106 protein-coding genes, 1 tRNA gene and 1 pseudogene (1 of these 108 cut by a window edge) are annotated in these 111,151 nt (G+C 64.7%); 48 read left to right on the forward strand and 60 right to left on the reverse strand.

Annotation, left to right across the window (positions count from 1 at the left end):
* The first annotated feature begins 245 nt into the window (after positions 1-245).
* The 4 genes from FJ956_RS10415 (at position 246) to FJ956_RS10435 (ending at position 6,053) form a co-directional block, all read left to right on the forward strand.
* Entirely contained in the window at positions 246-2,267 is a 2,022-nt protein-coding gene (locus tag FJ956_RS10415) for a hydantoinase/oxoprolinase family protein (RefSeq protein WP_140682075.1), read from the forward strand.
* A gap of 287 nt (positions 2,268-2,554) precedes the next feature.
* Positions 2,555-4,723: a malate synthase G gene (locus tag FJ956_RS10425; protein WP_140682073.1), complete on the forward strand. Its 2,169-nt coding sequence runs from the start codon at positions 2,555-2,557 to the stop codon at positions 4,721-4,723.
* A gap of 130 nt (positions 4,724-4,853) precedes the next feature.
* On the forward strand, positions 4,854-5,435 hold the full coding sequence (locus FJ956_RS10430; RefSeq protein ID WP_140682071.1) for a DUF308 domain-containing protein: 582 nt from the start codon (positions 4,854-4,856) through the stop codon (positions 5,433-5,435).
* A 30-nt stretch (positions 5,436-5,465) separates the two neighbouring features.
* Positions 5,466-6,053: a TetR/AcrR family transcriptional regulator gene (locus FJ956_RS10435; RefSeq protein ID WP_140682087.1), complete on the forward strand. Its 588-nt coding sequence runs from the start codon at positions 5,466-5,468 to the stop codon at positions 6,051-6,053.
* 28 nt (positions 6,054-6,081) lie between these two features.
* Here the strand turns inward: FJ956_RS10435 and FJ956_RS10440 are convergent, their stop codons facing one another.
* The 5 genes from FJ956_RS10440 to FJ956_RS10460 form a co-directional block, all read right to left on the reverse strand.
* Complete coding sequence (locus FJ956_RS10440; protein ID WP_140682069.1) at positions 6,082-7,611, reverse strand: YifB family Mg chelatase-like AAA ATPase; 1,530 nt, start codon at positions 7,609-7,611, stop codon at positions 6,082-6,084.
* A gap of 130 nt (positions 7,612-7,741) precedes the next feature.
* Entirely contained in the window at positions 7,742-8,692 is a 951-nt protein-coding gene (locus FJ956_RS10445; RefSeq protein WP_181170334.1) for a glycosyltransferase family 8 protein, read from the reverse strand.
* 195 nt (positions 8,693-8,887) lie between these two features.
* The gene (gshB, locus tag FJ956_RS10450; protein WP_140682065.1) at positions 8,888-9,829 is read right to left on the reverse strand and encodes a glutathione synthase; all 942 of its coding nucleotides are present in this window, start codon (positions 9,827-9,829) and stop codon (positions 8,888-8,890) included.
* Between the two features lie 328 nt (positions 9,830-10,157).
* The gene (locus tag FJ956_RS10455) at positions 10,158-10,532 is read right to left on the reverse strand and encodes a GtrA family protein (protein ID WP_140682063.1); all 375 of its coding nucleotides are present in this window, start codon (positions 10,530-10,532) and stop codon (positions 10,158-10,160) included.
* Between the two features lie 11 nt (positions 10,533-10,543).
* Complete coding sequence (locus tag FJ956_RS10460; protein WP_140682061.1) at positions 10,544-11,548, reverse strand: glycosyltransferase; 1,005 nt, start codon at positions 11,546-11,548, stop codon at positions 10,544-10,546.
* 126 nt (positions 11,549-11,674) lie between these two features.
* On the opposite strand from FJ956_RS10460, the gene FJ956_RS10465 reads away from it, so the two are divergent.
* From FJ956_RS10465 to FJ956_RS10495, 7 genes are all read left to right on the forward strand, one after another.
* Complete coding sequence (locus FJ956_RS10465) at positions 11,675-13,471, forward strand: GtrA family protein (protein ID WP_140682059.1); 1,797 nt, start codon at positions 11,675-11,677, stop codon at positions 13,469-13,471.
* A 256-nt stretch (positions 13,472-13,727) separates the two neighbouring features.
* Entirely contained in the window at positions 13,728-15,077 is a 1,350-nt protein-coding gene (locus tag FJ956_RS10470; protein ID WP_140682085.1) for an EAL domain-containing protein, read from the forward strand.
* 470 nt (positions 15,078-15,547) lie between these two features.
* Positions 15,548-16,315: an SDR family oxidoreductase gene (locus FJ956_RS10475; RefSeq protein ID WP_140682058.1), complete on the forward strand. Its 768-nt coding sequence runs from the start codon at positions 15,548-15,550 to the stop codon at positions 16,313-16,315.
* Entirely contained in the window at positions 16,312-17,247 is a 936-nt protein-coding gene (locus tag FJ956_RS10480) for a 2-dehydro-3-deoxygalactonokinase (RefSeq protein WP_140682057.1), read from the forward strand. The genes FJ956_RS10475 and FJ956_RS10480 overlap by 4 nt, the downstream gene beginning before the upstream one ends.
* Positions 17,244-17,879 (forward strand): 2-dehydro-3-deoxy-6-phosphogalactonate aldolase, encoded by a 636-nt coding sequence (locus FJ956_RS10485; RefSeq protein WP_140682055.1) that lies wholly within the window; start codon positions 17,244-17,246, stop codon positions 17,877-17,879. The genes FJ956_RS10480 and FJ956_RS10485 overlap by 4 nt, the downstream gene beginning before the upstream one ends.
* 2 nt (positions 17,880-17,881) lie before the next feature.
* Positions 17,882-18,754, forward strand: a complete 873-nt coding sequence (locus FJ956_RS10490; protein ID WP_140682053.1) for an SMP-30/gluconolactonase/LRE family protein — start codon at positions 17,882-17,884, stop codon at positions 18,752-18,754.
* A gap of 463 nt (positions 18,755-19,217) precedes the next feature.
* Positions 19,218-20,276: a D-alanine:D-lactate ligase-like protein gene (locus tag FJ956_RS10495; RefSeq protein ID WP_140682052.1), complete on the forward strand. Its 1,059-nt coding sequence runs from the start codon at positions 19,218-19,220 to the stop codon at positions 20,274-20,276.
* Positions 20,277-20,529: 253 nt separating this feature from the next.
* On the opposite strand, the gene FJ956_RS10500 is transcribed toward FJ956_RS10495, so the two are convergent.
* The 9 genes from FJ956_RS10500 to FJ956_RS10540 all read right to left on the reverse strand — a co-directional run bounded on the left by FJ956_RS10500 (position 20,530) and on the right by FJ956_RS10540 (position 30,566).
* Complete coding sequence (locus tag FJ956_RS10500) at positions 20,530-20,817, reverse strand: DUF1330 domain-containing protein (protein ID WP_140682050.1); 288 nt, start codon at positions 20,815-20,817, stop codon at positions 20,530-20,532.
* 40 nt (positions 20,818-20,857) lie between these two features.
* The gene (gene pyrF / locus FJ956_RS10505; RefSeq protein ID WP_140682083.1) at positions 20,858-21,541 is read right to left on the reverse strand and encodes an orotidine-5'-phosphate decarboxylase; all 684 of its coding nucleotides are present in this window, start codon (positions 21,539-21,541) and stop codon (positions 20,858-20,860) included.
* A gap of 23 nt (positions 21,542-21,564) precedes the next feature.
* Entirely contained in the window at positions 21,565-22,161 is a 597-nt protein-coding gene (locus tag FJ956_RS10510) for an NADPH-dependent FMN reductase (protein ID WP_140682048.1), read from the reverse strand.
* Between the two features lie 65 nt (positions 22,162-22,226).
* Positions 22,227-22,829 (reverse strand): phospholipid N-methyltransferase PmtA, encoded by a 603-nt coding sequence (gene pmtA, locus FJ956_RS10515; RefSeq protein WP_140654565.1) that lies wholly within the window; start codon positions 22,827-22,829, stop codon positions 22,227-22,229.
* A 166-nt stretch (positions 22,830-22,995) separates the two neighbouring features.
* Positions 22,996-24,126 (reverse strand): molecular chaperone DnaJ, encoded by a 1,131-nt coding sequence (dnaJ, locus tag FJ956_RS10520; protein ID WP_140682046.1) that lies wholly within the window; start codon positions 24,124-24,126, stop codon positions 22,996-22,998.
* A 201-nt stretch (positions 24,127-24,327) separates the two neighbouring features.
* Entirely contained in the window at positions 24,328-26,244 is a 1,917-nt protein-coding gene (dnaK, locus tag FJ956_RS10525; protein ID WP_140682044.1) for a molecular chaperone DnaK, read from the reverse strand.
* Positions 26,245-26,706: 462 nt separating this feature from the next.
* Positions 26,707-27,675, reverse strand: coding sequence for a substrate-binding domain-containing protein (locus tag FJ956_RS10530; protein WP_140654562.1), 969 nt, complete (start codon positions 27,673-27,675; stop codon positions 26,707-26,709).
* A gap of 18 nt (positions 27,676-27,693) precedes the next feature.
* Positions 27,694-28,989, reverse strand: a complete 1,296-nt coding sequence (locus FJ956_RS10535) for an ABC transporter permease (protein ID WP_140682042.1) — start codon at positions 28,987-28,989, stop codon at positions 27,694-27,696.
* Positions 28,986-30,566 (reverse strand): sugar ABC transporter ATP-binding protein, encoded by a 1,581-nt coding sequence (locus tag FJ956_RS10540; protein WP_140682040.1) that lies wholly within the window; start codon positions 30,564-30,566, stop codon positions 28,986-28,988. The genes FJ956_RS10535 and FJ956_RS10540 overlap by 4 nt, the downstream gene beginning before the upstream one ends.
* Before the next feature lie 219 nt (positions 30,567-30,785).
* Between FJ956_RS10540 and FJ956_RS10545 the strand changes: the two genes are divergently transcribed.
* A complete protein-coding gene (locus FJ956_RS10545; RefSeq protein ID WP_140682038.1) occupies positions 30,786-31,805 on the forward strand; it encodes a LacI family DNA-binding transcriptional regulator in 1,020 nt (339 codons plus the stop codon).
* On the opposite strand, the gene FJ956_RS10550 is transcribed toward FJ956_RS10545, so the two are convergent.
* The 4 genes from FJ956_RS10550 to FJ956_RS10565 form a co-directional block, all read right to left on the reverse strand.
* Positions 31,795-32,595 (reverse strand): inositol monophosphatase family protein, encoded by an 801-nt coding sequence (locus tag FJ956_RS10550; protein WP_140682036.1) that lies wholly within the window; start codon positions 32,593-32,595, stop codon positions 31,795-31,797. The two genes, FJ956_RS10545 and FJ956_RS10550, sit on opposite strands and share 11 nt — an antisense overlap.
* 72 nt (positions 32,596-32,667) lie before the next feature.
* Complete coding sequence (locus FJ956_RS10555) at positions 32,668-33,666, reverse strand: LLM class flavin-dependent oxidoreductase (protein WP_140682034.1); 999 nt, start codon at positions 33,664-33,666, stop codon at positions 32,668-32,670.
* Between the two features lie 3 nt (positions 33,667-33,669).
* Positions 33,670-34,491, reverse strand: coding sequence for an arylamine N-acetyltransferase (locus FJ956_RS10560; RefSeq protein WP_140682032.1), 822 nt, complete (start codon positions 34,489-34,491; stop codon positions 33,670-33,672).
* Positions 34,492-34,580: 89 nt separating this feature from the next.
* Positions 34,581-35,750, reverse strand: a complete 1,170-nt coding sequence (locus FJ956_RS10565; RefSeq protein WP_140682030.1) for an AI-2E family transporter — start codon at positions 35,748-35,750, stop codon at positions 34,581-34,583.
* A 254-nt stretch (positions 35,751-36,004) separates the two neighbouring features.
* Here FJ956_RS10565 and FJ956_RS10570 point away from each other — a divergent pair, with 254 nt between their 5' ends.
* Together FJ956_RS10570 and FJ956_RS10575 are read left to right on the forward strand one after the other, a co-directional pair.
* Complete coding sequence (locus FJ956_RS10570) at positions 36,005-36,568, forward strand: carboxymuconolactone decarboxylase family protein (RefSeq protein ID WP_140682028.1); 564 nt, start codon at positions 36,005-36,007, stop codon at positions 36,566-36,568.
* A 134-nt stretch (positions 36,569-36,702) separates the two neighbouring features.
* The gene (locus FJ956_RS10575) at positions 36,703-37,542 is read left to right on the forward strand and encodes a helix-turn-helix transcriptional regulator (protein ID WP_181170333.1); all 840 of its coding nucleotides are present in this window, start codon (positions 36,703-36,705) and stop codon (positions 37,540-37,542) included.
* A 518-nt stretch (positions 37,543-38,060) separates the two neighbouring features.
* Here FJ956_RS10575 and FJ956_RS10580 read toward each other — a convergent pair.
* Positions 38,061-39,122: an LLM class flavin-dependent oxidoreductase gene (locus tag FJ956_RS10580; protein WP_140682026.1), complete on the reverse strand. Its 1,062-nt coding sequence runs from the start codon at positions 39,120-39,122 to the stop codon at positions 38,061-38,063.
* Between the two features lie 231 nt (positions 39,123-39,353).
* Here FJ956_RS10580 and FJ956_RS10585 point away from each other — a divergent pair, with 231 nt between their 5' ends.
* The gene (locus FJ956_RS10585; RefSeq protein ID WP_140682024.1) at positions 39,354-39,782 is read left to right on the forward strand and encodes a DUF6481 family protein; all 429 of its coding nucleotides are present in this window, start codon (positions 39,354-39,356) and stop codon (positions 39,780-39,782) included.
* Between the two features lie 119 nt (positions 39,783-39,901).
* Here FJ956_RS10585 and sugE read toward each other — a convergent pair whose 3' ends face one another.
* Positions 39,902-40,216, reverse strand: a complete 315-nt coding sequence (sugE, locus tag FJ956_RS10590; RefSeq protein ID WP_140682023.1) for a quaternary ammonium compound efflux SMR transporter SugE — start codon at positions 40,214-40,216, stop codon at positions 39,902-39,904.
* 187 nt (positions 40,217-40,403) lie between these two features.
* Positions 40,404-40,529: a hypothetical protein gene (locus tag FJ956_RS30990; protein WP_095769470.1), complete on the reverse strand. Its 126-nt coding sequence runs from the start codon at positions 40,527-40,529 to the stop codon at positions 40,404-40,406.
* A gap of 210 nt (positions 40,530-40,739) precedes the next feature.
* Between FJ956_RS30990 and FJ956_RS10600 the strand changes: the two genes are divergently transcribed.
* From FJ956_RS10600 to FJ956_RS10610, 3 genes are all read left to right on the forward strand, one after another.
* Positions 40,740-41,549, forward strand: coding sequence for a transglutaminase family protein (locus FJ956_RS10600; protein WP_140682021.1), 810 nt, complete (start codon positions 40,740-40,742; stop codon positions 41,547-41,549).
* A 124-nt stretch (positions 41,550-41,673) separates the two neighbouring features.
* Entirely contained in the window at positions 41,674-42,633 is a 960-nt protein-coding gene (locus FJ956_RS10605; protein WP_140682019.1) for a cation diffusion facilitator family transporter, read from the forward strand.
* A 35-nt stretch (positions 42,634-42,668) separates the two neighbouring features.
* The gene (locus FJ956_RS10610; RefSeq protein WP_140682017.1) at positions 42,669-43,073 is read left to right on the forward strand and encodes a GFA family protein; all 405 of its coding nucleotides are present in this window, start codon (positions 42,669-42,671) and stop codon (positions 43,071-43,073) included.
* Between the two features lie 313 nt (positions 43,074-43,386).
* Here FJ956_RS10610 and FJ956_RS10615 read toward each other — a convergent pair whose 3' ends face one another.
* Entirely contained in the window at positions 43,387-44,640 is a 1,254-nt protein-coding gene (locus tag FJ956_RS10615; RefSeq protein WP_140682015.1) for a DNA recombination protein RmuC, read from the reverse strand.
* Positions 44,641-44,743: 103 nt separating this feature from the next.
* On the opposite strand from FJ956_RS10615, the gene def reads away from it, so the two are divergent.
* Genes def through truA form a run of 4 tightly spaced genes read left to right on the forward strand, consistent with a single transcriptional unit; the run spans position 44,744 to position 47,586 of the window.
* Entirely contained in the window at positions 44,744-45,274 is a 531-nt protein-coding gene (def, locus tag FJ956_RS10620; protein ID WP_140682013.1) for a peptide deformylase, read from the forward strand.
* Positions 45,275-45,332: 58 nt separating this feature from the next.
* Positions 45,333-46,268 carry a methionyl-tRNA formyltransferase gene (gene fmt / locus FJ956_RS10625; protein ID WP_140682011.1) on the forward strand — a complete coding sequence of 312 codons (936 nt, stop codon included), beginning with the start codon at positions 45,333-45,335 and terminating at the stop codon, positions 46,266-46,268.
* Positions 46,265-46,771 carry an N-acetyltransferase gene (locus FJ956_RS10630; protein ID WP_140682009.1) on the forward strand — a complete coding sequence of 169 codons (507 nt, stop codon included), beginning with the start codon at positions 46,265-46,267 and terminating at the stop codon, positions 46,769-46,771. Before fmt ends, FJ956_RS10630 begins: the two co-directional genes overlap by 4 nt.
* Before the next feature lie 23 nt (positions 46,772-46,794).
* The gene (truA, locus tag FJ956_RS10635; protein ID WP_140682007.1) at positions 46,795-47,586 is read left to right on the forward strand and encodes a tRNA pseudouridine(38-40) synthase TruA; all 792 of its coding nucleotides are present in this window, start codon (positions 46,795-46,797) and stop codon (positions 47,584-47,586) included.
* Here truA and FJ956_RS10640 read toward each other — a convergent pair.
* Together FJ956_RS10640 and dapE are read right to left on the reverse strand one after the other, a co-directional pair.
* Positions 47,583-48,188: a transporter gene (locus FJ956_RS10640; RefSeq protein ID WP_140682079.1), complete on the reverse strand. Its 606-nt coding sequence runs from the start codon at positions 48,186-48,188 to the stop codon at positions 47,583-47,585. The genes truA and FJ956_RS10640 overlap by 4 nt on opposite strands.
* A gap of 2 nt (positions 48,189-48,190) precedes the next feature.
* Positions 48,191-49,390, reverse strand: a complete 1,200-nt coding sequence (gene dapE, locus FJ956_RS10645) for a succinyl-diaminopimelate desuccinylase (RefSeq protein WP_140682005.1) — start codon at positions 49,388-49,390, stop codon at positions 48,191-48,193.
* Positions 49,391-49,563: 173 nt separating this feature from the next.
* On the opposite strand from dapE, the gene FJ956_RS10650 reads away from it, so the two are divergent.
* Complete coding sequence (locus FJ956_RS10650) at positions 49,564-50,598, forward strand: 2-dehydropantoate 2-reductase (protein ID WP_140682003.1); 1,035 nt, start codon at positions 49,564-49,566, stop codon at positions 50,596-50,598.
* Here FJ956_RS10650 and FJ956_RS10655 read toward each other — a convergent pair.
* From FJ956_RS10655 to dapD, 3 genes are read right to left on the reverse strand one after another with little or no spacing between them, the layout of a single operon-like run.
* A complete protein-coding gene (locus FJ956_RS10655) occupies positions 50,558-51,274 on the reverse strand; it encodes a hypothetical protein (protein ID WP_140682001.1) in 717 nt (238 codons plus the stop codon). The genes FJ956_RS10650 and FJ956_RS10655 overlap by 41 nt on opposite strands.
* Before the next feature lie 7 nt (positions 51,275-51,281).
* Positions 51,282-51,653 (reverse strand): DUF805 domain-containing protein, encoded by a 372-nt coding sequence (locus FJ956_RS10660; RefSeq protein ID WP_140641942.1) that lies wholly within the window; start codon positions 51,651-51,653, stop codon positions 51,282-51,284.
* Between the two features lie 24 nt (positions 51,654-51,677).
* Entirely contained in the window at positions 51,678-52,532 is an 855-nt protein-coding gene (dapD, locus tag FJ956_RS10665; RefSeq protein WP_140681999.1) for a 2,3,4,5-tetrahydropyridine-2,6-dicarboxylate N-succinyltransferase, read from the reverse strand.
* Between the two features lie 144 nt (positions 52,533-52,676).
* Here dapD and FJ956_RS10670 point away from each other — a divergent pair, with 144 nt between their 5' ends.
* Complete coding sequence (locus tag FJ956_RS10670; RefSeq protein WP_140681997.1) at positions 52,677-53,522, forward strand: LOG family protein; 846 nt, start codon at positions 52,677-52,679, stop codon at positions 53,520-53,522.
* A gap of 128 nt (positions 53,523-53,650) precedes the next feature.
* Here FJ956_RS10670 and FJ956_RS10675 read toward each other — a convergent pair whose 3' ends face one another.
* Together FJ956_RS10675 and FJ956_RS10680 are read right to left on the reverse strand one after the other, a co-directional pair.
* Positions 53,651-54,274: a response regulator transcription factor gene (locus tag FJ956_RS10675; RefSeq protein ID WP_246672181.1), complete on the reverse strand. Its 624-nt coding sequence runs from the start codon at positions 54,272-54,274 to the stop codon at positions 53,651-53,653.
* 301 nt (positions 54,275-54,575) lie between these two features.
* Positions 54,576-55,253, reverse strand: a complete 678-nt coding sequence (locus FJ956_RS10680; protein ID WP_181170332.1) for a sensor histidine kinase — start codon at positions 55,251-55,253, stop codon at positions 54,576-54,578.
* A 275-nt stretch (positions 55,254-55,528) separates the two neighbouring features.
* Here FJ956_RS10680 and FJ956_RS10685 point away from each other — a divergent pair, with 275 nt between their 5' ends.
* The 3 genes from FJ956_RS10685 (at position 55,529) to FJ956_RS30710 (ending at position 57,048) form a co-directional block, all read left to right on the forward strand.
* Positions 55,529-55,945, forward strand: a complete 417-nt coding sequence (locus FJ956_RS10685) for a hypothetical protein (RefSeq protein ID WP_210243610.1) — start codon at positions 55,529-55,531, stop codon at positions 55,943-55,945.
* Positions 55,946-56,122: 177 nt separating this feature from the next.
* Positions 56,123-56,575, forward strand: coding sequence for a hypothetical protein (locus FJ956_RS30475; RefSeq protein WP_181170330.1), 453 nt, complete (start codon positions 56,123-56,125; stop codon positions 56,573-56,575).
* Positions 56,575-57,048 (forward strand): hypothetical protein, encoded by a 474-nt coding sequence (locus tag FJ956_RS30710; protein WP_210241601.1) that lies wholly within the window; start codon positions 56,575-56,577, stop codon positions 57,046-57,048. Before FJ956_RS30475 ends, FJ956_RS30710 begins: the two co-directional genes overlap by 1 nt.
* Positions 57,049-57,367: 319 nt before the next feature.
* Here the strand turns inward: FJ956_RS30710 and FJ956_RS10700 are convergent, their stop codons facing one another.
* Entirely contained in the window at positions 57,368-58,075 is a 708-nt protein-coding gene (locus FJ956_RS10700; RefSeq protein ID WP_140641931.1) for a pyrimidine 5'-nucleotidase, read from the reverse strand.
* Positions 58,076-58,225: 150 nt separating this feature from the next.
* On the opposite strand from FJ956_RS10700, the gene FJ956_RS10705 reads away from it, so the two are divergent.
* From FJ956_RS10705 to FJ956_RS10710, 3 genes are all read left to right on the forward strand, one after another.
* On the forward strand, positions 58,226-58,987 hold the full coding sequence (locus tag FJ956_RS10705; RefSeq protein WP_140681503.1) for a GGDEF domain-containing protein: 762 nt from the start codon (positions 58,226-58,228) through the stop codon (positions 58,985-58,987).
* Between the two features lie 298 nt (positions 58,988-59,285).
* Complete coding sequence (locus FJ956_RS30480) at positions 59,286-59,423, forward strand: hypothetical protein (RefSeq protein ID WP_181170313.1); 138 nt, start codon at positions 59,286-59,288, stop codon at positions 59,421-59,423.
* The gene (locus tag FJ956_RS10710) at positions 59,420-60,859 is read left to right on the forward strand and encodes a GMC family oxidoreductase (protein ID WP_140681501.1); all 1,440 of its coding nucleotides are present in this window, start codon (positions 59,420-59,422) and stop codon (positions 60,857-60,859) included. The genes FJ956_RS30480 and FJ956_RS10710 overlap by 4 nt, the downstream gene beginning before the upstream one ends.
* Positions 60,860-61,005: 146 nt before the next feature.
* Here FJ956_RS10710 and FJ956_RS30485 read toward each other — a convergent pair whose 3' ends face one another.
* Entirely contained in the window at positions 61,006-61,173 is a 168-nt protein-coding gene (locus tag FJ956_RS30485; protein WP_181170310.1) for a hypothetical protein, read from the reverse strand.
* A 95-nt stretch (positions 61,174-61,268) separates the two neighbouring features.
* Here FJ956_RS30485 and FJ956_RS10715 point away from each other — a divergent pair, with 95 nt between their 5' ends.
* Positions 61,269-61,757 (forward strand): MarR family transcriptional regulator, encoded by a 489-nt coding sequence (locus FJ956_RS10715; protein ID WP_140681499.1) that lies wholly within the window; start codon positions 61,269-61,271, stop codon positions 61,755-61,757.
* 450 nt (positions 61,758-62,207) lie between these two features.
* Here FJ956_RS10715 and phhA read toward each other — a convergent pair whose 3' ends face one another.
* The gene (gene phhA / locus FJ956_RS10720) at positions 62,208-63,044 is read right to left on the reverse strand and encodes a phenylalanine 4-monooxygenase (RefSeq protein WP_140681497.1); all 837 of its coding nucleotides are present in this window, start codon (positions 63,042-63,044) and stop codon (positions 62,208-62,210) included.
* A gap of 135 nt (positions 63,045-63,179) precedes the next feature.
* Here phhA and FJ956_RS10725 point away from each other — a divergent pair, with 135 nt between their 5' ends.
* Both FJ956_RS10725 and bchE read left to right on the forward strand, forming a co-directional pair.
* The gene (locus tag FJ956_RS10725; protein WP_140681495.1) at positions 63,180-63,656 is read left to right on the forward strand and encodes an Lrp/AsnC family transcriptional regulator; all 477 of its coding nucleotides are present in this window, start codon (positions 63,180-63,182) and stop codon (positions 63,654-63,656) included.
* Positions 63,657-63,759: 103 nt separating this feature from the next.
* Complete coding sequence (bchE, locus tag FJ956_RS10730) at positions 63,760-65,319, forward strand: magnesium-protoporphyrin IX monomethyl ester anaerobic oxidative cyclase (protein WP_140681493.1); 1,560 nt, start codon at positions 63,760-63,762, stop codon at positions 65,317-65,319.
* A gap of 52 nt (positions 65,320-65,371) precedes the next feature.
* Here the strand turns inward: bchE and argB are convergent, their stop codons facing one another.
* On the reverse strand, positions 65,372-66,265 hold the full coding sequence (gene argB, locus FJ956_RS10735; protein WP_140681491.1) for an acetylglutamate kinase: 894 nt from the start codon (positions 66,263-66,265) through the stop codon (positions 65,372-65,374).
* A gap of 695 nt (positions 66,266-66,960) precedes the next feature.
* Here argB and FJ956_RS10740 point away from each other — a divergent pair.
* From FJ956_RS10740 to msrB, 4 genes are all read left to right on the forward strand, one after another.
* Positions 66,961-67,500 carry a sigma-70 family RNA polymerase sigma factor gene (locus tag FJ956_RS10740; protein ID WP_140681489.1) on the forward strand — a complete coding sequence of 180 codons (540 nt, stop codon included), beginning with the start codon at positions 66,961-66,963 and terminating at the stop codon, positions 67,498-67,500.
* Complete coding sequence (locus FJ956_RS10745; RefSeq protein ID WP_140681511.1) at positions 67,497-68,219, forward strand: anti-sigma factor; 723 nt, start codon at positions 67,497-67,499, stop codon at positions 68,217-68,219. The genes FJ956_RS10740 and FJ956_RS10745 overlap by 4 nt, the downstream gene beginning before the upstream one ends.
* Before the next feature lie 207 nt (positions 68,220-68,426).
* Positions 68,427-68,984 carry a fasciclin domain-containing protein gene (locus FJ956_RS10750; protein ID WP_140681487.1) on the forward strand — a complete coding sequence of 186 codons (558 nt, stop codon included), beginning with the start codon at positions 68,427-68,429 and terminating at the stop codon, positions 68,982-68,984.
* A gap of 234 nt (positions 68,985-69,218) precedes the next feature.
* Positions 69,219-69,722, forward strand: coding sequence for a peptide-methionine (R)-S-oxide reductase MsrB (gene msrB, locus FJ956_RS10755; RefSeq protein WP_140681485.1), 504 nt, complete (start codon positions 69,219-69,221; stop codon positions 69,720-69,722).
* Positions 69,723-70,260: 538 nt separating this feature from the next.
* Here the strand turns inward: msrB and FJ956_RS10760 are convergent.
* Complete coding sequence (locus tag FJ956_RS10760; RefSeq protein WP_140681482.1) at positions 70,261-71,874, reverse strand: DHA2 family efflux MFS transporter permease subunit; 1,614 nt, start codon at positions 71,872-71,874, stop codon at positions 70,261-70,263.
* A gap of 116 nt (positions 71,875-71,990) precedes the next feature.
* Positions 71,991-73,184, reverse strand: a complete 1,194-nt coding sequence (locus FJ956_RS10765) for an HlyD family secretion protein (RefSeq protein ID WP_140681480.1) — start codon at positions 73,182-73,184, stop codon at positions 71,991-71,993.
* A 133-nt stretch (positions 73,185-73,317) separates the two neighbouring features.
* On the opposite strand from FJ956_RS10765, the gene FJ956_RS10770 reads away from it, so the two are divergent.
* Positions 73,318-74,016: a TetR/AcrR family transcriptional regulator gene (locus FJ956_RS10770; protein ID WP_140681478.1), complete on the forward strand. Its 699-nt coding sequence runs from the start codon at positions 73,318-73,320 to the stop codon at positions 74,014-74,016.
* A 228-nt stretch (positions 74,017-74,244) separates the two neighbouring features.
* A complete protein-coding gene (locus tag FJ956_RS10775; RefSeq protein ID WP_140681476.1) occupies positions 74,245-76,707 on the forward strand; it encodes a DNA translocase FtsK in 2,463 nt (820 codons plus the stop codon).
* Positions 76,708-76,890: 183 nt separating this feature from the next.
* Here FJ956_RS10775 and yihA read toward each other — a convergent pair whose 3' ends face one another.
* The 3 genes from yihA to FJ956_RS10795 all read right to left on the reverse strand — a co-directional run bounded on the left by yihA (position 76,891) and on the right by FJ956_RS10795 (position 78,606).
* Positions 76,891-77,526 (reverse strand): ribosome biogenesis GTP-binding protein YihA/YsxC, encoded by a 636-nt coding sequence (gene yihA, locus FJ956_RS10785; RefSeq protein ID WP_112098374.1) that lies wholly within the window; start codon positions 77,524-77,526, stop codon positions 76,891-76,893.
* Positions 77,527-77,558: 32 nt separating this feature from the next.
* Complete coding sequence (locus FJ956_RS10790; RefSeq protein WP_140681474.1) at positions 77,559-78,197, reverse strand: CatB-related O-acetyltransferase; 639 nt, start codon at positions 78,195-78,197, stop codon at positions 77,559-77,561.
* Positions 78,198-78,291: 94 nt separating this feature from the next.
* Complete coding sequence (locus FJ956_RS10795; protein ID WP_140681473.1) at positions 78,292-78,606, reverse strand: hypothetical protein; 315 nt, start codon at positions 78,604-78,606, stop codon at positions 78,292-78,294.
* A 166-nt stretch (positions 78,607-78,772) separates the two neighbouring features.
* Between FJ956_RS10795 and FJ956_RS10800 the strand changes: the two genes are divergently transcribed.
* Genes FJ956_RS10800 through FJ956_RS10810 form a run of 3 tightly spaced genes read left to right on the forward strand, consistent with a single transcriptional unit; the run spans position 78,773 to position 82,054 of the window.
* On the forward strand, positions 78,773-79,237 hold the full coding sequence (locus tag FJ956_RS10800) for a MarR family transcriptional regulator (protein WP_140681471.1): 465 nt from the start codon (positions 78,773-78,775) through the stop codon (positions 79,235-79,237).
* Positions 79,230-80,513 (forward strand): HlyD family secretion protein, encoded by a 1,284-nt coding sequence (locus FJ956_RS10805; protein WP_140681469.1) that lies wholly within the window; start codon positions 79,230-79,232, stop codon positions 80,511-80,513. The genes FJ956_RS10800 and FJ956_RS10805 overlap by 8 nt, the downstream gene beginning before the upstream one ends.
* Positions 80,510-82,054 (forward strand): DHA2 family efflux MFS transporter permease subunit, encoded by a 1,545-nt coding sequence (locus tag FJ956_RS10810; RefSeq protein ID WP_140681467.1) that lies wholly within the window; start codon positions 80,510-80,512, stop codon positions 82,052-82,054. Before FJ956_RS10805 ends, FJ956_RS10810 begins: the two co-directional genes overlap by 4 nt.
* A 551-nt stretch (positions 82,055-82,605) precedes the next feature.
* Here FJ956_RS10810 and yidC read toward each other — a convergent pair.
* From yidC to rpmH, 3 genes are read right to left on the reverse strand one after another with little or no spacing between them, the layout of a single operon-like run.
* On the reverse strand, positions 82,606-84,426 hold the full coding sequence (yidC, locus tag FJ956_RS10815) for a membrane protein insertase YidC (protein ID WP_140681465.1): 1,821 nt from the start codon (positions 84,424-84,426) through the stop codon (positions 82,606-82,608).
* Positions 84,427-84,439: 13 nt separating this feature from the next.
* Positions 84,440-84,793, reverse strand: a complete 354-nt coding sequence (gene rnpA / locus FJ956_RS10820; protein WP_140681463.1) for a ribonuclease P protein component — start codon at positions 84,791-84,793, stop codon at positions 84,440-84,442.
* Positions 84,794-84,809: 16 nt separating this feature from the next.
* Positions 84,810-84,944: a 50S ribosomal protein L34 gene (rpmH, locus tag FJ956_RS10825; protein WP_008833937.1), complete on the reverse strand. Its 135-nt coding sequence runs from the start codon at positions 84,942-84,944 to the stop codon at positions 84,810-84,812.
* Positions 84,945-85,229: 285 nt separating this feature from the next.
* Between rpmH and FJ956_RS10830 the strand changes: the two genes are divergently transcribed.
* The gene (locus FJ956_RS10830) at positions 85,230-86,693 is read left to right on the forward strand and encodes a HAMP domain-containing sensor histidine kinase (protein WP_181170312.1); all 1,464 of its coding nucleotides are present in this window, start codon (positions 85,230-85,232) and stop codon (positions 86,691-86,693) included.
* 188 nt (positions 86,694-86,881) lie between these two features.
* Positions 86,882-86,958 (forward strand) — tRNA-Arg (locus FJ956_RS10835).
* 385 nt (positions 86,959-87,343) lie between these two features.
* On the opposite strand, the gene FJ956_RS10845 is transcribed toward FJ956_RS10835, so the two are convergent.
* Positions 87,344-88,513 carry an FAD-dependent monooxygenase gene (locus tag FJ956_RS10845; RefSeq protein WP_181170308.1) on the reverse strand — a complete coding sequence of 390 codons (1,170 nt, stop codon included), beginning with the start codon at positions 88,511-88,513 and terminating at the stop codon, positions 87,344-87,346.
* A 70-nt stretch (positions 88,514-88,583) separates the two neighbouring features.
* Here FJ956_RS10845 and FJ956_RS10850 point away from each other — a divergent pair, with 70 nt between their 5' ends.
* A complete protein-coding gene (locus FJ956_RS10850) occupies positions 88,584-89,225 on the forward strand; it encodes a TetR/AcrR family transcriptional regulator (RefSeq protein WP_140681457.1) in 642 nt (213 codons plus the stop codon).
* Between the two features lie 202 nt (positions 89,226-89,427).
* Here the strand turns inward: FJ956_RS10850 and FJ956_RS10855 are convergent, their stop codons facing one another.
* Complete coding sequence (locus tag FJ956_RS10855) at positions 89,428-90,387, reverse strand: aldo/keto reductase (RefSeq protein WP_140681455.1); 960 nt, start codon at positions 90,385-90,387, stop codon at positions 89,428-89,430.
* Positions 90,388-90,552: 165 nt separating this feature from the next.
* Between FJ956_RS10855 and FJ956_RS10860 the strand changes: the two genes are divergently transcribed.
* Both FJ956_RS10860 and FJ956_RS10865 read left to right on the forward strand, forming a co-directional pair.
* On the forward strand, positions 90,553-91,452 hold the full coding sequence (locus FJ956_RS10860) for an AraC family transcriptional regulator (RefSeq protein WP_140681453.1): 900 nt from the start codon (positions 90,553-90,555) through the stop codon (positions 91,450-91,452).
* Between the two features lie 136 nt (positions 91,453-91,588).
* A pseudogene (locus tag FJ956_RS10865) lies at positions 91,589-92,119 on the forward strand (dihydrofolate reductase family protein).
* Positions 92,120-92,140: 21 nt separating this feature from the next.
* Here the strand turns inward: FJ956_RS10865 and FJ956_RS10870 are convergent.
* Genes FJ956_RS10870 through FJ956_RS10885 form a run of 4 tightly spaced genes read right to left on the reverse strand, consistent with a single transcriptional unit; the run spans position 92,141 to position 96,488 of the window.
* Positions 92,141-92,977 (reverse strand): N-acyl homoserine lactonase family protein, encoded by an 837-nt coding sequence (locus tag FJ956_RS10870; protein WP_140681451.1) that lies wholly within the window; start codon positions 92,975-92,977, stop codon positions 92,141-92,143.
* A 17-nt stretch (positions 92,978-92,994) separates the two neighbouring features.
* On the reverse strand, positions 92,995-93,987 hold the full coding sequence (locus FJ956_RS10875) for an ABC transporter permease (protein WP_140681449.1): 993 nt from the start codon (positions 93,985-93,987) through the stop codon (positions 92,995-92,997).
* Positions 93,984-95,534 carry a sugar ABC transporter ATP-binding protein gene (locus FJ956_RS10880; RefSeq protein WP_140681447.1) on the reverse strand — a complete coding sequence of 517 codons (1,551 nt, stop codon included), beginning with the start codon at positions 95,532-95,534 and terminating at the stop codon, positions 93,984-93,986. The genes FJ956_RS10875 and FJ956_RS10880 overlap by 4 nt, the downstream gene beginning before the upstream one ends.
* A gap of 18 nt (positions 95,535-95,552) precedes the next feature.
* Positions 95,553-96,488: a sugar ABC transporter substrate-binding protein gene (locus FJ956_RS10885; RefSeq protein WP_140681445.1), complete on the reverse strand. Its 936-nt coding sequence runs from the start codon at positions 96,486-96,488 to the stop codon at positions 95,553-95,555.
* A gap of 155 nt (positions 96,489-96,643) precedes the next feature.
* On the opposite strand from FJ956_RS10885, the gene FJ956_RS10890 reads away from it, so the two are divergent.
* Positions 96,644-97,693, forward strand: a complete 1,050-nt coding sequence (locus tag FJ956_RS10890) for a LacI family DNA-binding transcriptional regulator (protein ID WP_140681443.1) — start codon at positions 96,644-96,646, stop codon at positions 97,691-97,693.
* 27 nt (positions 97,694-97,720) lie between these two features.
* Here FJ956_RS10890 and nuoB read toward each other — a convergent pair whose 3' ends face one another.
* The 13 genes from nuoB to FJ956_RS10955 all read right to left on the reverse strand — a co-directional run.
* On the reverse strand, positions 97,721-98,260 hold the full coding sequence (gene nuoB / locus FJ956_RS10895; RefSeq protein ID WP_140681441.1) for an NADH-quinone oxidoreductase subunit NuoB: 540 nt from the start codon (positions 98,258-98,260) through the stop codon (positions 97,721-97,723).
* Between the two features lie 123 nt (positions 98,261-98,383).
* Positions 98,384-99,922, reverse strand: coding sequence for an NADH-quinone oxidoreductase subunit C (locus tag FJ956_RS10900; protein WP_246672168.1), 1,539 nt, complete (start codon positions 99,920-99,922; stop codon positions 98,384-98,386).
* A gap of 5 nt (positions 99,923-99,927) precedes the next feature.
* A complete protein-coding gene (locus FJ956_RS10905; RefSeq protein WP_140681439.1) occupies positions 99,928-101,379 on the reverse strand; it encodes a hydrogenase 4 subunit F in 1,452 nt (483 codons plus the stop codon).
* Positions 101,376-102,038, reverse strand: a complete 663-nt coding sequence (locus FJ956_RS10910) for a hydrogenase-4 component E (RefSeq protein WP_112098328.1) — start codon at positions 102,036-102,038, stop codon at positions 101,376-101,378. The genes FJ956_RS10905 and FJ956_RS10910 overlap by 4 nt, the downstream gene beginning before the upstream one ends.
* Positions 102,038-102,994, reverse strand: a complete 957-nt coding sequence (locus FJ956_RS10915; protein ID WP_140681437.1) for an NADH-quinone oxidoreductase subunit H — start codon at positions 102,992-102,994, stop codon at positions 102,038-102,040. The genes FJ956_RS10910 and FJ956_RS10915 overlap by 1 nt, the downstream gene beginning before the upstream one ends.
* Entirely contained in the window at positions 102,985-104,997 is a 2,013-nt protein-coding gene (gene hyfB / locus FJ956_RS10920) for a hydrogenase 4 subunit B (protein WP_181170311.1), read from the reverse strand. The genes FJ956_RS10915 and hyfB overlap by 10 nt, the downstream gene beginning before the upstream one ends.
* Complete coding sequence (locus FJ956_RS10925) at positions 104,997-105,302, reverse strand: helix-turn-helix transcriptional regulator (protein WP_140681433.1); 306 nt, start codon at positions 105,300-105,302, stop codon at positions 104,997-104,999. Before FJ956_RS10925 ends, hyfB begins: the two co-directional genes overlap by 1 nt.
* Positions 105,303-105,573: 271 nt before the next feature.
* Positions 105,574-106,209 carry a Pr6Pr family membrane protein gene (locus FJ956_RS10930; protein WP_210241600.1) on the reverse strand — a complete coding sequence of 212 codons (636 nt, stop codon included), beginning with the start codon at positions 106,207-106,209 and terminating at the stop codon, positions 105,574-105,576.
* Positions 106,210-106,283: 74 nt separating this feature from the next.
* Positions 106,284-107,180 carry an RNA polymerase sigma factor gene (locus tag FJ956_RS10935; protein WP_140681431.1) on the reverse strand — a complete coding sequence of 299 codons (897 nt, stop codon included), beginning with the start codon at positions 107,178-107,180 and terminating at the stop codon, positions 106,284-106,286.
* Between the two features lie 41 nt (positions 107,181-107,221).
* Positions 107,222-107,542, reverse strand: a complete 321-nt coding sequence (locus FJ956_RS10940; protein WP_246672167.1) for a hypothetical protein — start codon at positions 107,540-107,542, stop codon at positions 107,222-107,224.
* A 328-nt stretch (positions 107,543-107,870) separates the two neighbouring features.
* Positions 107,871-109,526 (reverse strand): FAD-binding dehydrogenase, encoded by a 1,656-nt coding sequence (locus FJ956_RS10945; RefSeq protein ID WP_140681429.1) that lies wholly within the window; start codon positions 109,524-109,526, stop codon positions 107,871-107,873.
* 31 nt (positions 109,527-109,557) lie between these two features.
* Positions 109,558-110,544, reverse strand: a complete 987-nt coding sequence (locus FJ956_RS10950) for a Gfo/Idh/MocA family oxidoreductase (RefSeq protein ID WP_140681427.1) — start codon at positions 110,542-110,544, stop codon at positions 109,558-109,560.
* Positions 110,545-110,810: 266 nt separating this feature from the next.
* On the reverse strand, positions 110,811-111,151 hold the 3' portion of the coding sequence (locus FJ956_RS10955) for a YceI family protein (RefSeq protein WP_140681425.1). Its footprint extends 235 nt past the window's final position; only the last 341 of its 576 coding nucleotides appear in the window; the start codon falls outside the window, past its right edge; it ends in the stop codon at positions 110,811-110,813.

Here is a 111,151-nt window from a genome sequence, read left to right on the forward strand (position 1 = left end):
GAACCTCCCCGCGCAAAACGCACGAAACTGTTCGCGATGTCTTCGCACACCTGTTCGCGATGTCCCCAGTCCATACACCCCCTTGAGGGGGAGATGGCCGGCAGGCCAGAGAGGGGGGCCTCGCGCCGACGTCTCCGATAAACCCCCGGCTCCTCCCCCTGGCCCACCTCTCCCGCCTTTATCGGCCAGCCCGTATCGGCTAAGGGCTTCGCAACAAAGCCCTCTCGCCCGGACCGCCGCCCAAAATGACCGCCAAGCCTCCCCCCCTCTTCCTCGGCATCGACACCGGCGGCACCTACACCGATGCCGTGCTGTGGTCGGAGGAAGGCGGACCCAAGGGCAAGGTTCTCGCCAAGGCCAAGTCGCTGACCACGCGCCACGATCTCGCCGTCGGCATTTCCGGCGCGGTGGATGCGGTGCTTCAGCAATCCGCCACCGATCCTGCCGCCATCAAGCTGGTCTCGATGTCGACCACCTTGGCCACCAACGCGCTGGTCGAGGGCCAGGGCGGGCGTGTGGCGCTGGTCATGATCGGCTTTTCCGAGGCCGACCTGGCGCGCGATGGGTTGAAGACCGCTTTAGGCACCGACCCGGTGGTGTTCTGCCCCGGCGGCCATGACGTGCACGGCAATGCGGCAAAACTCGACCTTTCCGGCCTCGAGGCGGCGCTGCCCGAGCTTGGGCGTTCGGTGTCGGGCTTCGCCGTCTGTGCCTATTTCGCCACCCGCAATCCGGCGCATGAGCTGGCGGCCCGCGACGTGATCCGCGACAAGACCGGCCTGCCGGTTACCGCCAGCCATGAGCTTTCGGCCAAGCTCGGCGGCCCGCGCCGGGCGCTCACCACTTTGCTCAATGCTCGCCTGATCTCGATGATCGACCGGCTGGTCGCGGCGACCGAAGGGTTTCTGGCCAAGCGCGGCATTGCAGCACCCCTGATGGTGGTGCGCGGCGACGGCGCGCTGGTCTCGGCGGCCTTTGCCCGTCAGCGGCCGATCGAGACCATTTTGTCCGGCCCGGCCGCCAGCCTTGTCGGCGCCCGCCACATGACCGGGCTGGACGACGCCATGGTCTCGGATATCGGCGGCACCACCACGGATGTCGCGGTGCTCGACGGCGGCCGCCCGCGGCTCGATCCCGAAGGCGCCACCGTCGGCGGCTTCCGCACCATGGTCGAGGCAGTCGCCATGCGCACCTTCGGCCTCGGCGGCGACTCGGAAGTGACGCTGGAAGACGGCGCGCTCGACCCGAAAATCCTGCTTGGGCCGCGCCGCCTGGTGCCGCTGGCGCTCTCTGGCATGGTGCATGGCGAGGCGGTGACTGGCGAACTGGAAAGACAACTCCGCGCGCCGAACCCCGGCCGCATGGACGGGCGCTTTGCCGTGCGGACCGGCGTGCCGGACAGGCTCGCCGCCGGCCTCACCGGACCGGAAGCGAAACTCTACGAGACGATCGGTTCCGTGCCGCTCGCGCTCGACAGGCTGCTCGCTTCGAACGCGCAGAACGCCACGCTGAACCGGCTGGTCGCGCGCGGTCTCGTCCATATCTCTGGCTTCACGCCGTCCGACGCCGCGCATGTGCTGCGCAAGCAGTCGAACTGGGACACCGCCGCAGCCCGCCTCGGCGCCGAGCTCTTCGCTCGCCGCCGCGACGGCCGCGGCCAGACGATCGCGGCGACGCCGGAGGAGATTTCGCAGCGCGTGCTGGTGACGCTGACGCGCTGGTCGGCCGAATACATCCTTGAAACCGCCTTCGCCGAGGACGGGTTGGACGGCGCCGCCACCGTCGCGCACGCGCTGGTGCAGCGCGCGGTCGACGCGCATCCCGGCATCGCCCGCTTCACCGTCGCGCTCGACCGCCCGGTCATCGGCCTCGGCGCGTCGGCGCCGCTACATTATGCCAGCTTGCCGCCGCTGGTCGGCAATGGCTGCATCGTGCCGGAAGACACCGACGTCGCCAACGCGCTCGGCGCCGTCGTCGGCCAGGTGCGCGTCTCGGCCGAAGCCCGTGTCAGCCAGCCCAAGGAAGGCCTGTTCCGCCTCGCCTCGGGCCAGACGGTGAGAGATTTCACCGAGGAAGACAAGGCGATCGCGGCGGCCGAGGCCGATGTGCGCGCGCTCGCCGCCGAGCGCGCGAAGGACGCCGGCACCGACAGCGCCGAGATCGAAATCGCCACCGAATTCAAGGTCTCGACCATCGAGGGCCAGCGCATGTTCATCGAGGCGCATGTGGTGGCCGTCGCCTCGGGACGGCCGCGGATCGCGGTGTGAGGGAGAGCGTAATCTCCCCCCTTGTGGGGGAGATGGCCGGCAGGCCAGAGGGGGGCGCTGTCCCGCCAGCGTCTCCGTTCTTACGCCGCTCCGAGGGGTGACATTGCACGGACAGAAAGTGACAAGGTTGGCGTTCCTTCGCGCCCCCCTCTGCCCTGCCGGGCATCTCCCCCACAAGGGGGAGATCAGCAGCTTCGCCGCCCCGCCTAAATCCCCTACACCCTAAGCCGAATTGACCCCGCAACCCCAAACATGCCAAAGGCCCCCGCTAACAAGGAGACGTGCAGATGACCGACCGCATCGAGATCGCCGGGTTGCGGATTGCCCGGGAGCTCCATGACTTCGTGGCCGAGGAGGCGGCAGTCGGCACCGGCATCGACCCGGAAGTATTCTGGACCGGCTTTTCGGCCATCGTCCACGACCTCGCGTCGAAGAACCGGGCGCTGCTGGCAAAACGCGACGCCATGCAGGAAAAGCTCGACGGCTGGTACCGCGAAAACGGCGCGCCGATCGACATGGAGGCCTACAAGAATTTCCTGAAGGAGATCGGCTACCTTGTGCCCGAAGGCCCGGCCTTCAGCGTCTCGACCGTCAATGTCGATCCCGAGATCGCCGTCGTCGCCGGACCGCAGCTGGTCGTGCCGGTGATGAACGCGCGCTATGCGCTCAACGCCGCCAATGCGCGCTGGGGCTCGCTCTATGACGCGCTCTACGGCACCGACGCCATTCCCGAGACCGGCGGCGCCGAGAAGGGCAAGGGTTTTAATCCCGCGCGCGGCGCCAAGGTGATCGCCTGGGCGAAGGATTTCCTCGACCAGTCCGTGCCGCTGACGACAGGCAAATGGGCCGGCGTCAATGGGCTCTCGGTGGCGAATGGCGCGCTGAAAGCTGGTGAGGGCGCCGGCGCCACCACGCTTGCCGATCCAAAACAGTTCGCCGGCTATCGCGGCGATGCCGAGAATCCCGAAGCCGTGCTTCTGGTCAAGAACGGCCTGCATATCGAGATTGCAATCGACCGCGCCAACCAGATCGGCAGGACCGATCCTGCGGGCATCGCCGACGTCATCCTGGAATCGGCCTTGACCACCATCCAGGACTGCGAGGATTCGGTCGCCGCGGTCGATGCGCAGGACAAGGTCGTCATCTACCGCAACTGGCTCGGCCTGATGAAGGGCGACCTTGCCGAGGAGATCAGCAAGGGCGGCAAGACCTTCACCCGCACGCTCAACCCCGACCGTCGCTACACGGCGCCCAATGGCGGTCAGGTCCTGCTGCCTGGACGCTCGCTGATGCTGGTGCGCAACGTCGGCCACCTGATGACCAATCCGGCGATCGCCGACCGCGACGGCAACGAGGTGCCGGAAGGCATCATGGATGCCGCCATCACCGCGCTGATCGCGCTGCACGATGTCGGCGACAACGGCCGGCGGATGAATTCCCGCGCCGGCTCGATGTATGTGGTGAAGCCGAAAATGCACGGGCCCGACGAGGTCGCCTTCGCCGTCGAGATTTTCGATCGCGTCGAGGCGCTGCTCGGCATGGCCAGGAACACCATCAAGATGGGCATCATGGACGAGGAGCGGCGCACCACCGTCAACCTCAAGGAGGCGATCCGCGCGGCACGCGAGCGCGTGGTGTTCATCAACACCGGCTTCCTCGACCGCACCGGCGACGAGATCCACACCTCGATGGAAGCCGGCCCGATGATCCGCAAGGGCGACATGAAGCAGGCCGCCTGGATCTCCGCCTATGAGGCCTGGAACGTCGACACCGGCCTGGAATGCGGTCTCGCCGGCCACGCCCAGATCGGCAAGGGCATGTGGGCGATGCCGGATTTGATGGCGGCGATGCTGGTTGAGAAGATCGCCCACCCCAAGGCCGGCGCCAACACCGCCTGGGTGCCCTCGCCGACGGCGGCGACCCTGCACGCCACGCACTACCACAAGGTCGACGTGCACGCCGTTCAGGCGGCGCTGAAGAGCCGGCCGAAGGCCAAGCTCGACGACATCTTGTCGGTGCCGGTCGCGGTGCGGCCGAACTGGACGCCGGACGAGATCCAGCGCGAGCTGGACAACAATGCGCAAGGCATCCTCGGCTATGTCGTGCGCTGGATCGACCAAGGCGTCGGCTGCTCGAAAGTGCCCGATATCAACGATGTCGGCCTGATGGAGGACCGCGCCACGCTGCGCATCTCCTCGCAGCACATCGCCAACTGGCTGCGCCACAAGGTGTGCTCGGAAATCCAGGTCCGCGATTCGTTGCAGCGCATGGCGGCGATCGTCGACCGCCAGAATGTCGGCGACCCGCTCTACCGGCCGATGGCGCCGGACTTCGACAATTCGATCGCCTTCCAGGCCGCCTGCGACCTGGTGTTCAAGGGGACGAGCCAGCCCAACGGCTATACCGAGCCGGTGCTGCATAAGCGGCGGCTGGAGCTGAAGGGGCGCGATCAGTAGCGCGTCCGCGGGTGCAAGCGGCGCCGATCACATAAACGAGATATCGAGGTGATCGGGGACCGGCCCGCGAGGCATTGACGATTCTCAATCTACCTACTAGTTGGTAGGCAGTTGAATGAAAGGAATCGTCATGTCTGCACAAATGAACCGCGCCCAGTCCTCGAGCGGCTGGCTCAAAAGCTATTACTATCTGCGGTTTGCCGTATCGGCGGCCTGGGTGCTGGCGGCCGTCACCGTCGCGAAGTCGGCTCCGCCGCTCGCCGCCGTCATGCTGGTGGCCTATCCGGCCTGGGACGCGCTGGCGAACTATGTCGACGCGCAGCGCAGCGGCGGCTTGGGCCGCAACAAGTCGCAGTTGCTCAATTTTGTCGTCAGCATCCTCACCGCGATCGCGGTCGCCATCGCGCTTGGCCGTGGCATGGCCGCGGTGCTCGCGGTCTATGGTGTCTGGGCCGTTGTCTCCGGCGCATTTCAACTTCTGACGGCGGTTCGTCGCTGGAAGACCAGCGGCGCGCAGTGGGCGATGATCCTGAGCGGTGCTCAGTCGGCGCTGGCCGGCCTCTTCTTCGTCAAGATGGCGGGCGGCGCGGAGGCCATCGGCATCGCCAATGTCGCGCCCTATGCCGCGTTCGGCGCCTTCTACTTCCTGGTGTCCGCCGTGTGGCTTTCCGTCGGCGATATGCTTCGCAAGTCGCGGCAGGTCGCGAGTTGAGGTTTGCCCCGCTGGACGTTAGGCATGTCTATGGATAAGCCCTCGAACACCGCCGATGACATCCTGGCCGCCGCGCGAAGCTTCATCGTCGCCGGCGGCTACAATGGGTTCAGCTATGCCGATATCGCCGAGGTGGTCGGTATCCGCAAGGCGAGCATCCACCACCATTTCCCCAGCAAGGTCGACCTCGTGCAAACCCTCGTCAGGCGCTATCTCGAGGATGCCGTCACGGGCATGACGGAGCTTGAGCGCAATGTGCCTGAGTCGCCTCGGTTGCTGCGAACCTATGCCGGCTTCTGGGCGCAGTGCATCGAGGACGCGAGCCGGCCGATCTGCGTCTGCGCCCTGCTCGCCAGCGAGCTCCCCGCCCTTCCGCCAGAGGTTGCCGTGGAGGTCCGGGCGTATTTTCAGTTTCTGTCGGGGTGGCTGACCGGCGTCATCGAGCGCGGCGCCGCGCAAGGCACATTGACGATCGCCGCCGCGCCGCGCGTGGAAGCGGAGGCCTTCATGGCGACCGTGCACGGGGCGATGATTTCAGCGCGGGCCTATGGCGACGTCCTGACTTTCGGCATGATCCTGGCGTCGACGCTGCAGAAGCTGATCCCCGCTCCAGATTGAAGAGGAAAGAAAGCCCGGCTCGCTGCCGTCACGCCGCGTGCGCCATCCGCTCCGCGCTCATCCGGTAGGAAATCGCCTCGGCCAGATGGATGCGGCCGACCGTCTCGCTGGCGTCGAGGTCGGCCAGCGTGCGGGCGACCTTCAGCACGCGATGATAGGCGCGGGCCGAAAAGCCGAGCTTTTCGCTGGCATCCTTGAGCAGCGTCAGGCCGGCGGCATCGGGCTTGGCGATCTCCTCGATGATCGAAGGCGGGCAATGCGCGTTGGTGGTGGCGCCCGCTCCCAGTTGTTCCAGCCGCTCGCGCTGCATGGCGCGGGCGCGCGCCACGCGCTGCGCCACCGCGGCACTTGTCTCGGCCTTGTCCGGCCGGATCAAGTCGCTCGCCGAGACCGCCGGCACTTCGATCCGAAGGTCGATGCGGTCGAGCAGCGGGCCGGAAATGCGCGCCTGGTATTCGGTGCGGCAGCGGTCGCCGCGCAGGCAGCGATAGCCAGGCTCGCCCGACATGCCGCAACGACATGGGTTCATCGCCGCCACCAGCTGGATGCGCGCCGGATAGGTGACGCGGTGGTTGGCGCGCGCGATCATGCAGTCGCCCGTCTCCAGTGGCTGGCGCAGCGCATCGAGCGTCTGCGGCGTGAATTCCGGCAGCTCGTCGAGGAACAGCACGCCGTGATGGGCGAGCGAGGCCTCGCCCGGACGCGCGCGCAGCCCGCCGCCCACCATCGCCGCCATCGAGGCGGAGTGATGCGGGGCGCGGAATGGCCGCCGGTCGGTCAGCTTGCCTTCGCCGAGCTCGCCGGCGACGGAAGCGATCATCGACACTTCGAGCAGCTCCTTCGGCGCCAGCGGCGGCAGGATCGAGGGCAGGCGCTGCGCCAGCATCGACTTGCCCGAGCCCGGCGGCCCGACCATGAGAAGGTTGTGGCCGCCGGCGGCAGCCACTTCGACCGCACGCTTGGCACTCTCCTGGCCCTTGATGTCGGCGAGATCCGGCAGGTCGCGCGCCGCGAGCTTTATGCCGGCCTCGGGCCGCGACAACACCTGCGTGCCGCGAAAATGGTTGGCGATCGCGATCAGGCTGCGCGGCGCCAATATGTCGAAATCCTTGCCTGCCCAGGCCGCCTCCGGTCCGCAGGCGAAGGGACAGATCAGGCCCTTGCCTTCGGCATTGGCGCCGATCGCCGCCGGCAGCGCCCCGGCGACGCCGGCAATGGTGCCGTCGAGCGACAATTCGCCAAGCACCACATAGCCGGCGAGCATATCGCCCGGTATGGCGCCGAGCGCCGCCATCAACCCGAGCGCGATCGGCAGGTCGTAATGGCTGCCTTCCTTGGGAAGATCGGCCGGCGCGAGGTTCACCGTGACCTTCTTCGAAGGCATCGACAGGCCGGATGCGTGCAACGCCGCCTGCACGCGCTCCCGGCTTTCGGCCACCGCCTTGTCCGGCAGGCCGACGATCTGCATGCCGACCTTGCCCGGCCCGACCATCACCTGGACATCGACCGGCACGGCCTCGATGCCCTGGAAAGCGACCGTGCGAACTCGCGCCACCATTTTGTCCAAGCCCCCGATACTGGCTCGCGCGCGGCCTTGCGATCAGGCGGCGAGCGAAGTCAGGCTAGACAACCACAGATTTTCCCTTTGGGCAAGAACATTACAGGAACGCAGGCAATTGCGCATCTCGTTACTGCGCAGCAGTCGAATGTTGCGGCGGCAACGGAACCTTCGAGAACATCTTACCCAGACCTCGTAGATGTGGCTTGGTGAATCGACGGCGGTAGTAGTGAGCTGCCAGGGCGGCGGACCAGTATTTTCTTCGCAGCCCGATAAGGCCAAGGATCATCTTTCGCCTACGGGCGGATTTCAAAATCAGCGTCCCCTCGGGAATATCCAATCCCGACAGGATTCTGTAGAAATTGAAAACATCGGCGAAAGGCACGCGCCTATAGCGCCAGGGCTTGGCCGATCCCGCATAGTGGATCACCTTGGGAAGCTGCCGTTCGATTTCCAAATACCGATCTGAGAAGAAATTCCATTCCCTGCCCAGGAAAAGAACTCGTCCGCGCACCACCGTATTCAAGGCTGTCTGGTCGAGGTATCGCGACTTGGCGGTCTCGCGAACTTTTGCAAAGATCCTGTCCGCAATGCCTTCCCTGCGCCAGGCGACGAGGTTCATCGCCAGAACGCCGGAATTGATATATTCATTCCGGGACATTTCGATGTCGTCGAGTTCCTCCTGCTCGACCAAGCCGTCAACCACGCCGGCGACCAAATTGTCGCCCAAATCCGCCGACCAGAGGTCGCCGAGATCGGATACCACCAGCGTATCTGCATCCATGTAGATGGCCTTGTCGCAATCAGGCAATATCTCGGGAATGAGTATTCGGGCATATGCGGCGGTCGTCAGCAACTTCCCTCTTGTCGGCAGATCGGAAATCCGCTTGGCGTCTGCTCGGACGATCTGACAGTCGATTCCATTTCGCTCACAAAAAAGGCGAAGCTCTATCACGCTCGCAGGCTCTATTCCTGCATCGATGACAACGAATTTTGCCTCGCGATTATGAATCCAAGCAGAAAAGATGAATAAAAAAAGTCCGGACACAAAGTTATTGTCGCTTGCGGTGACAATTATCATGAAACTGCGACCCCTGGAAAATGGGGAGTCAGGCCCTGCCATGGTGGATAGAGCGCAAGAGCGTTCCCGGTCATAGGCAGCACGTTGGCATCCCGCCCCTCAAATAGTTCATCGTCCTGCAGGGGGAGCTCGTTACCTTATTCGGCGACACGACGGGCCCGGTGCATGGAACGCCGCCTGCATCGCGGATGAGAATTACCCCCGCTTCCCTTCCACGCAATCCCAGAACAGGGCGGCTATATCCGCCCCGCCAAAACGCTGCACTTCGCGCACGCCGGTCGGCGAGGTCACGTTGATCTCGGTCATGTAGTCGCCGATCACGTCGATGCCGACCAGGATGAAGCCCCGCTCCCTGAGCGCCGGTCCGATGCGGGCGCAGATCTCGCGCTCGCGCGCGGTCAGCTCGGTTTTTTCGGCGCGGCCGCCGACATGCATGTTGGAACGGGAGTCGTGCTCGGCCGGCACGCGGTTGATGGCGCCGACCGGCTCGCCGTCAATCAGGATGATGCGCTTGTCCCCCTTGCGCACGTCCTTGAGATAGCGCTGCACGATATAGGGCTCGCGAAACAGCTGGCCGAACATTTCGAGCAGCGAGGCGAGATTGCGGTCGGCCTCGTGCAGATGAAAGATGCCGGCGCCGCCATTGCCGTAGAGCGGCTTGACGATGATGTCGCCGAATTCCTTGCGGAAAGCGGCCACCTCCATCGGGTCCTTGGTGATCAGCGTCTCCGGCATCAGGTCCGGGAATTCGGTGACGAAGATCTTTTCCGGGCTGTTGCGCACCCAGGCCGGGTCGTTGACCACCAGCGTCTTCGGATGGATGCGCTCCAATATGTGCGTGGTGGTGATGTAGTTCATGTCGAAGGGCGGGTCCTGCCTCAGCAGCACCACGTCCATCTCGGAGAGGTCGGTGCGCACCTTCTCGCCGAGCGAATAGTGGTTGCCCTTCTCGTCGCGCACCTGCATCTCCTCGATGCGCGCGAACACCTTGCCGCCCAGCATCGACAGCCGGTCAGGCGTGTAGTGGAAAAGCTTGTGGCCGCGCCGCTGCGCCTCCAGCGACAGCGCGAAGCTGGTGTCGCCGGCGATCGACACGGTGGAGACATGGTCCATCTGGACGGCGATCTTCAGCGGCATTTGCGGTCTCCGGGGAACTCAGACGCCCGATATAAGGAAATCGGCGGCGCCTGCCAATCGTGCTCGCTTGGTGCAGACGCTCAGAGACCCGTTTTCGAAATTCGCTCTGGCGAGTCATATGGTGGTGGTTTCGAGAACCGGAGCGGAGCGGACGTTTGGGTCCGTGAGCCTGCGCATGACCCCGAAAATCGAAATCGATTTTCGGAAAGGATCATGCGCCAAGTAAAATTTGCTGCAGCGTCCTTTGCGCCTCCAAGAGGACGCGCGGCGCTGCAGTAGCGCAGAAACCGCCATCAGATGGCCGCCAGAGTAGAATTTCCAAACGGTCTCAGCGGTCGAAGACCAGCCTGGAGTAGCCAAGGAACGACAGCGCCATGGCGACGACCGAGGCAAAGGCGAGCGCGACCAGCGGCGGCAAGGTCGGCATTGCGAACAGGACGGCGCAATAGACCAGGTAGTTGACGATGCCAGTGGCGATGCCGACGCCGCCATAGCGCGCGCCTTCCTGCGCCAAGCCTCGGCCCGACGGCGAGAAGGTCAGATGGCGGTTGATCTGCCAGGTGACGCAGAGCGCGAAGCCGATCGACAGCGCGCGCGCCGCCATCGGCCCGAGCGGCGTCGCGGCAAGCAGCAGCCAGAGCGCCGCGGCGTCGGCGACGAAGCCGATGCCGCCGGTAAAGGCGAAGCGGAGGAGGCGGCCCACTATGCCGCCCCCTATGCCGCCCTTGGGGCCTTGCCCGGCTCGCTCTTGGGCGAGGCCTGCCCGGATATCCCGCGCTCGGCCCGGCCGGAGGAAATCGACAGGTAGAAGATGCGCTTCTGCTCGGCCCGGCCGCGCGACACCGAATCGAGGATCAGCCCGGTCATCATCGAGAGCATGGCCAGCAGCAGCATGCCGATCGACAGCACCCAGGTCGGCATGCGCGGCACCAGTCCCGTCTCGGCGAATTCGACCAGCACGGGTATCATCAGGCCGATGCTCGCCGCCAGGAAGAACAGCGCGAACGTGCCGAAGAAGCGCAGCGGCTGCGTCTCCTTCACCAGCATGGCGAACATCCACAGGATCCTGGCGCCGTCGCGGAAGGTCGAGAGTTTCGACGACGAGCCCTCCGGGCGGCGGCCGTAATCGAGCGCCATCTCGCTCACCGGCAGCTTGAGCTGCGAGGCATGCACCGACATCTCGGTCTCGATCTCGAAGCCGCCGGAAACGGCGGGGAAACTTTTGACAAAGCGGCGCGAAAACACCCGGTAGCCGGAGAAGATGTCGGTGAAGTCGGTCCCGAACAGGCCCTTGTAGAGGCGGTTGAAGACGCGGTTGCCGAAGGCGTGGCCGTTGCGGCCGGCATCGTCGGTCACGCCGCGCCTGGTGCCCACCACCATGTCGGAGCGCTCCGTCTGCAGCACATTGATCAGCTGCGGCGCATCTTCCGGCGCGTAGGTGCCGTCGCCGTCGGCCATCACATAGATATCCGCGTCGATGTCGGCGAACATGCGCCGCACCACATTGCCCTTGCCCTGGCGCGGCTCGCGCACGACGATGGCGCCCGCGCTGCGGGCCTTCAGCGCCGTGAGGTCCTTCGAATTGTTGTCGTAGACATAGATCGCGGCCGAAGGCAGCGTCTCGCGGAAGCGCCGCACGACCTCGCCGATCGTCAGCTCCTCGTTGTAGCAAGGCAGGAGCACGGCAATAACCGGCTCGTGGCGGACTGCATGCGGCATGTCTGTCTCCGGACGCTCGACCAGCCTCCGGCCGTCCCTGTGCCGGCCCCTCGAGCCGTTTTACTATTTATTGAAGCCGTTAAGGCTAGGTTTAAAACCGATCCTCTCCCTTCAAAGGCCACTGCAATGGGCACAGCCGAGACCGGCGCCGCCACCTGGAAGTCCGATCTGGTGCTGGCGCTGCTTGCCGCCCTGCTCGCATTCGCCGTCGATGCGTGGGCCGGCTTTGGCCGACTGACCGATGCCGGCGGCGACAACGACAATCTGCTGCGCCTCGTCGAGGTCCGCGACCTGCTGGCCGGCCAGGGCTGGTTCGACCTGCACCAGTACCGGATGGGGCTGGAAGGCGGCTTCGTCATGCACTGGTCGAGGCTGGTCGATGCGCCGATCGCCGCCATCGCGCTCGTCGCCTCGTCGCTTACCGGCAGCAGGCCGCTCGGCGAGGACGTGGCGCAGGTGCTGTGGCCGGCGCTGCTGCTCTGCTCGACCTTGTTCTTCACCGCCCGCGCCGCGCGCAGCTTCGGCGGCGGCGGCGCGGTGCTGCCCGCCATCCTGATCGGCGCGGCCGGCTATTATTTCATCGGCATCTACGGCCCCGGCTCGCTCGATCATCACAACGTCCAGCTGATGCTCACCATGGCGAGCCTCGCTTTGCTGCTCGAGGCGCCCGCGCGGCGCTGGGCCGCGCTGTTTTCCGGCCTCTGCGCCGCGCTGACGCTCGCCGTCGGCATGGAAACCGTGCCCTACGTCGCAACCATCGGCCTTTGCGTGTCGCTGCTGTTCGTCGCCGATCCAGCCGGCGAGCGGGCGATCGCCCGGGATTTCGGCCTCGGCTTCGCCGGCGTCGCGGCGCTTGTCTTCGTCGCCACCGTTCCGCCTTCCGCATGGGGCGTGGCGCAGTGCGATGCCTTCTCGGTCGCGCAGTTCGTCGTCGCGGCCATTGCCGGCATTGGCCTGGCGGCAATGGCCTCCGTCGAACCCGCCGCCAGCAGCTGGCGGCGTAGCCTGGCGTCGCTTGCCGCGCTGGGCGTCGTCCTCGGCGTGGTCGTGGCAGTGCTGTTCCCGCAATGCCTCTCGACGCCCTACGCTTCGCTCGATCCGCGCCTCAAGGAATTGTGGCTCGACCACATCGACGAGGCCCAGTCGCTGCTCACGCTGCTTGTCCGCGATCCGGCGCGTGTCGCGGCGCGTTACGCCACGCCGCTGATCGCGATCGTCCTGATGGCGCTGCGTTTGCGCCGCGGCGGCTGGCGGCGGCAGGACAGCCTCGTCGCGGCACTGCTCGCCGTCGCTTTCGCGGTCGGCGCCTGGCAGGTGCGCGGCACCACCTTCTCGATCGCCTTCGCGGTCGTCCCGCTGTCCGCCTGGATCGCCAAATGGCGGGCGCGGGCCGAAACCAGCTCCTCGCTTGGCGCTGCGCTGCGCCTTGCGGCCGTCTGGCTGGTCTCGATCAATCCGGTATGGACAGGCGTCGCCGCGGCCGCCTCGGTCGCGTTCGAAAAAGGCAAGGCCGTCGCTGACGGCAGCGCCACGGACAAGACCTGCCAGAAGAAGCCCACCTTCGCGCCACTTGGCGGCATGGCCGGCGCCACGGTGCTGACGATCTCCAATCTCGGAGCGCCGGTGCTTGCCTATAGCGGCCATCGCGTCTTCGCCGGCCCCTATCACCGCAACGTCGCCGGCAATCTCCTGGCGCTGGATGCCTTTCTCGGCTCGGCCGATGACGCGCGGGCAATCATCAACGCGCATCGTGTCGGCCTCATCGCCGTCTGCCCCGGCAATGTCGAGACCCTGATCCTGACCCGGAAAGCCCCGCAGGGCTTCCTTGCCGGCCTGCTGCGCGGCTCCGTGCCGGACTGGCTCGAGCCGGTCAGCGAGAAAGGCAGCCCGATCGAGCTCTACCGCGTAAAGCAAGCCGGCTAAAGCAATGTCCCGAAAGGTGCGAAGCGGCCGTCCGTTCGCCCCAAACGGGAGCATTCCGGAAAAGATCGCTCGGTATTTCTATTAGAAATTACGCATAAACGAATATTTGGGCCAGATTACCGCTTCTTGCCCGAAGCTGAACAACCGCCGGCGACGCAAGCAACTTCCGGACGATGGAAAATCGATTTTCCGATACTTTTCCTAAACGCTTTGCTGCCAGTCTGGCCGAAAATACCGACATCAGAACAGAGGCATGATGCAAACGACGTTTGGCACCGGTCAGCCAGGCAAGGAAAATACGGATCTGGCCTTCACGGATTCGTTGACCGGGCTCGGCAACCATCGTCGCTTCTTCGACAAGGTCGATCGCCTGATCAGCGACCGCGCCGACGATCCCGCGCCGTTCACCGTCGGCATCCTCGACCTCGACGGCTTCAAGCCGATCAACGATTTGTTCGGGCATAAGGCCGGCGACGACATCCTGATCCAGGTGGCGATGCGGCTGCGCGCCTCGATGGACGGCCATTCCACCGTCTGCCGCATCGGCGCCGACGAGTTCGCCTACCTCTACCCGATGGTGTTCTCGGAGGAGCAGGCGGCCGAGACGTCGCGCATGCTGATCGAGATATTGTCGGCGCCCTATGATGTCGGCGAGCGCACCGCCAGGCTTTCGGCCTCGGTCGGCTGCTCGCTGTTTTATTCCGGCGACGAGACCACCGAGATCCTCGTCAACAAGGCCGAGACCGCGCTCTATCACGCCAAGCGTTCGGGCCGCGGCCGCGTCGTCGTGTACACCCGCGAGATGGAAGAGGCGGCCAAGCGCGTCACCCGCATCGAGCAGGCGCTGCGCCGCGCCGTCTCGGCCGGCGAGGTCGAACCACATTTTCAGCCGATCGTCGACCTGAACAGCCGCCGCACCATCGGCTTCGAGACGCTGGCTCGCTGGACCGACCGCGACCTCGGCGTCGTGCCGCCATCCGTCTTCATCCCGATCGCCGAGGAACGCGGCATCATTGGCCCGCTGTCGCAGCTGGTGCTGCGCAAGGCGGCCGAGGCGGCGCGCAACTGGCCGAAGGAATTGTTCCTGTCCTTCAACCTGTCGCCGTCGCAGCTCGTCGACCAGAACACCGGCCTGCACATCCTGGCCATCCTCGACCGCACCGGCTTCGATCCGCGCCGGCTGGAGATCGAGATCACCGAGACCGGCCTGATGAACGATCCGGCCTCGGCCGAGAAGATCGTCGAGGACCTGCGCCGCGTCGGCATCCGTGTCTCGCTCGACGATTTCGGCACCGGTCAGTCGTCGCTCGGCCGCCTGCGCGAATTCCACTTCGACAAGCTGAAGATCGATCGCGCCTTCGTCTCCTCCATCCTCGACGACCGCCCGTCCGAGCACATCATCCGCGCCATTCTTGCCATGTGCGAAGGGCTCGGCATGGATGTCGTCGCCGAAGGCATCGAGGACGAGGCGCAGGCCGACCGGCTCGTCCAGTTCGGCTGCGCCGGCGGGCAGGGCTATCTGTTCGGCAAGCCGGCCGACGCCGACGCCACGCTCGGCTATCTGCGCGATTCCTATCGCGGCGCGCTGCATGCCAAGGCGATCTGAGCGCAGGGATTTTGGCCGATCGGCTCTGTTTGCGTTGGCAAGTGGCACGCGTTGGAGATTGGCCGAAACGCCCACTCCGTCGTCATTCCAGGGCGGAGCAGGAGCGAAGCTCCGTCGAGAAGACCCTGGAATCCATGCCGTTGCCTTCGCCAAGGCGTGCAACGGAGCAGAATTCTGCACCGTGGCGGCGCTTCCAAGTCACGGAATGGATTCTATGGTCTGCGCCGCGTCGCTTCGCTCCTTGCTCCGCCATAGAATGACGAGGTTGTGGCGGCTTCAACCAATCCCCGGCGTTTGCGCTGATTTTCACGGTTCAATGAACTGAAAATCTTGCGCCAAGACAAACGGCAACCTTTCGCCGCCTGCGGCGCACTCATTTGTCGGACATAAGCTTCCGAATCCGACGTTTCCCGCTTGCTCCCGCGCTTTGTCTGGCTAGGATGCGCGCCGGCCAAACGGGAGAACAGATCATGATGCCATCGGCGCGTTTCGCCGACCTCGACGGTGCCTCGGTGCTGATCACTGGCGGCGGCTCCGGCATTGGTGCTGCGCTGACCGAAGGTTTTATACGGCAGAACGCGAAAGTCGCCTTCATCGATATAGCCGACAAGCCAAGCACTACCCTTGCCGACCGGCTGGAGAAGGATCTCGGCCGCCGCCCGCTCTATCTCAAGGCCGACCTGCGCGACATCGAGGCGCTGCGCGCCGCCGCGGCCAGGGCGACCGAGGCGCATGGCGACGTGACGACGCTCGTCAACAATGCCGCGCTCGACGACCGCCATGCGGTGGAAGACGTCACCGTCGAGTTCTGGGACAACAATCTCGCCATCAATCTGCGGCCGCATTTCTTCACCGCGCAGGCGGTGGCGCCTGGCATGAAGCGCGCCGGCGGCGGCTCGATCATCAACTTCACCTCTACCTCCTATCTGATCAACCATCCCAATATGCCGGCCTACACCGCGGCCAAGGCAGGCATACTCGGCCTGACCAAGGGCCTTGCCGGCAAGCTTGGCGCCGACCGCATCCGCGTCAACGCGGTGGCGCCGGGCTGGGTCATCACCGAACGGCAGCGCGAGCTTTGGGTCACCGATGAGGGGCTTGCCGCCCATGTCGCCAAGCAATGCATCAAGGACGTGATGCAGCCCGACGACTTGGTGGGCACGGTGCTGTTCCTGGCGTCGGACGCCTCGCGCATGCTGACCGCGCAGATGCTGATCGTCGATGGAGGCTTCCTGTGAGCCCGGCACCCGCGGTCGCCGCGCTCGACTGGGGCACGACCAGGCTCAGGGCCTGGCTGCTCGACGGCTCCGGCAAGGTGCTTGCCGAGCGGCGCGGCGACGACGGTCTGATCACCGCCCGCGAAAAAGGCTTTTCGAACGTGCTGGAAGGCCATCTTGCCGCCATGGGCGCGCCGGACACGTTGCCCGTCATCATCTGCGGCATGGCCGGTTCCCGGCAAGGCTGGATCGAGGCGCCCTACGTCACCGTGCCGGCGCCGATCGGCGCCATCCTGCGCGGCGCCGCCCGCATCGAGGACTCGAGCCGCGACATCCGCATCGTGCCAGGCCTCGCGCAGCGCCTGGCCGAAGCGCCGGATGTCATGCGCGGCGAGGAAACCCAGCTTGCCGGCGCCGGTTTGCCGGCAAAGGGACGCCATCTCGTCTGCATGCCCGGCACGCATTCCAAATGGGTCGCGGTCGAGGATGGCGCCGTCGAAGGTTTTGGCACCTGGCCGACCGGGGAATTGTTTTCGGTGCTCGCCACGCACTCGATCCTGAAACATTCGCTGGGCGAGCATCCCGCTCCGGTCGCCGCGGACAGCCCGTTCTTCCGGCAGTGGTGCGAGCGGGCCTTGGGCGAAGGCGGCGACGTCACCTCGAAACTGTTTGCCATCCGCGCCGCCGGCCTCTTGCAGGATCTGCAGCCCGCCGACGCGGCGGCATGCCTGTCCGGACTTCTGATCGGCGGCGAGATCGCCTCGGCAAGGCGCCGCTATGGCGCGAGCGACGCACCGGTGGCGCTGGTCGCCTCCGGCGCGCTGGCCACGCTTTATGGCGCGGCGCTCGGCCTTGCCGGCCTTGCTTTTCGCACCGTCGACGCCGATGAAGCGGTGCGCGCCGGTCTCGTCGAGGCCGCGCGCGAGAACGGCATGATTGGAGGCGCTTCATGAGCCAAACCGCACCCTTCCCGAAGCTGAAACGCGGTCTTGTCGCCATCCTGCGCGGCCTCAAGCCGTCCGAAGCGGTGGCGATCGGCCGGGCGATCCACGCCGCCGGCATCGAGGCGATCGAAGTGCCGCTCAATTCGCCGGAGCCGTTCGTCTCCATCGCCGATCTGGTCAAGGCGCTGCCGCAAACGGCGCTGATCGGCGCCGGCACGGTGCTGACGGCGACGGACGTCGATGCTTTGCACAAGGCTGGCGGACGCCTGCTGGTCAGCCCCAACATCGATGCCGAGGTCATGGGTCGCGCCATGCATCATGGCATGGTGACGATGCCGGGCGTGTTCACGCCCACGGAGGCGTTCCAGGCGATCCGGCTCGGCGCCTCGGCGCTGAAATTCTTCCCGGCAAGCGTGCTTGGATCGAGCGGCATCGCAGCGATCCGCGCCGTGCTGCCGGCAACGACGTTGATCGGTGCCGTCGGCGGCGTTTCCGACAAGGATTTTGCCGGCTACAAGGCGGTCGGCGTCAGCGTCTTCGGCCTGGGGTCGAGCCTCTACAAGCCGGGCGCCAGCGTCGGGGACGTGGCGCAGAGCGCCCGCGCCGCGGTCGCCGCCTGGGACGAAGCTTTCGGAGGATGATGATGGACGGCGTTTCGGTTTTTTCCGACCATGTCTGCGAGCTCGGCGAAGGCCCGAGCTACGATCCCGCCACCGACACGCTGTTCTGGTTCGACATCGTCAACGGCAAGCTTCTGGAAAAGCCGCTCGCCGGCGCGCTGAAGGTGCATGATCTCGGCGTCATGGCCAGCGCCATCGCCGTCATCGACGCCGACCGCCAGCTCATCGCCACCGAGATCGGCCTGCAGGTCCGGGACGTCAAGACCGGCAGGCTGACGATGCACACGCCGATCGAGGTCGACAACCCGCTGACGCGCTCCAACGATTCCCGCGTTCATCCCTGCGGCGCCTTGTGGACCGGCACGATGGGCAGGGACGAGCAGAAGGGCGCCGGCTCGATCTACTGGTTCTTCAAGGGCGAATTGCGCCGGCTGTTCTCGGGCATCACAGTCTCGAATTCCATCTGCTTCTCGGAGGACGGCAAAATCGCCTACTACACCGACACCGCGACCGGGCTTCTGATGCGTGTCGCCTGCGATCCGGTGACCGGCCTGCCGGCCGGCGAAGTGAAAGTGTTCGTCGACCACCGCTCCTCGAAAGGCTATGTCGACGGTTCGGTCGTCGACCGCGACGGCGTGCTGTGGAATGCCGTCTGGGGCGGCAGGGCGGTGAAGGCCTATTCCCCTGACGGCACGCTGCTGCGCGAGATCGCCATGCCGGTGACGCAGGCCTCCTGTCCGGCCTTTGTCGGCCAGAAAGCCGACCGGTTGGCGGTGACCTCCGCCTGGAAAGGCAAGGACGAGAAGCAGCGTGCGCTCGATCCGCAGGCCGGCATGACCTTCCTGCTCGACATTCCGGTCCGGGGCCGCTTCGAGCCGCGCGTGCTGATCGGCTAGTTTTCCGACATAGGGATTTTGAAAGATCGCCGTTTGTCGAGGGGTAAGGCATTCACCGCTCGCCTCGATGAAATCAGCGCAAACGCCGGCGATTGGCTGAAGCCTCTCAACCTCGTCATTCCAGGGCGGAGCAGCCGCGAAGCGGCGTCGCGCAGACCCTGGAATCCATGCCGTGACCTTGATCGAAGGGCGCAGCGGTGCAGAATTCTGTAACCGTGGCAGCGCTCGGAAGTCACGGAATGGATTCTAGGGTCTGCGCTGCGTCGCTTCGCTCCTTGCTCCGCCCTAGAATGACGACGGACCGGTCGTTCCGGCCAATCTCCAAGGCATGCCGCCTGCCAACGTGAACAGGGGAGCGGGGCGGCCGGCTTACTGTCGCGCAACCGCCCGGCCCGGTCGGTTTCCCGCAAGCCGTCCGCCGCGACCATGCGATGGTAGCGCCTGATTTCGCCCGGAGCACTCAATGCCGCGCCACACGCCGACGCTGGTTCTTGTCTACGAACCGGAAAAGCCTTGTTTCGACCGGCTGGTCGCACAGGGCTACCCGACAGAGCGCGCCATCGAGATTTCCTCTTATCTGGCGCAGTCGACCGACCTCAAGCAGGAGTTCGGCCAGCTCGCCGTGGCTTGCGAGAAGCGCGGCCTCGCCTTCAAGCCTGTCGAGCTCGACGACGCCGTGCCAGTCCTGACAGAAGTCGATCCCGCAACAACGCTGGTCTGGACGCTGACCGACGGCATCGCCTATTTCCGCGGCGGCGCGGCGCCCGCGCTCGCCCGCCTGAACGGGCTGCGCACCATCGGCGCCGACGATTCGTTGTTCGCGCTCTGCCAGGACAAGCTCCGCTGCGGCGCCGTGCTTGGCGCTCTCGGTCTTCCGGCGCCGCAAGCAGGCCTGGCGCGCAATGGCGAATGGCTGGTCGAGCCGCCGCCGTCGCCTGCCGGTTGGTTCGTGAAACCCAACCGGCTCGGCGCCAAGATCGGCATCTGGTCGGATTCCCGCGTCAGCGATCTCGGCCATGCGTTGGAGCTTAGCCGGCGTGTCTTTTCCCATTATCGCGACGACGTCGTCGTCCAGCCCTATGTCGCCGGTCGCAACGTGCGCGCGAGCTTCCTCGGGCTCAAACCGGAAACCGGCACTGAAGCGCTCGGCATCGTCTTTGTCGATTCCGGCGGCGATTTCCAGACCATGGCCGACTCGATGGCGCTTTACGGCGACACCGGCCACGCGGCGAGGGATGCGGGCACCTATGCCGAGCCTGAGCTCGAACCCGTCGGCTCGAGCCAGCCGGCGGCCGACCGGAAAATCCGCGCCATTGCGCAAAAACTGATAAGCGGCCTTGGCCTGTGGGATGTCTTTTCCGTCGATTTCAGGGTCGAGGCCGACGACACGGTGCATCTCATCGAGTTCGAGGTGTGCCCCGGCCTGCCCTGCTTCGATTTCCGCGACTATTGCCGCAGGCAGTGGGGCCTGAGCCTCGCCGATGCGATGGCCGAGACTGCAGCCAACCGGCTCTTCGGCTAACAGGTCTACGTCGTGCCCTTCACGATTGGCTGAGCCCCAACAACCTCGTCATTCCAGGGCGGAGCAAGGAGCGAAGCGACGCGCGCAGACCCTGGAATCCATGCCGTTGCCTCGGCCGTGGAGTGCGGCGGAGCAGAATTCTGGACCGCAGCGGCGCCTCGAAGTCACGGAATGGATCCTCGGGTCTGCGCTGCGTCGCTACGCTCCTTGCTCCGCCCGTGGATGACGACAAGATAGGCCTGCTTCGCCGAATCTAGACGCCCTCGACCAGCACGATCTCGCCGTCGGCCACTTTCTGGCGGATGGCGACGGCGCGCTGGTATTCCGGCGAGTGGTAGCAGTCATGCGCCGCCGCAAGCGATTCGAACTCGATGATGACGTTGCGGGCGCGGCCGGGTCCTTCGGCCTTTTCGTGCTCGCCGCCGCGCGCCAGGAACTTCGCGCCGAAGCGATCGAAGGCGAGCTTCGCGGCGGCGACATAGTCCTTATAACCCTCGGCGTCGCGCACATCGACACGGGCGATCCAATATCCCTTCGGCATTCTTTTTCTCCTGTCTGTTTTCGCGAACGAGGGTCGGACCTCAGGCGGATTGCATTTCGGCGAGTATCGCTTCGGCAGCGGCGCGGCGGTCCGGCGCCGCGACGATCGGCCGGCCGACAACGAGGTGGCTGGAGCCGTTGCGGATCGCCTGCGCCGGCGTCACCACGCGTTTCTGGTCGCCGTGGTCGCTGCCGGCCGGCCGGATGCCCGGCGTCACCACCGCCATGTCGGGTCCGACGATCCGGCGCACCGCCTCGGCCTCCTCGGCCGAGCAGACGATGCCGCCCATGCCGGTGTGCAGCGCCTGTTCGGAGCGTCTGAGCACCAGCGTGTGCGGGTCGTATTCATAGCCGGCGTCGATCATGTCCTGCTCGTCCATCGAGGTGAGCACGCTGACCGCCAGCAGGCAAAGCTCGCTGCCCCTGGCCGCGTCCACGGCGGCCAGCATGGCCTTCGGATAGGAGTGGATGGTGAGCATCGTCACGCCCATCCTGACGATGTTCTCGACCCCCTTGGCCACTGTGTTGTCGATGTCGAGCAGTTTCATGTCGAGGAACACCTTGGTGCCGCCGCTGGCCAGTTCCCGCGCAAAGTCCAGCCCGCCGGCGAAGGCGAGCTGGTAGCCGATCTTGTAGAAGGAAACGGCGCCTTCGAGCTCGCGCACCGCCTTCTCGGCCTCCTTCAGCGTCGGCAGGTCCAACCCGACGATCAGCCGCTCCCGCATTGCATAGGCCTCCGCGAAATTGATCACGCCTCGATCCGGGTGGACAGCATGCGCGAGGTTTCGATCAGTGTGCGGCATAGGCGCTCCATCGATTGGTGTAGTCTGGCGTCCCTGAACTGTCCGTCCTCGGCGAACGCGGTGTCGGCCTCGGAGACCGAGCATTCCGGCGTGATCACCTCCATCTGGCAACGCACCAGCACCGCGCGCAGATGGTTGATGCAGCGTATGCCGGCGAACTTACCCCCGGAGGACGAGCAGAGCCCGACCGGCTTGCCGGCAAGCGGCCTGAACGTACGGCTGCCCTCGCGCCGTATCCGGCTCACCCAGTCGATCGAGTTCTTGAGCAATGGCGGGATCGAGCCGTTATATTCGGGCGTCGCGATCAGCAACCCGTCATGCGCGGCGATCTGCCGGCCAAGCTTGACCGCATTCTCGGGGATGCCTTTTTCCTTTTCCAGGTCTTCGTCCATGATCGGCAGCGGATAATCGCCGAGCGAGATGCGGGTCACCTCGGCGCCCTGCATGGCGAGTTCCTTCTGCGCCGCATCGGCGGTCCGGCCGCTAAAGGCGCCGGTCCGGACCGAGCCGGCGAAGACGAGGATTCTTGGGATCACGGGCATTGCTTCGCAAAAGGCAGTAGGGAATAGGCATTAGGCGAGTGGTTTCCTGACTATTCCCTACTGCCTTATCCCTCCCTTCGGTAGATCCAAAGCTGCGTCGGCGGGATGTTGCGGATGATGAAATCGAAATGCTTGACCGTGTAGTTGCCGCGGCCGGGCGGGATCGGTGACAGCGGGCCGTAGGTCAGCTGCACGATCGGCCGGCCTGCGGGAATGCGGTCGAGCAGGCTTTCGATATAGGCGATGCGCTGGGCGACCGGGAAATTGAGCAACGGCACGCCGGAAACGACCGAATCGAACACCATGTCGCGCTTGTCGCCAAGCGTGGCATTGAGATTGAAGGCGTCGCCCTCGATCACGTTGACGCCCGGATAGAGTCCGCGCAGATGGCGCACGAAGTCGGTCGAATATTCGACCGCGTAGAGGTTCTCGGGCTTCACGCCCTGGGCCAGGATGGCGCGGGTGATGACCCCGGTGCCGGGCCCGACCTCGAGCACCGGCAGGCCCGATCTCGGATTGACGATCGACGCCATCTTGCGGGCGGTGATGGAACTGGTGGGGACGATCGAGCCGACGGTTTTCGGCTTGTCGATCCAGCCTTTGAAGAACTTCAGCTCGTCGTCGAATTTTTCCGCCAGCGCTTTGCGCAACCCGGGACTACGTGCCATCACGAGCTCTCCTCAATGCTCCGCCCCCGATCCGCTACTTAGCAGGTGGGTGGAACAAGGCAAGGCGTCAAGCTGGCATAAGGTGTTGACGACGCTTGGGAAGCCGAACGCAAGTCGCGCAAAAGTGCGAAGCGGTTTTGCGACAACGACTTGCGTCAACAAGACCTCAGCCTTCGCCGAACGACTCGAAGAAGTCCTTCATGCGGGCGAAAAAGCCGCTCGACTGGGGCGAATTGTCCTTCGAGGAGAGTTGCTCGAACTCTTCCAGCAATTCGCGCTGGCGGCGCGTCAGGTTCTGCGGCGTCTCGACCGCCGTCTGGATATAGAGGTCGCCGATATTGGGCTGGCGCAGCACCGGCATGCCCTTGCCCTTCAAGCGGAACTGGCGGCCGTTCTGCGTGCCTTCCGTCACCTTGACCTTGGTCTGCGTTCCGTCGAGCGTGGTGACCTCGAAGGAGCCGCCAAGGGCTGCCGTCGTCATCGAGATCGGCACCTTGCAATAAAGGTCGGCGCCGTCGCGCTGGAAGAATTCGTGCGGCTTGACCGCCAGGAAGATGTAGAGGTCGCCGGACGGTCCGCCGCGCAGGCCGGCTTCGCCCTCATTGGCCAGCCGGATGCGGGTGCCGTCCTCGATGCCGGCCGGGATGTTGACCGACAGCGAGCGCTCCTCGGTGACGCGGCCCTGGCCGGCGCATTTCGGACACGGGTCCTTGATGGTCTGGCCGCGGCCCTGGCATTGCGGGCAGGTGCGTTCGATCGAGAAGAAGCCTTGCGTGGCGCGCACCTTGCCGTGGCCGTGGCACATCGCGCAGGTCACCGGCTGCGTGCCGGGCTTGGCGCCGCTGCCGGAGCATTCCGAGCACGAGATCGAAGCCGGCACGCGGATCTGCGCCGTCTTGCCGGCAAAGGCTTCTTCCAGCGTGATTTCCATGTTGTAGCGCAGGTCGGCGCCGCGCTCGCGACCGCCGGAGGAACGACGCTGGCGGCCGCCCATCATGTCGCCGAAAATATCCTCGAAGATATCGGCGAAGCCGCCGGCGCCGAAACCGTGTGCCGCGCCATTCATGCCGCCGTGCTCGAAGGCGGCGTGGCCGAAACGGTCATAGGCGGCGCGCTTCTGCGGGTCCTTCAGCGTCTCGTAGGCTTCGTTGATTTCCTTGAACTTGTGCTCGCAGGCACCGTCGCCGGGATTGCGGTCGGGATGGAACTGCATGGCGAGCTTGCGGAAAGCGCTCTTGAGTTCCTTGTCGTCGGCGCCTTTTTGCACGCCCAGCGTTTCGTAGAAATCAGCTTTCATTTTTTCCCGCTGTCCGGATGCTCAATGTCTTCAAGCATTGTTGGCGACGTTTGCCGGCACGTTCTTGGATTTAGGAGCGATGTTTCCCGGATGCTAGTACCAAGCCGGGTCGCTCCGGGTTTTTCTGTCACTTTTTCGACTGGGGTTGCAAAAAAGCCCGGCCTTCCGCCGGGCTTTTCGCATGATCCGCCGTCAGCCGGCTCAGGCCGACTTCTTCTTGTCGTCGTCTTCGTCGATTTCCTCGAAGTCGGCATCGACCACGTCCGAATCCTTGGCGGCGTCCGCCTTGGCGTCGGCTTCGGCCGCTTCCTTCTGCGAGGCCTCGTACATGGCCTGGCCGAGCTTCATCGACACTTCGGCGAGCGACTGCGACTTGGCCTCGATATCGGCCGGGTCGTCGCCTTCGGCCGCGGCCTTCAGCGCGGCGATGGCGTCGGCGATCGCGGTGCGGTCACCCTCCGAGACCTTGTCGCCATAGTCCTTGAGCGACTTCTCGGACGAATGCACCAGCGCTTCGGCCTGGTTGCGGGCCTCGACGAGGGCGCGGCGCTTCTTGTCCGCGTCCGCATTGGCCTCGGCGTCCTTCACCATCTTCTCGATGTCGGCGTCGGACAGGCCGCCCGAAGCCTGGATGCGGATCTGGTGCTCCTTGCCGGTGCCCTTGTCCTTGGCCGAGACGTTGACGATGCCGTTGGCGTCGATGTCGAAAGTGACCTCGATCTGCGGCACGCCGCGCGGGGCCGGCGGAATGCCGACCAGGTCGAACTGACCGAGCATCTTGTTGTCGGCCGCCATCTCGCGCTCGCCCTGGAAGACGCGGATCGTCACCGCCGACTGCGAATCCTCGGCGGTCGAGAAGGTCTGGCTCTTCTTGGTCGGGATCGTCGTGTTGCGCTCGATCAGCCTGGTGAACACGCCACCCAGCGTCTCGATGCCCAGCGACAGCGGCGTCACGTCGAGCAGGAGCACGTCCTTGACGTCGCCCTGCAGCACGCCGGCCTGGATGGCGGCGCCGAGAGCGACGACCTCATCCGGGTTGACGCCCTTGTGCGGCTCCTTGCCGAAGAACTGCTTCACGATCTCCTGGATCTTGGGCATGCGGGTCATGCCGCCGACCAGCACCACCTCGTCGATCTCGCCTGCCTTCAGGCCGGCATCCTTGAGCGCCGCCTTGCAGGGCTCGATCGTGCGCTGCACGAGGTCCTCGACCAGGCTTTCGAACTTCGCCCGGGTGAGCTTCATCGTCAGGTGCTTCGGGCCGCTGGCGTCGGCGGTGATGAAGGGCAGGTTGATCTCGGTCTGCGTCGTCGACGACAGCTCGATCTTGGCCTTTTCCGCGGCTTCCTTGAGGCGCTGCAGGGCAAGCTTGTCGTTCTTCAGGTCGATGCCCTGTTCCTTCTTGAACTCGGCCGCCAGATACTCGACGAGCCGCATGTCGAAGTCCTCGCCGCCGAGGAAGGTGTCGCCATTGGTCGACTTCACCTCGAACACGCCATCGCCGATTTCGAGCACCGAAATATCGAAGGTGCCGCCGCCAAGGTCATAGACGGCGATGGTCTTGCCGTCCTTCTTCTCCAGGCCGTAGGCGAGCGCCGCGGCCGTCGGCTCGTTGATGATGCGCAGCACCTCGAGGCCGGCGATCCTGCCGGCGTCCTTGGTCGCCTGGCGCTGGGCGTCGTTGAAATAGGCCGGAACGGTGATGACCGCCTTCTCGACCTTCTCGCCGAGATAGGCTTCCGCCGTCTCCTTCATCTTCTGCAGGATCATGGCCGAGATCTGGCTGGGCGACTGCTTCTTGCCGCCGGCCTCGACCCACGCGTCGCCATTGTCGCCCTTGACGATCTTGTAGGGGACAAGCTTCTTGTCCTTCTCCGTCACCGGGTCGTCATAGCGGCGGCCGATCAGGCGCTTGACCGCGAAGATGGTGTTTTCCGGATTGGTGACCGCCTGGCGCTTGGCCGGCTGGCCAACGAGACGTTCGCCGTCATTCGAGATGGCGACGATGGAAGGCGTCGTGCGCGCGCCTTCAGCGTTCTCGATCACCTTGGGGTCCTTGCCATCCATGATGGCGATGCACGAATTGGTGGTGCCGAGATCGATACCGATAACTTTTGCCATTGTTCTAGTCTCTCCTCTAAGCAGGCTCTCAGGACCCTTCAAAAGGCGTTCCGACGAAAGCCCCTGTTCACAAGAAATCCCATCGCGGTCCCCGCTTTTCGGGGCCGGACGGCTGGCGCGTATATAAGAACAGGCGACACAAGGCGCAAGCATTCTGCGCAACGTGTCCGTCGTCTCGACGCGGGCCGGAAGGCGAACCGCCGCGCCTTACGGCAGGACCGGCGCGAGATTGCGCTATCGCATTGTTCCGCATCGTTTTTTTGAAACCGGCGCCGTTGACGGCGCGCGGATATGCCTTCCGGGCTGGGCAAGGCTTGCCCTGGCGGGCGTGACTTTCGGTCGCGAAAGAGCCGGAAATCCGCGTCGCCGCCATGGTCTTCGGCACCTGGCGACGAGATTTGAAGCGCCCAGCACCCGGGCAAAAGCCCTGCCGGGCGCGTGGCCCGGCAGGGGATGGCCGGCTTAGAGCCCGTTGTCCTTGAGGATCTTGGCGGCGTTGTCCTTGGTGACCTTTTCCGTCGGCAGCGTGATGGTCTTCTCGACCTTCTCGCCGTTCAGGAACTTGATCGCCTGGCGCAGGCCCTCGGCGCCCGGCGTGACATAGGTGAAGGTCGCCGTCAGCTCGCCCTTGTTCACCATCTGCACGCCTTCGTTGGGCAGGCCGTCGATGCCGATGAACTTGATGTCCTTTTCGCGCCCGACGTCCTTGGCCGCGAGATAGGCGCCATAGGCCATCGGATCGTTGTGGCCGTAGACGAGGTCGATCTTCTCGTTGGTCTTCAGCGCGTTGGCCATGATGTTGTAGGCCTGGTCCTGCTTCCAGTCGCCCGACTGCTGGTCGAGCAGGTACTTGATGCCCGGCTCCTTGTCGGTGAACTCATGGAAGCCGTCATGGCGGTCATGCGCCGGCTGCGTTCCCATGCCGCCCCAGATCTCGACGACGTTGCCGGCGGCCTTGCCCTTGCCGCCCAGGAGCTCGACGGCGTATTCGCCCGCCGCGCGGCCGATCAGCGCGTTGTCGCCGCCGACGAACTGCGTGTAGTCCTTGGTGTCGACATTGCGGTCGAGCACGAAGACCGGGATCTTGGCGTCGATCGCCTGCTGCACCACGCCGGTCAGACCCGCCGATTCCTTCGGCGACACCAGCAGCGCGTCGACCTCCTGGCGGATCAGGTTCTCGACATCGGCGACCTGCTTTTCGGTCTTGTCTTCGCCGTCGGTGATGATCAGCTCGACGTCCGGATGCTTGGCGGCCTCGGCGATGATGTCCTTGTTGAACTGGGCGCGCCAGGGCTCGATGGTCGTCACCTGCGAGAAGCCGATCTTCCACTTCTTGTCCTGAGCAAAGGCATGGTTGCCGGACAAGATTGCGGTGGTCGTCAGAAGTGCCGCCGCGAAAGTGGCGAGCTTCAGCATATCACGTCGTTTCATGGTCCTGTTTCCTCCGGATTATAGAGACGAGGTCTCCTGTGACGGTCGCTTGGCCGCGGCCGTTTCCTTTTGCGCCGCCCGTCCGTTGGGCAGGCGCAGATAGCTGAGAAGGTCGCCGGCGTTGCGCTCCTGCACGAGCACGGTGCCGATGATGATCGCCCCCTTCAGCACCAGCTGAAGGTTGGAATTGATGTTGTGCAGCTGCAGGATGTTGGACAGCAGGCCGAAGATCAGCACGCCGCAGAAGGTGCCGATCAGGCTGCCGCGCCCGCCCATCAGGCTGGTGCCGCCGATGACCACGGCGGCGATGGCGTCGAGCTCCAGCCCCGCGCCGGCATCCGGCTTGCCTTGGCGGTATTGCGCCACGTAGAGCACCGCCGCGATGCCGGCGAGGAGGCCGGACACGGAATAGGTGACGATCTTGACGCGCCCGGCGGCGATGCCGGAAAGCCGCGCCGCCTCCTCATTGCCGCCGATGGCGTAGACATAGCGGCCGAAGGGCGTGAAGCGCAGCACCGCGCCGTAGATCACGATCGCGCCGAGGAAGAACAGGCCCGGCATCGGCACGACGCCGAACACCAGCGAGCGCAGGATCTCGAAGTCGGCGGTGGCGTTGGAGCCGGTATAGACCGGCAGCACCGCATTGTTCTGGCCGGCGGTCAGCCTGGCGATGCCGAGCGCCGTCACCATCATCGCCAGCGTGACGATGAAGGGCTGTAGCCGTCCGGCGACGATGATGAAGCCGTTGATGGTGCCGAACAGAAGGCCGACGCAAGGCGCCACCAGAAGCACGCCGAGCACGCCGAACTTGGTCTCGACCTGCGGCAGCAGGTACCACAGCGAAAGGCAGCACAGGATGACGCCGACCACGCCCGGGATGACCAGCCCGCGCGCCTTGTCCAGCCGCACCTCGCGGCCGGCTTCGGCGCCGGCGCGGGATTTCTCGATGTTGAGCAGGATGAAGCGGGTGGCGAGCGCGCCGAGGCACAAGGCGACCAGCGCGGTTGTCGGCACGCCGAGCGCCGCCGACGGCGTGACGCCCGGCACCGTCAGCAGCATGGCGCAGACGACCGAGCAGATCGCCATCAGCGAGCCGACGGAAAGATCGATGCCGCCGGTCAGGATCACCGCCGTCATGCCGGTGGCGATGAGGCCGGTGGTCGACACCTGGCGCAGCACGTCGAGCAGGTTGCCGTAGGACAAGAAGATGTTGTTGCCCTTGGAGCTGATCGGCGAGCCGAACACGCCGATCAGGAAGATGGCGATCAGCCCCCAGTAAAGCTTGGTGCGGGAGAGAAGGCTGATGAGGTTCATGCAGCGGATCTCGCAGTGCGTCTCGGCGCGGCAAGCCGCATGATCGCCTCCTCGCTGGCTTCGGCGCGGGACAGGATGCCGCGCTGCCGGCCCTCAGCCATGACCAGGATGCGGTCGGCCAGATGCAGGAGCTCGGGCAGTTCGGAGCTGATCACGGCAATCGCCAGCCCGTCGCCGGCCAGCTTGAAGATGAGGTCGTAGATTTCGCGCTTGGCGCCGACATCGATGCCGCGCGTCGGCTCGTCGAGCAGCAGCACGCGCGGCCGCGTCGCCAGCCATTTGCCGATCACCACTTTCTGCTGGTTGCCGCCGGAGAGCGTGCCGGCGGCCTGCTCGATGCTTTCGCAGCGTATGCCGAGCGCGCTGACCGCCTCTCGCGCAAGGCCTTGCTCGCCCGAGCGCGAGCGCAGGCCGAAGCGGGCCAGCGCGCCGACCAGAGGCAGGGCGACATTGTCGGTGATCGAGGCCTGGAGATGCAGGCCTTGCGTCTTGCGGTCCTCGGTCACCAGGGCGATGCCGAGCCGGCGGGCCTCGCGCGGCGAGCCGATCTCGACCGGCGCGCCGTCGAGCCGGATCTCGCCGCCGGACCTGCCGCCGCTGGAGCCGAAGATCGCTTCCAGGATCTCGGTGCGGCCGGAACCCAGCAGCCCGCCGATGCCGAGGATCTCGCCGGCGGCAAGGTCGAAGCTAACGCCGTCGATCATCGTGCGCCAGCCGTGCCGGTCGGGCTTCGACAGCGACAGGTCCCTGACCGAGAGCGCCACATTGCCGCCGGGGCCGCGCTCATGATCGGAGGAAGCGAGGAGGTCGCGCCCGACCATGGCCGAGATGATGGCGTCTTCGCCCAGACCCTCCATGTCCTCGGTCATCACATGGCGCCCGTCGCGCAGCACCGTCACCCGGCTTGCCAGATGCATCACTTCGTCGATGCGGTGCGAGATGTAGACGATCGCGACGCCGCTTGCCGCAAGCTGGCCGATGATGCGGAACAGTCTCTCGCACTCGGCCGGCGACAGCGCCGAGGTCGGCTCGTCCATGATCAGGATGCGCGCCGATTTCGACAGCGCCTTGGCGATCTCCACCAGCTGCTGCTCGCCGACCCTGAGCGTGCCGACCCGCGCTTCCGGATCGAGCTCGATGCCCAGCCGCTGCAGCAGCGCGCTGGCCGCGCGGCTGCTCGCCTTGCGGTCGACGACCAGCCCGGCAATCAGCTTTTCGCGGCCGAGGAAGATGTTGTCGGCGACGCTGAGCTCGGGAACGAGGTTGAGCTCCTGGTGGATGATCGCGATGCCGGCATCCTCGGCGTCGCGGACGCCGGTGAAACGGACCGGCTGGCCGTCGATCGCCACCGCGCCTTCGTAATCCGTATAGACGCCCGAGAGGATCTTCATCAGCGTCGACTTGCCGGCGCCGTTCTCGCCCATCAGCGCATGCACCTCGCCGGGCCTGAGGTCCAGGCTCACATCGGACAGCGCGGTGATGCCGCCGAATCGCTTGGAAATGCCGGTCGCGCTCAGGACGACGGCGGGACCGTCGGCGGTCGCGTTGCCAGTCGTGATGGAATCAGCGCGCTGCATGGCAAAGGACGGCCTCCCTCCGTCGTCTTCGATTGCCCGAACGCTAATCTAAACGTTTCGAATGTGTCAAGCGTATATCTGGTTGCTGAGGATTGATGCATTTCAATTCTTGCGAAAAATGCCGGGTTTGCGTAGGTTCAGCCAAAATAAGGGCGGCTAAACGTTTCGAAAATGACGGTGTCAGGGCGGAAAAAACAGCGGAAATCCACGGCGCCGACCATGCTGCACGTGGCTGAGGCGGCGCGTGTGTCCGTGGCCACCGTGTCGGCAGTGCTCAACGGCACCGCCACCGTCAGCCCCGAGCTTACCCAGCGCATCGAGCAGGCGATCCGCGACATCGGCTACAAGCGCAACGCCATTGCCCGCAGCCTCAAGATGGGCACCACGCGGACCATCGGCCTGACCGTGCCGCATATCACCAACCCGTTCTTCACCGATGTCGTTTCGGTCATCCAGCAGGCGTTCGACCGCGCCGGCTATGCCGTCATGCTGTGCTGCACGGACGAGGACCTGAACACGCAGGACGAGCAGATCCGGCTGCTGCTCGACCGCATGGTCGACGGGCTGATCGTGGCGCGCGTCGGCGACGGCGGCATCCTCAAGGGCATCGTCGAGGACGCCAACGTGCCGGTGGTGCTACTCGACCGCCTCTGCGAAGGCGTCGACACCGATGCGGTGGTGCTGGACAACCAGCGCGCCGTGTTCGACGCCGTCACCTATCTGATCCATCTCGGCCATCGCCGCATCGGCTACATCACCGGCGCATCCGACATATCGCCCATGCATGACCGCATGATCGGCTACCGCGAGGCGCTGCAGGCCGCCGGCCTGCCCGTAGCGGAGGAACTCGTTCGCTCCGGCAATTTCCACGAGATCGACGGCTACAACGCGACCATGCAATTGCTGTCGCTGCACGACCGGCCGAGCGCGATCTTCTCGGCCAACAACCCGATGGTGATCGGCACCATGAAGGCGATCCGCGACATCGGCCTATCCTGCCCCGAGGACATCTCGGTCGCCTGTTTCGATGATTTTCCCTGGTCGGACGTGTTCGTGCCGCAGCTGACCACCGTGGCGCAGCCGGTGCAGGCGATCGGCGAGCAGGCGGCGAACCTTCTGCTCGAGCGGCTGGCCGGCAATCGCGACGCGCCGCCGCGCAAGCTCATCCTAAAGGGCCGGCTGATGATCCGCAATTCCTGCCGGCCGCTGGGCGCGCTCGCGCAGACCATCAGCGCGTAAATCCGAAGGCGGTCTCGCAAAGCAGCTGCAGCCTGGGGAAGATGTGTTTGCCGCCGGCGACCACTTGCGTGCCCTGGCCGACCACCGTCTTGGGGTCCGCTTTCAGCACCGTGCCGCCGGCCTCCTCGACCAGCAGCATGCCGGCCAGGCAGTCCCAGGCATTCATGTGCTTCTCGACATAGCCGAGCAGCCGGCCCGAGGCCGCATAGGCAAGCATCAGCGCGCCCGAGGCGTTGCGGTAGAAGACACCGCCCTCCCCCAATATCAGGGTGATGAGCACGACGACATTCTTGGTCGAAGCGCGGTTGGAGAGCCCGGTGCCGACCGAACCTTCCGAAAGCGAGGTGACATTGCTGGCCTTGATCGGCTTGCCGTTGAGGAAGGCGCCGCCGCCAAGGCGGGCGTAGAACGTCTCGTCGGTCGAAGGCTCATGGGTGACGCCCACGATCGTCTCGCCGTTTCTGGCGCAGGCGATCACCACGCACCAGGCGGGAATGCCGCGCACGAAATTGGCGGTGCCGTCGATCGGGTCGATCACCCAGACATGACCGGTTGTTCCGGTCACCGCAGCGTGCTCCTCGCCGACGATGCCGTCTTGCGGATAGGCCTCGGCAATGGCCGCACGGATGAACAGCTCGACCTCGCGGTCGGCTTCCGAAACCAGATCCTGGTGGCCTTTGCTCTCGATGGTCAGATTGTCGAGGTCGCGAAAATATTTCAGCCCCAGCTCGCCGGCGCGCCGCGCCAGGTCGATGGCAAAATGCATGCGGTCGTCGAGGTCGTGGGTCACGGGAAACTCCTGGCTGAGAACCGACGCCGCGCCCTTAGCAGACGAGTATGTCAGGCAAAAGCCTTGGCGCGATCAGGCCGCCTTCGACATCGATTTATGCACGTCGGCGAGGATCTCGTAGGAGCGGACGCGCGCCGCGTGATCGAAGATCTGCGCCGTCACCATCAATTCGTCGGCGCCCGTGCGGTGTATGAAGGCATCGATGCCTTGGCGCACCGTTTCCGGCGAGCCGACGACGGCGCAGGACAGCGCCTGGGCAAGCATGGTTTTCGCCATCGGATCGAGATCGCGGTCGTAATTCTCGACCGGAGGCGGCAATTGTCCGGGCCGGCCGCTGCGCAGATTGACGAAGGCCTGCTGCAGCGAGCTGAACAGAAGCTTCGCCTCGGCGTCCGTCGGAGCGGCAGAGACATTGAGGCCGAGCATGACATAGGGCTTGTCGAGCTGCGCCGAGGGCTGGAACCGCGTGCGATAAACCTCCAGCGCGTGGTCGAGCTCGGCCGGCGCGAAATGCGAGGCGAAGGCGTAAGGCAGGCCGAGCAGTGCCGCGAGCTGCGCGCCATAGAGGCTGGAGCCGAGGATCCAGACCGGAACGGCCTGGCCTTCGCCGGGCACCGCGCGGATGCGCTGGCCTTCCTCGGCCGGCTGGAAATAGCCCATCAGCTCGACCACGTCCTGCGGGAAATTGTCGGCGGACTCCAGATTGCGCCGCAGCGCCCGCGCGGTCAGCATGTCGGTGCCCGGCGCGCGGCCGAGACCGAGGTCGATGCGGCCGGGAAAAAGCGCGGCCAGCGTGCCGAACTGCTCGGCGATCACCAGTGGCGCATGGTTGGGCAGCATGATGCCGCCGGCGCCGACGCGGATCGACTTGGTGCCGCCGGCGACATGCGCGATCACGACCGACGTCGCGGCGCTCGCAATGCCCGGCATGTTGTGGTGCTCGGCCAGCCAGTAACGCTTGTAGCCCAGCCGCTCGGCATGGCGGGCAAGGTCGAGCGAATTGGCAAGCGACTGCGAGGCCGTGCTGCCTTGCGTGATCGGCGACAGGTCGAGAACCGAAAGGTCCGTCATTGGTCAGGTCTCCACGATGCGTTTTTCCCGCAGCCTTGTCTCGAAGGCGGCGCGGTCGGGGATGACGATGGCGAGCTGGTTCTCCAGCACGTCGGCGAGCTCAGTGGCCGTCGCGATCTCGCGCTGCTCCGTGCGGCCGCCGGCATGATGCGTCGACAGTCGGTTGTTGCGCAGCGCATAGCGTCGGTCGGGCAAGGCGAGCGCGGCCACCAGCGTGGTCAGGAAATGCGAGCTCGGATGCGTCGACAGGAAATGGCTGGCGACCCGGTAATCGACCTCATAGGCTTGGCTCATGTCGAAGCGGTAGAGCGTGCGCCAATCACCGCCAATGCCTGCTTGCATGCGAAGATGGTCGCCGGTTTCGACGATGCGGAAGGCCTCGTGCGGCGTCGGCTGCTCGAGGCCCGGCTCCAGCAGCAGCGGCGCCGTCAGCGTCAGGCCGCCGAAGCCGACATCGGCGATATAGGTGCGGCCGCCAAGCTCGATGCGCAGCAGCATGTGGCTGCGCGCGGTGATGGCGTCATCAGGCTGGCCCCAGAGCACCCGCGCCGCCAGTCCGCTGGCCGTGAACCCCAGCGCCGTCAGCGCATGCATGAAGATCAGATTATGCTCGAAGCAATAGCCGCCGCGGCCCTGGCCAAAAATCTTGTCCTGCAGCGAAGCGACGTCGAGGCCGACGGAAACGCCCATCAAGGCGTCGATGTTCTCGAACGGGATCGCCCGCGGCTGGATGGCGTGCAGCGCCTGCAGCGTGGCGAGCGAAACGTCGGTTGGCCCGTCATAGCCTATGCGGGCGAAATAGCCATCGAGATCGAAGTCGCTCATACAGGCAGGGTCCGGCTTGATCGGTCCGATATAGGCACTCGCCGGCGGTGCCGCAAACAATGTGCGAGGTTTGAGATTATGCCAGGGCTTCAGGGCGCGGATTTATGATTGTTCTCGCTCGCTTCCTCGTCCACAGCCATGGACTGCTGCGCCGCGAGGAAGTTGCCGACATGGCTCAAGCCCTCGAAATGGTCGCAGAAGACCTTGATGACGACCAGCAGCGGCACCGCCATCAGCGCGCCGACGAAGCCCCACAGCCAAGACCAGAAGGCGATGGCGATGAAGATCGCCACCGCGTTGATCTCGAGGCGCCGCCCGACCACCATCGGCGTCACGAACTGGCCTTCGACGATGTCGCACAACACCACGAAAGCCGGCGCCAGCAGCGCATAGGCGATGGTGTCGAAGCTGATCAGCGCGATGACGGCGACGAGCAGGACGGTCATCAGCGCGCCGACATAGGGCAGGAAATTGAGCAATGCCGCCGCCGCACCCCAGACCAGCGGATTGGGCATGCCGAGCCCCCACAGGCCCAGCCCGATCACCGTGCCGAGACCCGCATTGATGAGGGAGACCGTAAGCAGATAGTGCGAGATCTCGCGCTCGACGTCATAGACGACGCGCAACGCCCGCTTCTTCTGGGTCATGCTGGTGAAGGACTGGACGATCTTCTCGTAGAACAGCGTGCCCGAGGCGAGCAGGAACAGCGACAGCACGAAGACGATGGTGATCGAGGTGCCGGCTTCCAGGATATTGCTGGCCGCCGTGGAAAGAACGCCGGAAGGCGTCACCGCGACCCGCTGCACGCCCGGCTCCTGCGAAGTCTCGGTCAGCGCTTCCAGCTGATGCGCGAGATCCATCACCCGTTCGAGCGGCCGCTTGAACGGCGCCAGCCGCTCGGTGAGCTGCTGGCCGATCGAATAGCTGTTGTTGATGAGGTCGATGACCGGACCGCTGAGCAGATAGCCCGCGGCGACGAAAACAAAGATGGAAAGCAGCACCAGCAGCGTCGCCGAAACCACCTCCGGAACGCCGTGCTTGCGCAGGAAGCGCACGATCGGCGTCAGCGTCAGCGCCAGCAGGAAGGCGAGGATTACCGGCATGAAGAAGTCGCGCGCGAAATAGAGCGCTGCGATCGTCAGCAGAATGAAAATCCCGATCACCAGCGACCGCGTCAGGCGCATGTCCGCCCGCGCATCGGCACGCGGATCAGGGCTTTCGGCAACGCTCGCGCCCGAAGCGATCGGTTCGGCCTTCATCGGTTCCCCTTGCAAGCCCGCCACCCAAACAATGAATGCATGGCAGGCTTGTGCCCGAAACGCGGGAGTTCCGGGCAAGGTTCCATGAGCCGGCTTATCGCTCATGCGGTCGCGCTATTACATGACGTGTAATTGAGCCGCTGCGCCGGCCGGGCCTAATACGGGGCAGGCTTTCACGACGACAGAGCGAGAAGGCCGGCGCGGCCGGAACCTCGTCCGCGCGATCCCATCCGATTTTGCAAGAGGACGTTACAATGCAAAGATTCAACCTTCAGACGATCGAGTCGGCGCCCGAAAGATCCAGGCCTGCGCTGAAGGCATTGGAAGAGAAGTTCGGCTTTCTTCCGAACGTCATGGCGACGATGGCCAACAATCCGGTGCTTCTCAACGGGTTCGTCGCCGCCTTCGGCAGCTTTCAAGGCGGCAGCTTCGACGAGATCGAGAAGCAGGTGCTGCTGCTGACCAACGCGGTGACGATCAAATGCCCCTGGACCGTTGCCGCGCATTCGACATTCGCCATCGAGGATGGGATCGCCGAAAGCGAGGTCAATGCGATCCGCGAAGGCAGGTTGCCGGCCAACCCGAAATACGCGGCGCTCTCGGCGCTGACGAAGGCGTTGATCGAGAAGAAGGGAAACGTCACCGATGCCGACATCGATGCGTTCACCGCGGCGGGTTACTCGAAGGCCCAGATTCTGGAAGTGGTGACCGGCATCGGCGTTTCGACGATGGCGGCAACCACGACCAACATGGCCGGCACGCCGATCGAGGAGCGCTTTAGGGCGCAGGCATGGTCTCCGGTCGCGGCGGCGGCCTGACAGGCGTAAAGACAAACCTGGAGCGCGACGCACTTCAGGATGATTGGCGGCGCACGGATCGGCGCGATCCCTGCGCCGTCAAAACTTAGACCGGGTTGAAGCGTATCGCAGCGACCGCGCGAGGATCGTTGACCATGAGACCGTCGAACCTCAGGACAAGCATGACGCCCGATCTGGGTGTGCTCTTGCGCCACTGGCGCGATTTGCGCGGCACAAGCCAGCTCGATCTGTCGCTTGATACCGGCATCTCCCAACGACAGATCAGCTTCATCGAAAGCGGACGCAGCGTGCCCAACCGCGAGACCTTGATGGCCATCGCGCGGGCGCTCGACGTGCCTTTGCGCGAGCGCAACACATTGCTGCTCGCCGCGGGCTACGCGCCGATGTTTTCCGAAAGCGCGTGGGATTCCGTGGAAATGAAAAGCGTGACCGATGCCCTGACGCGCATCCTGCGGCAGCACGAGCCGTTTCCAGCAGTCGTGATGGATCGCTACTGGAACGTGCTCATGACCAATGAATCCGCGCCGCGCTTCTTCGGCTGCTTCATCGACATGTCCGCCCGCCAGGGACCGCGCAACATGCTGCATCTGATGTTCGATCCGCGGGGCATGCGTCCGTTCATCGCCGATTGGCCCGATGTCGCGAGGAGCCTGTTCGAGCGCGTCTATCGTGAATCCATCGGCCGCGTTCTCGACGAGAAGACGAAGACCCTGCTGGCGGAATTGCTCGCCTATCCGGATGTGAAAAGCGAATGGAAAAATCCGATGGCAATGGGGTTCACGCCGGTCATTCCCATGGGCTTCGTCAAGAAAGGCAGGGTTCTCAATTACTTTTCGATGGTCACCACGGTCGGGACGCCGCAAACCGTCGCCGCCCAGGAGCTGCGCGTCGAGTGCATGTTCCCGGCGGACGAGGCAACCGAGGCGCTTCATGCCGAAATGATGGCCGCCTGCGCCGGGCATCCAGAGGCCTAGAGCAATTCTAGGAAAAGTGTGAGCGGTTAGGCTCGGCGACTTCGCCGTAGCCTCCCGTCCGGAATTGCGTCAAAACAGGGAAATGGAGCGGTTTCCGTGGAAACGGTGAAACACACCTAGTTCCCCGACACAGGGATTTTGAAAGATTGCCGTTTGTCCTGGTGTAAGATTTCCGTTCATTTGCGTGAAATCAGCGCAAACGCCGGAGATTGGTTGAAGCCGCCCCAACCTCGTCATTCTATGGCGGAGCAAGGAGCAAAGCGACGCGGCGCAGACCATAGAATCCATGCCGTGACTTCGAAGCGTTGCTGCCGTCCAGAATTCTGCTCCGTTGCACGCCTTGGCGAAGGTAACGGCATGGATTCTAGGGTCTTCGCGACGGAGCTCCGCCCTAGAATGACGATCGCGATTGCGCGTTTCGGCCAATCTCCAAGGCATGCACCTGCCAACGCAAACAGAGCCGACCGGTCAAGATCCCTGCGCTGGGGAACTGCAACCATGGAGGCTTTCGCAGCCGCTCAGGCGGCCGGTGCCGGCGCCGCGGGCGCGGCCTTCGCCGTTTCCTTGCGCACGATCGGCGCCACCCTGGTGCCGTAGAGCTCGATCGCCTTCATGATCTTGGCGTGCGGCATGGTGCCGATCGCCATTTGCAGCAGGAAGCGGTCGTTGCCGAAAATCCTGTACTGGGCGACGATCTTTTCCGCCACGGCTTCGGGATTGCCGACGAACAAGGCACCACCGGGACCTCGCGCGTGGTCGAAATGGGCGCGCGAGGTCGGGCCCCAGCCGCGCTCGCGGCCGATGCGGTTCATTACTTCGGCCTGCGGTCCGTAGAAATCGTCGGCCGCCTGTTCGGTCGTCTCGGCGATGAAGCCGTGCACGTTGATGCTGGTGGCAAGCTTTGCCGGGTCGGTGCCGGCGCGCCGCGCCGCCTCGCGATAGATATCGAACAGCGGCGCGAAACGCGCCGGCTCGCCGCCGATGATGGCGAGCGCCAGCGGCAGGCCGAGCACGCCCGCGCGGGCGGCGGATTGCGGCGTGCCGCCGATGGCGATCCAGACCGGCAGTTTTTCCTGCAACGGTCGCGGATAGACGCCGCGGCCGTTGATCGGCGCGCGCAGCTTGCCCTGCCACGTCACTGTCACCTGGTCGCGGATGGCGAGCAACAGGTCGAGCTTCTCGGCGAAGAGCTCGTCATAGTCCTCGAGATTGTAGCCGAACAGCGGGAAGGATTCGATGAAGGAGCCGCGCCCGGCCATGATCTCGGCGCGGCCGTCGGACAGAAGGTCGAGCGTCGCGAATTGTTGGAAGACGCGCACCGGATCGTCGGAGGAAAGCACCGTGACCGCGCTGGTCAGGCGGATGCGCTTCGTGCGCTCGGCCGCCGCGGCAAGCGCCACCACCGGCGCCGAGGCGGCATAGTCGGGGCGGTGATGCTCGCCGAGGCCGAACACGTCGAGGCCGACCTGGTCGGCCAGCTCGATTTCCTCGATGAGGTTGCGCAGCCGCTCATGCGGGTCGATCGCGCCGACACCCGGCTCCGGGCTGACATCGGCGAAAGTGTAGAGACCGAGTTCCATCTGGGCTTATCCTGAGGTGTTCATATGGGTGTTGCTTGTCGGCACTAGAGGTAGCCATCTACCGTTCTGCCCGCCAGATGTGCGATCTGTGAACAGTGCATCGCGCGCTGCCGAGGCGTATCCCTGCGGCAACAAGCCCGGATTTTTCATGGCTGCCATACCGTTTTGGCGCTTGAACTTGCCGCTTTCACGCGTATGTAAGCGTCGCGAATAGACTGCAGGGAAGTGCACTTGGCTATCTACAGGGAAAAAGACATTTTCGAGCGGCGCAATGCCGCGAACGAGGCAAAGAAGGCGCTGCTCGAGCGCTTCAAGGCAAAACCGGCGGCGGATGATCCGACAGTGCTGGCTCGCCAGGCCGAACGCAAGGCTATCCTTGAGGCCCGCGCCATCCGCGATGCGGAAAAGGCAAGGCTGAAGCAGGAGAAGCTGGCGCGCGAGGCGGCCGAGAAGGCCGAGCGGGAGGCGATTGCCGAGGCGGCGCGTCTTGCGGCGGAAGCAGCGGCGGCCGAAGAGGCCAAGCGCCGCGAGGCCGAGGACTCCGAGCGCATCGCTTTCGAGCTTGCCGATGAGGCCGCGCGTAAGGCCAAGCGTGACGCACGCTACGCCGCTCGCAAGTCACGCGTCGGCCGCACGCCTCCGGGCTTCTCCGCCCGCTAGAGCAATTTCAGGAAAATGGTTCAGGGTCGCCGAAAGCGGCCCTGAACGCGTTTGTGCTACGGATTGCGATAACGACGTGCATGAAAACAAAGGCTTGAAGCGCGTCGCCTGAATTCGCTTTATGCGACCAGCTTCAGCCCGACGATGCCGCAGACGATCAGGCCGATACAGGCAAGCCGGACAATCGTCGAGGGCTCGCCGAGCAGCCAGATGCCGAGCAGCGCCGTGCCGACGGTGCCGATGCCGGTCCACACCGCATAGGCCGTGCCGACGGGCAGCATCTTCAGCGCCAGCCCGAGCAGGCCGAGGCTGACGATCATCGAGGCAATGGTGAGAACGGTCGGCAGCGGCTTCGAGAAGCCGTCGGTATATTTGAGGCCGATCGCCCAGCCGATCTCGAACAGGCCGGCGAAGAAAAGAAGAATCCAGGACATCGAAGACACTCCGTCATTCCAGCATCGCCCGAGATGCTTGGTGGCGGGTCGTCCCGGCCGGCTTTCGGGGAAGCAAGGTCGTCCTCGCCCTTCGATACGGGGTGGCCTCGATCAACAAAACACCGGCAGCATTGTCATGCCGCCGGTTCAAAGTCAGCATTGAGCCGGATCGACCGAATTCGGCCGCTTACTTTTCCTTGATGCGCAACGCCTTGACCGGCGGCGCCTTCGGAGCCGGGGCCGCCGCGGGCTTCTTGGCGTCCTTCTTCGGCTTGCGGGCTTCCTTGCCCGCCTTCATCGCACCTTTAGCCATGATTCGCTCCTCCGATTGTGGACGAGCAAGTGAAACAAGAGAAATGCCGGACCGCAAGAGGCTAGCGCCTGTCGCCGCCGACAGCCGGAAGCTTTCAACCGGTTTCTAATTTGCTCGTAAACCGCATCGGTCCGTGCGATGGTCTTCTTCGCACTGCAGCATCGGTCCAGCCTCCGCCGGGCGATGATCAGGCAGCCGGCCAAGGAGATAATGCGAATCCACATCGGCTGCGAGATGAGCTTCGACTTTCCGCAGGAAGCGCCACTGATCGCGATGCTCAACGTCCACTACTCCCGCGCCTCCGATCTTGAGCGGCCGGATTTCCTGACCTCCACTCCGTCGGTGCCGATCCAGAGCTACCGCGACAGCTTCGGCAACTGGTGCAACCGACTGGTTGCTCCTCCGGGACGATTTACCTTCGGCACCGATGCCATCATCCGCGATCCCGGCAGCTTCGAGATGGGCGACCTATCGGCCTGGCAGCACGAGGTGCGTGACCTGCCGTCGGACACGCTCTTGTTCCTATTGCCCAGCCGCTATTGCGAAAGCGATGTGCTGGCAAACGACGTCTGGCGGTTGTTTGGCCACACCCCTCTCGGGGTTCCGCGCGTCCAGGCGGTCTGCGACTTCGTCCACAACCATATCGTCTTCGACTACGGCAATGCGCGGCCGACGCGTACCGCGGCAGAGGCCTACCGCGAGCAGAGCGGCGTCTGCCGCGATTTTGCCCATCTCGCTGTCGCCTTTTGCCGTGCGCTTAACATTCCGACCCGCTACTGCACCGGCTATATCAGCGACATCGGCCTGCCAAAACCCTGGGCCTCGATGGATTTCGCCGCTTGGATGGAAGTCTATCTCGGTGGCCGCTGGCACGCTTTCGATCCGCGCAACAATGCCCCGCGCATCGGCCGCATCCTGATTGCCTCCGGCCGCGACGCGGCCGATGTGCCGCTGACACATATCTTTGGACCGGGCACCCTCGCCGATTTCAAGGTATGGACCGACGAAGCCGTCGAATAGACGCTCTGCGCCACGAGCCAGTTCCCTGTCTGAACGCCTCGGCCGTTGGCGCGTTGTTGATAGCTGTGGAGCTTGGGCCGGCAGGCCGCTAAGGTCGGTCGCATCGAACAGAGTCAGGAACCAGATGGCAGGCCACGCCGGCTCGAAACGGGTTATCTACGCCGCGCTCGCCGGCAATTTGGCGATCGCGGCGACCAAATTCGCGGCAGCGGCCTTCACCGGTTCGTCCGCCATGCTGTCGGAAGGCGTGCATTCGCTGGTCGACACCGGCAATGGCGGGCTCCTGCTCTATGGCATGCACCGCGCCGCGCGGCCGCCCGACCGCACCCACCCGCTCGGCCACGGACGCGAGCTCTACTTCTGGAGCTTCATCGTCGCTGTCCTGGTGTTCGCGCTCGGCGCCGGCGTTTCCTTCTATGAGGGCATCATCCACATCATGGCGCCCGAACCGGTCGTCAATGCCCAGGTCAACTACATCGTGCTTGCCCTCTCCTTCGTCTTCGAGGGCAGCTCATGGCTGGTGGCGCTGAAGGAGTTCCGGCAGCAGAAGGGCCGCCAGGGCTGGTTCGAAGCCGTGCGCCGCAGCAAGGATCCGAGCGTCTACACGGTGCTGTTCGAGGACAGCGCCGCGCTGCTTGGCCTTATCGTCGCCTTCGCCGGCATCCTGTCGGCCGAACTTCTCGAAATCCCCGAGCTCGACGGCGTCGGCTCGATCGGCATCGCCATCATCCTCGGCGCCACCGCCATCTTCCTGGCGCGCGAGAGCAAGGGCCTGCTTCTGGGTGAGCCTGCCTCGCCCGAAGTGCAGAAAAAGGTGCTGTCGATCGTCCAGGAGGATCCGGCGGTCCAGCGGGCGAACGGAATCCTGAGCGTCCATATCGGGCCGGAGGAAATCGTCGCGGGCCTGAGCATCGAATTCGAGGATCATCTCACCGCGCCCGAGATCGAGGCCTGCGTCGAGCGCCTGGAAGCAAGGCTGAAGCAGGAAATGCCGCAGATATCGAGGCTGTTCGTCAAGCCGCAGGCGACTGGCACATGGGAGCAGCGGCGCAAGGCCATCGCCGAGGCCTCGGACGGGAGTTAGGTTAAGCGCAACGAACTTCGCGAGGAGGAAAGCTGATGAAGATCGACGGCGGATGTCATTGCGGCGCGATCGCCTATGAGGCGGAGGTCGATCCGCAAAAGACCTCGATCTGCCACTGCACCGACTGCCAGCAGCTGACCGGTACCGCCTTTCGGGTGACCGTTCCGGCGTCGGAAAGCGACTACCGGATCACCAGGGGCGCGCCGAAGATCTACATCAAGGTCGTGGCAAGCGGCGCCAGGCGCGCCCAGGCTTTTTGTGCCGACTGCGGTTCGCATCTTTATGCAACGTCGGTCGGCGATGGTCCGAAGGTCTATGGGATCAGGGTCGGGACCGCGCGGCAGCGTCAGGACTTGGTTCCCAGACAGCAGAAATGGCACCGGTCGGCCCTGCGCTGGCTTCCGGAATTCAAGGGCATGGCGACGACGGAAGAGCAGTAGGGCCGATCGTATCAGTGGGATTGTCGCAGCTCTCGGCGATTGGCGAAGCCTCCCCAACCTTCGTCATCCTCGGGCTTGACCCGAGGATCCATTCCGTGACCTCGCGCGAAGGGCAAGGCGGCGCAGAACGAAGGCCTTTCTGCACCGCCGCAACGCCCTAGCGTCACGGCATGGATTCCAGGGTCTGCGCGCGTCGCTTCGCTCATTACTCCGCCCTGGAATGACGAAGCGATGGGCGTTCCGGCCAATCTCCAAGGTATGCGATTTTGCCAGCGAAGGAAGAATCGCTCGTTCCAACGTCGGCATCGAGCGACTACTCGTCGCCTTCGACGACGCGCAGCCTGAGCTGGCCGGTCTTGGAATCGGCCACGCGCGCCCCGGCCTCGACCTTGGCCGGCCCGTTGCGCGGCGGCTCGGCCTCGCCCTCGGCAAACTCCAGCGCCTCGATCTTCTGGCCGCGCTTGGTCACTTTCGACGTCGAGACCAGGATGTCGTCGATGTCCTTGGTCGCCTGGCCGAAGTGCGTCTGCAGCCTGCGCACCCGCTCGTCGACCCGCGCCACATCCTCCATCAGCCGGATGACCTCGCCCTGGATCAGATGCGCCTGCTCGCGCATGCGGGCGTCCTTCAGGATCGACTGGATGACCTGGATCGACAGCATCAAGAGCGAGGGCGAGACGATGACGACGCGGGCGCGGTGCGCCTTCTGCACAACGGCCTCGAAATTCTCGTGGATCTCGGCGAACACCGATTCCGATGGCACGAACATGAAGGCGGTGTCCTGCGTCTCGCCCTGGACCAGGTATTTTTCGGCGATATCGCGGATATGCACCTCGATGTCGCGCCGGAAAGCCTGCGCCGCCGCCTTCTGCATGTTCTCGCCCTCTGCGGCGCGGATGGCATTCCACGCTTCCAGCGGGAATTTTGCGTCGATGGCCAGCATCGGCGCGCCATTAGGCATCCGCACCAGGCAGTCGGGCCGGCTGCCGTTGGAGAGGCTGGCCTGGAATTCATAGGCGCCATGCGGCAGGCCGTCGGCGACGATCGCCTCCATCCGCGACTGGCCGAAGGCGCCGCGCGTCTGCTTGTTGGAGAGGATCGCCTGCAACTGCACGACCTGGCCGGCCAAGGACTGGATGTTGCCTTGCGCGGTGTCGATCACCGCCAGCCGCTCCTGCAGCTTGGCCAGACTCTCATGCGTCGACTTGGTCTGCTCGGCCATGGTCTGGCCGAGACGCCCGGTCATGGCGTCGAGCCGTTGTCCGAGCGACTGGGTGAGCTCGGCCTGCCTCGCCCCGAAAACTTCGGCGATCGCGCCCATGCGCCCCTGCATCTCAGCCTGCGCCTGCATAATGTCGGCCATCCTCGCCTCGGCATCGCGGGCATGGTCGGCGGCTTCGGCGGCCGCCACCGCGCGCGCCTTGCCCGCGCGCCATAGGGCGACGGCCAATCCTATAAACAGCGCCACCAGCAGCAGCGCGCCGAAACCCAGCGCCTGGCCGAGCGTGATCGTAGAGGCGCCGAGCCGCGCGATCGGTTGCGAAAGGATGGTGGTCATGTCGTTCATTGGGCCAGCATAACCGATTCGGGCGCGTGGCACAGATCAAAACGTGAACAGGTCAATTCCACACCGGTTGACGCTTTTCCAACGACGTCTTAGGTGAGACGCCATGTCGATCAAGCCTCTCATCATCCTTCCCGATCCTGTCCTGCGCCAGGTTTCCAAGCCGGTCGAGCGCGTCGATGCCGATTTGCGCAAGCTCGCCGACGACATGCTCGACACCATGTATGACGCGCCGGGCATCGGCCTTGCGGCGATCCAGGTCGGTGAGCCGCGGCGGCTGCTGGTCATCGACCTCGCCAAGGAAGGCGAGGAGCCTCAGCCGCATGTCTTCATCAATCCGGAAGTGCTCGAAAGTTCCGACCAGCGTTCCGTCTATGAGGAAGGCTGCCTGTCGATCCCCGACTATTATGCCGAGGTCGAGCGCCCGGCCTCGGTGCGGGTGAAATATCTCGACCGCGACGGCAAATTGCAGGAGATGCAGGCGGATGGCCTGATGGCCACCTGCCTGCAGCACGAGATCGACCATCTCAACGGCGTGCTGTTCATCGACCACATCTCGAAGCTGAAGCGCGACATGGTGGTGCGGAAGTTCAAGAAGCTCGTCAAGGACAAGGCGCCGGGCAAGATGGTGGGCTAGGGGCCGTCTGGTCCGCGCGAGCACCTGAAACCACCGCAAGACAGGATCGCAGGACGTCATGCCGCTTCGCGTCATCTTCATGGGCACGCCGGATTTTTCCGTGCCGACGCTGCGCGCCATCGCCGAGGCCGGCCACGAGATCGTTGCCGTCTACACGCAGCCGCCGCGCGCCGCCGGCCGGCGCGGGCTGGAATTGACGCCCTCGCCGGTGCAGCGCGAGGCGGAGCGGCTAGCACTCGACATTCGGACGCCGGCATCGCTGAAAAGCGAGGCCGAGCAGCAGGCCTTCTCCGCCTTGCAGGCCGATGTCGCCGTCGTCGTCGCTTATGGATTGCTGCTGCCGAAAGCCATTCTGGACGCTCCCAGACTCGGTTGCCTCAACGGCCACGCCTCGCTTTTGCCACGCTGGCGTGGTGCTGCTCCCATCCAGCGCGCCATCATGGCCGGCGATGCCGAAACCGGCATGATGGTCATGAAGATGGAAGAGGGTCTGGATACCGGTCCGGTGGCAATGGTTGAAAAAACCGCCATCGCGCCCGATATGACAGCCGGCGAATTGCATGACCGCCTGATGGCTCAGGGCGCTTCGCTGATGGTTGAGGCGCTCGCGCAGTTGGGGATAAATTGTCTGACATTTACCCCGCAGGCGACCGCAGGGGTGACCTACGCCCGAAAGATCGATAAATCGGAGACACGCGTAGACTGGACGCGGCCTTCTGGCGAAGTCCACAATCACATTCGCGGTCTCTCGCCCTTTCCGGGCGCGTGGTGCGAGGTCGAAATTGGCGGCCGCATGGAGCGGCTGAAACTGCTTCGCTCGACGCTCTCGGATGGCGTCGGCGAGTCGGGAGGAATTCTCGATGACCGGCTGACGGTCGCCTGCGGGACAGGCGCGGTCAGGCTGGTCGAAGTTCAACGGGCGGGCGGAAAGCCCGCCGCCGCGCAGGAGTTTTTGCGCGGAGCCAAGATCGAAAAAGGAACGAAACTCACATGAGCATGATGTCGATACGCGCGGCGACGCCGCGGGATCGCGAGGCGATCCGCCTCGTCGAAGAGCATGCCTTTGGCCAGCGGGCGGAAGCCGGCCTGGTCGATGCCCTTGTCACCGGCGGCGATGCTGTCGTCGAGCTGGTTGCCGAGGAAGACGGCCAGGTCGTCGGCCATATTCTTTTCTCGCGGCTTTTCGTGCGAAACGGCGCCAAAGAGTTCGCGGCCGTCGCGCTGGCGCCGCTGGCGGTCGAGCCTTCTTTCCACGGCACCGGCATCGGCGGCGCGCTGATCCGCGAGGCGCATGTACGCCTCAAGGAGGCCGGCGAGATGCTGGCCGTGGTTCTGGGCGATCCGCTCTACTACGGCCGCTTCGGTTATAGCCATGCCCGCGCTGCAAAGTTCGAGAGCGAGTACCAGGGCGAGGCGCTGCAGGCGCTGGCCTGGGGCGATGCGCCCGAGACCGGCAGGCTGGTCTACGCTTCAGCCTTCGCCGCTTTGGCCGCCTAGGCCAAGGCAAAAGTAAAGCTGGCATGCCGCGTTTTCGGCTCGATATCGAATATGACGGCAGCCAGTTCGCCGGCTGGCAGCATCAGGCCGACCAGCCCTCGGTGCAGCAGGCGATCGAGCAGGCGATCGAAAAGTTCTGCGGCGAAGACCTAAGAATACGTGCCGCCGGCCGCACCGACGCCGGCGTGCACGCCACTGCCCAGGTGGCGCATGTCGATCTCGCCAAAGCCTGGCCGGGCGACAAGGTGCGCGACGCCGTGAACGCGCATCTGCAGGCGGCCGGCGCGCGCGTCGCCATCCTGAAAGCGGCCGTCGTCGCCGACGGTTTCGACGCGCGCTTTTCGGCCACAGGCCGCCATTATCTCTATCGCATCCTCAACCGCCGGGCGCCGGCGGCGCTGGAAAAGGGCAAGGTCTGGTGGGTGCCGAAGCGCCTCGACGCCGAGGCCATGCATGAGGCTGCCAAGGTGCTGCTCGGCCGGCATGACTTCACCACCTTCCGCTCTACCCAGTGCCAGGCCGAAAGCCCGGTCCGCACGCTCGACCGCCTCGACGTCAGCCGCGTTGGCGATTTCATCGAGTTGCGGACCTCGGCGCGCTCTTTCCTGCACAACCAGGTGCGCTCGATGGTGGGATCCCTGCGGCGCATCGGCGACGGCTCGTGGGGCGCCGCCGATCTCAAGGCGGCCCTCGAAGCACGCGACCGTGCCGCTTGCGGCCAGGTTGCTCCGCCTGACGGGTTGTTTCTCGTCGGAGTGGATTATCCGGCGGCAACCCAAGAGCCAAACGCCGCAGCCGAGGATACGGAGACCTAACCCGTCGTGCCGTCCGGGAAGTCGATGCCGAGCAGCGCCTGCAGGCCGAACAGGACGAGCAGCGAGGCGATGAACATGCCGACGAACACGGCGGTACCCACGGCGGCGCCCTTGCCGATCGATGCGTTGGTCATGCGCCAGGTCAGCACCATCGAGAGCGCGAACAGGAACAGCGACACGAGGCTGTTGACGTCGCTGGTCGAGGGCAGGAAGAGCCTGAGCAGCGCCGAGGGCAGCATCAGCCAGGCGATGATCGCCGACGTCCAGTTGGACGCGACGACATAGTGCACGAAGCGGCCGCCGATGCCGGCGCGCGGCGCGACCAGCGCGAGCGCCACCAGCGGCAGCACCCAGGAGCCGAGGTCGACGGTAGCCAGCCGTATCAGCATGCCGAGGCGTCCGGCGAAGGCGTCCGGATCGCCGATCTCATTGGCTATCCCGACCCAGCCGACGATCAGCGCCGGCGCCGCTACGACAATGGCGAAGAAGGAATTCCAGAAACCGTCGGCCGAAAGGTCGAGCAGGCGCAGGCCGTCGGCCTTGCCGAACATCAGCCGCCAGGCGCCGGCCAGCGAAGCATAGGTTTCGTCCGCCGAAAGCATGGTCACGAAAGGCCTTGTCCGAACCAGTCTTCGATAAAGCGTTCGTAGATTTGCGTCAGCGTCTCGAGGTCGGCAAGCGCGACGCGCTCGTCCACCATATGCATGGTCTTGCCGACCAGGCCGAACTCGACCACCGGGCAATAATCCTTGATGAAGCGCGCGTCCGACGTGCCGCCGGAGGTGGAGAGCGCCGGCGTCTTGCCGACCACCGCCTTGACCGAACCGCCCAGCGTATCGATCAGCCTGTCGTCACGCGTGAGGAAGACATGGCTCGGCCGGTCGCGCCAGACAAGCTCGTACTCGACCGGCGCCTTCTTGCCCGGCCGGTATTTCTTGCGCCCGGCGGCCTGGTCGAGCCGGTTGTGGATCTCGGCCTGGACGGTCTCCGCGTCCCAGGTGTCGTTGAAGCGGATGTTGAAAATGGCCGTCGCCTTGGCCGGGATGACGTTGGTCGCCGGATTGCCGACATCGATCGACGTCACTTCGAGGTTGGTCGGCTGGAAATCCTTGGTCCCCTTGTCGAACACCGGATGGAGCAGCGCGTCGACCAGGCTGATGAGCCCGCGCACCGGGTTGTCGGCAAGCTGCGGATAGGCGGCATGGCCCTGGCGTCCATTGACGGTCACGCTGCCCGATAGCGAGCCGCGCCGGCCGATCTTGATCATGTCGCCGAGCGCATCCGGATTGGTCGGTTCGCCGACGATCGAGGCATCCCACTTCTCGCCCTTGGCCGCCGCCCAGTCGAGCAGCTTCGTCGTGCCGTTGATGGCCGGTCCTTCCTCGTCGCCGGTGATCAGCAGCGACACCGAGCCTTTCGGCCCGCCATTCTTCGCGACATGGCGCGCCACCGCCGCGATGAAGCACGCGATGCCGCCCTTCATGTCGACGGCGCCGCGGCCATACATCTCGCCATTGGCGATTTCGGCGGCGAAGGGCGGATGCGTCCAGGCCGCCTCGTCACCCACCGGAACCACATCGGTATGGCCGGCAAACATCAGGTGCGGGCCGTTGCCCGAGCGCCGCGCATAGAGGTTTTCGATGTCCGGCGTGCCGTCTTCCGAGAAGACCGGTCGCTCGACCGAGAAGCCGAGCGGCTTCAGCATGCCCTCCAGCGCGGCAAGCGCCCCGCCTTCGGCGGGCGTCACGGAAGGGCAACGGATCAGGGCGGCAAGATTCGCGGCGGGATCGGTCGGCAATGTCATGGGCAAAGCGATAGTCGAAAGCGTTTGTCGTGTCACGATGGCAGATCATCGCCGGTCATGCCGCCGACAATATGGTTTGCGTGGCGTATAAATGCATGTCGCCCGGAAGTGTGGGCGGTTCCGGGAGAACGACATGCATAATAGCAAGTTGCGGGCCAAGGGAGGACGAATGCATGGCCAGTGAAACAAGCACCGTCGCGATAGCCGGCGCCGGCAGCATCGGCTGCTATGTCGGCGGCTGCCTGGCGCTCGCCGGACGCAAGGTCGTCTTCCTCGGCAGCGGCCGCGTCGTCGAGGCCATGCGCGAAAGCGGGCTGCGCGTCAGCGATCTTGACGGCCGCGACCGCCTCGTCGAAGCGCGAGCGATTTCGGCAACGGACGATCCGGCTGCGGCACTCCCCGGCGCGGACGTCATCCTGGTGACGGTGAAGAGCGGCGCAACCGGAGAGATGGCCGGGCTGATCGGCGCCCACGGGCGCCCGGATGCCGTGGTGGTCAGCCTGCAGAACGGCGTCGACAATGCGGACAGGTTGCGCGCCGCGCTCCCTGGACGGCGGGTGCTGACCGGCATGGTCATGTTCAACGTCGTCCAGTCGCCCGACGGCGAGGCGCCGTTGCGTGCGCATCGCGCCAGCCAGGGCGAGGTGATGATCGACGATGGCGCCGATGGCCTTGTCGATCTGCTCGACGTCGACGGGCTTGCCGTCGAAGCGCGCACCGACATGAAGGCGGTGCAGTGGAGCAAATTGCTGATGAACCTCAACAATGCCCTGGTGGCGCTCTCCGACCTGCCGCTGGCGAGGCAACTGGCCGACCGAAGCTGGCGCGTCGTCCTCGCCGCCGAGATCGACGAGGCGCTCGCCGCGATGAAGGCCGCGGGCATCGCGCCGGCGCGCATCACCGGCCTGCCGCCGGCGCTGCTGCCGAAAGTGCTGCGGTTGCCCGACTGGCTGTTCGGGCTTCTGGCGCGCCGCATGCTGGCGATCGACCCTCAGGCGCGCTCGTCGATGTGGGACGACCTCAAACGCGGCCGCCCGACCGAGATCGACGAATTGCAGGGCGCGGTCATTCGCCTGGCCAGGCGAACGGGCGCCCCGACGCCGGTCAACGAACGCGTCACCGCGCTGGTGCGTCAGGCGGAAGCGGCAAAGCGCGGTCCGCCCGGCCTTAGGCCGGAAGTGGTCGGCGGCGGTCCTCGATCAGCGTGATCTTCTGCCAGATCTTGCGCGACAGGTTGGAGGACAGGTTCTCGATGTCGTTGACGGCATTGACGACGACGTCGTCGTTGACCGACTGCGCGAACAGCGCCGCGATCTTGCCGGCGATCGACAGCATTTCCGAGCAATAGTCGAGATAGCGCGCCAGGTCGGCCGCGTTGGTGATGCGTGCGGGCGAGTGCGAGGTCGGCTTGAAATCGGCCGACAAGGCCGCCGGATCCTTGGTCAACTGGTGCATGTCGATGACATGGATGAGCGAGCGCAGCCCGTGCAGCTGCCGGAACACTTTCTTGCGCTTGATCCGCTCCTCGGTGCGGATCAGCGCCAGCAGGCCGAGCACCGCCAGGATCACCGTGTTGATCGTCGCCTCGATGCCCTGCATCGACTGCACGGCATCGTCGGCGCCCGAAATGCGGTCGAGCGGCAGGATGGTGCCGACGAACAGGAACATCGCCACGCCGGCGATGAAGGCCGCGACAATGACGCCGCGCAGCCACCAGATCGGCGCTTCCAGCTCCTTGGCGGCCTTGGCGAGGTCGCGCGACAGCGACACCAGTTCGGCGGCGACGGCGCGCAGGCCCCTTTCCGGGAAACGCTCGGCGACACGCTCCTCCAGCCTTTGGGCGGTCTCGATGATCCGCGTCGGATCGAGCGTGCGGTAGCGCATGGCGACCTCAGCTATCGCCCGGCGCGTTGGTGCGCCTGCCGTAGCGGTTCGGTCCGGGATCGCTGCGGAAACAGGCGAGAATGATGAGCAGGATGGGACCGATGATCAGCGAGATCAGCGCAAAATAGGTCGGCTTGCCGAAATCATGGAAGCGCTTCGCCGTCACCGCGAACGTGGCCCAGGCCGAGATCAGCAGCACGCCCCAGCATATCATGGCCCAGTTCTGGCTGGCGCTCGTGTTCAGCTCTACCCGCGCGAACTGGTAGAACGGGAAAAACTGGACAAGGACCAGCAAAATCCCGGCCAGCGCATAGGCGACCGGGCTCAGCCGCCCCGAAAGGCTGAAGAACAGCCAGAGGAATTGCGATCTTTCAGACAATAGCGTCCGCTCCGTCGTGGAGGATCAATCGCGCAGCAATTCGTTGATCGAGGTCTTGGAGCGGGTCTTGGCGTCGACGCGCTTGACGATGACGGCACAGTAGAGGCTCGGGCCCGGCTCGCCATTGGGCAGCGGCTTGCCCGGCAGCGATCCGGCGACCACCACCGAATTCGGCGGCACCTCGCCGTAAAAGACCTCGCCGGTGGCGCGGTCGACGATCTTGGTCGACTGGCCGATGAACACGCCCATGCCGAGCACCGAGCCTTCGCGCACGATGCAGCCTTCGACCACTTCGGAGCGCGCGCCGATGAAGCAATTGTCCTCGATGATGGTCGGGCCGGCCTGCATCGGCTCCAGCACGCCGCCGATGCCGACGCCGCCGGAAAGATGCACGTTCTTGCCGATCTGGGCGCAGGAGCCGACCGAAGCCCAGGTGTCGACCATGGTGCCCGTATCGACATAGGCGCCGACGTTGACGAAGGACGGCATCAGCACGGCGCCCGGCGCGACATAGGCCGAGCGGCGCACGATCGAGGACGGCACGGCGCGGAAGCCGGCCTTCTCGAAGTCGACGGCGCTCCAGCCGTCGAACTTGGACGGCACCTTGTCCCACCACACCGCCTGGCCGGGACCGCCCTTGATGATCTCCATCGGGTTCAGCCGGAAGGAGAGCAGCACCGCCTTCTTCAGCCACTGGTTGACGTGCCACTTGCCGTCGTCCCGCTTTTCGGCGACGCGGGCGACGCCGCGATCGAGCAGGTCGAGGGCCGCCTGGATGGCGTCGCGCGTCTCGCCGCGCGTCGCGGTCGAAATCATGTCGCGCTCCTCGAAGGCCTTTTCGATGGTCTTCTCGAGGCTCGCCAGATCGGGCTTCGACATGATTTCGCTCCATTACCAAGCTGTTAAGGGGCTGCGCCTTAACCTGTTTAAAAGTCGCGCGGACCCTATGTTAAGGCTCAATGGGGGTCAATCGCGCCAGCGTCACGGGACGGCGCAAGTAAGGGAATTGGACGGGTGGATTCGATGACTCCCATGGAAAAGGCGGGATGGACGCCGCTGCCGCATTCGGACGAGGATCTGGAGCGCTCGAAAAGCGTGCCGGATACCCCGCAGACACGCGCCGAGACCTACCGGCTGGCCTGGAACGATCCCGAGTTCATGACGCGTCGCGAATTGCGCGCCGTGCGGCTGCAACTCGAGCTCCTCAAGCCGGAAATGATCCTGGCCGAACGCGGCATTCGCTCGACCGTCATCCTGTTCGGCGGCGCCCGCCTGCCCGAACCGGGTGGCGAGGCTTGGGCGGCGAAGAACGAGACGCAGAAGAAGAACCTCGAGGCGAACAGCAAATATTACGAGGAAGCGCGCAAATTCGCTCGCCTGTGCTCGCGGCAGTCGGCCACCTCCTATTATCGTGAATATGTCGTGGTGACCGGTGGCGGGCCTGGCGTCATGGAGGCCGGCAACCGCGGCGCCGACGATGTCGGCGCGCCGTCGATCGGCTTGAACATCGTTTTGCCGCACGAGCAGGCGCCCAACGCCTATGTCACGCCGGAGCTCTGCTTCAACTTCCACTACTTCGCCATCCGCAAGATGCATTTCGTTATGCGCGCCAAGGCGGTCGCGGTGTTTCCGGGCGGCTTCGGCACGATGGACGAGTTCTTCGAGACGCTGACGCTCATCCAGACGGGACGCATGGAGCGCGTCCCGGTCATCCTGTTCGGCAAGGCGTTCTGGCAAAGGGCGATCGATCTTGATTTCCTCGCCGAGCAGGGCACGATCTCGCCCGGCGATCAGGACATCATCGATTTCGTCGACACGGCCGACGAAGCCTGGGACATCATCCGCCGCTTCTACAAGCTGGGGGAGTAGGAACTGATGAATTGAAGAACTGAAGAATTGGGGAAAAGGACCTCCGGATCGTTCGTCTGTTCTCCAGTTCTTCAATTCCTCAGTTCTCCAATTCCTCTACCCCGGGACGGCATCCCGGCCCGGTCTGCCTACACCGGCAGTTCGATCAGCCAGCCATTCGAGTGCGCGAAGCGCACGATGGCGGCGCGGGAGTGAAGTTCGAGCTTGTCGGTTGCCCTGGTGCGATAGGTTTCGATCGTCTTTATGCTGAGGCTGAGCCGCGACGAGATTTCCTTGTTGCTGTAACCGAGCGCCACCAACTGGATGACCGACCGCTCCCGTTCGCTGAGATTGCCCGGATCGCCCTGCGAGGCGCTGCGTGGGCTCAATATACGCGCCGCAAGCGCCGGATCGACATAGTTGTCGCCGGCCAACACGCATCGGATGGCCTGCAGCAGGTCCGTCGCGGTCGACCGCTTGACCACGAAGCCGCGCCCGCCCGCCGCCAGCACCTGGCGCAGGCAGCCCGGGTCCTCATGCGCCGTCAGCGCTATGCAGCTGACCTCGGGAAAGCGTTCGCCAACCCGCTCGATCAGCGTGACCCCGTTGACGCCCGGAAGCGATATGTCGACCACGGCGACGTCGGGCAGCGACTTGCCGATCCCCTCGAGGGCATCGTCGGCATTGCCGGCCAGTCCGACGATCGTCAGATCGTCCTGGCTGTTGATCATCGCCCCGACCCCCGACAGGATCATCGGGTGGTCATCGACCACGAATATCCGTCTGCAGCACACCTTTAACCTCCATCAGTCGATGAAAGAGCCTCTCGCCTGGAGCGGGCCGGCCCTCTTGTTCTTGATGGTCTAGGCAACTGCCCCGCCTGGCGCGGGACGCCCGTCTGTCCTGGCAGGCCTGAACGGCCGCAACGGGTAAGCCATCCCCCGCCTAACCCAATGATGCCGGACTGTAAGCCGAGGCTAATGTCCGGGATGTGCAGCGCTTCACGTAGTCCCACTTGACGCCGAAGATGCCATTTCAGACCCGATCGCATCGTTGCCGGTCCGAAGCCGCCGGTCAGCCGGCGAGGGGCACATCGGCGTAAATGGTGGTCCCCTTGCCCCTGGCGGTTTCAACCGACAATTTGCCGCCGACCAGCGCCAGCCGCTCCCGCATCCCGGCAAGTCCCAAATGGCCCGGACCAGGTTCGGCGCTGCCGTCAAAGCCGCGGCCGTCATCCTCGATCGTCAGGCGCATCCGATCGTCCTGGATGTGCGCCGTGACGCTCACGCGGCTCGGCGCGGCATGCTTGCCGATATTGGTGAGCGCTTCCTGCGCAATCCGGTAAAGCGTGAGCGCGATCTCGGCAGGCGGCGGGCTCGAAAGGGCTTCAAGGTCCATCTCGCATGCGATGCCGAGTTGACCGCAAAGCATGGTTGCCAGGTCCTCGACCGAAGCTCTGAGGCCTTGGCGATCGAGGTCCGCGGGTCGCAAGCTCCAGGCGGCGTCATGCACCTTGGCGCTCAGCTGGTCGATAAGCATGGTGGCGCGCTCGAGGCGGGCGTCCATCTCCGGCGAGCCGGCGCGAACGATGTGCAATTCGAGCGCGACGCTGGCGAGCATCTGGCCCAGATCGTCATGCAGCTCGCGCGACAGGCGCAGGCGCTGCTCTTCCTGCACGGCAACCAGATGCCGCGCCAGGCCACGGCGCTTTCTCGAGCTATCGTCTTTGCCGGTGTCGATGCCACCCTCCATCGACTTCTTTTCCGTCAACGCCGCGAAGTGCCGGCCCCGCGAGAAGAGGCACAAGGGGTTGATCCGCGCGCAATATACACCCGGCATATGCCTTTATGCCTGTCAGTTTTTTCCCGATCGCTTCAACTTTCCCTGACACGGGTATCAGCAGAAAAACCGACGGCACCTGCCGATCAGCCCGAATTCATGGGCGCTATTTCTGCGTGCATCCTTAGAGCGTCCTCCCGGTCATCTTGAACTGGCCGGGAAGCTCAACACAAACCAAGGAGAACGTCATGAAAAAGATCATCCTGGCCGCGGCTGTCCTGTCGGCTCTGACTGGTTCGGCATCCGCATTTTCGGTCGGTAGCGGCAATGGCAACGGCAATGGCAATGTCGGCGTCGGCAACGGCAACGGCAACGGCAACGCCAATACCGGCGCCTTCAACGGCAACTTCAACGGCAACGGCAACTTCGGCGTCGGCAACGGCAACGGAAACGGCAACGCCAACATGGGCGCCTTCAACGGCAACTATAACGGCAACCTCAATGCCGGCGCCGCCAACGGCAACGGCAACGGGAACGGGAACTTCGGCCTCGGAAACGGCAACATCAACGGCAACGGGAACTTCGGCATCAGCAATGGCAATGCCAACGGCAACGGTAACTGGGGCGCCGGCAACGGCAACGGAAACGGCAACGCCAACCACTAGCGCCGTCCAACCGACAGCGTCGCCAAGCCTTAACTTGGAACGACGCTGACGTCTCTGGGATCGCCGAGCCACGCGCCCGTCCCCCGCGCAAGGCTATCGCGACATGTCGCCGGCGGTCCCAGTCCTTTTCGAAACAGGTCCCAATTCAAAAAGCTAAGCCATGGAAGGAGCTCGCAGATGAAACGCTACGTCATATCGGCGCTATGCCTGGGGTTGTTGAGTGCAACCGCGGCGAAGGCTGACAGCGCGACGGGCAGCCAGGCCTTCGGCATGTCGGCTGTCCAGGGGGCGGTCGGCAAATACGGCCAAGCCATCGGTTCGAACGTCAGGAGCATGAACCCGCTCGGCAACTTCGGCGGCAATGTCGGCTACAAGAACAGCGGTACCGGCAATGTCGGCGCCTTCAACAGCGGCACCGGCAATGTCGGCGCCTTCAACGGCAACAGCAACACTTCGCCGACAAGCGGCAACAGCAACATCGGCGCCTTCAACGGCAACTCCAACACCGGCCAATACAACGGCAACAGCAACATCGGTGCCGGCAACGGCAACTTCAACGGCGGCAACTTCAACGGCAACGGCAATGTCGGCGGCTTCAACGGCAACTCCAACGGCCGGGGGAACCACTGATGACCAGCTTGAGATCAGCCGCGTCCGTTCGGCCTCGCCAGCGCCGGGTGGCGGCGAGGCTGCTTGACGGAAACGGCCTCGCGCTCGGCACGCTGCTTGCCGCGATCCTGGCTGCCGACGCCTCGACCCTGGTCAGGATTGCCGACCTTCCGATCGGCGTCGGCGTGACCAACGGTCTTGGCAACACCGGCAATTTCAACGGCAACGGAAATTCCGGCAACTTCAACGGCAATGGCAACAGCGGCAATTTCAATGGCAACGGCAATGCCGGAAGTTTCAGCGGCAACTTCAATGGCGGCAGCTTCAACGGCAACGCCAATTGCGGCAACGGCCACGGCAACGGCTACGCGTCCAATGGCAATGGCAATGGCAACGGCAGGCGAGCCGGAGGCACTCCGGACTTGTGCCGGTTTTTGAAGGAGCTGAACGGCCGATTGGGGCTGCCGCCCGGCACGATTCCGGATTTCGACTAGGTCCTCGATACAGGCATTTTGAAAGACCGGCTCTGTTTGCATTGGCAGGTGGCATGCGCTGGAGATTGGCGAAACGCGCAATCGCGATCGTCATTCCAGGGCGGAGCAGGAGCGAAGCTCCGTCGCGAAGACCCTGGAATCCATGCCGTTACCTTCGCCAAGACGTGCAGCGGAGCAAAACTCTGCATCGTGGCGGCGCTTTCAAGTCACGGCATGGATTCTATGGTCTGCGCCGCGTCGCTTCGCTCCTTGCTCCGCCCGTGGATGACGATCGCGATGGGCGTTTCGGCCAATCTCCAAGACATGCCGCCTGCCGAGTTCAGGCCACGACCTCGACGATCGCGGTCAGGAAGCTGGCGAGATCGTCGGTGACGAAATCGACGTCGTCCTCGTTTGCAGGGTCGCGTTCCCAGATCTCCGAAAAGGTCGGCTCGAAATTGCGCGGCACCACCAGCACGGTCGTCATGCCGAGCGTTTTCGGCACGGCCAGATTGCGCGCCAGATCCTCGAACATCACCGCATTATGTCCGGTCACCGAGTGCAATTCGGCAAAACGCTCATAAGTCTGACGCTCCGGCTTGGGATTGAGCCCCGCCGCGACGATGTCGAAGATGGCGTCGAAATGCTCCAGTATGCCGAGCTGGCGCGCGGTGCGCTCGGCATGCCTGCGGTCGCCATTGGTGAAGATGAATTTGCGCCCGGGAAGCTGGCGGATCGCCGCGCCCAGCACCGGATCCGGCACCAGCCGCGAATAGTCGATGTCGTGCACCTTCTCAAGGAAATCGTCGGGATCGATGCCGTGCCGCTTCATCAGCCCGTTCAGTGTCGTGCCGTATTCCAGGTAGAGCTCCTTCTGCAGCTTGCGCGCCTCGTCGCGCGAAAGCGTCAGCAACTCGCCGACATAGGCGGTCATCTTGACGTCGATCTGCGCGAACAGGTTCGAGTGATGCGGATAGAGCGTGTTGTCGAGGTCGAACACCCAGTCCGTGACATGGGCAAAGCGGGCAGGATCGGGTGTCATCGTCATACGCTTCTTATGGCATGCCGGCGCGGAGGTTATCCACAACTTATGCGCGTCACGAAGTGTGAAAATGGCGTCTCGTTTCAAATTTTAAAAGTCTCGGAAAGGTCGCCTTCAGCGCTTGCTGGCACAGAGGCTATCCGTTGGGAGCAAGTGATGAGTCGCATATTTTTGAGGGCCGCTGCCGTGGCGTTCGCTTCGGTCGCTGCCTCGCTGTTGTTGACGCTGATTGTGGTTCCGGCAATGGGCTTTCCGATGAGCCGCACCGTCTGGCTGGCGTCGACGGTTTGCCCGCTCGTGCTCGCCTGGGCCGCCAGCGCCAGCAGCTTCTGGCAGAGCGACCGGTTGCAGAACGCCCATCGCGAGCTTGCTCGCGCCCATGCGCAGCTTGCGGCGGCGCACAGGCGCCTGTCGGAAAAGGCAAGCCGCGACGACATGACCGGCATGCTTAATCGCGAAACCTTCTTTGCCGCGCTCGACGGGTCGCGGCGCAAGAGCGATCGCGGCGCGCTGCTGATCATCGACGCCGATCACTTCAAGAGGATCAACGACAGCTACGGCCATCTGACGGGAGACGAAGCGCTGCTTCTGATCGCCGGCGCCATCGAACGCGGCATTCGCAGCGGCGACGTGCTCGGCCGCATCGGCGGCGAGGAATTCGCGGCTTTCCTGGTCGGCGCCAGCGAACCGGAAGCCAAGCATGTCGCCGAACGCATCCGCCGCGAGGTCGAGCTGATCCGCTTCCGCCCCGTCGACGAGCGGACCGTGCCGCTCACGGTCTCGATCGGCGGCATAAGCTGCGGCGAGAGCGCCACCGTTTCCGATCTGATGCGCGCCGCCGACCGCAGGCTTTACGAGGCGAAGAACCGCGGCCGCAATCTTTCGATCCTCGACCGCGAACTCCCCGAGGCGGCATGAAGCCTCGCCGCGAGCGTCATGCATGTCGCCCAAAAGTACGCAGCGGTTTTGGGACAACGACATGCATCAAAACAAAAACTCAAAAGCGCGGCGCCTGAATCGGGTTCAGCGCGACGCGCTTTAGGAAAGCCCTAACCATGTCCATATTCAACCGCGCTAAACTTCCGGATGTAACCCCGTTTTCACTTAGGTTTGGCACGGAATTGGCCTCCCAGGCGGCATGTGTGCCGTTCAGGCACGGCATGCATGGATCGAGGCCCCTATCGAGAGACGTGTCATGAGCAGGTTCATAAGAAAAATGTCTCGCCGCGCGATCGTGCAGGCGCTGATCGCGCTGCCGGCGCTGTCGCTGTTCCGCAACCAACCGGCCGTGGCCGACCCCGACGAAATCGTCGAGATCAACGGCTGGATCCTGCGGCGGAGCGATCTCGCATGATCTTCGACAGCTACCAAGCCTACAAGCAGGCCGGCTTCAAACCCAAGGCCTGCATCCTCGGCTCCGGTCCAGCCGGCACGACGATCGCCAGGAAGCTCGGCGCAGCCGGCATCCCGGTCGTCGTCCTGGAGGCGGGTTCGCGCGAATTCAGCGACGAGTCGCAGGATTTCTATCGCGGCAGGACGGTCGGCGATTTCTATTTCGACCTCGACATCACCAGGCTGCGCTTCATGGGCGGCTCATCCAACCACTGGGCCGGCTGGTGTCGCGTGCTCGACAGCCAAGATTTCGAGCCCAAGGCCTGGGCGCCGGACACCGGCTGGCCGATCAGCCGCGCCGACATCGAGCCCTATCTGCCGGAAGTCCATGACATCCTCGAGCTTCCCGACTTCCGCCCCGATGTGCCGGTTTCGGACGACATCCGCTGGGTGCAGTTGATCAAGAGCCCGGCGGTACGCTTCGGCGAGAAGTTCGCCGACGAGCTCGACAAGAGCAAGAACATCGCCGTCGTGCTCAACACCTACGCGACCGAGCTCACCGGCGACGGCAAGCGCGTCACCGGCGCGAAACTTTGGTCGAACGGCCAGGACGCCGGCACCTTCGCGGCGGACTATTTCGTCACCTGCACCGGCGGGCTGGAGAACTCGCGGCTGCTCCTATGGTCGAACCAGCGCTCGAACGGCGGCGTGGTGCCGAATTCGGCGGCGCTCGGCCGCTACTGGATGGAGCATCCGACCTTCCAGGGCGGCAATGCCATCCTCGCCAATTACTCAGAGTTCGAGGTCGACGCCTCGAACGAAGCCTTCTTCTCGCCGACGCTTGCCGCGATGGAGCGGCTGCGGATCATGAACTTCGGCATCCGCCTGATCGAGTCGCCCTATCCCAATGTCAAGAAGCTGATCGCCGATCTCGCCTGCACCGCGCCCAACATGGCGGAATGGATGTCCTCCCAACTGGACCAGAGGCTGCACTGCGCCGCCCAGCTTTACGTCGCCTGGGAACAGGCGCCGCTTGCCTCTAACCAGATCGAGCTGTCGAAGGCCGATGTCGACCACGCCGGCGTGCCGCGCATCGAATTGCACTGGAAGAAGTCGCCGCTCGAGCGCCGTACGCTGCTCGAAGGCCTGAAGCTTTTCGGCACGACCATGGCGCAGAAGAATCTCGGCCGCGTCCGCATCGACGACTGGATCAGCAATGGCGGCGATTACCCGACCAATGAGGAGACGGCCGGCCACCACCATATGGGCGGCACCCGCATGGGCACCGACGTCTTGAAAAGCGTCGTCGACGCCAATTGCAAGGTGCACGGCATGGACAATCTCTATGTCGGCGGCTCCTCGGTGTTCTGCACCTCCGGCCAGTGCAACCCGACGACGACCATCACCGCGCTCGCCTGCCGCCTGGGCGAGCATCTCGGCAAGGTGATCGTCGTCTGATCTCCGAAACGCCAGCGGCGCCGGCTCTAAATCAAAGAGATAGAGCATGATGTCGTCCGAAAACCGCTTCACACTTTTCGGCATCATGCTCTGAAGTGGCGACCGGCGCCGCCCTGGCGCGCCTTTGGCGGAAATTGCGAGCTCGCTTACAGTCCGTAGACGGCGACGCGGACCAGCACGGCCGCGGCGGCAAGCGCTACCAGCAGGATGCCGAGGCCGATGGGCGAACCCCAGCCATACCATTCCATGGCCAGCTTGGCGTATTTGTATTCCTCCTCATTCGAGAGAGGGGTGCGCTGTTGAATCAAGCTCATTGTTCACTCCTTGTCGGCGACTTTGCCCTTGCCTTGCAAAGGCTGTCATCGCATATTAATACGATAATCTGAATGTTAGACAGATTGATAGTTAGATGATCGAAGCAAATTCGTCAAGCGCGAAACGCGATGAGATGACCAGGGCCGTCGGCCTCGCCGTCATGCGCTGGCAGGACGCCACCCAGGCTTATGACGAGGCGGTGGGGGCGCGGCTGGGCCTGATCGCGGCGGAGCGGCATTGCCTGGGTCTGCTCTACGCCGGACCGCAATCGGCCGGCGCAGTGGCAGCGGCGACCGGGCTGACGCCGGCGGCGGTGACGGCCCTGATCGACCGGCTGGAGGCGCGCGGATACGTCACGCGGACCCGCAGCCTGGAGGACAGGCGCAAGGTGGTGATCGAGGCGACCGACCGGACCAGGGAGCTGTCTGAACGCTATTACGGCACGATCGCGCGCGAGGGCGAGAAGGTGGTGGCGAGCTTCAGCGATGCTGAGCTCGCGACCGTGCTGCGCTTCATCAACGCAGCACTCGAGTTGCAGAGCGAGCAGTTGGCCAGGATCAAGGCCGAGCCCGACAAAGCATAACTAGAGGATCAGCGCAGGATTTTGAAAGGTTGCCGTTGGTCGACGCTCCTTTCGGTGAAATCAGCGCTGACGCTGGCGATTGGCGGAAGTCTTCCAACCTCGTCATTCCAGGGCGGAGCAGCCGCGAAGCGGCGTCGCGGAGACCCTGGAATCCATTCCGTGACTCTGATCAAAGAGTGCAGCTGAGCAGAATTCTGCACCGCGGCAGCGCTCATGCGACACGGAATGGATCCTCGGGTCTGCGCGCGTCGCGTCGCTCCTTGCTCCGCCCGTGGATGACGACTGGGTGGGCGTTTCGGCTAACCGCCAAGGCATGCCATCTTGCCAACGCAAACATAGCCAACTGGCCAAAATCCCTATGCTGGGGAACTAATTGCAAAAAACGTAAAGCGGCCCAGCCGCCTGTCGACAGGTGGACCGCCCTGAATGTCGGTTGGGCGAAAACCGACCTCAGACCGTTGCCGGGTCGAGCGCCGGCTGGCCCTTGAACCGCGCCACGATGCCGGCGAGGTCGCCATGGGCGAAAGCATCGCGCAGCGCATCGAAGGACGGCAGCACGAAATAGGCGCGCTGGAACTTGTCGATCTCATAGCCGGTGCGCATCACCGTCTCGAGGTCGAACGGCACATGGTGGGCGTCCTTGCTCTCGGCCGCGAATTGCAGCTCGGTGAAGGACGACATCAGCCCGGCGCCGAAAGCTTTCAACGGCTGGCCGGCTTCCTGGATGAGGCCGTATTCGGCGCTGTACCAATAGAGCCTTGTGATCATCTCGTCGCCGCCGAGCGCGATCAGATCTTCCGCCTTCCGGCCATACATCTGCATGAAATCGGCGAACACCGGCTGGGTCAGGATCGGCACATGGCCAAAGAAATCGTGGAACATGTCTGGCTCGACGATGTAGTCGAGCTCTTTTTTCGTCCGCAGCCAGTTGGTGACCGGGAAGCGGCGGTTGGCGAGATGATCGAAGAACGGGCCGGCTGGGATCAGGCCCGGCACCGCGACGATTTCCCAGCCCGTCAGCCTGGTGAGCTTTTCGCTGACGGCATCGAAATCCGGAATCCTGTCAAGCAGCCCGAGCGCCGCGACACCATCCAGATAGGAGTGGTGCGCAAGCTTCTGCGTCAGCTTCGTCTGGCGGTCGCACAGCGTGCGCCACACCGCCTGTTCCTCGGCTGAATAGTCGTAGCCCTGCGCCACGGTGAAATCGCCGCGGCAGACCGAGTAGTCGCCGCGAAGGCCCTGCGCCGCGCATTCTGCGGCGTAATCGGCAACGCTGATCGTCATCATATCCTCCTCGAGATCGTGATCTGCGGATCGTGGAAGAAAGTTTAGGGGCGATCACGGAGGCAAATCAGCCTTGTTTGTAGCTCGTCAGCTGATTTCGAGGTAAAAGAACTCAGATAAACGTGAGATCGAGAAAATATGCCTCAATTCGACGACTTCGAGATAAGGATACTCGACATCCTGCAACGCGATGGGCGCAAGCCCGTGTCGGAGCTGGCGCAGGAGATCGGCCTGTCGACAACCCCTTGCGCGCGCCGCTTCGAGGCCTTGCAGGAAACCGGCATCATCAAGGGCTTTGCCGCCGTGCTCAGCCGCCGCGCCATCGGGCTCACGGTCGAGGTGTTCATCCAGGTGCGGCTGGTCAGCCACAGCGACGGCTCGCCCGAAAGCTTCATTGCCGCCGTTCAGCGCATGGACGAGGTCTCGTCCTGCTGGACGATGACGGGCGACCACGATTTCCTGCTGCATGTCATGGTGCCGTCGGTTGACGATCTGAACGCCTTTGTCATGCACCGGCTGATGCGGCTGCCCGGCGTGCGCGACGTCCACACGCAACTGGTTCTGCAGAACATCAAGGGACCCGGCCACGTGCCGCTCAGCCATCTGCGGCGCTGATCCGGTCAAATCTGGCGAAAAGCTGCGTGGAAACTGCTGAACCGCGCCAAGGCGGCTTCGACATCGCCGACTAGCACTAGCGGACCAACGCAAGAGGTCCGCCATGAACATCGTGCTGATCAATCCGCCGCACACGGCCATCGGCAGCCGCGTGCCCGACGATCATTTGCCGCCGCTTGGGCTGCTGGCAATCGGCGGCCCGCTGATCGATTCCGGCCATCAGGTCCGGCTGGTCGATGCCGAGTTCGGGCCGATGCCGCTCGCCGCGCTGGTCGACGATGCCCTGCGCGACAATCCGGACGTCGTTCTCATCGGCCATTCCGGCTCGACCTCGGCGCATCCGACCGCCTTGCGCATCGCCGAAATGATCAAGGGTCGCGCACCGGGCGCCATCGTCGTCTATGGCGGCGTCTTCCCGACCTATCATTGGCGCGACATCCTGGCCGCGACCGACGTCTTCGATTTCATCGTGCGCGGCGAGGGCGAGGCGACCGCGACGGCCCTGGTCGAGGCCATCGAGATGTGCCAGCCGGCGGCAAGCGTTGCCGGCATCGCCTATCGCGACGATTTCGGGCTTCCCGTCGCGACCCAGGCGGCCATGACCATCGCCGATCTCGACGCCTGGCGCGTCGGCTGGGAGCTGATCGATCATCGCCGCTACTCCTATTGGGGCGGCAAGCGGGCCGTGGTCATGCAGTTCTCGCGCGGCCGCCCGCATCTGTGCAACTATTGCGGCCAGCGCGGCTTCTGGACCCGCTGGCGTCACCGCGATCCGGTCAAATTCGCCAGGGAAATAGCCTGGCTCCATCGCGAGCATGGCGTCGAGCTGATCAACCTGGCTGACGAGAACCCGACCTCCTCGAAGAAAGCCTGGCGCGCCTTCCTCGACGCCATGATCGCCGAGAACGTGCCCGTGCTGATCGTCGGCTCGACCCGCGCCGACGACATCGTGCGCGATGCCGATATCCTCCACCTCTACCGCAAGGCCGGCATCATCCGCTGGCTGCTCGGCATGGAGAACACCGACGAGGAGACGCTGTCGCTGATCCGCAAGGGCGGCAGCACCAAATCCGACCGCGAGGCGATCCAGCTGCTCAGGCGACACGGCATCCTGTCGATGGCGACCTGGGTTGCCGGCTTCGAGGACGAGACCTTGCGCGATCTCTGGCGCGGCTTCCGCCAGCTCATCGCCTACGATCCCGACCAGATCCAGGCGCTCTATGTCACGCCGCATCGCTGGACGCCGTTCTTCCGTATCGCCCGCGACCGCAAGGTGATCCAGCAGGACGTGCGCCTGTGGGATTACAAGCACCAGGTTCTGCACATGACCCGGCTGAAGCCGTGGATGCTGTTCTTCGCCGTCAAGCTGATCGAGGTCGCCGTGCAGTCGCGGCCGAAGGCGCTGGCGCGCATCCTCTTCCACCCCGATCCCGAGCAGCGGCATTCGATGCGCTGGTACACGAAGATGGGGCGTCGCGTCTGGTTCCGCGAAGTCTGGGGGTTTCTGGTCCGCGACGGCCGCGTGACGGATGGGCCGACATTAGCCGAGTTCTGGGGCGCGCCGCAGGACGCCGAGGAGGAATCGATGATCGTCAGGCGCCAGCCACGCAAATCCATCGCGCCCATCATTGAAGATCGACGCGCGTCGTCAGAAAGAAGTTAGCCGGCTGAATATGGCAGTTCACCGTTCCATGGAAATGGTGAACTTGCCTTCCTTACGGAACGATCAGCGTGCCGGCGCCGTGCTCGGTGAAGAGCTCCAGCAGCACCGAATGCGGCGTCTTGCCGTTGAGGATGACGACGCCTTCGACGCCGCGCTCGATCGCCTCGATGCATGTCTCGACCTTCGGGATCATGCCGCCCGAAACCGTGCCGTCCTTGATCAGCGCCCTGGCTTCGGCGACCGTCAGCTCGTCGATCAGCTTCTTGTTCTTGTCGAGCACGCCGGGCACGTCGGTGAGGAATAGCAGGCGCGAGGCGCGGCAGGCGCCGGCGATGGCGCCGGCGAACGTGTCGGCGTTGATGTTGTAGGTGTGGCCGTCGCGGCCCGGCGCGACCGGCGCCAGCACCGGGATCATCTCGGAGCGTGCCAGAAGATCGAGCAGCGTGCGGTCGACCTCGACCGGCTCGCCGACGAAGCCCAGATCGAGCACCCGCTCGATGTTGGAATCCGGGTCGATCATGGTCTTGCGCGCCTTTTCGGCGAACACCATGTTGCCGTCCTTGCCGCAGAGCCCGATCGCCCACTCGCCCTCGGCGTTGATCAGCGCCACGATCTCCTTGTTGATCGAGCCGGCGAGCACCATCTCGACGATCTCGACCGTCTTCTGGTCGGTGACGCGCAGGCCGCCCTCGAACTTGGATTCGATGCCCATCTTGCTGAGCATCGCGCCGATCTGCGGCCCGCCGCCATGCACGACGATCGGGTTGACGCCGGATTGCTTCAACAGCGCGATGTCGCGGGCAAATGCCTTGCCGAGCTCGATATCGCCCATGGCATGGCCGCCATATTTCACCACCACCGTCTTGTTCTCGTAGCGCTGCATATAAGGCAGCGCGCGCGAAAGCAGCGCGGCCTGCATTTCGGCGGTGGCGGCGATGTCCGTCATCGATATGTTCCCGGCTTCTTGGAAAGGACGGCGGGGTCTTAGCGGGAATTGCCGCAGGCCGCAAACGGCTTTGCGGTCACAATGACGAAATCTGCCAATTCCCCAGCGCAGTGATTTTGACAGGGTTGGCCGTGCTTGTGTTGGCAGGTGGCATGCCTCGAAGACTCGCCGAAACGGCCCAACCTCGTCATCCACGGGCGGAGCAAGGAGCGAAGCGACGCGCGCAGACCCGAGAATCCATTCCGTGACTTCCGAGCGCTACGGCGGTGCAGAATTCTGCTCCGCTGCACTCTTTGATCAGGGTCACGGAATGGATTCCAGGGTCTGCGCGACGCCGCTGCGCGGCTGCTCCGCCCTGGAATGACGAGGTTGGGAGGCTTCCGCCAATCCCCGGCGTTTGCGTGATTTCACCGAAGGGGAACGGTGAAAATTTTGCCCGTCGACAAGCGGCAACTCTTCAAATTCCCTGCGCAGAACCACTGGGCACCTTGAGCGCGGCGCGCCGCTTCAGCCATCCCGAAAGCTTCTCCATCTGCGCGGCGGGGGACAACAGCGTCTCCTCGTCGCCGGGGGCGCCCCGCGGCCTGGATGCCGAGCGGCAGGCCGTCGAACCGTGCCGGATCGGCCCATGGCCGCTGGTGGACACGCTTGCTGCGCCCCGTTGCAATTAAATCGCAATCTTCTAATTTGCCGCTATGGCGCCGCAGGACATCAGCAAGCTGATCGTCCGGACTTCGATGAAGGACCGGGCAGCGTTCGATCTGCTCTACAAGCAGACCAGCGCGAAACTTTTCGGTGTCTGCCTTCGTGTGTTGAGGGACAGGGGAGATGCGGAAGAAGCGCTGCAGGAGGTCTTCGTCAAAATCTGGACGAAGGCGGATCGTTTCGCGGTTTCCGATCTGAGCCCGATTTCCTGGCTGGTGGCCGTTGCGCGCAACCATGCGATCGATCGCATCCGGGCGCGGCGCAGCCCTTCTGCCAACATCGATACGGTCCTCGGCGTCGCCGATCCGACGCCGGGACCCGAGGCCATGGCAGTGGCGGGCGGCGAGACCGAACGCATCTACCATTGCCTCGACGAGCTGGAACAAGACCGGGCGGCGGCCGTCCGGGGCGCCTATTTGAGCGGCGAAAGCTATGCCGAACTGGCGGAGCGCTTCAAGGTTCCGTTGAACACGATGCGGACTTGGCTGCGGCGAAGCCTGCTCAAACTTAGAGAATGCCTGGAAAGATGACGCTGGCGGAGGACAACGGACCGGAACGTGGGGGCGACGAGTTGCTCGCCGCCGAATACGTTCTCGGCGTTCTGGCGGCCGACGAACGCCAGATCGCGTCCCGCCGCATCGACGCCGAGACGGCGTTCGCCCGCCTGGTCGATGCCTGGGAAGCCCACTTCGCGCCGATGGCTGCCGCCTATGCCGCGGTCGAGCCGCCGGCTTCGGTCAAGGCGACGATCGACCGCCGCCTGTTCGCGTCGTCCGCGTCCGCGTCCACGGCGCCCAGCGCCGGCCTGTGGGCGAGCCTTGCCTTCTGGCGCGGCCTCGCCGCGGCGGCTATTGCCGCCTTGGCCGTCTATATCGCCCTGCCTTACGTCAACCCGCCGGCGCCGCAGCCTGAGACCAGGCTGGTCGCGTCACTCGCCGCCGACAACAGCAACGTCAAATACCTTGCCGTCTATGACGCGGCCCGCCACGAGGTCGGCCTGTCGCTGGTCTCCGGCGATCGCGGCGCCGGCAAGGATTTCGAATTGTGGATGATCGAGGGCAAGAACGCGCCGGTCTCGATGGGCGTCATCCCCGCCGGCCCGACCGCGCGCATGGCGGTCACGCCGGCCGTCCAGCAGAAGCTGGCGCAAGGCGCCGTGCTCGCCGTCAGTCTCGAGCCTTCGGGCGGTTCGCCGACCGGCCAGCCGACCGGTCCGGTCGTCGCCGCGGGTGACCTGAAGGGCATCTGATCTTCGGCGGCATATTATCAAAGACTAATTAAAGTCTATCGTTTGCCTTCGGCAGCCGGCGCAAGTCCGCTGTCGCCACAGGTGGTGTGAAAGAAATAAATCGAAAGAAGAAAAAATCTCTCGCCGCTCGTGAAACCAACTGTTTTCACATCCGTATCTCCTCTCGTTCCCACGAACGGGAAGAAACAACCCGAGGAGACTGACATCATGCGTAAACTCACCGCCCTTTTGCTCGCTTCTACGCTCGGCCTTTCGGCGCTCGGCGCCGTCGCCTATGCCGCCAATCCGATGGTCGGCGGCGCGCCGATGTATGCCAAGAAGAACATCATCGAGAACGCCGTCAATTCGAAGGACCACACCACGCTGGTCGCCGCGGTCAAGGCCGCCGGCTTGGTCGACACGCTACAGAGCGCCGGTCCGTTCACCGTTTTCGCGCCGACCAACGAGGCCTTCGCGGCGCTGCCCGCCGGCACGGTCGACACGCTGCTCAAGCCCGAGAACAAGGACAAGCTGACTAAGGTTCTCACCTGCCATGTCATCGCTGCCAAGGCGCTGGCCGCCGACGTCGCCAAGATGGCCAAGGCCGATGGCGGCGCCCACCAGGTCAAGACGGTCGGCGGCTGCGAGCTGACGCTGAAGGCCAAGGGCGGCAAGGTCACCGTCACCGACGAGAACGGCAATGTCGCCAACGTCACCATCGCCGATGTCCGCCAGTCGAACGGCGTCATTCACGTCATCGACAAGGTTCTCTTGCCGAAGATGTAACAAAGCGGACCTGGCCGGCGAAGACATGGCTGAGCGCCGGCCGCATCATTCAAGATCCGCGCCGCCGGCAAGGGTGTGCTCCGCGCCATCCCGAAAGGGGGCGCGGAGCGGCAATTCCAGGAAGGCGCCAAGCGGTTTCCGTCTGGAATTGCTCAACATGACGGATAGGGCGTCACCGGCTTTTGATTTCCGGGCGGCGCTCTATCTTGGCAAAATGCGTCAGGAGGAATGGCCATGAACCGTCGCGACTTTCTCTGGAGCGGGGCTGCCGCCATCGCTCTCATCGTCGGATCCGGAGCGATGCTGCGCGCCGGTGGGCCGAAGCCGGCTTTGGCCGCCGAGACTTTCGAGGTCACCAAGACCGATGCCGAGTGGCATGCCATCCTTTCGGACGAGGCCTTCGACGTGCTGCGCAAGGAGGGCACCGAATATCCCGGCACCAGCCCGCTGCTCAACGAGCATCGCAAGGGCATCTTCGCCTGCGCCGGCTGCGACCTGCCGGTCTATTCGTCGGAGACCAAATTCGATTCCGGTACCGGCTGGCCGAGCTTCTACCAGGAGATCGCCAACGCCATCGGCAAGACGCAGGACACTTCGCTCGGCATGACCCGCACCGAGGTGCACTGCCGCCGCTGCGGCGGCCATCTCGGCCATGTCTTCGACGACGGTCCGCCGCCCACCGGCCTGCGCCATTGCATCAACGGCGTGGCATTGAGCTTCAAGCCGGCCGCCGCCTGAGCAATTCCAGGAAAAGTGTCTAGTTTCCCGACACAGGGATTTTGAAAAGCTGCCGTTTGTCCTGGTGCAGGATTTTCCATTCATGTCCGTGAAATCAGCGCAAACGCCGGGGATTGCTTGAAGCCGCCCGGACGTCGTCATTCTATGGCGGAGCAAGGAGCGAAGCGACGCGGCGCAGACCATAGAATCCATTCCGTGACTTGGAAGCGTTGCTGCGGTGCAGAATTTTGCTCCGTTCCACGCCTTGGCGAAGGTAACGGCATGGATTCCAGGGTCTTCGCGACGGAGCTTCGCTCCTGCTCCGCCCTAGAATGACGATCGCGACGGGGGTTTCGGCCAATCTCCAACGCTTGCCACCTGCCAATGCAAACGGAGCCGACCGGTCAAAATCCCTGTGCAGTGCCACTAGCGGTTTTCCGCCCCGGAATTGCGTCAAAACAAAGAGTCGCTTTCAATCTCTCCAAAAGGAATGACCCCGGAAATCGTCGCCGATTTCCGGGGTCACGCGTTGAGGAAGCCAGGCGGGGGTTCCGGCTCCTCAATGGCCTCCGCCGCCACCTCCGCCCTGCGGGGCCGGCTTGTTGATGAACAGCACGAAGAATCCGAGCGAGGCGAACAGCACGGTCAGCATCATGAACACGTCCATGAAGGACAAAAGCGCCGCCTGCTGGTGCACCATGCCGGACAGTTTCGAGACCGCGGCACTTGTGGCGTCGAGGCCGGCCGTCTGCTCGAAATTCTGCGTCATGTTCTGCAACTTGGCCTGCGCCGCCTGACTGCCCCACTGCACATGCTCGGCGAGCCGCGCATAGTGGAAAGCGTTGCGGTCGATCAGCACCGTGTTGATGAGCGCGAGGCCGACGGCGCCGCCGAGGTTGCGGGTCAGGTTGAACAGGCCCGACGCGTTCTTCAACCGTTCCGGCGGCAGCGTGCCGAGCGCGATGTTGTTGATCGGCACCATGCACAGCATCATCGAGCAGCCGCGCAGGATCTGCGGGATCAACAGCTCATAGAAATCCCAGTCGGCGGTGAGATTCGTCATCCACCAGGTGCCGGTGGCGAAGCCGACGAAGCCGATCATCATCATCACCCTGAGATCGATCTTGTTCGACAGGATGCCGGCAACCGGCGCGGTGAAGAACATCGCCAGGCCGCTGACGAACAGCGCCTCGCCGATCATCATCGAATCGTAGCCGCGGATACGGCCGAGGAACACCGGATAGAGATAGGTGAGCCCGTAGAGGCCGATGCCGACGACGAAGGAGAACAGCGAGCCGAAGGCGAAGTTGACGTTGCTGAAGGCCCTGAGGTCGACGATCGGCTCCTCGGCGGTGAAGACGCGCCAGAAGAAGATGATGCCGCCGACGGTCATGATGATGGCGCAGGCAAACACCGCCGGCTCCTGCAGCCAATCATGGTTCGGGCCTTCCTCCAGCACATATTCCATGCAGCCGAGGAAGGCGGCCATGCCGGCGAGGCCCCACCAGTCGAACTTGGAGAACAGTTTCAGGTTGGGCTTGTCGAAATCGATCAGCGACCAGGCCGCCGTCGCCACCAGGATGCCGGGCACGACATTGATCAGGAACAGCCAGTGCCAGGACATGGCGTGGCTGATATAGCCGCCCACCGTCGGGCCGATCGTCGGCGCCAGGGTCGCCACCAGGCCGATCATCGGCGAGACGACGGCGCGCTTCGAAGGCGGGAAAATGGTGAAGGCGGCCGCGAAGACGCTGGGGATCATGCCGCCGCCGATAAAGCCCTGGATGGCGCGGTAGACGATCATCTGGTCGATATTGGTGGCGGTCGCGGCCAGCGCGCTGGCCGCGGTGAAGCCGGCCGCCGCGGTGGTGAACAGCACCCGCGTCGACAGCATGCGGCTGAGGAAACCCGACAGCGGGATCATCACCACCTCGGCGATCAGGTAGGCGGTCTGCACCCACGGGATCTCGTCGGAGCTGGCGCTCAGGCCCGCCTGGATTTCCGACAGCGAGGCCGAGACGATCTGGATGTCGAGGATCGCCATGAACATGCCGAACACCATCGCCAGGAAGGCGACGACGCGGCGTACCGGCATATGGTCCGCGGGCAGGGCCGGCGCGGCAGCAACGGGGCGTCCCGGTGCTGATCCTGCGGTGATGGTTGCGGTTGCCATGTCATGGCCTCCATAAACAATTCAAGGACAAGCGCGTGGCGGTCCGGGATTGCGTCGAAACGGACAAAGCAGGCTGGGCGGTCCGGCGCTCAAATGGCCACCGAACCGCCCCCCGATCAGTTGGTCGTCGAGGCCGGCGCGGTGCGGCTGTCGACCGCCACGACGACGCTTAAGCCCGCGCGCAGCTTGCCGGTCTTCAGCACGTCGGCCGGCACGTCGATGCGCACGGGCACGCGCTGCACCACCTTGGTGAAGTTGCCGGTGGCGTTTTCCGGCGGCAGCAGCGAGAACACCGCGCCCGAAGCCGGCGCCAGCGAAGACACGGTGCCTTCGAAAGTCTGGCCGTCGATCGCGTCGACGGTGATGCGGACCTTCTCGCCGGGCACCATGCGGCCAAGCTGCGTCTCTTTGAAGTTGCCGACGATGTAGAGCTTGTCCATCGGCACGACGACGGCGAGCTTCTGGCCGGGGCTGACGAGGTCGCCCTGCTCGACCGAACGGTTGCCGACGACGCCGTCATAGGGCGCCTTCAGCACGGTGAAGGACAGGTCGCGCTGGGCCTTGTCGCGTGTGAGCTGCAGCGAGGCGAGGGTCGAGGCCTGCTCCGCGCGCTGCGCTTCCAGAACGCCGATATTGGCCTGCGCCGCGGCGATCTGCGCGTCGGCGCCGACAAGCGCCGCCTTGGCCTGGTCGAGCGCGGTCTGCGCGTCGTCGAGCTGGGCCTGCGTGCCGACATGGGTCTTGAGCAGCTGCGCCGCGCGCACCTGGGCGCGCGCCGCATTGTCGGCGGCGGCCTGGTCCGCGACCTTCTGCGCCTCAGCCTGCGACAGCGAGGCCTGGGCCGCCTTGGTTTGGGCGTCGATGCGATCGAGCGTCTTGCTCAATGTGGCGATCTGCGCCTCGGCCTGGGCGACCGCGATCTTGTAGTCGCCATTGTCGATGACGAACAGCGGATCGCCGGCCTTGACCTGCTGGTTCTCGCTCACCAGCACCTTGTCGATATAACCGGATATTTTCGGCGACACGAACGACATATCGGCCTGGACATAGGCGTCATCGGTGGCGATCATGAAGCGGCCGTCGGTCCAATAGTTGTATCCGTACCAGGACCCGGCGCCGAGCAGGGCAAGGCCGATGATCGGCAGAAGGAAAGAGCGCACGGAGCGCTTCTTCTTGGCGGGCGCGTCGGCCGCGGGGGGCGCAACCGGGGTGACGGGCTGGACAGGCGCCTCCGGGGCTTCGGTCGAGGGCTGGACCTTGGCGTTGGGAAACGTGCGGACTTCGGCGGTGGCGGGTGCGTTCGAGGACATGGCTATCTCTCTGGAATGTCAGTCAGACTGAACCGTTCGGTTCGAATTGGTGATTGACATAGCGCGGAAAGAGGACCATATCAAGAGGAAATCGAACCGAGCGGTTCGAAATATTTTCTAAGGAATGACGTCCATGGTCGAAACGACAGCCGATAGCGATCTGCTCGACTTACGCAAGGGCCGTCCGGCGGCCGGGCAGGATCCTGTGAAACGGGCCCAGATCATCGAGGGCGCCCGCCGCGTCTTTATAGACAAGGGTTTTGAAGCCGCCTCGATGAACGACATCACGCGCGAGGCCGGCGTCTCCAAGGGCACGATCTACGTCTATTTCGAGAACAAGGAAGAGCTGTTCGAGGCTCTCATCGAGGAAGAGCGCGGCACCATCTTCAAGAACATGTATGAGGTGCTCGACCACTTCGACGACCTGCGCAAGACGCTGGTGAAGTTTGGCACCGTGCTTTCCGTCAAGATCACCTCGGCCAAGGTCATCCAGGCCCAGCGCACGGTGGTCGGCGCGTCCGACAGGATACCTGAGCTCGGCGCGCGGTTTTACGAGCGCGGCCCGAAGCGTGGCCATGACAGGGTCATGGCCTTCCTCAATGAAGCTGTCGAACGCGGCCTGCTCAAGATCGACGATGTCGACCTTGCCGCCTATCAGTTCACCGAGCTCTGTCTCGCCGGCCTGTTCCGGCAGTGCATCTTTTCCTACCGCACCAAGGCGCCGAGCCAGGCGGAGATCGAGCACATCGTGACCTCCGGTGTCGATGTCTTCCTCAAGGCCTACGCCACGGAAAAATTCTTTGCTGAGGAAAAGGCGTTGCAATCGGCCTGACCGTTCGGGCATGCGGATCGCAAAGCGTGCGAAGCAAGGCTGAGGGGCCTCGCCGTGTCTTTGAGGGCGCGGGCAATGACGGCTGAACGCGACGTCGTCGAGATCGTCCGCCGACCCTATCAAAATATCGATCGGCATCGTCCGGCAGGCACTTTCGGAAGGACCTGTTAACCATCGCTTCCTATGTCTCGGGAGACGTTCAATCGGCGAGTCTCGAGAATGACATCCATGCGTTTTCCCCGTGCCAATCCTTCCGGCGCTTCCGCCTATAACGGCGAAGACGATCGCGGCGCGGACGGGCGCCGTGGTGGGGTCTCGCAGCCGCAGGCGCAACCGGGGCAGGTGGTCGCGTTGCGCGTTGCGCCGGCAGGCGAAGCGGGCGCTGCTCGCGCCGCATCCTCCGAATCGGCCGATGGCGGCGAGTTCAGCCGCCCGGCATGGCAGGACTATTTCTTCCTTGCGCCCAATGTGCGGTTCACTCGCACGCCGGACACCGATCTCTCCAGGCGCGCCGCCCCGCAGGTAGAAGATGCCGCGCATGGCAAGGTATCCGAGCCCGTCCGGCCCGCGACACCGGCCCCGGCCGCTCCGGTCCGCAAAAGTCCCACCGTCACAGCCGCTCCCGCCGCAGCGCCGATGCAAACCAGACCGATCCGCGCGCCTTCCACGATTGCCCCAGCCGCAATCCCTCCGGCCGCGTCGCCCCAGGCTGCTGCCGCTCCGACGCCAAAACCGCGCCCAAGCGGACTGCGCTGGTCCTATCTTTCCGACCATGCCTTTTTCGAATTCGGCATGCCCTTCCTCGCCGAGCGCCTGGCGCGGGCGCGTTTGAACGAAGCCGGTCAGGCGCCGGCCGTCTCGGCGCAGCCGCCGGTCAAGCCGACGCCGGCGCATCGTCCGGCGGCCCAGTCAAGCCAAGCCCATGCCCCCTTCATGAGCGAGGCGACGTCGTTTTACCGGGTCATCGAATGGCGCTCCAACGTGTCGAATGCCGGCTCTGCCTCGACGTCCACGCCGGCCTTCGCGGCCGTCCAGCCGACGCCTGTCGAGCCCATGCCGGTTTCCGCCCAGTCGAGCGCACGGACGGCCAGGCGGACGCCTTCGCTGCCCATGGCCGGCGAGGTTGTGCCGCTATCCGCGATGGCCGGTTACGAGCTTCCCTCCGAGGATCTTCTGCAGATGCCGCCGGAAGGTCAGGGCTTCTACATGTCGCAGGAGCGGATGGAGCAGAACGCCGACCTGCTCGAAAGCGTGCTGGAGGATTTCGGCGTCAAGGGCGAGATCATCCATGTCCGCCCCGGCCCGGTCGTCACGCTCTACGAGTTCGAGCCGGCGCCGGGCGTGAAATCCAGCCGTGTTATCGGATTGGCCGACGACATCGCCCGTTCCATGTCGGCCATCTCGGCGCGTGTCGCCGTGGTGCCGGGCCGCAATGTCATCGGCATCGAGCTGCCCAACGAAACGCGCGAGACGGTCTATTTCCGCGAGCTGATCGGATCGGCCGGTTTCCGCAACACCTCCTGCAAGCTGGCGCTCGGCCTCGGCAAGACGATCGGCGGCGAGCCGGTCATCGCCGAGCTCGCCAAGATGCCTCACTTGCTGGTGGCCGGCACCACCGGCTCCGGCAAGTCGGTCGCCATCAACACCATGATCCTGTCGCTGCTCTACAGGATGAAGCCGCAGGAATGCCGCCTCATCATGGTCGACCCCAAGATGCTGGAGCTCTCGGTCTATGACGGCATCCCGCATCTCCTGACGCCGGTCGTCACCGATCCCAAGAAGGCGGTCACGGCGCTCAAATGGGCGGTGCGCGAGATGGAGGACCGCTACCGCAAGATGGCGCGCCTCGGCGTGCGCAACATCGACGGCTACAACCAGCGCGCCGCAGGCGCCCGTGACAAGGGCGAGGTCGTGACCATGCAGGTGCAGGCCGGCTTCGAGAGAGGCACGGGCGAGCCGCTGTTCGAGGAGCGCGCGATCGACCTCGCGCCCATGCCCTACATCGTCATCATCGTCGACGAGATGGCCGACCTGATGATGGTCGCCGGCAAGGAGATCGAAGGGGCCATCCAGCGGCTGGCGCAGATGGCCCGCGCCGCCGGCATCCATCTGATCATGGCCACGCAGCGCCCGTCCGTCGACGTCATCACCGGCACCATCAAGGCCAACTTCCCGACCCGCATCTCCTTCCAGGTGACGTCGAAGATCGACAGCCGCACCATCCTCGGCGAGCAGGGCGCCGAGCAGCTGCTCGGCCAGGGCGACATGTTGCACATGGCCGGCGGCGGCCGCATTTCGCGCGTGCATGGCCCCTTCGTGTCCGACCTGGAGGTCCAGCAGGTCGTGGCGCATCTCAAGGCTCAGGGACGTCCCGAATATCTCGACACCGTCACCGCCGACGAGGAGGAAGCCGAGGAAGCCGCCGACGCCGGTCCGGTTTTCGACAAAAGCGCGATGGCCGAGGAGGATGGCGACGCGCTCTATGAGGAAGCGGTCAAGGTGGTCAAGCGCGACAAGAAATGCTCGACCTCCTACATCCAGCGCCGCCTCGGCGTCGGCTACAACCGTGCCGCCTCGCTGGTCGAGCGCATGGAGAAGGAAGGGCTGGTCGGCGCTCCCAACCATGTCGGCAAGCGCGAGATCCTCACCGGCCGGCGCGATCGTGAGCCCGAACGCGACGAGATGGACTGAGCGGCGCGCGCCAGCCCCCTCATCCGGCCGCTTCGCGGCCACCTTCTCCCCGTGGGGGGAGAAGAGACTGACGCCAGCGCCGGCAATCTCCTCTCCCCTCGGGGAGAGGTCAGCCGAGCGAAGCGGAGGCTGGGTGAGGGGGAGCGCCACACGCGGCCGGCTCGCTCCAAGGCGACAACCGCTCTATCCGCCGTTCGCCACCAGGGCGATGGCCGCGCGCAGCTCGTCCAGCCCGGCGGCTTTTTCCGACGAGGTGGCCAGCACCACCGGGAACGCCGCCGGCCGCTTCTTGATCTTGGCCAGCGTCTCCTCGATCAGCCTCGGCACGCCGGCGGCCTTGATCTTGTCGGTCTTGGTCAGCACCACCTGATAGGACACCGCCGCCTTGTCGAGCAGGGTCAGCACTTCCTCGTCCTTGGCCTTGATGCCGTGGCGCGCGTCGATCAGCACATAGACGCGCTTCAGCGTCACGCGGCCCTGCAGATACTCGTAGATGAGTTTCGTCCACTCATCGACCTTGTCCTTCGGCGCGCTGGCATAGCCGTAGCCCGGCATGTCGACCAGCGCCATCGGCGGCAGGTCGGCGCCTTCGCCGGAAAAGCCGTCGGGCACGAAATAGTTGAGCTCCTGCGTGCGCCCCGGCGTGTTCGATGTGCGCGCCAGGCCCTTGTGCCCGACCAGCGCATTGATCAGCGACGACTTGCCGACATTGGAGCGGCCGGCGAAGGCGATCTCGGGCGGTCCTTCCGGCGGCAGGAACTTCATCGACGGCACGCCGCGGATGAAGATCCAGCCGCGGGTGAACAGCTCCGGGCTTATCGCCGTTTCGTTCGGGGTCTTGTCGGGCGCGTTCAAACCGCTGCCTCCAGCATGGAAATGTCGGCGCCGCGGATGGCATTGAGGTTGCGGCTGATCTTGTCGACCGGCCAGTCCCACCATGCTGCCTTCAAAAGCCGCCGCACCGTGAATTCATCGAAGCGCATCTTCACCACCTTGGCCGCATTGCCGGCGACGATCGCATAAGGCGGCACGTCGTGCGTGACAACCGATTTCGCGGCGACGATGGCGCCGTCGCCGATCTTGACGCCCGGCATGACCACCGCGTCCATGCCGATCCACACGTCATTGCCGATGACGGTGTCGCCGCGGATCTCGTTCGACCATGTCCGCGGGTCGAAACCCTCCTCCCAGCCATGGCCGAAGATGTTGAACGGATAGGTCGAGAAGCCGGACATGGCGTGGTTGGCTCCGTTCATGATGAAGCGCGCGCCCTCGGCGATGGCGCAGAACTTGCCGATCACCAGCCGGTCGCCGATGAAGTCGTAGTGGTGCAGCACGCATTTCTCGGCGAATTTGTCGGGGCCGTCGGGGTCGTCATAGTAGGTGAAGTCGCCGATCTCGATGTTGGGCGACGTCACCAATCCCTTCAGGAAACCGACGCGCGGATGCATCGCAATCGGATGCTTGACGTTGGGATTGGGTCCGGTCATCGCGGTCCCTCCATGGTCGCAGGCATGTTCCGGCGCGGCCGGCGCGGTTCGCGCGCGATCAAACTAACGTGATCCGTTCCATAGCGCCAACCGTTCAATGGTTGCCGCGGCATATCACGATCGGGTTGGAAAGGGCGCTGTCGAAACCGCTGCCCTGATAGACCTGGACGTTCGAGGCTCCGGGCGGCAGCGAAAAGCTGCCTTCGACGATTTTCTGCTCGCCGGTCGTCGTGTGCAGCGTCCAGCTGAAGGTGCAGAATTGCGGCGGCGCCTTGGGTTGCACGTGGCTGCAATTGAGCTGCGCGCCACCCAGCATCGCCGCTCCGCCGCAGCTCACCGCGTCCTTCGCGGCGGCTGGAAAAGCATATCCCGCCAGCAGCGCCAGCATGATGATCTTGAGCCGGTTCATCGTCTTGTCCTTGCCGCGAACCAGGCCGGTCCGGCCCGGTTCTGGCCTATGCGATATTTTTACCAAGCGCCTTAGTCGGTCTTGCGCTCCGCGTCCACCAGGATTATGTGCATGATGATAATAAGCATGCTCACGAAAGTTTGTACGCAGTCTCCGAAGTCCTCCCATGTCCACCTCGCCCAATATCAGCTTCGCGTTGCACGATGTCGCGCGCCTGCTCAGGAAGCGGTTCGAGCAACGGTCGCGCGCTTTTGGCCTGACCCGCGCGCAGTGGCAGGTGCTGGCGTATCTTTCGCTGCATGAGGGCATCCACCAGAGCAAGCTGGCCGACCTCATCGAGATCATGCCGATCACGCTCGCAAGGCTGCTCGACAAGATGCAGGCGCGCGGCTTCATCGAGCGTCGGCCCAATCCGGCCGACCGCCGGGCGTGGCTTCTCTATCTGACCCCGAAGGCCCATCCGCTCATCGAAGTGATGCGCGGCAACGGCCAGAAGACGCGCGAGGAGGCCTTTACCGGCCTGTCCTCGGACGCGCAGCAGCAACTGCTGCAAACCCTTTGCCTGATCAAATCCAATCTGCTCGAGGCCTGCGCCCAGCCGGCCGTCGACCGGGAGAAAGTCCATGTCTGAAGGAACCTCACCCAGAAAGCCCACCGACGAGGAAAGCGAAAGAGTAAGCGACCAGGTCATCATCCTGGACAGCCAGCGCGAACAGAGGCGCGCCAACCCGCCTGTCGTCGAAGACGACGAGCTGGAAGAGCCCGTGGCGCCGGAGCCGGTAGCCGAGGCTCCCTCGGCCCAGCCGAAGCCGGCAGCCGTCACGGTGGCTCCGCCCACTCCCGTAAAGCCGCGCCGCAGCCTGACGCGGCCGATCCTGTTTGCGCTGCTCCCGGTCGCGCTGGTGGCCGGCGGCTATTACTACGTCGTCGGCGGCCAGGTCATGACCACCGACAACGCCTATATCCAGGCGCAATCGCTCGGCGTCTCGACCGACGTCTCCGGCACCGTGCAGGAGATCGACGTGCATGACAACCAGGCGGTGAAGAAGGGCGATGTGCTGTTCCGGCTGCGGCCCGCCTCCTTCGAAACCGCGCTCGCGGGCGCCAAGGCGCAGCTCGGCACCGTGCGCAACCAGGTGCTGACGCTGCAGGCGAGCTACCAGCAGTCGCTCGCGTCGATCGACCAGGCGCAGGCCGACATCCCCTATTACGAGTCGGCCTTCCAGCGTCAGCAGGACCTGCTCAAGACCTCGACCGCTTCCAAGGCGACCTTCGACAGCGCCCAGCACGATCTCGTCGCGGCCCGCCAGAAGGTGACCGTCGCCAAGGCGCAGGCGCAGGCGATGCTCGCCCAACTCGGCGGCGACGCCGCCCAGCCGGTTGAGCGGAACCCGTTCTATCTCCAGGCCCAGTCGGCGGTGGACGACGCGCAGCGCAACCTCAACGATGCCGTCGTCAAGGCGCCGTTCGACGGCATCGTCACCAATGTCGACGCGCTGCAGGTCGGCAAGTACCTGCCGGCATCGCAGCCGGCCTTCAGCCTGGTGTCGTCGACCGACATCTGGATCGCGGCCGAGCCCAAGGAAACCGAGCTCACCTATGTGCGTCCCGGCCAGACGGCGACGATCGGCATCGACGGCTATCCGGGCGAGGTCTGGCACGGCACCGTCGGCTCGATCAGCCCTGCATCCTCGTCGAGCTTCTCGCTGCTGCCGGCGCAGAATACGAGCGGCAACTGGGTCAAGGTCGTGCAGCGCATCCCGATGCGGGTGACGATCGACGATCCGGACGGCAAGCCGCCGCTGCGCGGCGGCATGAGCGCCGTCGTCAGCATCGACACCGGCCACGCCCGCGGCCTGCCCGATTTCATCGCCAACCTCTTCAAGCAATCCGGGTCGAAGTCATGACCACGGCTTCCGCGACAGGCGCGCCCGTGGTCGCCAATCGCGGCGCCATCACCGCTTGCGTGATCCTGGCGGTCATCATGCAGGCGCTGGACACCACCATCGCCAATGTGGCGCTGCCTTATATCCAGGGCAGCGTCTCGGCGAGCGCCGACCAGATCAACTGGGTGCTCACCTCCTATATCGTCGCCGCCGCCGTGATGACGCCGCCGTCCGGCTATCTCGCCAATCGCTTCGGCCGCAAGCGCATCCTTTTGGTGGCGATCACCGGCTTCGTGGTCGCCTCGGTGCTGTGCGGTTTCGCCCAGTCGCTGCCGCAGATCGTCGGCTTCCGCCTGCTGCAGGGCCTGTTCGGCGCAGCACTGGTGCCGCTGTCGCAGTCGATCCTGCTCGACATCTACAGCGTCGAGGAGCGCGGCTCGGCCATGGCGCTGTTCGGCGTCTCGGTCATGGTCGGCCCTGTGCTCGGCCCGGTCATCGGCGGCTGGCTGACGGAGAACGTCTCCTGGCGCTGGGTGTTCTACATCAACGTGCCGATCGGCGCGCTGGCCTTTATGGGCGTCTCGATGTTCGTCCAGGAAACCAAGCTCGACCTCAAGGCCAGGCTCGACTGGCTGGGCTTCGGCATGCTCTCGATCGCCATCGCCTCGCTGCAGATGTTCCTCGACCGCGGCGAGCAGCTCAACTGGTTCTCCTCGGCCGAGATCATCGTCGAGGCCCTGGTCTGCGCCTCGGCCTTCTACATCTTCATCGTCCATACTTTCACCGCGCGCGACACCTTCGTGAACCCGCGGCTGTTCCTCGACCGCAACTTCGCCGTCGGCATGGTGTTCATCTTCATCATCGGCATCACCTATCTCGCCTCGCTGGCGCTGATGACGCCTTACCTGCAGACGCTGATGGGTTATCCGGTGGTGACGGCCGGCATCGTCATGGGGCCGCGCGGCCTCGGCACCATGGCCTGCATGTTCATCGTCGGCAGGCTGGTCGGCAAGGTCGACACGCGCTGGCTGCTGTTCATCGGCCTCGCGATCACCGCCTGGGCGATGTACGACATGACCGGGTGGACGCCGGCCGTCTCGCAATGGACGATCATCAGCACCGGCTTCATCCAGGGCGCCGGCCTGGGCTTCCTGTTCGTGCCGCTCACCACCATCACTTTCGCGACGCTGGCGCCGGAGCGGCGCTCTGAAGGCACCGGCCTCTACAATCTGTCGCGCAACATCGGCTCCAGCGTCGGCATCTCGGTGGTCACGGCGCTGTTGACGCAGAACCAGCAGATCAACCACGCCAACATCGCCACCTATGTGACGCCGTACAATCCTGCATTCAGCGATCCGGCGGTCTCGCAGGCGTTGAACCCTTATACCGCCGCCGGCCGCGCCGCGCTCGACGGCCTGGTGACGCTGCAGGCGACGATCATCTCCTATGTCGACGACTTCAAGCTGATGATGATCCTGTCCTTGGCCGCCATCCCGCTGGTGCTTCTGCTGCGCAAGCCGGGCACGCCGGCCAAGGTTGACCACAGCGCTGTTATGGAGTGAGGCGTCCGCCCAGCTCGGCCATCCGGCCCCCGCGATGTCGTCATACTCGGGCTTGACCCGAGGATCCATTCCATGACCTCTGCCGCGGAGTGTGGCGGTGCAGAATTCTGTAACCGTTGCAACGCCTTGGCGTAACGGCATGGATTCCAGGGTCTGCGCGCGTCGCTTCGCTCCTTGCTCCGCCCTGGAATGACGAGCGGGAAGAGGGCCACGGCAAATCGCGAAGGTTGGCGCGGGCGCTACTGGCGCCGACGTTGGAGATTGGCCGTCACCCCCGTGACGTCGTCATCCTCGGGCTTGACCCGAGGATCCATGCCGTGACCGTTGCCGTAGGGCACGGCGGTGCAGAATTCTGTAACCGTTGCAACGCCTTGGCGTAACGGCATGGATTCCAGGGTCTGCGCGCGTCGCTCCGCTCCTTGCTCCGCCCTAGAATGACGACCGGGATGTAAGCTAAGCCGCGGCCAATCGCGAATGTTGGCGTTGTCCCGTCGGCATCTCCAACAAAAAACCCCGGCCGAAGCCGGGGTTCTGCGTTGGCGAGGCGCCTTCTATTCCGCCGGCGATGGTTTCTTGCGGAACAGCGCCGCCAGATTGTCCCACAATTCGATCTTGGCGCCCTGGCGTTTCATGATCACGCCCTGCTGCAGGATCGACAGCGTGTTGTTCCAGGCCCAGTAGATGACGAGGCCGGCCGGGAACGAACCCATCATGAAGGTGAAGATCACCGGCATCCAGGTGAAAATCGCCGCCTGCGTCGGGTCCGGCGGCGCCGGGTTCATGCGCATCTGCAGGAACATGGTGATGCCCATGACCACCGCCCAGGCGCCCATATGCGGCAGGAAGGCGGGCGCCGCGAAGGGCAGCAGGCCGAACAGGTTGAAGATCGACGTCGGATCGGGCGACGCAAGGTCGTGTATCCAGCCGAAGAACGGCGCGTGCCGCATCTCGATGGTGATGTAGAGCACCTTGTAGAGCGAGAAGAAGACCGGGATCTGCAGCGCCACCGGCCAGCAGCCGGCGAGCGGATTGATCTTCTCGGTCTTGTAGATCTCCATCATCGCCTGCTGCTGCTTCATCTTGTCGTCCGCGTATTTCTCGCGGATCTCGACCATCTTCGGCTGCACCTTCTTCATGTTCGCCATCGAGGCGTAGGATTTGTTCGCCAGCGGGAAGAAGATGGCCTTGACGACGACGGTGGTGGCAAGGATCGCCAGCCCGAAATTGCCGAAGAATTTGTAGAGCGTGTCGATCAGCCAGAACATCGGCTTGGTGATGAAGTAGAACCAGCCCCAGTCGATCAACAGGTTGAACTGGCGAATGTGACGGTCAGCCTCATAAGCGTTGATCTTGGCGACTTCCTTGGCGCCGGCGAAAATCTCCGTCTCGACAGTCGCGGACTGGCCGGCATCGACATTGATCGCATCGGTGAGGAAGTCGGATTGATAGCGGTGGCGCCCGTCCTCGAAGTAGCCGTAGCGCGGCTGGAAGGGCTGCTTTTCGGTGGGTACCAGGGTGACGGCCCAGTATTTGTCGGTGATGCCGAGCCAGCCGTCTGTCGACTTGCCCGGCTTGACTTCCTTGTCCTTCTCGATGGCCGCGTATTTGTATTCCGTCAGCCCTTCGGAACCGGTGACGCCGATCAGGCCTTCATGCAGCACATAGGTGCTGGCGACGGCCGGCTTGTCGTAGCGCGTGACGCGGCCGTAGTTGAACAGGCTGACGGCTGCGCTTCCCGAATTCTGCACCGTGTCGGAAACGGTGAACATGTAGTTGTCGTCGACCGAGATGGTGCGCTTGAAGGTCAGGCCCTTGTCGTTGGTGTAGGTGAGCGTCACCGGCGTCGACGGGGTCAGCGTCGGATTGCCTTCGACGCTCCACACCGTGTCCGAATTAGGCACCGCGCCTGTCTTGTCGGTGCCGACGAAACCGATCTCGGCGAAATAGCCGGTGGGCAGCGCCTGCGGGTTGAGAAGCTGGATCTCGGGCGAGTTCTTGTCGACCGTCTCGGTGTAGTGCTTGAGCTTCAGGTCGTCGAGGCGCGCGCCTGTCAGGTTGATCGAACCCTCGAGGCTGGGCGTGTCGATCTTGACGCGCTTGGTCGCGGCAATCGCCTGGTCGCGGCTGGCCGCCGTCGCCGTATCGCCACCGGGCGCGTTGGGGATCGCGCCGGCGGTGGGAGCGGGCGTTCCGGCCGCGCCGGAAGTGGCGGCACCGCCCGCTTCCTTCTTCTGCGCCTCGACGCGCTGTTGCTCGATGCGGGCCTGCTCGCGCTGCTGCTCCATGCGCGGGTTCATGTAGAACACCTGCCAGAGGGTCAGGATCAGCACCGACAGCGCGATGGTGATGAAGAAATTGCGGTTGTTTTCCATCGAAGCCCTTGGCCTATCGTGTTCCGCGCAGCCGGCGGGAGAGTTCGGCCTTCAACAGGCCGAACGGAATGGCAAGCACGTCTTCACGCCCGACGATGACATAGTCATTGCCGGGCGCCATGTCATCGGCGGCATGAAGGCGCACGGCTTCCCTCAGCCGCCGCCGGACGCGGTTGCGCACCACGGCGTTGCCGACCTTCTTGGTGACGGTGTAGCCGATGCGCGGCGCAAGGTCATCGCCGCGGTCGAGAACTTCAACGAGAAAAAGCCGTCCGCGGCGTTTCTCGCCGCCGCGCACAGCCAGGAATTCCGCGCGCTTCAGAAGCCGCCCGGGAGTCCTCCCCTGTGGCTTGCCGGGTGCGGGCAACGATCTCGTCTTTCGTTCAGGCGCTGAGCCGCTTGCGGCCGCGATTGCGGCGGGCGGCAACGACGCCACGGCCACCCTTGGTGGCCATGCGGGCACGGAAACCATGCCGGCGCTTGCGGACGAGCTTGGACGGTTGGTAGGTACGCTTCATTTGTTTTAATACCGCGGGGTGCGGCCCTTCTTGATTCTGTCACTCTGTAACAGGAGCTTTGCCGGGCCGGCTTAGGCGCGATCGAAACCGCGCCGGGACGAATGACCCGAGCGTGAACGGGCTTATAGAAAGAAGGTTTTTGGAAGTCAATCCGGGGTGCCCCGAGGGCATTTTTTGCTGGACCAAGGTTGAAATTGGCAAAAAAGCCGCAAATCGCATAATCTTGGCCGATCAAGCCTTTGTGAATGCGCGTCAATGACGAGTGAAACTCTGCCCACGAACGAGATGGCACAGCCGGCGGCGGCGAATTCGTCGCGCCGGGTGCCGCTGTCGCGCGGCCTGTCGACCAAGCTTCTCTTCCTCACCATCGCCTTCGTGCTTTTGGCTGAAATCCTGATCTTCCTGCCCTGGATCGCCAGCTACCGGGTCAATTGGCTGAAGGAGCGGTTGAGCACAGCCGCCGCCGTGTCGATCGTGCTCCTGCAGGGCGAGCCCAACGCGCTGTCGCACAACGCCCAGAACGACGTGCTGATGGCGATCGGCGCCAAGGCGATCGCCGTGCGCGATGGCGGCGTCTCACGGCTTCTGGTGGTCGCCGACATGCCGCCACAGGTCGACTCGCATATCGATATCGCCAATGTCGGCCTGGTCAATGGCATGACCGGCGCGCTCGACACGCTGTTCTTCGGCGGCAAGCGCATGCTGCGGGTCTTCGGCCCGGTCGGCGACAGCGACAAGGAATTCGAGCTGATCATGCCGGACTACCGTTTGCGCGACGCCATGCTTCGATATTCGCGCAACGTCGCCGTCGTCTCGCTGCTGATTTCGCTGTTCACCGCCATGCTGGTCTATGCGGCGATCGACCTGATCATGATCGGGCCGATCCGCACCATGACGCGCTCGATCCTGGCCTTCTCCGAGGCGCCCGACGATCCCGGCCGCGTCATCCGCCCCGCCGACCGCGCCGACGAGATCGGGGTCGCCGAACGCGAGCTGTCGCAGATGCAGGATCGGCTGCAGAAGATGCTGTCGGAGCAGAAGCATCTCGCCGACCTCGGCCTGGCCGTCTCCAAGATCAACCACGACATGCGCAACATCCTGGCGTCCGCGCAGCTGATGTCGGATCGCCTGCGCCTGGTGAAGGACCCGACCGTGCAGGCCTTCGCGCCGAAACTTCTGCGCGCCCTCGACCGCGCCGTCTCCTATTCCGAAGGCGTGCTTCACTATGGCCGCACCCAGGAGCCGGCGCCGTCGCGCCGGCGGCTCAGGCTGCGCCAGCTGGTCGACGACGTGCACGGCCTGCTCGACATCGAGGAGGGCATCGAGTTCATCAACGGCGTCGAGCTCGCCTTCGAGGTCGACGCCGATTCCGACCATCTCTTCCGCGTGCTCACCAATCTCTGCCGCAACTCCATTCAGGCGATGGCCGCCGACACCGAAAGCGCGGTGGTGCGCCGGCTGGCGGTCGCGGCCGAGCGCCATGGCAGCGTCAGCCGCATCACCGTCACCGACACCGGCCCCGGCCTGCCGCCCAAGGCGCGCGAGAACCTGTTCGCCGCCTTCCGCGGCTCGGCCCGCAGCGGCGGCACCGGCCTCGGCCTGGCGATCGCGCACGAATTGACCCGCGCCCATGGCGGCACGGTCGAGCTCGTCGAATCGATCGGCGGCCGCACGGTCTTCGCCGTCACCATCCCCGACCAGCCTGTGCGGCTCGATCAAGCGCGCAACGGCCTGCGCCGCCCGGCTTGAGGTTGCCACCTCCGGCTGAGCCGCCTGTCGGCAGCGGCGCGCCTCGATCAAGGCCGGCAAAACTGCCTGCGACAAAACTTTTGCTGGATCGGCTTGCTTTTCGCAAATTCAGTCGTTAGGGAACACTCCACATCGCGGCCGGCCGTCTCGACCGGATCGTGGGGCTTGTGTCAAACACGGCCTGTTGCGCGCCCGTAGCTCAGCTGGATAGAGCACCAGACTACGAATCTGGGGGTCAGGAGTTCGAATCTCTTCGGGCGCGCCAAATACCCTCCGCAGTAGCTATAGCCGCCGAACGTACACCCTTGTATCTGGCAGAGGCCGGCCGGGCGCAAAAGAGCGTAGAAATGGCGGCGTTCGGCGGCGGAAAAGTTTGAATCGCTTTCGGTCGAGTGATCGCCAAAAGAATAGGTGCGGCCTGGTATGGCGGGAATGCGCCCTCATTCGCGACGCTCAGCGACACTTAAAGCGGGTCGCGCTGAAACGGATTCAGGCGACACGCTTTAAGTCTTTGTTTTGGTGCATGTCGTTGTCCCAGAATCGCTGCACACTTCTGGGCGACATGCATTGAGTGCTTCGCAAAAGCCGTCGCTCGATACCTCGCGGGACGCGTTGCCTACTGAACAGAATTTCAAGAGCGATGCAGAGCCTTACAGATCTATTATCCCCTCGAGGAGCTTACGGTTGCGCTCCGCAAGTTCGAGCTCATCCGCCGGAAACAGGAACGACATGCCATCGGTGGCTGCTTTCTCCTGCACCTCTTCCACAAAGGGGCGAAGCCTGTCCTCGTATTCCCGGAACGCGGCGGCATGATCGTCCGGATGGCGCCGAAGAGCGTCGGCCAGGCGCGCCGCGCCGATCAGTGCCATGGAGCCCCCCATGCCGGCGACGGGAGAAACGCAATATCCCGCGTCACCAACCAGCGCGACGCGCCCCTTCGACCAGCTCTTCATCCTGATCTGGCTCGCTTGGTCGAAGTAGAAGTCGCCGTCCGTATCGACGTGAGCGAGCATGGCCGGCACCTTCCACCCGATCCCGTCGAAGTGACCGCGGATGAGGCGGCGCTGCTGTGCCCTGTCACGATAGTCGTAGTCGATCTGGCGATCGGAGCGAAATGCCAGGGCGATGTCGGTGCGATCGTCGTAGCCATTCAGCATCGCCGTCAGGCCCGGCACGCTGAAGACTTGCGTCCTGTTTGCCGGAAGCAAGCCGGTCTCCGGCACGACTCGCAGGTAGAAGTACCCGCCCATGAAATAGGACGAAGAGTCGGCGTCTCCGAACACGAGCTGTCTGGTATTGGAGCGATTGCCATCGCATCCGAACACCAGCGTGTAGTCGCCCTTCGAGCCGTCGCTGAAGGTGACCGTGACGCCTGCCGGCCCTTCCTCCAATTGGTTCAGGGATCGCCCGAACAGGGTTTCGACGGAGCCATCAACCGCCCCGAACAGGATGTCGAGTAGATCGTCCCGGTGGATCTCGTATCGCCGCGCCGACAGATCGTCAGGCCTGGAGGCTGCCTCCAGCCCGCCCAAGGTGGCATCTGCCTCGTCCTTGAACTCGAAGTCGCGCGGAGGAAGAGCCTTAGCGCGTACCGCTTCCATCATGCCCATTCGGGAGAGAATCTCTATTGTCTCACCCTCGATATCAACGGGAGTGCCGCCTCGCCGCAAATCGCTGGCAAGTTCGATGACCGTCACGCGATAGCCGAGTTTCGTCATCCAATAGGCGGTTGCCAAGCCGGCGAAGCTTGCGCCGCTGACCAGCGCCGAAAGTTGGTCAACTTGGCCGGGGGCCAAGACGGAGGTTGACGGATTGGCCATGGAACCCTCAATTTCGAATCCATATGGTATGGACTCGATACATAAATATACTGAGTATAGAAAGCAAGGTATGTCCAAGTCGGCTGCAGAGCGGCGAACGCGAAAGCGACTGGTAACGCGCCAAACCATCTCCGATGTGGCGACCCGCCTGTTCTTCGAGCGGGGCTTCGACCACGTGACAATCGACGAGATTGCCGAAGCTGCCGACGTAGGGCGAATGACGGTGTTCAACCACTTTCCCCGCAAGGAGGACATGTTCTTCGATCGGGAGCAGGAGATGAGGGACGTCGCGTTCGCGGCCATCCAAACCCGTGACGCGGGCACCTCACCCATTCAAGCGTTGGGTGCTTTGGCGCATCGCTTGATCGAGCAGCCTCATCCTTCCTACCCGCTCTTTGGCGGCACATACTTGTTTGTGGAAACGGCGCTCGCAAGCGAATCCCTCAAGGCGCGTGCACGCCAGATGCGCGACGACTTTGTCCGCGCGCTGGCAGATGTCCTGGCCGACGCCGTCAACCGCCCGCGCGACGATCCTGATGCGCATCTCGCCGCCAGCTTGATTGCGTCTGTTTGGAGCGTAGCTTTCACTCAGGCGCATGAGCTCTTTGGCCGCAAGCGCGACACGAACGAAGCGAGTCGTATTTTCCTGGACCTGATTGATCGGGGGACGGTTGGGATTGGAGCGGCACTCGCCGGTACTGCCTATATCTGACCCGGCAATTGATCCTTTTCGACTCCAGGCCAATCATCACCGGCCAGGAGGCTGCTTCGCGCCCCATAACCGCCCTTAGGCACGCAATTCAGAACACTAGCCGAACCTCACCGTTTCAAATGGCCGAATGCTCGGTCACAGGCGATCATCACGCGGAACGAGATGGTCGCCTGCCCTATTGCATGAGCAGCGGTCCGAGGACTCAGACTTCCATCTCTTGTTCCCACCAGCCGCGGGTGTTCACGTTAGCGGCGTCGGCCAGAGCTTCCAGCTCTGCGATGTCGTCGCTGGTGAGCGTGATGCTGCCGGCTCGGACCAGGCCATCGATGTAGTTGGGCTTGGTGACGCCGATGATCGGCGTCGTGCCCTTGGCGATGGCCCACGCTGTCGCGACATCGGGCGCTGCTGCACCCTGCGTCTGGCCGATCGAGGCGAGCTTGTCCGTCAGCGCCTTCAGCTGAGGCAACATGCCGTTGTAATTTTCCGCGCGGTTGCTGCCTTCCGGCAGCGGGTTCTCCGGGCTGTACTTGCCGGTCAAGGCGCCCTGTTCCAGCACCATATAGGCGAAGAACGGGATGCAGTGGTTGCGGCAGTAGTCCAGGATGCCAGCTTGCTCAGAGCTGCGGTAGAGCAGACTGTAGTGATTCTGGACGGCTTCGACCCGAAACCCGGCTCCTCCGAGGATCTGGCTGGCGAGCTCGATTTCGCTCAGGTTGTGATTCGAGACGCCGACATGTTTGACCTTCCCGCTCTTCAGCAAAGGAACCAGGTGCGGGGTCCACCGCGCGACATCGGCTGGATTGTGAATCCAGTAGAGGTCGATGTAGTCGGTGCCGAGGCGGGCCAGACTCTGCTCCAGCATGTCCGCCACCGGATCATCGCTGGTCCCCGCGGCCTGCGGGGTGAATTTCGTGGAGAGCTGGTAGTCGCCGCGGGCGTAGCGCTTCAGGACCTCCCCGAGCACGGTCTCTGAACGGCCCATGCCGTACACAAGGGCCGTGTCCCACAGGGTGAAGCCGGCCGCATGCGCTTTGTCCGCGACCTCTTCCAGGCCAGCCCGAGTCAGGAGGCTGCCGAAGTAGCCGTCGCCAGTCTCGCCGCTGTCGCCCCAGGCCCACGTGCCCAGTGCAACCGTGGGGGTCTTCAGATTATTGGTTGTCATATGTTTGCTCCATGCTTGGCCAGGTATGCTGTGACCCAGCGCTGCTGACACTATGACGCGCGGCGACGTCGAACCGTTAGCCTGATGTGCCGTGATTCCTGCCTAATCCTCCAGAAGCTGCGGTTCGCATTGCCGCCCGCCCGCGCGCGTGCGATGGTCAGATTCATGGAAACACTGACCGAAATCGCCGCCGTGATTGCCCGGCACGTCTCAAAGGATGGCTTCCACGCCACCCTCATCGAACGCGTGACGCTTGTTCGATCCTCCACGGTGACGATGCCGATGCCGAATGTTTACCGGCCGCAACTGTGCCTCGTCGCGCAGGGGCACAAGGAGGTCACGCTGGGCGACCGCGTGTTCCGGTACGCACCGGGGCGCTATGGGGTCGTGACCTACGACCTGCCGGTGACAGGCCATGTGGTCGAGGCAACGCCTGACAAGCCCTATCTCTGCCTGTACCTCGATTTCGATCCGGTCATGCTGGGGGAGTTGGCGTTGCGCGTGCCGTCGCCGCCGGGAGCGCCATCCTCGCCCATAGGCAAGACGGTGTCCGACGCCGGCGCCGGTTTGCTCGACGCGGCGCTACGTCTGCTGCGCCTGCTCGACGATCCGGCGGCCCTGCCCGTGCTCGGGCCGCTTGCCGAGCAGGAAATTCTCTATCGCCTGCTCGCCGGTCCGGACGGCGCCAGGATGCGCAACATCACCTCCAGCCAGGGTCGGGTGGCCCAGGTCGGCCGCGCCATCGCCTGGATCGGGAAGAACTTCCGGGAACGGTTCAGCATCGAGCGGCTTGCCGGGGAAGTAGGCATGAGTCCGTCGAGCCTGCACGAGCATTTTCGCGCCGTGACGGCGATGACGCCGCTGCAGTTCCAGAAGCAGCTCAGGCTGCAGGACGCGCGCAGCCTGATGCTGGTCCAGGACATCGACGCCACGACTGCCGCCTTCCGCGTGGGTTACGAAAGCCCGTCGCAGTTCAGCCGCGAATATCGCCGCCATTTTGGAGAACCGCCGGCACGTGACATAGCCCGCTTGCGTGCTTCGCCGGGCTTGGCGGTGGTGGCTTGAGCAAAGCCTGCCCGGCACCGGTTCAAATCGGCGTTCATGCGCACCAAAAACCAATTGCAAAATAAAATCAGTCGATCTAACCTGAACCGATTGCATAGCGCAATCAGATTGCGTGAATGCCATTTGAGGAACAGGCATGGCCAAGCTCGTCTTCGGAATGAACCATTCGCTGGACGGCTACGTCGATCACACGGAGTTCGGGCCAAGCCCTACGCTCTTCCGCCACTTCATCGAGGAGGTGCGGCGGAAGGCGGGGAGTGTCTACGGTCGCCGCATGTATGAAACCATGCGCTACTGGGACGACGAGCATCCCGAATGGGATGCCGAGCGACGGGCCTTCGCGGCGGCGTGGCGGAACCAACCGAAATAGGTCGTCTCGCGCTCGTTGCAATCGGTCGGCCCCAACGCCAGCCTCGTCGAAGATGATCTCGAGGGCGCGATGCGCAAGCTGAAGGCCGAGCGTGACGGCGATATCGCAGTCGCCGGCCCGGATCTGGCGCGAAGCCTCACCGAACTTGGCTTGATCGATGAGTATCGCATCTACCTGCATCCCGTGGTGCTTGGTCGCGGCAAGCCATATTTCGCCGGACCCCGGCCGCCGCTGCGCCTCATGGCTCATGAGCGGATCGACGAGGATGTGATCAGGCTGACCTACGTCCCTGCCTGATCTCGCCACGTCCGCCCATGATCAGGTGAGCCGGACGATCTTGAAGCCCTCGATCTCCTTGACGACCGGATGGCCCTTCCAGCGCTCGACATCGTGCAGCACGACGAGCTTCGACAGGTCGCCACCGAGCTCGTCATTCATCTTGTCGATGGTCTTCAGCTGCTCCCAGACGCTGCCCACCGCATTGTTGAGCGGGACATAGACGCCGTCATGATTGTGCCCGGTGAGCTGGCGGCGCGAATAGACGCAATCGCCGGAGATCACACGACGGCCGGCATCGGTGTCGACGAGCACGAATTGTTGGCCGATCGTGTGGCCGCTGCCAAGCCGCGCATGGATGCCGGGCAGTATGTTGTCCTTGTCGCCGTCGATGAGCGTCACGCGATGCTCGATCGAGGCTTCGAGGGCGGTGCGCAAATTGTCGGGATCGATGATTGCGGTCAGATGCGCGAAGCGCTTCGGCAGCGCGATCGCCTCGTACCACGAAAGCAGCTCGCTCTTCTGGATGTGGATATGCGCGCGCGGGAACTCGGCGATCGAGCCCATATGGTCGAAATGCGCATGCGTGACCACGATGTCGCTGATCTGGTCGGGTGCGATGTCGAGCGCCGCCAGCATCCGCACCGGCGAGATCCATGTCGGAATGCCGAACTTCCGCGAGAAGCTGTGGTCGTCCTGCATGAAGCCTGCGTCGACCAGCACGTTGCGTTCGCCGTTGCGCGCCAGCACGAAGGAAAAGGGCAGGTCGACCACGCCGTCATTGTACATGCCGCTGATGAGATCGACCCAGGGCTGTTCCTTGGAGCGCGCATATTCCAGCACGAAGACTTGCCATTTCGCGGATTGCTGGACGGTCATGGGCATTCTCCTCCAATTCAGCTTTCGGCAAGCGAGCGGCCGAGGCTGGCGAGCCCGACCGCGACGATCAGAATGGCGCCCTGGAACATGAACTGCGAGTAGGTCGGCGCGCCGAAGATGTTGAGTCCGTTGAAGCCGAGCACGATGATGAGCGTGCCGATCAACGTGCCCAATATGTGGAACTCGCCGTCGCGCAGCGTGGCTGATCCGAGGAAGACGGCGGCGAAGGCGGTCAGGAGATAGGAATCGGCGGCGTTGGTCGTGCCGCTGCCGAGCCTGGCGGCAAGCAAGGTGCCGGTGAGAGCCGCGCACATGCCGGAAAGCACGAAGCCGAGGATCTTGATGCGGTCTACATTGATGCCGGCAAGCCGCGCCGCGGCGGGGTTGCCGCCGACCGCCTGGATCTCCTGGCCGATCGCCGTGCGCTCGACCAGCAACCACAGGCCGCCGAACACCAGCGCCATGAAGATGATCGGGTTGGGGATGCCGAACAGCCAGCGCCCGAGCGCCAGCTGCAGGAACGATTCCGGCACGCCGGAGACGATCGGCACACCTGCCGAATAGGCGAAGGAGAGGCCGACCAGCACGGTGCCGACACCGAGCGTGGCGATCACCGAATTGACCTTGAGCTTGGTGACGATCACGCCGTTGACGACGCCGATGAGGGCGCCGAGCGCGAGCTCGATCACAACCGCGACCGGGATCGGCAGGTGGTTTGCCACTATCAGCCCGGTGACCAGCACGCCGTGCAGGCTGGCGGCATAGCCGACCGAGAGGTCGAGCTCGCCGACGATCACGGCCATGGTCAGCCCGCCGGCGATGATCATGGCGAGAGACGCCTGGCTCAGCACGTTGATGAAATTGTTGAAGGTCGGAAAGGCGTGCGGCGACAGGAAGGAGAAGACGAGGATCATCACCAGCAGGCCGATGATGGTGCCGTAGCGCGCGAAAACCCCGAGCGCGGCCCTGGTGCTGGGCGAAAGGCGTCGCGTGTAGCCGACGTCATTCATGCGGAAACCCTTTCCTCGGTTGCGGCATAGCTTGCCTCGATGATGGCGCTGCGGGTGAGGCCGGCGCCGGCGAGCTCGCGCACGATGCGTCCTTCCGCCATCACCAGGACCCGGTCGCACAGATCGGGGAGCTCGTCCGGCTCGGACGAGATGACGAGCACGGCCATGCCGTCTCGGGCGAGCGCGCGGATGAGCCGATGGATTTCCCCGCGTGCGCCGATATCGACGCCGCGTGTCGGCTCGTCGAGGATGAGGATCTTCGGCTTCGAGCGCAGCCAGCGGCCGATGACCACCTTCTGCTGGTTGCCGCCGGAGAGCCGCCCGACCGGCTGTTCCGGCGAGCGGGCCTTGATCGACAGGTCGTGGATCGTCGCTTGCGCCAGCCGCGCGCGCTTGCGCGGGCTGATAAAGGGCAGGACCGGACTGGCGAGCAGCGGCGTCAGATTGCCGAGGCTGAGGTTGAAGGCGATGGATTTGCCCAGCAGCAGCCCTTCCATGCGGCGCTCTTCCGGAACCAGGCCCAGCCCGGCGCGCACCGCGCCGGCCGGGCTGCGCGGGGCGAACGGCCTGCCCTCGATCGTCATGCCGCCGGCATCGGGCCGGTCCGCGCCGTAGAGCAGCCGCGCGAGTTCGCTGCGCCCGGCGCCGACAAGGCCGCCCAGCCCGAGCACCTCGCCGCGGCGGAGATCGAAGCTCGCCTCCGCCACGCGCGGCAGGCGGCGCAGGCCCCGCACCGACAGGATGACCTCGCCGGGCGCCGCGTCGCGGGCCTTGGGCAGGTGCTCGACCGCCCCGCCGACGATTGCCTGGACCAGCCGGCGCCGGGTCAGTTCGGGACCATCAAGGACCGCGACCGAGCGGCCATCGCGCAAGACGGTGACGCGGCCGCACAGATCGAGGATCTCGTCCAGCCGGTGCGATACGTAGAGCACCGCCACGCCCGATGCCGAAAGTCCCCGGATGATGGAAAAGAGCTTGCGGCATTCGCCTGCCGACAGCGAAGCGGTCGGCTCGTCCATGACGATGAGGCGCGCCTTCCACACCAGGGCTCGGGCGATGCTGATCAGCCAGTTCTCGGCCGTCGACAACCTCTTCGCCGGTGCATCGAGCGGCGCGGTTATGCCGACACGCTCGACGATCGGCGCGACGTCGCGCTGGATCGCGGCCCAGTCGACCAGGCCGAGCCTCGTCTTCTTGGGCAGGCCGAGCATGATGTTCTCGAGCACCGTCATGTCCGGCACGAAGGCGAGTTCCTGATGGATGAAGCTCATGCCGAGCCCGCTCGCTTCATGCGGCGATGCGATCCTGGCCGGCCTGCCCTCGATGGCGATCTCGCCGGTATCCGGCTGGGTCAGGCCGGCCAGGATGCGGATCAACGTCGATTTGCCGGCGCCGTTGGCGCCGACCAGCCCGTGTACTTCGCCGGGCAGCACGCACAGCGCCGCGTCGCGCAGCGCCTGCGCTCCTCCGTAGGATTTGCCGATCGCACTCGCCGCCACGAACGGCACCGCCGGCGGCACCGCCATCGATGTCGGAACTGGGTTCATGGCGAAGCGTGCAGGTTCCTATTTCATGGCGTCCGGATGCTTGGCGACGAAGTCGTCGATGGTGTCCTTGGTGACGAGCACCGCAGGCACCTCCACCGCCTTCGGCTTCCAGTCCGCGCCGGCCTTGCGGATCTCCGGCAGCAGTTTGATCATATTGTAGCCTTCTGTATAGCTGTCCTGCCAGGCGGTCGCGGTCATGAAGCCGTTCTTGATGTTCTCCAGCGCCTGCGCGTTGCCGTTGACGCCATAGACCTTGACGTCGTCACGGCTCTGCGCCCTGAGCGAGCCGATGGCGCCGATCGCCGGATCGTCCCAGCAACCCCAGATGGCGAGATTCTCCTGGCCTGTCGGATGTGAGGCAAGCCAGGCATTGGCATATTGCGCGCCATCCTCGAAATAACCGGGGATGCGCACCTCGTTCTTGGTGACCTTGATGTCGGGATTGGCTTCCAGGGCCTTGTCGAGCTCGACCTCGCGGTTCCGGCAGACCTCGCCGGTGTGGTAGGTCAGCGCCAGGATGGAGCCCTTGCCGCCCATCGTCTTCAGCATCAGCTCATCGACCGGCACCACCATCGGCCCGCCCGAGCCGTTGGTGGCGGCGACGAAGCTTCCCAGTCCGCCGCCCCAGGTGACGACCGGGATGTTGGCCGACTTGGCGGCCTCGAGCCCGGCTCCGATCGAGGAATAGGGAAACACCATATCGACGATTGCCGCCGAGCCGCGCTGCGCGAAATTCTGGATCGCGGCGTTCGCCTGGTCGGCGCTGCCCGCCGCATCGATGACGGAGACGTCCCAGCCGATCTCCTTGGCGGCGGCCTTGGCGCCGACGATGTAGCGGGCGTTATTCGCCTCGGTCGCCGAGATCGAGACGATGCCGACCAGCGGCGTGTCCGCCTGAGCGGGAACCGCTCCGGCCGCGGCCGCCAACGCGGCCCCAATCATTATCCACTTCATGATCTCCTCCCTTGCCGTTGCGGCGCCTATCCCGCCGAACCGTTTCGCTAGATTATGCGCATAGCAGGGGCAATCAAGCAAATTTTCGGTGATTTGGCCTAGACAAAGGCCATTTTGGCGACCAAAACTTAGCTAATCGATTAGCTGGGTTCGCTATGGCCACCATCAAGGACGTTGCTCGCGCGGCGGGGGTATCGACGGCAACGGTGTCGGCGGTGATCAACGATTCCGCCTATGTGAGCGCCGAATTGCGTGCCCGCGTCCTAGCTGCCGTCCGCGACCTCAACTACGCGCCTTCGCTCGCCGCCCGGAACCTCAAGCGCGGCCGCAGCCAGTTGATCGCCCTGGTCGTCGCCGATCTCGCCAACCCTTTCTTCTCGCGTGTCGTATGGGCGGCGGAGGCGGCGGTCGCTGCCTGGGGGTATTCCCTCCTGATCTTCAACAGCGACGAGAAGCCGGAGCTCGAGCGTCGCATCCTCGCCCGCGTGCGCACGCTCTCCTGCGACGGGGTGATCCTGGTCCCGGTCGGCGATTCGACGGAGCATCTGCAGAACGATCCCGACGGCAAACCGATCCCGACCGTGCTGTTCGGCCGTACCGTCGCCGACGACAGGTCGGACACGGTGACGATCGACAATATATCGGCTGGCAGGCAGGCGACGGAATATCTGCTCGATCTCGGCCATACCCGCCTCGGCACGATCACCGGGCCGTTGCATGTCACCACCGGGCGCGGCCGCCTCGACGGGATGCTGGCTGCCATGCGGTCGCGCGGTCTGACGCTTGAATCGCGCTATATACGCTCTGGCGAGTTCCGCGAGGATGCCGCCTATTCGGTGGCGCGCAGCCTGTTGGAGCAGCCGGCGCGACCGACGGCGCTCTATGTCGCGAGCGGCCTGATGGCGCTCGGCGTGATGCGGGCGGTCGCGGATCTCGGGCTGCGCTGTCCCGGCGACATCTCCATCGCTTCCACCGACACCATTCCTGGCATCGGAGGTCTGCGTCCACGCTTGACGCGCACCGAGCATCCGCTGGTCGACATGACCAACGAGGCGGTGCGGCTCCTCGTCGACCAGATCAGGCGTGGCGGTCCTGTCGAACGGCGCAACGTCGTCTTCCAGCCGTCGCTGGTGGTCGGCGACAGCTGCGCGCCGGTCGTGATGCAGCCCGGAACGCCGCCCTCATCCTCCGGCTCGGGTCAATAGCCGCTCCGTTCCGAGGCGGCGCGCAGTTCAGCCCTTGGCGACGCCCGCCTTTCCGTTGGCGCCGTCGAGCAGGGCGATCAGTCCCTTGAGGATCTCGATCGGCGGCGGCGGGCAGCCTGGAATGTGCAGGTCGACCGGCACCACGTCCGACACGCCGCCGACGACCGCGTAGCTGCCGGCGAAGCAGCCGCCGTCCTTGGCGCAGTCGCCGAGCGCCACCACCCATTTCGGATTGGGCGTGGCGTCGAAGGTCCGCTTCAGCGCCTCGCGCATGTTCTTCGTGACCGGTCCGGTGACCAAGAGCATATCGGCATGCCGCGGCGAGGCGACGAAGCGGAAGCCGAAGCGCTCGATGTCGTAGAAGGCGTTGTTGAGCGCATGCATTTCGAGCTCGCAACCGTTGCAGGAGCCGGCGTCCACGGCGCGGATCGACAGGCTCCGGCCGAGTCGCTTGCGGGCAAGCCCGTCGAGCGCGCGCGCCAGCTCGTCGACGGCAGCGTTGCTCGCTTGCGGCGGGCGCTCGGTCAAGGGCGGGCGGATCAGGCTTTCGAAGAGCAGTTTTCGCATCGCGGTGTGCCTTGGTCCGGGTTGGAGCAGTTCAGCGTCTGGTAGAATCGCCGACCTGCTCCAACTCTTTGTTTTTGCGCAATTCCGGACGGAAAACCGCTGCGCACTTTTCCTGGAATTGCTCTAGAGATCATGTCCGGAATAGGAGCAGTTGAACGATTTGTTGCAGAGCGGGAAGTCGGCGACGATGTTGCCCTCGATCGCCGCTTCCAGCAGCGGCCACTGGAACCATGAAGGGTCGCGCAGGTGGCAGCGCTCGACCGTGCCGCCCTCGCCGATGCGCAGCCACACCAGTATGTCGCCTCGGAAACCCTCGACCAGCGCCATGCCCTCACGCGGTCCATCCGCAATATCGCCCGCTGTGGCGATCTCGACGCTGATCGGGCCGGCGGGCAGCCGCCCGAGGATCTGTTCGACCAGCGACAGGCTCTGCTCGACCTCGCGCACGCGGATCCAGACGCGCGCGTTGACGTCGCCATCCCGCAGCACCGGCACATCGAAGGTGAGCTGGTCATAGGGCGCGAAAGCAAGATCGCGCCGCGCGTCGAAATCGCGGCCCGACGCCCGCCCGACATAGCCGCCGGCGGCATATTGCCGGGCAAGCTCGACCTTCAGCCGGCCGGTCGCCACCGTGCGGTCCTGCAGCGATGCCGTGTTGTCGTAGAGTTCGATCAGATGCGGGAAGCGCTTCCTGATCTCCGCGACCAGCGACCGGATGGCGCTTGTCCCCGCCTCGTTGAGATCGCTCGCCGTGCCGCCCGGTACGATACGGTCGCGCATCAGGCGATGGCCGAAGGCGGCGTCGGCGGCGCGCAGCACGCGCTCGCGCAGCACGCCGCAATGCGCGTGCATGATCGCGAAGGCGGCGTCGTTGCAGATGGCGCCGATGTCGCCGAGATGATTGGCAAGGCGCTCCAGCTCGGCCATCAGCGCCCGCAGCCAGATTGCACGCGCGGGAACCTCGATCCCGAGCGCGGCTTCGACGGCGCGGGCAAAGGCCAGCGAATAAGCGACCGTGCTGTCGCCCGACGTCCTGCCCGCGAGTTTTGCGGCACGGTCGACCGGCGCGCCTGCCATCAGGCCTTCGATGCCCTTGTGAACATAACCCAGCCGCTCTTCGAGCCGCACCACCGTTTCGCCGCCGGCCGTGAAGCGAAAATGCCCCGGCTCGATGATGCCGGCATGCACCGGCCCGACCGCGATCTGGTGCAGGCTCTCGCCTTCCGCCGCGAGGAACCGGTAGGCGGCGGCGGCCGCCGGTCCGCCAGGCTGCGCGGCCAGCGGATGCGAGACGCCCCATTGGCCGTGGTCGAGCCAGCGGCGGGTGTCGGGCAAGCCCTGCGGCGCCAGCCCGAACAGATCCGCGGCGGCGCGTTCCAGCCTGAGCGCCGGCGGATGGTGCTGGCCGACCGACGGGTAGCGGCCGCCGCGGCAATCCAGGCTGATGACGCCGATGGCGAGCGCTTCGTCGAGAAGCGCCATATGCACCTTGTCCGGCTCCCCCCATAGGCCGAGCACGCTCCAGCGGCCGGCGGCGAGCTGCTCGACGGCAAGATTCCAGACCTTCGCGGTCACCACGGCGCGCGGCCAGGGGACATGATGCTCGATCCGGCGGCCGGCTTCGATGACATCGGCGAGCGCGGGAATATTTTTCCTCGCCATGCGCCTCACCCCAATATCCCGGCGACATGCTGGAACCACGCCACCAGCGGCGCCGGCAGATAGATGCCGGCGGCGAACACCAAAGCGAGGTGCGAGTACATCGGCACATAGGATGCCTCGACCGGCGCCATGCCGCCGCGCGGCTCGCCGAAGGCAAGCCCCGTCAGCCGCAGCAGCAGCGCCCCGAAGGCGATCAACAGCCCGAACACCAGCGGGATCGCCAGCCACGGATGCCTGGCGAAGGTCGAGCTGACGACCAGGAACTCGCTCATGAAGATGCCGAGCGGCGGCAGGCCAGCGATGGCCACGACGCCGATGACGAGCGCCCAGCCAAGCCCCGGGTGGCTTTCGGTCAGCCCCCTGATCTCGGAGATCTTCTGCGTGCCCTTGACCTGCGCGATATGGCCGACGGCGAAGAAGATCGCCGACTTGGTCAGGCTGTGCATGACCATGTGCAGCAGGCCGGCGAAGTTGGCGAGCGGGCCGCCCATGCCGAAGGCGAAGACGATGATGCCCATGTGCTCGATCGAGGAGTAAGCGAACAGGCGTTTGATGTCGCGGCGGCGGTAGAGCATGAAGGCCGCGAAGATCAGCGAGGTCAGCCCCATCGTGACCATCAGCGGTCCGGGGCCGATCGCCTGCGGGCTTGCCGCGAGCAAAAGCTTGAAGCGCAGCACGGCATAGAGCGCGACGTTGAGCAGCAGGCCCGACAGCACCGCCGAGATCGGCGTCGGGCCCTCGGCATGCGCATCGGGCAACCAGGCATGCAAAGGGGCAAGGCCGACCTTGGTGCCGTAACCGAGCAAAAGGAAGATGAAGGCGACGCTGAGCAGGGCCGGATCGAAATGCGCCGCCTTCTCGATCAGCACCGACCAGACCATGGCATTGGTGCCTTCGCCGACGACCGGCTGCGCGGCCATGTAGACGAGGATGGTGCCGAACAGAGCAAGCGCGATGCCGACGCTGCCGAGGATGAAATATTTCCAGGCCGCCTCCAGCGCCTCATGTGTGCGGTAGATGCCGACCATCAGCACGGTGGTCAGCGTGGCGAGCTCCACCGCGACCCACATCAGGCCGATATTGTTCGACACGAAGGCGAGGTTCATGCCGAACATCATGATCTGGTACATCGCGTGGTAGAATCTGAGGTTCGGCGCGGTCAGCCGGCCGGTTTCCAGCTCATGCGCGATATAGGAAGCGCTGAACACGCTGGTGGTGAAGCCGACGAATGTGTTGAGCACGATGAAGACGATGTTGAGGTCGTCGACGATGAGATATTGCCCCGGTGCCGGCCGGTCAGTCGCGAACAGCGACAGCGCGGCGAGCAAGGTGAGCAGGCTCGCAATCACGTTCACGATCGCCGTCATGCGGTAGTTCGGCAATGCCGCCAGAATGGCCGCGGCTGCGGCCGGAATGAAAAGGATCGCGGCCACGGCGTCGAAGGAAAACCCGCTCACCGGCGTTCTCCCCGATAGTCGTCGAGCGCGCCGACATCGACCGAATCGAACCGTTCCCGGATGCGGAACAGGAAGACGCCGATGACGATGAAGGCGATCAGGATCGAGAAGGCGACGCTGATCTCGACCACCAGCGGCATGCCCTTGGCGCCGGTGGCGGCCAGCACCAGGCCGTTCTCCAGCGACATGAAGCCGACGACCTGGCTGACGGCGTTGCGCCTTGTCACCATCACCAGCAGCCCCAGCAGGATGATCGACAGCGCGAAGGCGAGGTCCTCGCGGGCGAGCGGGTCGGCCTCGGGCGTCACCCGAAGCATCAGCACCATGGAAAGCGTCACCAGCCCGATGCCGGCGAGCATGGTCGGGCCGATGCCCACAGCGGTCTCGATGTCGCGGTGGATGCCGAGCCGCTGGATGATGCGATGCAACCCGACGGGAATGACGATCGCCTTGAAGACCAAAGCGATGCCGGCGGTGATGTAGAGATGGTGCGCGTCCTGGATATAGGCCTGCCAGGCCACCGACAGCGCCAGCACCACCGCATGCAGCGCAAAGACGTTGATCAGCGCGAACAGCCGGTCCTGGTAGAGCATCATGAACGAGATCAGCACCAGGCTGCCGGCGAGCAGATGGGCGATGTCGAAGGTGAGACCGTTCATCACAGGCTCCGCGAGACGAACAGCAGGAGCGTGCCGAGCAGCGCCAGCATCAGCGCTGCACCCAGGAAGTCCGGCACGCGGAAGACACGCATCTTGGCGACCGCCGTCTCGAAGACGCCAAGCAGGATGGCAAGCACGGCGAGCTTGGCGAGATAGGCGGCGGCGCCGATGGCCAGCGATCGCGGCCCCGCCCCGGCGCTCGCCAGCCCCCAGGGCAGGAAGACGCAGGAGATCAGCGACATGTAGAGCAGCAGCTTGAGGAAGCTGGCGAGCTCGATCATCGCCAGATGGCGGCCGGAATATTCCAGGATCATCGCCTCATGCACCATGGTGAGCTCCAGATGCGTGGCGGGATTGTCGACCGGTATGCGCGCATTCTCGGCGATCGCCACCATCACCAGCGCAATCAGCGACATGCCGAGCGACACCCGCAATCCGACTTCGGGCGAGCCCATGAAGGCGGCGACCGTCGAAAGCTGCGTGGCGCCGGCCACCAGCGCCAGGCTGAACACGATGAGCAGCATCGCCGGTTCGGCGAGCGAGGCGATCATCACCTCGCGGCTGGCGCCGATGCCGCCGAAGCTGGTGCCGACATCCATACCCGCAAGCGCCTGGAAGAAGCGCGCGCTGCCGAGCAGCGCCACGATGACGATGAGATCGGCGGCCCAGCTGAACTGGAGACCGGAGGCGAAGGTCGGAACGAGCGCCGCCGCGACCCAGGTGGCGGCGAAGATCAAATAGGGCGTCACGCGAAACAGCCAGGACGCGTTGTCGGCCAGCACGACCTCCTTGCGCATCAGCCTGACGAGATCGCGATAGGGTTGGATCACCGAGGGTCCCTGCCGCCGCACAAGCCTCGCCTTCACCTTGCGCACGAAGCCGATCAGAAGCGGCGCCAGCAACAGCACCGAAAACATCTGCGCGCCCTGCACGGCAAGCTCGAGCATCAAGGCCATAGCGCAAGCACCAGCAGCAGGATGACGAGGTAGAGGAAGACCAGCGTCAGGTAGCGGCGGATGGTCAGGAACTGCAGGTGGTTCAGCCGCTCGGTGGCGAAATCGATCGCGCCGGCGATCGGCTCGTAGAAGATCTCCCAGGCCAAATCATGCATATCCACCTTGAGGCGCGCCGGCTCGAGGGAACCCGGCGCCGGCATGTCCACCGTCTCGCGAGCGCGAAACGCGAAGCTGCCGAAGACGCGGCGGATGGGCTGCGCGAAGCTGACAGCCGTGTATTGCGCGGCCGGCACCGCGTCGGCGAAGCCGCACCCCCAGGCAATGCCCCTGCGCAGCGCATGCGAGGCGAAGCGGTGGATGAAGAAGGCCGCGAGCGACGCCGAAATGGCGATGAAGGCGAAGACCAGCAGGCCGTTATAGGAGCTGCGGCTCTCGGCGATCGGCACGATCGACAGCCAGGGCTCGGCCATCTGCACCGGCATCCGGTCGCCGATGAGCGAAAGCGTCACCGGCGACAGGCCGTCGATGACGAAGCCGGGCAGGATGCCGGCGAGCAGGCAGAAGGCGGCAAGCACGACCATCGCCGCCAGCGACCAGCGGTCGACCTCGTGCGCGCGTTCCACCGCCGCTGACCGCGCCCGGCCAAGGAAGGTGATGCCGAAAGCCTTGACGAAGCAGGCCGCGGCCAAAGCCGCCGCCAGCGCCAGCATGCCGCCGACCGCGGGCACGATGACCTTCAGCCCCCATTGCGGCAGCTCGGGGCTGCGCAATATGGCCTGGAAGACCAGCCATTCGGAGGCGAAGCCGTTGAAGGGCGGCAGCGCCGAGATCGAGACGCAGCCGACGAGGAAGACGAAGCTGGTGACCGGCAGGCGATGGATGAGGCCGCCGAGCTTTTCCATGTCGCGTTCGCCGGTCGACGTCAGCACCGCGCCGGCGCCGAAGAACAGCAGGCTCTTGAAGAAGGAATGGTTGAGCACGTGGAAGAGCGCCGCGGTGAGGGCCAGCGCCGCCGCCGACGGCATGGCGTTTGCCTTGAAGGCCAAGGCAAGGCCGAGGCTGGCGAAGATGACGCCGATATTCTCGATGGTCGAATAGGCGAGCAGCCGCTTCAGGTCTTTTTCCATCAGCGCGTGAAGGATGCCGAGCACTGCCGTCACGCCGCCGATGAGGAGCACGGCGACGCCCGACCACCATGCCGGTTCGCCAAGCAGGTCGAACACCACGCGGATGAAGCCGTAGATGGCGACCTTGGTCATGACGGCGCTCATCAGCGCCGAGACGTGGCTGGGTGCCGCCGGATGGGCAAGCGGCAGCCAGGCATGCAGCGGCACCAGGCCGGCCTTGGAGCCGGCGCCGAGCAGCATGAGAACGAGCACCGCCCCGGCCGCGAGCGGGCCTGGATGCGCCATCCGCATCGCGTCGAACGCATAGGTTCCTGCCGGTCCGGCCAGCAGGCCGAAGGCAAGCAGCAGCGCCATCGTGCCGAAGCTCGCCATCACCAGGTAGATGGTGCCGGCGCGTCGGTTGGCCTCGTCGCGGTGATGGGCCATGACCAGCGCCCAGGAGGCGAGCGACATGAATTCCCAGGACAAGAGGAAGCTGAAGGCGTCGTTGGCCAGCACCACGAGGTTCATGCCGGCGAGGAAGGCCGGATAGAACGGCAGCACGCGATGCGGCGCGGATTCGTGCCGGCCGTAGCCAAGAGCATAAAGGCTGGTGACGGCGCCGCCCAGGTTGACGACGATGAGGAAGAACGCCGACAGGCCGTCGAGGCGGAACCGGGCGCCGGTCCAGGGCAGGCCGAGCGGCAAGGTGGCGGACGCCTCGCCGGAATTGCCGGCGAGATGGCTGGCGACGATCGCGATCAGGGCGGCTGAAATGGCAAACGCGGCGCCGTAGACCAGGCGCGTCGCGGCGGTGTGCCGGCTGACGGCCGCGGCAAGGATGGCTGTTGCCAGAAGCGCGGCGGGACCGCACAGCAGAAGAGCCACGGTCGAGATCACGGCAGGCTCCCGCCAGGCTCAACATTGCCGGCATCGGATGCCTTGGCCGGATCGAACCCGCTCTTCAGCCGCACGCCGCGTCCGCCACCTTGGCTGACCGCGCCTTCGCCGATCAGTTCGATGCCGGCCGCCTCGAGCGCGGCGATCAGCTTCATCAGCGAATCGACATTGCCCCGGATGATCGAGCCGCTGGCTTCCATGCGCTGGATCGTCGGCACCGACAGGCCGGACAATTCGGCAAGCCGGCGCTGATCGATGCCGAGCAGCGATCTTGCGGCGCGCAATTGCGGTGCGGTTATCACCGAGGACTCTCTCGTTCAGTTATGAGATATGAGGTCTCGGTGGTTTAGCCTACATTAAAATGTCCTATCGTCAAGGATTGATGTTTAAAACATCTATGTTGATGGTAGCCGGCCGGCCACAGCTCGGGATGAGGTCAACCACAGTCCGAGCAGTCACACGAAGGTGGAAATTTGCGGAGGGCGAAGCTCCAGCGGGTGATGAGAACGGCGAACACGCCGTCCGAGAACGCGTACAATCGTTCAAGGCCCGGCTGATCGCCTTTCGGCCAGCCTACGGCCTCGTCATTGCGCCAAGCCGCCGGTCGAGCCAGACCAGCACTTCCCCGGCCACGACGAAGCCGAGCGCGATCAGGACGCTGTTCATAAGGGTCTGCGCCCAGCCGATCCGGTCAACGTCGATGAACGGATAGGGATAACGCCCTTCGAAGGACCCGCGAACCAGGGCATAGGCGAGATAGAAGAGCGGATAGAGCGCCCAGGCAAGCGGTGCCCGCCAAGTCAGCGTGCCCTTGCTAACGAAGGTTAGCCAGAAAACGATAGTCAGCGCCGGCGTCACCCGGTGAAGCAGGACGTTGGCGAGTTGTGAGCCGCCGGTCAATTCCTGCAGGCCCTGCAGCAGCAGCGCATAGACGACGCCGACGAGCGCGATGTTGAGAAGGGTCGCGCCAAGCAGCCACGGCGTCGCGAAGCGTGCCCTCATCGCGACCCCGGTGAACGCGACAGCGACCAGAAGGTTGGTGGTGATCGTGAAATAGCCGACCAGTCTCCAAAGCACGGCGGGCCATGACGCCGGCCCGTCGGCGAGCGCATGAAAATGCACGCCCATGCCGGTCCATGCCGCCAGCGCGATAAGCGCCGCGAAGAGCCGTGCCGGGATGCCGTGGGTTTCGAGATCAGCCTGCGTCACGATCTCACGTCCGTTCTGCTCGATGCGGATTTATAGACGCCTGCGTGTCGAGAGCAAACTCAGCTCGGATTCAGTCATGCGTGCTCGCCAGAGGCGAGGAGAATATCGGCCTCGGCGCTGCAATAAGGCGCGTGCCGGAAATCGCGGATGCGCACGACCTTATCGCCGCGCCAGTCGATCAGCACGAAGCCGCGCACCGTATCGCCGGCTAGCGGGTTACGGATCAGAATTGCCGGCAGGCCTTCGACAAAGCCGAGTGACAACGCCCAGTCGCTCATGCGGTCGTAATTGCCGAAATAGGTCGAGGCTTCCTGCTTGCCGTTGAGGCGCGCGCGGTTGACGACGTCGACTTGGATGTCCTCGGCGATCAGCATCCTCACCCCGTCGAAATCGCGCGCGTTGAACAGGTCGACATAGCGGCGCAGCCGGCGCTCCTCCTGCGGATCGAGCCTCGGCACGGTCATGTCTTCCGGCAACGCCGCCAGCGCCTTCAACTCCGCCCGGCCGCGATGCAGCGCCGCCTTGGCGGCAGCTAAAGTCGCGCCCGTCACCTCGCAGGTCTCCTGCAGGCTGAGGCCGAGCACGTCGACCAGGATCACGGCGCTACGCTGCGCCGGCGTCAGCCGCATGAAGCTGCGCAGGCTCATGGCAGTCGCGAGCCTCGTCTCGGCGCTGGCGGAGAGGTCCGCTATTGCGGTCATGTCGGCCTCGCTCATTCGGGAACGCTCCCGCTGGCGGCGGCGCAGATGATCCTGCGCCGCGTTGTGGGCGATGCGGAACAGCCACTGCTCGGGGCGTTCGACGAGAGCGCCGCCATCATGGGCGGCAAGCGCCTTCACCACCGCCTCCTGCACGATGTCCTCACCCTCGATCGCCGAGCCGGCCATGCGGGCGGCGTAGCGATGCAGCTTCGGCCGCAGGCCGACGAGCATGGCGTCAAGTTCCGCGCGGCCGAATTTTGCTGGGCTCATCGTCGTCTTTCTCGCCTCGCCGATCACAAGCCGTGCTCTGGTCAGGCGGGCACGGCTTCATCGGCCTTGGCCAGCATACGATAGTTGCCGACGATCTTCGCCGGCGACCTGGCCAGCGGCGTCGAACGCCGCTCGGCATGATTGGCGCCGAAGGCCTTGAACGCGTCCAGCTCGGTCAGCGTCGAACTGTCCTTGTCGAAGCCGACGAGGTGGACGAACTCGCCATTCTCCAGTTCGAGCACCAGATAGCGCACCGATTGCGGCCGCGTTTCATCCAGCGCCTCGAACACCTTTGCCACCAGCGCCCGGTTCTCGGCGGTGCCGGTGTCTTTCACGCCGTAGCGGATGAGATTGTAGGTCATGGTCGTCTCCTTCGGTTGGTATGAGGAAGACGTTTCGGGCAGGCGAAAGGATTCGCGGGTTGCGAGAATCTTTGAATACGCGGCCGCAATGCGCGTCGTCGCGATCCTTCGCGCCCCCCTCTGGCCTGCCGGCCATCTCCCCCACTTTGGGGGGAGATTGGCAGCTTCGCCGGCAGCGCTCTTTCTGCAACGCGGGAAATTGGCGAAGGCGGCGGCGACATCTGATCTCCCCCCTTGTGGGGGAGATGTCCGGCAGGACAGAGGGGGCGCTGTCCCTCCAGCGTCTCAGTTATTATGGGCGCCGCACCTATTATGGGCGCCGCACCCGTCAGCCAACCGCCTTTGCCGCCGCCCGCCCGGCGCTGCGCCCCGAAAAGATGCAGCCGCCAAGAAACGTGCCCTCCAGCGCTGCATAGCCATGCACGCCGCCACCGCCGAAGCCGGCCACTTCGCCCACCGCATAGAGACCCGGCACCGGCTCGGCGGTCGCATCAAGAACGCGGCTGTCGAGATCGGTCTGCAGCCCGCCCAGCGTCTTGCGGGTCAGGATGTTGAGGCGCACCGCGATCAACGGGCCGTTCGCCGGATCGAGCATCTTGTGCGGCTTGGCCGTGCGGATCAGCTTGTCGCCGAGATAGGCGCGGGCGCCGCGCAGCGCGGTGACCTGGGCGTCCTTGGAGAACGGATTGTCGAGCTGCATGTCGCGGGCGCGGATCTCGCGCTCGACCTGGGCGACCTCCAGCGGCGGCGCGTCGCCGGCCAGCGCGTTCATGCGCGCCACGAGCTTCGCAAGGTCGGCCTCGACGATGAAATCCTCGCCCTTTTCCATGAACGCTTTCACCGGGCCGGGAATGCCTGATGTCGCTCGGCCCAGCACCTGCCGCCAGCTTTTGCCGGTGAGGTCCGGGTTCTGCTCGGAGCCCGACAGCGCGAACTCCTTCTGGATGATTTTTTTGGTCAGGATGAACCAGGAATAGTCGAAGCCGGTGCCCATGATGTGGCTGAGCGTGCCGAGCGTATCGAAGCCCGGGTAGAGCGGCACCGGCAGCCTTTTGCCGCGCGCATCGAGCCATATCGAGGAGGGGCCGGGCAGGATGCGGATCGCGTGATCCGTCCAGATCGGCGCCCAGTTCTTGATGCCCTCGACATAGTGCCACATGCGGTCGCGGTTGATGATCGAGCCGCCGGCAGCCTCGGTGATCGCCAGCATGCGCCCGTCGACATGGTCGGGCACGCCGGCGATCATGCGCTTGGGCGGCGCGCCGAGGCGCTGCGGCCAGTTCTGGCGGACCAGCTCGTGGTTGCCGCCGATGCCGCCGGAAGCCACGATCACCGCTTGCGCGTGGAGCTCGAAGTCTCCGGTCACGGCGCGCGAGCTTTTGTGGCCGCGCTCGATGCTGCTCGGCTCCAGCACGTCGCCGCGCACGCCTGTGACGGTGTCGCCGGTGCGGACGATCTCGTTGACCCGGTGGCGGAACCTGAACTCGACCAGCCCGCGTTTTTGCGCCTCGCGCACGCGCAGCACGAAAGGTTCGAGCACGCCGGGCCCTGTGCCCCAGGTGATGTGGAAGCGCGGCACCGAATTGCCGTGGCCGACGGCATTGCCGCCGCCGCGCTCGGCCCAGCCGACCACGGGGAAGAATTTCAGGCCGCGCTCGATCAGCCATGAGCGCTTCTCGCCGGCGGCGAAGCCGACATAGGCCTCGGCCCATTTGCGCGGCCAGAAATCCTCCGGACGGTCGAAGGCAGCCGTGCCCATCCAGTCCTCGAGCGCGAGGTCGTGGGAATCACGGATGCGCATGCGCCGCTGCTCGGGCGAATCGACCAGGAACAAGCCGCCGAACGACCAGAAGGCCTGGCCGCCCAGCGACTGCTCCGGCTCCTGGTCGACGATGATGATCTTCTTGCCGGCGTCAGCCAGCTCGGCCGCGGCGACGAGGCCCGCCAGCCCCGCGCCGACAATGATCGCGTCCGCGTCAGCCATCTTGCTCCTCCCTCAAGGTATCAGCGACGTCTCAGACGGGTTCCCAGCCGTCCTTTTCGCCGGCGCGGAAGATGGCGTCGATGACCTTCTGGTTGAGCACCGATTCCTCCAGCGTGAAGACGCGGTCCTTGCCGCCCTGCGCGGCGCGCACGAAGGCCTCGCATTCCAGCCGGTACTGCTGCGTGCCCGGGAAGCGGAACACCTGCGCCTCGCTGTGGTTCTGGTTGTGCAGCTCGATGCGGTGGTGGTCGTAGAGCCCGGCATTGAACGGCGCGAACACCTCGATGAAGCCCTTCTCGCCGTGGAACACCATTACCTGGCGGGCCGCCATCTGCGTCGACAGATAGAAGGACAGCTCGAAGTCGCCGAAATCGGCGCGGATCGAGGAATAGATGTCGGTGCCGAAGGTCTTGTCGCGCTCGACCGTCGCCTGCACCCGCAGCGGCTCCTTGCCGGTCGAAAAGCGCGTCGACACCGTCGGATAGACGCCGATGTCGGGCAGCGCGCCGCCGCCGAGATCGAGCTGGTTGCGCATGTTCTTGGGGTCGACATTGTAATAGGAAAACGCGCCCTGCACGTGGCGCAGCCGGCCGATGGCGCCGCCGGCGATGAGGTCGCGCACCTTGATCCATTGCGGGTGGTAGACGACCATGAAGGCCTCGCATACCAGCACCTTTTTTTCGTCGCGCAGCTTGATCAGCGGCGGGATGTCCTTGGCGTCGAGCGCCAGAGGCTTCTCGACCAGCACATGCTTGCCCGCTTCGATCGCCTTCGCCGTCCATTCGACATGCTGCGAGGTCGGCAGCGGGATGTAGACGCCGTCGACGTCCTTGGAGGCAAGCAGCTCCTCATAGGAGCCGAAGGCATGGCGGGCGCCGAAACGCTCGCCCAACGCCTTGGCCTTCGACAGGTCGCGACTGGCGATCGCCGCCAGGACGCCGTTCTCCGACTCCACGATTGCCGGCAAAAGCTGCTCGCGGCCGATCTTTGCCGTCGACAGAACACCCCATCGGAACATCACGCTTCTCCATGTCGGTTTACAGGCGACGAGGTTTGCCCGAAATCGACGGAAAAGCCAATGCGGGAACGCTGATGGCAAAGCGCCTTCGTCATCCTCGGGCTTTACCCGAGGATCCATTCCATGACCTATGACCTAAAATGCAACGGCGCAGAATTCTGTAACCGTTGCAACACCTTAACGTCACGGAATGGATCTTGGGGTCTTCGCGCGTCGCTACGCTCCTTGCTTCGCCCTAGGACGAACCCGAGGAGGGGGGCTTAGAACTAGCCCCTTCTCCCCATCAGCGTCATGTCGAAGTCGACGACATTGGAATAGAGCGGTGTGCCGACATCCATGCCGTAGCGCGACCTGAGCACCTTGCCGGTGACGTGGAACTTGATCGTCCCGCCCTTCAATCCGCCGAGCTCGGCGGTGAATTTTTCCGGGAACGTCTTGCCGCGCGCCGTCAGCCGGCCGGTGACAAGCGCCGTCGTGTCGCCGGTGCGGGTGACGCTGGTCGAGCGGAACTGGATCTCCGGATTGTTGGCCGCGTCGAACACCGCGTCGGAGCGCAGGAATTGGTCGATGCGGCCCTGCCCGGTGCCGACGCTTTCGGGGTAGATGG

It is taken from the genome of Mesorhizobium sp. B2-4-3 (genome assembly GCF_006442815.1).
Classification (GTDB): Bacteria; Pseudomonadota; Alphaproteobacteria; order Rhizobiales; family Rhizobiaceae; genus Mesorhizobium.

Excerpts from the sequence above, each read along its gene's own strand:
- FJ956_RS10415 (WP_140682075.1), top strand. The coding sequence starts at position 246 with ATGACCGCCAAGCCTCCCCCCCTCTTCCTCGGCATCGACACCGGCGGC.
- FJ956_RS10425 (WP_140682073.1), top strand. The coding sequence starts at position 2,555 with ATGACCGACCGCATCGAGATCGCCGGGTTGCGGATTGCCCGGGAGCTC.
- FJ956_RS10430 (WP_140682071.1), top strand. The coding sequence starts at position 4,854 with ATGTCTGCACAAATGAACCGCGCCCAGTCCTCGAGCGGCTGGCTCAAA.
- FJ956_RS10435 (WP_140682087.1), top strand. The coding sequence starts at position 5,466 with ATGGATAAGCCCTCGAACACCGCCGATGACATCCTGGCCGCCGCGCGA.
- FJ956_RS10440 (WP_140682069.1), bottom strand. The coding sequence starts at position 7,611 with ATGGTGGCGCGAGTTCGCACGGTCGCTTTCCAGGGCATCGAGGCCGTG.
- FJ956_RS10445 (WP_181170334.1), bottom strand. The coding sequence starts at position 8,692 with ATGATAATTGTCACCGCAAGCGACAATAACTTTGTGTCCGGACTTTTT.
- gshB (WP_140682065.1), bottom strand. The coding sequence starts at position 9,829 with ATGCCGCTGAAGATCGCCGTCCAGATGGACCATGTCTCCACCGTGTCG.
- FJ956_RS10460 (WP_140682061.1), bottom strand. The coding sequence starts at position 11,548 with ATGCCGCATGCAGTCCGCCACGAGCCGGTTATTGCCGTGCTCCTGCCT.
- FJ956_RS10465 (WP_140682059.1), top strand. The coding sequence starts at position 11,675 with ATGGGCACAGCCGAGACCGGCGCCGCCACCTGGAAGTCCGATCTGGTG.
- FJ956_RS10470 (WP_140682085.1), top strand. The coding sequence starts at position 13,728 with ATGCAAACGACGTTTGGCACCGGTCAGCCAGGCAAGGAAAATACGGAT.
- FJ956_RS10475 (WP_140682058.1), top strand. The coding sequence starts at position 15,548 with ATGATGCCATCGGCGCGTTTCGCCGACCTCGACGGTGCCTCGGTGCTG.
- FJ956_RS10485 (WP_140682055.1), top strand. The coding sequence starts at position 17,244 with ATGAGCCAAACCGCACCCTTCCCGAAGCTGAAACGCGGTCTTGTCGCC.
- FJ956_RS10490 (WP_140682053.1), top strand. The coding sequence starts at position 17,882 with ATGGACGGCGTTTCGGTTTTTTCCGACCATGTCTGCGAGCTCGGCGAA.
- FJ956_RS10495 (WP_140682052.1), top strand. The coding sequence starts at position 19,218 with ATGCCGCGCCACACGCCGACGCTGGTTCTTGTCTACGAACCGGAAAAG.
- FJ956_RS10500 (WP_140682050.1), bottom strand. The coding sequence starts at position 20,817 with ATGCCGAAGGGATATTGGATCGCCCGTGTCGATGTGCGCGACGCCGAG.
- pyrF (WP_140682083.1), bottom strand. The coding sequence starts at position 21,541 with ATGCGGGAGCGGCTGATCGTCGGGTTGGACCTGCCGACGCTGAAGGAG.
- FJ956_RS10510 (WP_140682048.1), bottom strand. The coding sequence starts at position 22,161 with ATGCCCGTGATCCCAAGAATCCTCGTCTTCGCCGGCTCGGTCCGGACC.
- pmtA (WP_140654565.1), bottom strand. The coding sequence starts at position 22,829 with ATGGCACGTAGTCCCGGGTTGCGCAAAGCGCTGGCGGAAAAATTCGAC.
- dnaJ (WP_140682046.1), bottom strand. The coding sequence starts at position 24,126 with ATGAAAGCTGATTTCTACGAAACGCTGGGCGTGCAAAAAGGCGCCGAC.
- dnaK (WP_140682044.1), bottom strand. The coding sequence starts at position 26,244 with ATGGCAAAAGTTATCGGTATCGATCTCGGCACCACCAATTCGTGCATC.
- FJ956_RS10530 (WP_140654562.1), bottom strand. The coding sequence starts at position 27,675 with ATGAAACGACGTGATATGCTGAAGCTCGCCACTTTCGCGGCGGCACTT.
- FJ956_RS10535 (WP_140682042.1), bottom strand. The coding sequence starts at position 28,989 with ATGAACCTCATCAGCCTTCTCTCCCGCACCAAGCTTTACTGGGGGCTG.
- FJ956_RS10540 (WP_140682040.1), bottom strand. The coding sequence starts at position 30,566 with ATGCAGCGCGCTGATTCCATCACGACTGGCAACGCGACCGCCGACGGT.
- FJ956_RS10545 (WP_140682038.1), top strand. The coding sequence starts at position 30,786 with ATGCTGCACGTGGCTGAGGCGGCGCGTGTGTCCGTGGCCACCGTGTCG.
- FJ956_RS10555 (WP_140682034.1), bottom strand. The coding sequence starts at position 33,666 with ATGACGGACCTTTCGGTTCTCGACCTGTCGCCGATCACGCAAGGCAGC.
- FJ956_RS10560 (WP_140682032.1), bottom strand. The coding sequence starts at position 34,491 with ATGAGCGACTTCGATCTCGATGGCTATTTCGCCCGCATAGGCTATGAC.
- FJ956_RS10565 (WP_140682030.1), bottom strand. The coding sequence starts at position 35,750 with ATGAAGGCCGAACCGATCGCTTCGGGCGCGAGCGTTGCCGAAAGCCCT.
- FJ956_RS10570 (WP_140682028.1), top strand. The coding sequence starts at position 36,005 with ATGCAAAGATTCAACCTTCAGACGATCGAGTCGGCGCCCGAAAGATCC.
- FJ956_RS10575 (WP_181170333.1), top strand. The coding sequence starts at position 36,703 with ATGAGACCGTCGAACCTCAGGACAAGCATGACGCCCGATCTGGGTGTG.
- FJ956_RS10580 (WP_140682026.1), bottom strand. The coding sequence starts at position 39,122 with ATGGAACTCGGTCTCTACACTTTCGCCGATGTCAGCCCGGAGCCGGGT.
- sugE (WP_140682023.1), bottom strand. The coding sequence starts at position 40,216 with ATGTCCTGGATTCTTCTTTTCTTCGCCGGCCTGTTCGAGATCGGCTGG.
- FJ956_RS30990 (WP_095769470.1), bottom strand. The coding sequence starts at position 40,529 with ATGGCTAAAGGTGCGATGAAGGCGGGCAAGGAAGCCCGCAAGCCGAAG.
- FJ956_RS10600 (WP_140682021.1), top strand. The coding sequence starts at position 40,740 with ATGCGAATCCACATCGGCTGCGAGATGAGCTTCGACTTTCCGCAGGAA.
- FJ956_RS10605 (WP_140682019.1), top strand. The coding sequence starts at position 41,674 with ATGGCAGGCCACGCCGGCTCGAAACGGGTTATCTACGCCGCGCTCGCC.
- FJ956_RS10610 (WP_140682017.1), top strand. The coding sequence starts at position 42,669 with ATGAAGATCGACGGCGGATGTCATTGCGGCGCGATCGCCTATGAGGCG.
- FJ956_RS10615 (WP_140682015.1), bottom strand. The coding sequence starts at position 44,640 with ATGAACGACATGACCACCATCCTTTCGCAACCGATCGCGCGGCTCGGC.
- def (WP_140682013.1), top strand. The coding sequence starts at position 44,744 with ATGTCGATCAAGCCTCTCATCATCCTTCCCGATCCTGTCCTGCGCCAG.
- fmt (WP_140682011.1), top strand. The coding sequence starts at position 45,333 with ATGCCGCTTCGCGTCATCTTCATGGGCACGCCGGATTTTTCCGTGCCG.
- FJ956_RS10630 (WP_140682009.1), top strand. The coding sequence starts at position 46,265 with ATGAGCATGATGTCGATACGCGCGGCGACGCCGCGGGATCGCGAGGCG.
- truA (WP_140682007.1), top strand. The coding sequence starts at position 46,795 with ATGCCGCGTTTTCGGCTCGATATCGAATATGACGGCAGCCAGTTCGCC.
- FJ956_RS10640 (WP_140682079.1), bottom strand. The coding sequence starts at position 48,188 with ATGCTTTCGGCGGACGAAACCTATGCTTCGCTGGCCGGCGCCTGGCGG.
- dapE (WP_140682005.1), bottom strand. The coding sequence starts at position 49,390 with ATGACATTGCCGACCGATCCCGCCGCGAATCTTGCCGCCCTGATCCGT.
- FJ956_RS10650 (WP_140682003.1), top strand. The coding sequence starts at position 49,564 with ATGGCCAGTGAAACAAGCACCGTCGCGATAGCCGGCGCCGGCAGCATC.
- FJ956_RS10655 (WP_140682001.1), bottom strand. The coding sequence starts at position 51,274 with ATGCGCTACCGCACGCTCGATCCGACGCGGATCATCGAGACCGCCCAA.
- dapD (WP_140681999.1), bottom strand. The coding sequence starts at position 52,532 with ATGTCGAAGCCCGATCTGGCGAGCCTCGAGAAGACCATCGAAAAGGCC.
- FJ956_RS10670 (WP_140681997.1), top strand. The coding sequence starts at position 52,677 with ATGACTCCCATGGAAAAGGCGGGATGGACGCCGCTGCCGCATTCGGAC.
- FJ956_RS10680 (WP_181170332.1), bottom strand. The coding sequence starts at position 55,253 with ATGGAGGGTGGCATCGACACCGGCAAAGACGATAGCTCGAGAAAGCGC.
- FJ956_RS10685 (WP_210243610.1), top strand. The coding sequence starts at position 55,529 with ATGAAAAAGATCATCCTGGCCGCGGCTGTCCTGTCGGCTCTGACTGGT.
- FJ956_RS30475 (WP_181170330.1), top strand. The coding sequence starts at position 56,123 with ATGAAACGCTACGTCATATCGGCGCTATGCCTGGGGTTGTTGAGTGCA.
- FJ956_RS30710 (WP_210241601.1), top strand. The coding sequence starts at position 56,575 with ATGACCAGCTTGAGATCAGCCGCGTCCGTTCGGCCTCGCCAGCGCCGG.
- FJ956_RS10700 (WP_140641931.1), bottom strand. The coding sequence starts at position 58,075 with ATGACGATGACACCCGATCCTGCCCGCTTTGCCCATGTCACGGACTGG.
- FJ956_RS10705 (WP_140681503.1), top strand. The coding sequence starts at position 58,226 with ATGAGTCGCATATTTTTGAGGGCCGCTGCCGTGGCGTTCGCTTCGGTC.
- FJ956_RS30480 (WP_181170313.1), top strand. The coding sequence starts at position 59,286 with ATGTCTCGCCGCGCGATCGTGCAGGCGCTGATCGCGCTGCCGGCGCTG.
- FJ956_RS10710 (WP_140681501.1), top strand. The coding sequence starts at position 59,420 with ATGATCTTCGACAGCTACCAAGCCTACAAGCAGGCCGGCTTCAAACCC.
- FJ956_RS30485 (WP_181170310.1), bottom strand. The coding sequence starts at position 61,173 with ATGAGCTTGATTCAACAGCGCACCCCTCTCTCGAATGAGGAGGAATAC.
- FJ956_RS10715 (WP_140681499.1), top strand. The coding sequence starts at position 61,269 with ATGATCGAAGCAAATTCGTCAAGCGCGAAACGCGATGAGATGACCAGG.
- phhA (WP_140681497.1), bottom strand. The coding sequence starts at position 63,044 with ATGATGACGATCAGCGTTGCCGATTACGCCGCAGAATGCGCGGCGCAG.
- FJ956_RS10725 (WP_140681495.1), top strand. The coding sequence starts at position 63,180 with ATGCCTCAATTCGACGACTTCGAGATAAGGATACTCGACATCCTGCAA.
- bchE (WP_140681493.1), top strand. The coding sequence starts at position 63,760 with ATGAACATCGTGCTGATCAATCCGCCGCACACGGCCATCGGCAGCCGC.
- argB (WP_140681491.1), bottom strand. The coding sequence starts at position 66,265 with ATGACGGACATCGCCGCCACCGCCGAAATGCAGGCCGCGCTGCTTTCG.
- FJ956_RS10740 (WP_140681489.1), top strand. The coding sequence starts at position 66,961 with ATGGCGCCGCAGGACATCAGCAAGCTGATCGTCCGGACTTCGATGAAG.
- FJ956_RS10745 (WP_140681511.1), top strand. The coding sequence starts at position 67,497 with ATGACGCTGGCGGAGGACAACGGACCGGAACGTGGGGGCGACGAGTTG.
- FJ956_RS10750 (WP_140681487.1), top strand. The coding sequence starts at position 68,427 with ATGCGTAAACTCACCGCCCTTTTGCTCGCTTCTACGCTCGGCCTTTCG.
- msrB (WP_140681485.1), top strand. The coding sequence starts at position 69,219 with ATGAACCGTCGCGACTTTCTCTGGAGCGGGGCTGCCGCCATCGCTCTC.
- FJ956_RS10760 (WP_140681482.1), bottom strand. The coding sequence starts at position 71,874 with ATGGCAACCGCAACCATCACCGCAGGATCAGCACCGGGACGCCCCGTT.
- FJ956_RS10765 (WP_140681480.1), bottom strand. The coding sequence starts at position 73,184 with ATGTCCTCGAACGCACCCGCCACCGCCGAAGTCCGCACGTTTCCCAAC.
- FJ956_RS10770 (WP_140681478.1), top strand. The coding sequence starts at position 73,318 with ATGGTCGAAACGACAGCCGATAGCGATCTGCTCGACTTACGCAAGGGC.
- FJ956_RS10775 (WP_140681476.1), top strand. The coding sequence starts at position 74,245 with ATGCGTTTTCCCCGTGCCAATCCTTCCGGCGCTTCCGCCTATAACGGC.
- FJ956_RS10790 (WP_140681474.1), bottom strand. The coding sequence starts at position 78,197 with ATGACCGGACCCAATCCCAACGTCAAGCATCCGATTGCGATGCATCCG.
- FJ956_RS10795 (WP_140681473.1), bottom strand. The coding sequence starts at position 78,606 with ATGAACCGGCTCAAGATCATCATGCTGGCGCTGCTGGCGGGATATGCT.
- FJ956_RS10800 (WP_140681471.1), top strand. The coding sequence starts at position 78,773 with ATGTCCACCTCGCCCAATATCAGCTTCGCGTTGCACGATGTCGCGCGC.
- FJ956_RS10805 (WP_140681469.1), top strand. The coding sequence starts at position 79,230 with ATGTCTGAAGGAACCTCACCCAGAAAGCCCACCGACGAGGAAAGCGAA.
- FJ956_RS10810 (WP_140681467.1), top strand. The coding sequence starts at position 80,510 with ATGACCACGGCTTCCGCGACAGGCGCGCCCGTGGTCGCCAATCGCGGC.
- yidC (WP_140681465.1), bottom strand. The coding sequence starts at position 84,426 with ATGGAAAACAACCGCAATTTCTTCATCACCATCGCGCTGTCGGTGCTG.
- rpmH (WP_008833937.1), bottom strand. The coding sequence starts at position 84,944 with ATGAAGCGTACCTACCAACCGTCCAAGCTCGTCCGCAAGCGCCGGCAT.
- FJ956_RS10830 (WP_181170312.1), top strand. The coding sequence starts at position 85,230 with ATGGCACAGCCGGCGGCGGCGAATTCGTCGCGCCGGGTGCCGCTGTCG.
- FJ956_RS10845 (WP_181170308.1), bottom strand. The coding sequence starts at position 88,513 with ATGGCCAATCCGTCAACCTCCGTCTTGGCCCCCGGCCAAGTTGACCAA.
- FJ956_RS10850 (WP_140681457.1), top strand. The coding sequence starts at position 88,584 with ATGTCCAAGTCGGCTGCAGAGCGGCGAACGCGAAAGCGACTGGTAACG.
- FJ956_RS10855 (WP_140681455.1), bottom strand. The coding sequence starts at position 90,387 with ATGACAACCAATAATCTGAAGACCCCCACGGTTGCACTGGGCACGTGG.
- FJ956_RS10860 (WP_140681453.1), top strand. The coding sequence starts at position 90,553 with ATGGAAACACTGACCGAAATCGCCGCCGTGATTGCCCGGCACGTCTCA.
- FJ956_RS10870 (WP_140681451.1), bottom strand. The coding sequence starts at position 92,977 with ATGACCGTCCAGCAATCCGCGAAATGGCAAGTCTTCGTGCTGGAATAT.
- FJ956_RS10875 (WP_140681449.1), bottom strand. The coding sequence starts at position 93,987 with ATGAATGACGTCGGCTACACGCGACGCCTTTCGCCCAGCACCAGGGCC.
- FJ956_RS10880 (WP_140681447.1), bottom strand. The coding sequence starts at position 95,534 with ATGAACCCAGTTCCGACATCGATGGCGGTGCCGCCGGCGGTGCCGTTC.
- FJ956_RS10885 (WP_140681445.1), bottom strand. The coding sequence starts at position 96,488 with ATGAAGTGGATAATGATTGGGGCCGCGTTGGCGGCCGCGGCCGGAGCG.
- FJ956_RS10890 (WP_140681443.1), top strand. The coding sequence starts at position 96,644 with ATGGCCACCATCAAGGACGTTGCTCGCGCGGCGGGGGTATCGACGGCA.
- nuoB (WP_140681441.1), bottom strand. The coding sequence starts at position 98,260 with ATGCGAAAACTGCTCTTCGAAAGCCTGATCCGCCCGCCCTTGACCGAG.
- FJ956_RS10900 (WP_246672168.1), bottom strand. The coding sequence starts at position 99,922 with ATGGCGAGGAAAAATATTCCCGCGCTCGCCGATGTCATCGAAGCCGGC.
- FJ956_RS10910 (WP_112098328.1), bottom strand. The coding sequence starts at position 102,038 with ATGAACGGTCTCACCTTCGACATCGCCCATCTGCTCGCCGGCAGCCTG.
- FJ956_RS10915 (WP_140681437.1), bottom strand. The coding sequence starts at position 102,994 with ATGGCCTTGATGCTCGAGCTTGCCGTGCAGGGCGCGCAGATGTTTTCG.
- FJ956_RS10935 (WP_140681431.1), bottom strand. The coding sequence starts at position 107,180 with ATGAGCCCAGCAAAATTCGGCCGCGCGGAACTTGACGCCATGCTCGTC.
- FJ956_RS10940 (WP_246672167.1), bottom strand. The coding sequence starts at position 107,542 with ATGACCTACAATCTCATCCGCTACGGCGTGAAAGACACCGGCACCGCC.
- FJ956_RS10945 (WP_140681429.1), bottom strand. The coding sequence starts at position 109,526 with ATGGCTGACGCGGACGCGATCATTGTCGGCGCGGGGCTGGCGGGCCTC.
- FJ956_RS10950 (WP_140681427.1), bottom strand. The coding sequence starts at position 110,544 with ATGTTCCGATGGGGTGTTCTGTCGACGGCAAAGATCGGCCGCGAGCAG.